The 115,343-nt window shown below is 39.6% G+C and carries 102 protein-coding genes and 1 CRISPR repeat array (1 of these 103 running past the window's edge); of the genes, 82 read left to right on the top strand and 20 right to left on the bottom strand.

Features of this window, described 5'->3' with window-relative positions; genetic code table 11:
- The 21 genes from cas1c to I6758_RS03990 form a co-directional block, all read left to right on the top strand.
- On the top strand, positions 1-993 hold the 3' portion of the coding sequence (gene cas1c / locus I6758_RS04090; protein WP_196603933.1) for a type I-C CRISPR-associated endonuclease Cas1c. 39 nt of this gene lie to the left of the window's left edge; only the last 993 of its 1,032 coding nucleotides appear in the window; the start codon falls outside the window, past its left edge; it ends in the stop codon at positions 991-993.
- 9 nt (positions 994-1,002) lie between these two features.
- A complete protein-coding gene (cas2, locus tag I6758_RS04085; RefSeq protein ID WP_196603932.1) occupies positions 1,003-1,293 on the top strand; it encodes a CRISPR-associated endonuclease Cas2 in 291 nt (96 codons plus the stop codon).
- 225 nt (positions 1,294-1,518) lie between these two features.
- A CRISPR array of direct repeats spans positions 1,519-8,498; the repeat unit is 32 nt; unit sequence GTCGCACCCTTTATGGGTGCGTGGATTGAAAC.
- 236 nt (positions 8,499-8,734) lie between these two features.
- A complete protein-coding gene (locus tag I6758_RS04080; RefSeq protein WP_196603931.1) occupies positions 8,735-10,396 on the top strand; it encodes a DUF4127 family protein in 1,662 nt (553 codons plus the stop codon).
- Between the two features lie 27 nt (positions 10,397-10,423).
- The gene (locus I6758_RS04075; RefSeq protein WP_196603930.1) at positions 10,424-10,789 is read left to right on the top strand and encodes a YkvA family protein; all 366 of its coding nucleotides are present in this window, start codon (positions 10,424-10,426) and stop codon (positions 10,787-10,789) included.
- A 16-nt stretch (positions 10,790-10,805) separates the two neighbouring features.
- Positions 10,806-13,073, top strand: coding sequence for a DNA topoisomerase 3 (locus I6758_RS04070; RefSeq protein WP_196603929.1), 2,268 nt, complete (start codon positions 10,806-10,808; stop codon positions 13,071-13,073).
- A gap of 101 nt (positions 13,074-13,174) precedes the next feature.
- Positions 13,175-14,521: a hemolysin family protein gene (locus I6758_RS04065; protein WP_196603928.1), complete on the top strand. Its 1,347-nt coding sequence runs from the start codon at positions 13,175-13,177 to the stop codon at positions 14,519-14,521.
- A 162-nt stretch (positions 14,522-14,683) separates the two neighbouring features.
- Positions 14,684-15,646 (top strand): 6-phosphofructokinase, encoded by a 963-nt coding sequence (pfkA, locus tag I6758_RS04060; RefSeq protein WP_196603927.1) that lies wholly within the window; start codon positions 14,684-14,686, stop codon positions 15,644-15,646.
- 194 nt (positions 15,647-15,840) lie between these two features.
- Positions 15,841-16,248 carry an acyl-CoA thioesterase gene (locus tag I6758_RS04055; RefSeq protein ID WP_196603926.1) on the top strand — a complete coding sequence of 136 codons (408 nt, stop codon included), beginning with the start codon at positions 15,841-15,843 and terminating at the stop codon, positions 16,246-16,248.
- Between the two features lie 31 nt (positions 16,249-16,279).
- Positions 16,280-17,089 (top strand): glutamate racemase, encoded by an 810-nt coding sequence (gene murI, locus I6758_RS04050; RefSeq protein WP_196603925.1) that lies wholly within the window; start codon positions 16,280-16,282, stop codon positions 17,087-17,089.
- Between the two features lie 16 nt (positions 17,090-17,105).
- A complete protein-coding gene (locus I6758_RS04045) occupies positions 17,106-17,642 on the top strand; it encodes a hypothetical protein (protein WP_231038497.1) in 537 nt (178 codons plus the stop codon).
- Between the two features lie 23 nt (positions 17,643-17,665).
- Positions 17,666-18,319: a coenzyme F420-0:L-glutamate ligase gene (locus I6758_RS04040; protein WP_196603923.1), complete on the top strand. Its 654-nt coding sequence runs from the start codon at positions 17,666-17,668 to the stop codon at positions 18,317-18,319.
- A gap of 125 nt (positions 18,320-18,444) precedes the next feature.
- Positions 18,445-19,575, top strand: coding sequence for a metallophosphoesterase (locus I6758_RS04035; protein WP_196603922.1), 1,131 nt, complete (start codon positions 18,445-18,447; stop codon positions 19,573-19,575).
- A gap of 53 nt (positions 19,576-19,628) precedes the next feature.
- On the top strand, positions 19,629-20,375 hold the full coding sequence (gene rph / locus I6758_RS04030; RefSeq protein ID WP_196603921.1) for a ribonuclease PH: 747 nt from the start codon (positions 19,629-19,631) through the stop codon (positions 20,373-20,375).
- Positions 20,351-20,974, top strand: coding sequence for an RdgB/HAM1 family non-canonical purine NTP pyrophosphatase (gene rdgB / locus I6758_RS04025; RefSeq protein ID WP_231038496.1), 624 nt, complete (start codon positions 20,351-20,353; stop codon positions 20,972-20,974). Before rph ends, rdgB begins: the two co-directional genes overlap by 25 nt.
- On the top strand, positions 20,971-21,453 hold the full coding sequence (locus tag I6758_RS04020) for a metallophosphoesterase family protein (protein ID WP_196603919.1): 483 nt from the start codon (positions 20,971-20,973) through the stop codon (positions 21,451-21,453). Before rdgB ends, I6758_RS04020 begins: the two co-directional genes overlap by 4 nt.
- Before the next feature lie 171 nt (positions 21,454-21,624).
- On the top strand, positions 21,625-22,467 hold the full coding sequence (locus I6758_RS04015) for a fumarate hydratase (protein WP_196603918.1): 843 nt from the start codon (positions 21,625-21,627) through the stop codon (positions 22,465-22,467).
- A 23-nt stretch (positions 22,468-22,490) separates the two neighbouring features.
- Entirely contained in the window at positions 22,491-23,048 is a 558-nt protein-coding gene (locus I6758_RS04010; RefSeq protein WP_196603917.1) for a Fe-S-containing hydro-lyase, read from the top strand.
- 115 nt (positions 23,049-23,163) lie between these two features.
- Positions 23,164-23,784 carry a succinate dehydrogenase gene (locus tag I6758_RS04005; protein ID WP_196603916.1) on the top strand — a complete coding sequence of 207 codons (621 nt, stop codon included), beginning with the start codon at positions 23,164-23,166 and terminating at the stop codon, positions 23,782-23,784.
- A 34-nt stretch (positions 23,785-23,818) separates the two neighbouring features.
- Positions 23,819-25,576 (top strand): succinate dehydrogenase flavoprotein subunit, encoded by a 1,758-nt coding sequence (gene sdhA, locus I6758_RS04000; RefSeq protein ID WP_196603915.1) that lies wholly within the window; start codon positions 23,819-23,821, stop codon positions 25,574-25,576.
- A gap of 5 nt (positions 25,577-25,581) precedes the next feature.
- A complete protein-coding gene (gene sdhB / locus I6758_RS03995; protein ID WP_196603914.1) occupies positions 25,582-26,334 on the top strand; it encodes a succinate dehydrogenase iron-sulfur subunit in 753 nt (250 codons plus the stop codon).
- A 339-nt stretch (positions 26,335-26,673) separates the two neighbouring features.
- Entirely contained in the window at positions 26,674-27,834 is a 1,161-nt protein-coding gene (locus I6758_RS03990) for an MFS transporter (protein WP_196603913.1), read from the top strand.
- A 48-nt stretch (positions 27,835-27,882) separates the two neighbouring features.
- On the opposite strand, the gene ruvX is transcribed toward I6758_RS03990, so the two are convergent.
- The 3 genes from ruvX to alaS are packed head-to-tail and all read right to left on the bottom strand — an operon-like array spanning position 27,883 to position 31,236.
- Positions 27,883-28,305, bottom strand: a complete 423-nt coding sequence (gene ruvX, locus I6758_RS03985; protein ID WP_196603912.1) for a Holliday junction resolvase RuvX — start codon at positions 28,303-28,305, stop codon at positions 27,883-27,885.
- 14 nt (positions 28,306-28,319) lie between these two features.
- Positions 28,320-28,577, bottom strand: a complete 258-nt coding sequence (locus tag I6758_RS03980; protein WP_196603911.1) for an IreB family regulatory phosphoprotein — start codon at positions 28,575-28,577, stop codon at positions 28,320-28,322.
- Positions 28,578-28,611: 34 nt separating this feature from the next.
- Positions 28,612-31,236 carry an alanine--tRNA ligase gene (gene alaS / locus I6758_RS03975; RefSeq protein ID WP_196603910.1) on the bottom strand — a complete coding sequence of 875 codons (2,625 nt, stop codon included), beginning with the start codon at positions 31,234-31,236 and terminating at the stop codon, positions 28,612-28,614.
- A 259-nt stretch (positions 31,237-31,495) separates the two neighbouring features.
- On the opposite strand from alaS, the gene pckA reads away from it, so the two are divergent.
- From pckA to I6758_RS03905, 14 genes are all read left to right on the top strand, one after another.
- Positions 31,496-33,070, top strand: coding sequence for a phosphoenolpyruvate carboxykinase (ATP) (pckA, locus tag I6758_RS03970; RefSeq protein WP_196603909.1), 1,575 nt, complete (start codon positions 31,496-31,498; stop codon positions 33,068-33,070).
- Positions 33,071-33,393: 323 nt separating this feature from the next.
- Positions 33,394-34,221 (top strand): SDR family oxidoreductase, encoded by an 828-nt coding sequence (locus I6758_RS03965; protein ID WP_196603908.1) that lies wholly within the window; start codon positions 33,394-33,396, stop codon positions 34,219-34,221.
- A 197-nt stretch (positions 34,222-34,418) separates the two neighbouring features.
- A complete protein-coding gene (locus tag I6758_RS03960) occupies positions 34,419-35,591 on the top strand; it encodes an iron-containing alcohol dehydrogenase (protein WP_196603907.1) in 1,173 nt (390 codons plus the stop codon).
- Positions 35,592-35,720: 129 nt separating this feature from the next.
- On the top strand, positions 35,721-36,374 hold the full coding sequence (locus I6758_RS03955; protein WP_196603906.1) for a flavodoxin: 654 nt from the start codon (positions 35,721-35,723) through the stop codon (positions 36,372-36,374).
- A 283-nt stretch (positions 36,375-36,657) separates the two neighbouring features.
- Positions 36,658-36,822, top strand: a complete 165-nt coding sequence (locus I6758_RS03950; RefSeq protein ID WP_196603905.1) for a hypothetical protein — start codon at positions 36,658-36,660, stop codon at positions 36,820-36,822.
- Positions 36,823-37,111: 289 nt separating this feature from the next.
- Positions 37,112-39,703, top strand: a complete 2,592-nt coding sequence (locus tag I6758_RS03945) for a 3'-5' exonuclease (RefSeq protein WP_196603904.1) — start codon at positions 37,112-37,114, stop codon at positions 39,701-39,703.
- A 178-nt stretch (positions 39,704-39,881) separates the two neighbouring features.
- Positions 39,882-40,946 (top strand): endolytic transglycosylase MltG, encoded by a 1,065-nt coding sequence (mltG, locus tag I6758_RS03940; protein ID WP_196603903.1) that lies wholly within the window; start codon positions 39,882-39,884, stop codon positions 40,944-40,946.
- A gap of 23 nt (positions 40,947-40,969) precedes the next feature.
- Complete coding sequence (locus I6758_RS03935) at positions 40,970-41,560, top strand: O-methyltransferase (protein ID WP_196603902.1); 591 nt, start codon at positions 40,970-40,972, stop codon at positions 41,558-41,560.
- Positions 41,535-42,800, top strand: a complete 1,266-nt coding sequence (locus I6758_RS03930; protein ID WP_231038495.1) for a peptidase U32 family protein — start codon at positions 41,535-41,537, stop codon at positions 42,798-42,800. Before I6758_RS03935 ends, I6758_RS03930 begins: the two co-directional genes overlap by 26 nt.
- 50 nt (positions 42,801-42,850) lie before the next feature.
- Positions 42,851-43,123, top strand: coding sequence for an acylphosphatase (locus tag I6758_RS03925; RefSeq protein WP_196603900.1), 273 nt, complete (start codon positions 42,851-42,853; stop codon positions 43,121-43,123).
- Positions 43,124-43,158: 35 nt separating this feature from the next.
- Complete coding sequence (gene aroQ, locus I6758_RS03920; RefSeq protein ID WP_196603899.1) at positions 43,159-43,611, top strand: type II 3-dehydroquinate dehydratase; 453 nt, start codon at positions 43,159-43,161, stop codon at positions 43,609-43,611.
- Positions 43,601-44,668 (top strand): M24 family metallopeptidase, encoded by a 1,068-nt coding sequence (locus tag I6758_RS03915; RefSeq protein WP_196603898.1) that lies wholly within the window; start codon positions 43,601-43,603, stop codon positions 44,666-44,668. Before aroQ ends, I6758_RS03915 begins: the two co-directional genes overlap by 11 nt.
- A 173-nt stretch (positions 44,669-44,841) precedes the next feature.
- Complete coding sequence (efp, locus tag I6758_RS03910; RefSeq protein WP_196603897.1) at positions 44,842-45,399, top strand: elongation factor P; 558 nt, start codon at positions 44,842-44,844, stop codon at positions 45,397-45,399.
- A gap of 300 nt (positions 45,400-45,699) precedes the next feature.
- Positions 45,700-46,770 carry a branched-chain amino acid aminotransferase gene (locus I6758_RS03905; protein ID WP_196603896.1) on the top strand — a complete coding sequence of 357 codons (1,071 nt, stop codon included), beginning with the start codon at positions 45,700-45,702 and terminating at the stop codon, positions 46,768-46,770.
- Between the two features lie 101 nt (positions 46,771-46,871).
- Here I6758_RS03905 and rpmA read toward each other — a convergent pair whose 3' ends face one another.
- The 3 genes from rpmA to rplU are packed head-to-tail and all read right to left on the bottom strand — an operon-like array spanning position 46,872 to position 47,790.
- Entirely contained in the window at positions 46,872-47,153 is a 282-nt protein-coding gene (gene rpmA / locus I6758_RS03900) for a 50S ribosomal protein L27 (protein ID WP_196603895.1), read from the bottom strand.
- Between the two features lie 5 nt (positions 47,154-47,158).
- Positions 47,159-47,479 (bottom strand): ribosomal-processing cysteine protease Prp, encoded by a 321-nt coding sequence (locus tag I6758_RS03895; RefSeq protein ID WP_196603894.1) that lies wholly within the window; start codon positions 47,477-47,479, stop codon positions 47,159-47,161.
- Positions 47,479-47,790: a 50S ribosomal protein L21 gene (rplU, locus tag I6758_RS03890; protein ID WP_196603893.1), complete on the bottom strand. Its 312-nt coding sequence runs from the start codon at positions 47,788-47,790 to the stop codon at positions 47,479-47,481. Before rplU ends, I6758_RS03895 begins: the two co-directional genes overlap by 1 nt.
- Before the next feature lie 406 nt (positions 47,791-48,196).
- Between rplU and I6758_RS03885 the strand changes: the two genes are divergently transcribed.
- The 11 genes from I6758_RS03885 (at position 48,197) to I6758_RS03835 (ending at position 60,202) form a co-directional block, all read left to right on the top strand.
- Positions 48,197-49,366, top strand: a complete 1,170-nt coding sequence (locus I6758_RS03885; protein ID WP_196603892.1) for an iron-containing alcohol dehydrogenase — start codon at positions 48,197-48,199, stop codon at positions 49,364-49,366.
- 18 nt (positions 49,367-49,384) lie between these two features.
- The gene (locus tag I6758_RS03880) at positions 49,385-50,023 is read left to right on the top strand and encodes a flavodoxin (protein ID WP_196603891.1); all 639 of its coding nucleotides are present in this window, start codon (positions 49,385-49,387) and stop codon (positions 50,021-50,023) included.
- A 39-nt stretch (positions 50,024-50,062) separates the two neighbouring features.
- The gene (locus I6758_RS03875; protein ID WP_196603890.1) at positions 50,063-50,947 is read left to right on the top strand and encodes a carboxymuconolactone decarboxylase family protein; all 885 of its coding nucleotides are present in this window, start codon (positions 50,063-50,065) and stop codon (positions 50,945-50,947) included.
- A gap of 76 nt (positions 50,948-51,023) precedes the next feature.
- A complete protein-coding gene (locus I6758_RS03870; RefSeq protein WP_196603889.1) occupies positions 51,024-51,932 on the top strand; it encodes an AraC family transcriptional regulator in 909 nt (302 codons plus the stop codon).
- A gap of 522 nt (positions 51,933-52,454) precedes the next feature.
- Complete coding sequence (locus I6758_RS03865) at positions 52,455-53,285, top strand: oxidoreductase (RefSeq protein ID WP_196603888.1); 831 nt, start codon at positions 52,455-52,457, stop codon at positions 53,283-53,285.
- 311 nt (positions 53,286-53,596) lie between these two features.
- Positions 53,597-54,751: an alpha/beta hydrolase gene (locus I6758_RS03860; RefSeq protein WP_231038494.1), complete on the top strand. Its 1,155-nt coding sequence runs from the start codon at positions 53,597-53,599 to the stop codon at positions 54,749-54,751.
- 105 nt (positions 54,752-54,856) lie between these two features.
- Positions 54,857-55,294, top strand: coding sequence for a (R)-mandelonitrile lyase (locus I6758_RS03855; protein ID WP_456291235.1), 438 nt, complete (start codon positions 54,857-54,859; stop codon positions 55,292-55,294).
- 15 nt (positions 55,295-55,309) lie between these two features.
- On the top strand, positions 55,310-56,290 hold the full coding sequence (locus I6758_RS03850; protein ID WP_196603886.1) for an aldo/keto reductase: 981 nt from the start codon (positions 55,310-55,312) through the stop codon (positions 56,288-56,290).
- 61 nt (positions 56,291-56,351) lie between these two features.
- Positions 56,352-57,425 (top strand): alpha/beta hydrolase, encoded by a 1,074-nt coding sequence (locus I6758_RS03845; protein ID WP_196603885.1) that lies wholly within the window; start codon positions 56,352-56,354, stop codon positions 57,423-57,425.
- A gap of 64 nt (positions 57,426-57,489) precedes the next feature.
- Complete coding sequence (locus tag I6758_RS03840; protein ID WP_196603884.1) at positions 57,490-58,122, top strand: flavodoxin family protein; 633 nt, start codon at positions 57,490-57,492, stop codon at positions 58,120-58,122.
- Positions 58,123-58,717: 595 nt separating this feature from the next.
- The gene (locus tag I6758_RS03835; RefSeq protein ID WP_196603883.1) at positions 58,718-60,202 is read left to right on the top strand and encodes an MFS transporter; all 1,485 of its coding nucleotides are present in this window, start codon (positions 58,718-58,720) and stop codon (positions 60,200-60,202) included.
- A 73-nt stretch (positions 60,203-60,275) separates the two neighbouring features.
- Here I6758_RS03835 and I6758_RS03830 read toward each other — a convergent pair whose 3' ends face one another.
- Entirely contained in the window at positions 60,276-60,608 is a 333-nt protein-coding gene (locus tag I6758_RS03830) for a winged helix-turn-helix transcriptional regulator (protein ID WP_196603882.1), read from the bottom strand.
- Positions 60,609-60,729: 121 nt separating this feature from the next.
- Between I6758_RS03830 and I6758_RS03825 the strand changes: the two genes are divergently transcribed.
- The 14 genes from I6758_RS03825 to I6758_RS03760 all read left to right on the top strand — a co-directional run bounded on the left by I6758_RS03825 (position 60,730) and on the right by I6758_RS03760 (position 73,631).
- Positions 60,730-61,374 carry a flavodoxin family protein gene (locus tag I6758_RS03825; RefSeq protein ID WP_196603881.1) on the top strand — a complete coding sequence of 215 codons (645 nt, stop codon included), beginning with the start codon at positions 60,730-60,732 and terminating at the stop codon, positions 61,372-61,374.
- 93 nt (positions 61,375-61,467) lie between these two features.
- A complete protein-coding gene (locus I6758_RS03820) occupies positions 61,468-62,259 on the top strand; it encodes an EFR1 family ferrodoxin (RefSeq protein WP_196603880.1) in 792 nt (263 codons plus the stop codon).
- A gap of 456 nt (positions 62,260-62,715) precedes the next feature.
- Positions 62,716-63,540 carry a nitrogenase iron protein gene (gene nifH, locus I6758_RS03815; RefSeq protein WP_196603879.1) on the top strand — a complete coding sequence of 275 codons (825 nt, stop codon included), beginning with the start codon at positions 62,716-62,718 and terminating at the stop codon, positions 63,538-63,540.
- A 33-nt stretch (positions 63,541-63,573) separates the two neighbouring features.
- Positions 63,574-65,139, top strand: coding sequence for a nitrogenase iron-iron protein, alpha chain (gene anfD, locus I6758_RS03810; RefSeq protein WP_196603878.1), 1,566 nt, complete (start codon positions 63,574-63,576; stop codon positions 65,137-65,139).
- A gap of 32 nt (positions 65,140-65,171) precedes the next feature.
- Positions 65,172-65,513: a Fe-only nitrogenase subunit delta gene (gene anfG / locus I6758_RS03805; protein ID WP_231038504.1), complete on the top strand. Its 342-nt coding sequence runs from the start codon at positions 65,172-65,174 to the stop codon at positions 65,511-65,513.
- A gap of 131 nt (positions 65,514-65,644) precedes the next feature.
- Positions 65,645-67,033 (top strand): Fe-only nitrogenase subunit beta, encoded by a 1,389-nt coding sequence (gene anfK, locus I6758_RS03800; protein WP_196603876.1) that lies wholly within the window; start codon positions 65,645-65,647, stop codon positions 67,031-67,033.
- A gap of 49 nt (positions 67,034-67,082) precedes the next feature.
- Positions 67,083-67,784: a type 1 glutamine amidotransferase gene (locus tag I6758_RS03795; protein ID WP_196603875.1), complete on the top strand. Its 702-nt coding sequence runs from the start codon at positions 67,083-67,085 to the stop codon at positions 67,782-67,784.
- Between the two features lie 62 nt (positions 67,785-67,846).
- Entirely contained in the window at positions 67,847-68,173 is a 327-nt protein-coding gene (locus I6758_RS03790; RefSeq protein ID WP_196603874.1) for a P-II family nitrogen regulator, read from the top strand.
- Positions 68,174-68,186: 13 nt separating this feature from the next.
- A complete protein-coding gene (locus I6758_RS03785) occupies positions 68,187-68,591 on the top strand; it encodes a P-II family nitrogen regulator (RefSeq protein WP_196603873.1) in 405 nt (134 codons plus the stop codon).
- A 37-nt stretch (positions 68,592-68,628) separates the two neighbouring features.
- The gene (locus tag I6758_RS03780; protein ID WP_196603872.1) at positions 68,629-69,246 is read left to right on the top strand and encodes a Fe-only nitrogenase accessory AnfO family protein; all 618 of its coding nucleotides are present in this window, start codon (positions 68,629-68,631) and stop codon (positions 69,244-69,246) included.
- Between the two features lie 407 nt (positions 69,247-69,653).
- Positions 69,654-70,121: an ACT domain-containing protein gene (locus I6758_RS03775; RefSeq protein ID WP_196603871.1), complete on the top strand. Its 468-nt coding sequence runs from the start codon at positions 69,654-69,656 to the stop codon at positions 70,119-70,121.
- A 24-nt stretch (positions 70,122-70,145) separates the two neighbouring features.
- The gene (locus I6758_RS03770; RefSeq protein WP_196603870.1) at positions 70,146-71,447 is read left to right on the top strand and encodes a homoserine dehydrogenase; all 1,302 of its coding nucleotides are present in this window, start codon (positions 70,146-70,148) and stop codon (positions 71,445-71,447) included.
- A gap of 1 nt (position 71,448) precedes the next feature.
- Positions 71,449-72,366, top strand: coding sequence for a homoserine kinase (gene thrB / locus I6758_RS03765; RefSeq protein WP_196603966.1), 918 nt, complete (start codon positions 71,449-71,451; stop codon positions 72,364-72,366).
- A 29-nt stretch (positions 72,367-72,395) separates the two neighbouring features.
- Positions 72,396-73,631, top strand: a complete 1,236-nt coding sequence (locus tag I6758_RS03760) for an HD domain-containing protein (protein ID WP_231038492.1) — start codon at positions 72,396-72,398, stop codon at positions 73,629-73,631.
- Positions 73,632-73,726: 95 nt separating this feature from the next.
- On the opposite strand, the gene I6758_RS03755 is transcribed toward I6758_RS03760, so the two are convergent.
- From I6758_RS03755 to I6758_RS03745, 3 genes are all read right to left on the bottom strand, one after another.
- Positions 73,727-74,833 carry an iron-containing alcohol dehydrogenase family protein gene (locus tag I6758_RS03755; protein WP_196603869.1) on the bottom strand — a complete coding sequence of 369 codons (1,107 nt, stop codon included), beginning with the start codon at positions 74,831-74,833 and terminating at the stop codon, positions 73,727-73,729.
- 119 nt (positions 74,834-74,952) lie between these two features.
- Positions 74,953-75,855, bottom strand: a complete 903-nt coding sequence (locus I6758_RS03750; protein WP_196603868.1) for a YitT family protein — start codon at positions 75,853-75,855, stop codon at positions 74,953-74,955.
- Between the two features lie 201 nt (positions 75,856-76,056).
- Positions 76,057-77,337: a dicarboxylate/amino acid:cation symporter gene (locus tag I6758_RS03745; protein ID WP_196603867.1), complete on the bottom strand. Its 1,281-nt coding sequence runs from the start codon at positions 77,335-77,337 to the stop codon at positions 76,057-76,059.
- Positions 77,338-78,014: 677 nt separating this feature from the next.
- Between I6758_RS03745 and I6758_RS03740 the strand changes: the two genes are divergently transcribed.
- Positions 78,015-79,388, top strand: coding sequence for an ammonium transporter (locus tag I6758_RS03740; RefSeq protein ID WP_196603866.1), 1,374 nt, complete (start codon positions 78,015-78,017; stop codon positions 79,386-79,388).
- A gap of 83 nt (positions 79,389-79,471) precedes the next feature.
- A complete protein-coding gene (locus tag I6758_RS03735) occupies positions 79,472-79,834 on the top strand; it encodes a P-II family nitrogen regulator (protein ID WP_196603865.1) in 363 nt (120 codons plus the stop codon).
- Between the two features lie 56 nt (positions 79,835-79,890).
- Here I6758_RS03735 and ftsY read toward each other — a convergent pair whose 3' ends face one another.
- The 8 genes from ftsY to I6758_RS03695 form a co-directional block, all read right to left on the bottom strand.
- On the bottom strand, positions 79,891-80,805 hold the full coding sequence (gene ftsY / locus I6758_RS03730; protein WP_196603864.1) for a signal recognition particle-docking protein FtsY: 915 nt from the start codon (positions 80,803-80,805) through the stop codon (positions 79,891-79,893).
- Entirely contained in the window at positions 80,806-84,357 is a 3,552-nt protein-coding gene (gene smc, locus I6758_RS03725; RefSeq protein ID WP_196603863.1) for a chromosome segregation protein SMC, read from the bottom strand.
- Between the two features lie 26 nt (positions 84,358-84,383).
- A complete protein-coding gene (locus tag I6758_RS03720; RefSeq protein WP_196603862.1) occupies positions 84,384-85,385 on the bottom strand; it encodes an HlyD family secretion protein in 1,002 nt (333 codons plus the stop codon).
- Positions 85,386-85,420: 35 nt separating this feature from the next.
- Complete coding sequence (locus I6758_RS03715) at positions 85,421-87,043, bottom strand: nucleoside kinase (RefSeq protein WP_330998018.1); 1,623 nt, start codon at positions 87,041-87,043, stop codon at positions 85,421-85,423.
- An 88-nt stretch (positions 87,044-87,131) separates the two neighbouring features.
- The gene (locus I6758_RS03710; protein WP_196603861.1) at positions 87,132-88,127 is read right to left on the bottom strand and encodes an inorganic phosphate transporter; all 996 of its coding nucleotides are present in this window, start codon (positions 88,125-88,127) and stop codon (positions 87,132-87,134) included.
- Positions 88,120-88,743 carry a DUF47 domain-containing protein gene (locus I6758_RS03705; protein ID WP_196603860.1) on the bottom strand — a complete coding sequence of 208 codons (624 nt, stop codon included), beginning with the start codon at positions 88,741-88,743 and terminating at the stop codon, positions 88,120-88,122. The genes I6758_RS03710 and I6758_RS03705 overlap by 8 nt, the downstream gene beginning before the upstream one ends.
- Before the next feature lie 387 nt (positions 88,744-89,130).
- Positions 89,131-90,621, bottom strand: coding sequence for a threonine synthase (thrC, locus tag I6758_RS03700; protein ID WP_196603859.1), 1,491 nt, complete (start codon positions 90,619-90,621; stop codon positions 89,131-89,133).
- A 15-nt stretch (positions 90,622-90,636) separates the two neighbouring features.
- Positions 90,637-91,866 (bottom strand): aspartate kinase, encoded by a 1,230-nt coding sequence (locus tag I6758_RS03695; RefSeq protein ID WP_196603858.1) that lies wholly within the window; start codon positions 91,864-91,866, stop codon positions 90,637-90,639.
- 354 nt (positions 91,867-92,220) lie between these two features.
- Here I6758_RS03695 and purE point away from each other — a divergent pair, with 354 nt between their 5' ends.
- The 7 genes from purE (at position 92,221) to purD (ending at position 98,616) form a co-directional block, all read left to right on the top strand.
- On the top strand, positions 92,221-92,709 hold the full coding sequence (gene purE, locus I6758_RS03690; RefSeq protein ID WP_196603857.1) for a 5-(carboxyamino)imidazole ribonucleotide mutase: 489 nt from the start codon (positions 92,221-92,223) through the stop codon (positions 92,707-92,709).
- Positions 92,710-92,731: 22 nt separating this feature from the next.
- On the top strand, positions 92,732-93,442 hold the full coding sequence (gene purC / locus I6758_RS03685; RefSeq protein WP_231038491.1) for a phosphoribosylaminoimidazolesuccinocarboxamide synthase: 711 nt from the start codon (positions 92,732-92,734) through the stop codon (positions 93,440-93,442).
- Positions 93,443-93,464: 22 nt separating this feature from the next.
- Entirely contained in the window at positions 93,465-94,898 is a 1,434-nt protein-coding gene (gene purF / locus I6758_RS03680; protein WP_196603856.1) for an amidophosphoribosyltransferase, read from the top strand.
- 72 nt (positions 94,899-94,970) lie between these two features.
- Complete coding sequence (gene purM, locus I6758_RS03675) at positions 94,971-96,035, top strand: phosphoribosylformylglycinamidine cyclo-ligase (protein WP_196603855.1); 1,065 nt, start codon at positions 94,971-94,973, stop codon at positions 96,033-96,035.
- Positions 96,028-96,639: a phosphoribosylglycinamide formyltransferase gene (gene purN, locus I6758_RS03670; RefSeq protein ID WP_196603854.1), complete on the top strand. Its 612-nt coding sequence runs from the start codon at positions 96,028-96,030 to the stop codon at positions 96,637-96,639. Before purM ends, purN begins: the two co-directional genes overlap by 8 nt.
- A 17-nt stretch (positions 96,640-96,656) precedes the next feature.
- On the top strand, positions 96,657-97,247 hold the full coding sequence (locus tag I6758_RS03665) for an IMP cyclohydrolase (RefSeq protein WP_196603853.1): 591 nt from the start codon (positions 96,657-96,659) through the stop codon (positions 97,245-97,247).
- An 88-nt stretch (positions 97,248-97,335) separates the two neighbouring features.
- Positions 97,336-98,616 (top strand): phosphoribosylamine--glycine ligase, encoded by a 1,281-nt coding sequence (gene purD, locus I6758_RS03660; protein ID WP_196603852.1) that lies wholly within the window; start codon positions 97,336-97,338, stop codon positions 98,614-98,616.
- A gap of 598 nt (positions 98,617-99,214) precedes the next feature.
- Here the strand turns inward: purD and I6758_RS03655 are convergent.
- Positions 99,215-99,736, bottom strand: a complete 522-nt coding sequence (locus I6758_RS03655) for a hypothetical protein (RefSeq protein WP_196603851.1) — start codon at positions 99,734-99,736, stop codon at positions 99,215-99,217.
- Positions 99,737-99,960: 224 nt separating this feature from the next.
- Here I6758_RS03655 and I6758_RS03650 point away from each other — a divergent pair, with 224 nt between their 5' ends.
- Both I6758_RS03650 and I6758_RS03645 read left to right on the top strand, forming a co-directional pair.
- Positions 99,961-100,407, top strand: a complete 447-nt coding sequence (locus I6758_RS03650) for a DoxX family protein (protein ID WP_196603850.1) — start codon at positions 99,961-99,963, stop codon at positions 100,405-100,407.
- A 150-nt stretch (positions 100,408-100,557) separates the two neighbouring features.
- On the top strand, positions 100,558-102,087 hold the full coding sequence (locus I6758_RS03645; protein ID WP_196603849.1) for a transposase: 1,530 nt from the start codon (positions 100,558-100,560) through the stop codon (positions 102,085-102,087).
- Between the two features lie 147 nt (positions 102,088-102,234).
- Here I6758_RS03645 and I6758_RS03640 read toward each other — a convergent pair whose 3' ends face one another.
- Positions 102,235-103,107 (bottom strand): LysR family transcriptional regulator, encoded by an 873-nt coding sequence (locus tag I6758_RS03640; RefSeq protein ID WP_196603848.1) that lies wholly within the window; start codon positions 103,105-103,107, stop codon positions 102,235-102,237.
- Positions 103,108-103,621: 514 nt separating this feature from the next.
- Here I6758_RS03640 and infC point away from each other — a divergent pair.
- From infC to I6758_RS03585, 11 genes are all read left to right on the top strand, one after another.
- Positions 103,622-104,149, top strand: a complete 528-nt coding sequence (gene infC / locus I6758_RS03635) for a translation initiation factor IF-3 (protein WP_196603962.1) — start codon at positions 103,622-103,624, stop codon at positions 104,147-104,149.
- A 2-nt stretch (positions 104,150-104,151) separates the two neighbouring features.
- Positions 104,152-104,349, top strand: coding sequence for a 50S ribosomal protein L35 (rpmI, locus tag I6758_RS03630; protein WP_196603847.1), 198 nt, complete (start codon positions 104,152-104,154; stop codon positions 104,347-104,349).
- Positions 104,350-104,374: 25 nt separating this feature from the next.
- Positions 104,375-104,728, top strand: a complete 354-nt coding sequence (rplT, locus tag I6758_RS03625; protein ID WP_196603846.1) for a 50S ribosomal protein L20 — start codon at positions 104,375-104,377, stop codon at positions 104,726-104,728.
- 80 nt (positions 104,729-104,808) lie between these two features.
- Positions 104,809-106,047, top strand: coding sequence for an LL-diaminopimelate aminotransferase (locus I6758_RS03620; protein ID WP_196603845.1), 1,239 nt, complete (start codon positions 104,809-104,811; stop codon positions 106,045-106,047).
- A 275-nt stretch (positions 106,048-106,322) separates the two neighbouring features.
- Positions 106,323-106,775, top strand: coding sequence for a Fur family transcriptional regulator (locus I6758_RS03615; protein ID WP_196603844.1), 453 nt, complete (start codon positions 106,323-106,325; stop codon positions 106,773-106,775).
- Complete coding sequence (hemZ, locus tag I6758_RS03610) at positions 106,757-108,253, top strand: coproporphyrinogen dehydrogenase HemZ (protein ID WP_196603843.1); 1,497 nt, start codon at positions 106,757-106,759, stop codon at positions 108,251-108,253. Before I6758_RS03615 ends, hemZ begins: the two co-directional genes overlap by 19 nt.
- A 12-nt stretch (positions 108,254-108,265) precedes the next feature.
- The gene (gene hisS / locus I6758_RS03605) at positions 108,266-109,531 is read left to right on the top strand and encodes a histidine--tRNA ligase (RefSeq protein ID WP_196603842.1); all 1,266 of its coding nucleotides are present in this window, start codon (positions 108,266-108,268) and stop codon (positions 109,529-109,531) included.
- 2 nt (positions 109,532-109,533) lie between these two features.
- A complete protein-coding gene (aspS, locus tag I6758_RS03600; protein ID WP_196603841.1) occupies positions 109,534-111,336 on the top strand; it encodes an aspartate--tRNA ligase in 1,803 nt (600 codons plus the stop codon).
- A gap of 87 nt (positions 111,337-111,423) precedes the next feature.
- Positions 111,424-113,481, top strand: a complete 2,058-nt coding sequence (gene recG, locus I6758_RS03595; protein ID WP_196603840.1) for an ATP-dependent DNA helicase RecG — start codon at positions 111,424-111,426, stop codon at positions 113,479-113,481.
- 474 nt (positions 113,482-113,955) lie between these two features.
- Positions 113,956-114,960: a tyrosine-type recombinase/integrase gene (locus I6758_RS03590; RefSeq protein ID WP_231038490.1), complete on the top strand. Its 1,005-nt coding sequence runs from the start codon at positions 113,956-113,958 to the stop codon at positions 114,958-114,960.
- Positions 114,961-115,157: 197 nt separating this feature from the next.
- Positions 115,158-115,343: LysR family transcriptional regulator (locus tag I6758_RS03585; RefSeq protein ID WP_330998017.1), on the top strand; the 186-nt coding region annotated here is incomplete at its 3' end.

Below are 115,343 nucleotides of genomic sequence, written 5' to 3'. Positions count from 1 at the left end.
ACAGCATATTTATCACTTGATGGAGAGAATATTGTAGTATTAAAAGATGATAAAATACTGGGGCGATTTCCCTTGCATAATTTTGAACAAATCACTACTTTCGGTTATACTGGGGCTAGTCCGGCATTAATGAAAAAATGTGCAGAAAAAAATATTGCTTTGAATTTTATGACACCAGAAGGCCGTTTTATGGCAAGAGTAATCGGCAAAACAAATGGAAATGTGCTGCTGCGCAAGGAACAGTACAGATGGGCAGATAGTGAGGATAACAGCCTGAATCTGGCAAAATGCTTTATCGCAGGAAAGTTGTATAATAGTAAATGGGTTTTGGAACGGACTAAGCGAGACCATCCCATGCGGGTAGCTGTCGATAAATTACAAAAGGCCATCGATCATATACAAGAACAAATGCAGCATATATTAGCGGCAAAAGATATGGACGAATTACGGGGAATAGAGGGCAAAGCAGCAGTTCTTTATTTTTCTGTTTTTGATGACATGATTCTCAATCAAAAAGAAAATTTTTTCTTTAAGGAAAGAAATAAAAGGCCACCGTTAGATAATATGAACTGTTTACTATCCTTCATTTATGCGCTTTTGGCAAATGATATTGCAAGTGCTTTAGAAGGTGTCGGACTTGATTCATACGTTGGTTTTCTTCATCGTGACAGACCGGGACGTCAGTCTTTAGCCTTTGATATGATGGAAGAGTTTCGTCCAATTTTAGCAGATAGAGTAGCAGTAACCATGGTAAATAGGAAAAAAATTACTGAAAATGGCTTTATACAAAAAGAAAATGGTGCTGTTCTGATGACAGACGATGCACGGAAGCTAGTACTTGAAGCATGGCATGCACATAAAGAAGAACAGATAACGCATCCTTTTTTAGAGGAAAAAATAAAATGGGGACTGGTTCCACATGTACAGGCAATTTTGCTTGCTAGGTGTATTCGTAATGACCTGGATACTTATCCACCATTTCTATGGAAGTAGGTAATAGTTATGTTTGTCTTAATCACATACGATATTTCTACTGTAGATGAGAAAGGTAAAAGACGCTTGCGCAAAGTAGCTAAGATATGTGTAAATTTTGGACAAAGAGTACAAAATTCTGTGTTTGAATGTAAAATTGACCCCGCGCAGTGCAAAAAAATCGAAATTGATCTCGAAAAAATTATAGACCCCAAGCAGGATAGTTTACGATTTTACTATTTGGGCAGTTCAAAAGGAGCAAAAGTGAAACATATAGGAGTTAGAGTCTCTTATGATATTGAAGGCCCTATTATTATTTAGTGCGAAAGGTAAGTAAACAGAAAAAACGCATGCTTTTTAAGCATAAAAATGAATTTTAGATTCTACAAAATTCATTTTCAAAACTATATTACGAATTTAAAGGATTATATCCGATAAATTCGGGCAAAAAAGCTGATTATTTAAATTTTTCTTGTAGTATCTCGTATATACTAATTATAGATTAGTTTGTTATAATTAAAAAAGATAATAATCGATTTTTTTGCTGTCGCACCCTTTATGGGTGCGTGGATTGAAACATTTCCGGCTTGCTGGCTGCCTGTCGGTGCCGTCGTCGCACCCTTTATGGGTGCGTGGATTGAAACGTATTTCAACAGCCAACGAATACACGCGCTGTTTGTCGCACCCTTTATGGGTGCGTGGATTGAAACATTTCATCCGATTTTTTCCCGCCGTTTGGCTCATGTCGCACCCTTTATGGGTGCGTGGATTGAAACATCAACTGCCGTGTATCGTAAAGCCAGCGACCACGTCGCACCCTTTATGGGTGCGTGGATTGAAACGCACTTTCAGCTGTTCCTGCGTTTACCGCAGCTAGTCGCACCCTTTATGGGTGCGTGGATTGAAACTATAAGTCCTTGGCGCGCGATATATCGCGATATAGTCGCACCCTTTATGGGTGCGTGGATTGAAACTCTATATGTTCTCTAACATATTGCCTTGTGATAGTCGCACCCTTTATGGGTGCGTGGATTGAAACGCTATTTTAATTTAGCATCAACATACCGTTTAGTGTCGCACCCTTTATGGGTGCGTGGATTGAAACTTTTCTGGAATTTCTTTTAAAGCTTTCTGTAATCGTCGCACCCTTTATGGGTGCGTGGATTGAAACTAGCAAGTTCGGATTTTAATTCTTCAAGATCGTCGTCGCACCCTTTATGGGTGCGTGGATTGAAACGCTACCGCCTTTCCGGTCTGCGTATATTGAATTTGTCGCACCCTTTATGGGTGCGTGGATTGAAACTGCCATCGGAGCGGATTATTTTTTTGGTGCTTCCGTCGCACCCTTTATGGGTGCGTGGATTGAAACATTCATTTAACCCGCCTAAAAGTAAAAATGTCTGGTCGCACCCTTTATGGGTGCGTGGATTGAAACGTTACAAAAAATGGCAATACAAAAATAATCAACGTCGCACCCTTTATGGGTGCGTGGATTGAAACTGTGTCAGGCCGTTGCAACTAAAATGGAAAAATCGTCGCACCCTTTATGGGTGCGTGGATTGAAACATTTTATCCCCGACCGGAAAGCAAAAAAGTGTGACGTCGCACCCTTTATGGGTGCGTGGATTGAAACGCAGATAGAGACGGCAGAATACCAGACTGGGCAAAGTCGCACCCTTTATGGGTGCGTGGATTGAAACGTTCAGGAATGTTGTCTGAAACTTGATTTTCGGTGTCGCACCCTTTATGGGTGCGTGGATTGAAACTGTAAACATCCTGCGTTCAGCCATCAACTCACCTCGTCGCACCCTTTATGGGTGCGTGGATTGAAACAAATTATGGCAAACGTAAATGGTGGAATTATAAAGTCGCACCCTTTATGGGTGCGTGGATTGAAACAGCAAAAAGAAACATGCCGCTGCAGAGGATGGAACGTCGCACCCTTTATGGGTGCGTGGATTGAAACGTATGAGCCTGAAACAGTAAGTTATCAGCATATAGTCGCACCCTTTATGGGTGCGTGGATTGAAACACCTATTGCGTGCCGATTAAAGGTAGTACGTTCCGTCGCACCCTTTATGGGTGCGTGGATTGAAACGTACGTATAGGTGCATATTCAGAAGAACGAACAGTCGCACCCTTTATGGGTGCGTGGATTGAAACATGGGTAGTAAATCTTCTGGGACTGATAATACTCGTCGCACCCTTTATGGGTGCGTGGATTGAAACATCACCGCCGTCAATATATCCTAAAAGTGCATCGTCGCACCCTTTATGGGTGCGTGGATTGAAACACTTGAATGTATTCCTGATTTACGCCGTCTGTGAGTCGCACCCTTTATGGGTGCGTGGATTGAAACGCAGTATCAACGACGGAATTTATAAGCCACTTGCCGTCGCACCCTTTATGGGTGCGTGGATTGAAACATATAGTCGCCCGAACCATAAGCCCGAAACGCTACGTCGCACCCTTTATGGGTGCGTGGATTGAAACACAAATTCTATTGCCTGCTGCATGGTGCAGAGCAAGTCGCACCCTTTATGGGTGCGTGGATTGAAACACCTTGTGAACAAGATTCTGCATCTGGGAATAAGTCGCACCCTTTATGGGTGCGTGGATTGAAACATCAAGTACCGGGGGCAGCACACAGCCGCGTACGTCGCACCCTTTATGGGTGCGTGGATTGAAACTTGTATGAAGCCGGAAAGCATAAAATTGTCACGGAGTCGCACCCTTTATGGGTGCGTGGATTGAAACATAAGTTACGATTATTCACGGTTAAAGGAGTAAGTCGCACCCTTTATGGGTGCGTGGATTGAAACTTTGATAAATGCTGGATGCGGATTCGTGCTTGAAGTCGCACCCTTTATGGGTGCGTGGATTGAAACGTTTGGTGGTATTGGAATATCAACTTATCAAGCTAGTCGCACCCTTTATGGGTGCGTGGATTGAAACTAGTACTCAGGAAAGTCTCTGGAAAATTGCTAAACGTCGCACCCTTTATGGGTGCGTGGATTGAAACACATGGCTTACGGATGGGATTATGTTTTCATGTAGTCGCACCCTTTATGGGTGCGTGGATTGAAACCCCAATTCTTTTCGGAGCTGCCGACTATCGCGGAGTCGCACCCTTTATGGGTGCGTGGATTGAAACGCCGGACCGTGTTCGGTGGCTGTAAAATGGACGCGTCGCACCCTTTATGGGTGCGTGGATTGAAACGCTCTTTACGATCATATTCCGGATCGTTTTGCACGTCGCACCCTTTATGGGTGCGTGGATTGAAACATATTAAGTGTCGTTGTAATATTTATTGCTGTTGCGTCGCACCCTTTATGGGTGCGTGGATTGAAACGCATCGCCTGCTTTGGGCGCGTTCGCGTCTCCCCGTCGCACCCTTTATGGGTGCGTGGATTGAAACTTACCGTCCAGATAGGTTTTTATCCATGTGCCCACGTCGCACCCTTTATGGGTGCGTGGATTGAAACAAAGTTACCCCGGCCGGAAAAATAACCGTCTCAAGTCGCACCCTTTATGGGTGCGTGGATTGAAACAACTTCGCACCGTGATCCGGGTACCAGTCCCCCATGTCGCACCCTTTATGGGTGCGTGGATTGAAACTATTAGCCAGTGGCACTACTTCAAGATAAGCGACGTCGCACCCTTTATGGGTGCGTGGATTGAAACGTAAACTCAAGGCGGAAGCGGATTTAAAGGAGGCGTCGCACCCTTTATGGGTGCGTGGATTGAAACGCAGAGTAGTATCAAGTGCATAGACAAACGGCTTTGTCGCACCCTTTATGGGTGCGTGGATTGAAACACTGATTAAATGCAGCGACAAATCCGGTTAACATGTCGCACCCTTTATGGGTGCGTGGATTGAAACATTAGTAACGGAGCTGTTGAGCACACCTCTATTGCGTCGCACCCTTTATGGGTGCGTGGATTGAAACGTCACTGGTTTCCCAACAAATGCTAGATTGTCTTGTCGCACCCTTTATGGGTGCGTGGATTGAAACACTGATTAAATGCAGCGACAAATCCGGTTAACATGTCGCACCCTTTATGGGTGCGTGGATTGAAACATTAGTAACGGAGCTGTTGAGCACACCTCTATTGCGTCGCACCCTTTATGGGTGCGTGGATTGAAACGTCACTGGTTTCCCAACAAATGCTAGATTGTCTTGTCGCACCCTTTATGGGTGCGTGGATTGAAACGCGACTCGTCACAGATGACGAGACGCCCACAGGAGGTCGCACCCTTTATGGGTGCGTGGATTGAAACGCGTTATGTAGCACCGCCCAAATATAGTTTTCAGTCGCACCCTTTATGGGTGCGTGGATTGAAACAATTAGCAAGATTACTTTTTTTGGAAAAGCTCTAGTCGCACCCTTTATGGGTGCGTGGATTGAAACATACAGCAACAGCTGACAGCAGCGGAGTAATTACGTCGCACCCTTTATGGGTGCGTGGATTGAAACATTAAGTGGTGTCCCGTTACCGTCAACATCGTCACGTCGCACCCTTTATGGGTGCGTGGATTGAAACGTTGTATGGCATAAAGGATCCAAATATAAAGGATGTCGCACCCTTTATGGGTGCGTGGATTGAAACTATGACGTACGAAGCAGAACAACGAAATGAGGAGTCGCACCCTTTATGGGTGCGTGGATTGAAACTAATGTATCGCTCATCTGCTCACCCCCATCATTAGTCGCACCCTTTATGGGTGCGTGGATTGAAACGCTTCACCGGCTCCTGGAATAAACATCAATGGCACGTCGCACCCTTTATGGGTGCGTGGATTGAAACAATATAACAGGTGACATCGTACTTGATGGCACTAGTCGCACCCTTTATGGGTGCGTGGATTGAAACGTATTCTGCTAGGGGTAAAAACCTTACAAAAGTGTGTCGCACCCTTTATGGGTGCGTGGATTGAAACCCGACATCGCCCGGCGATAATCGCCGATCAACGTCGCACCCTTTATGGGTGCGTGGATTGAAACGAAACAATAACGGGGATATGCGAAAACACCCTTAGTCGCACCCTTTATGGGTGCGTGGATTGAAACATCTGTTGAATTTACGCGCCCTGACTGGCATGAAACGTCGCACCCTTTATGGGTGCGTGGATTGAAACGACAAACATAATAGGGAATTACTTTCGCACAAAAGTCGCACCCTTTATGGGTGCGTGGATTGAAACTAAATATTGATTAAATCGTTTACCAGATTCTTGCGTCGCACCCTTTATGGGTGCGTGGATTGAAACTAATTCTGCTGATATTGAATGCTGTCGCTAAAATCGTCGCACCCTTTATGGGTGCGTGGATTGAAACTTGCGGTGATGAAAGTCCATTATTTGTTTTCCGTCGCACCCTTTATGGGTGCGTGGATTGAAACTTCATCATACGAGTTGATAAAACTATTTATACCGTGTCGCACCCTTTATGGGTGCGTGGATTGAAACGACATAATTTCACTAATGGCAGAATGGTCAATCTCGTCGCACCCTTTATGGGTGCGTGGATTGAAACTTAATACTGTTGATTGTGCCAGTCAGTAGGTATACGTCGCACCCTTTATGGGTGCGTGGATTGAAACAAGATATATTTTTAAGTCTCGTTGTGTTGGGAATGTCGCACCCTTTATGGGTGCGTGGATTGAAACGTCTTGGATATACTTTATTATATAGCCTTATAACGTCGCACCCTTTATGGGTGCGTGGATTGAAACATTGAAGGAAATACTACTAAAAATAAATTCTCTAGTCGCACCCTTTATGGGTGCGTGGATTGAAACACCTAATAATCTGGTGGAAGAAAATGCTATTAAGTCGCACCCTTTATGGGTGCGTGGATTGAAACCTGAGTTTAGTATTAGATGCAATATAGCACCTGCGTCGCACCCTTTATGGGTGCGTGGATTGAAACGACGATATTGAAGAAATTAATGATCATTATGAAAAGTCGCACCCTTTATGGGTGCGTGGATTGAAACAATAATGTAGTATTGCATTCTATAGCATATATTTGTCGCACCCTTTATGGGTGCGTGGATTGAAACACACTGTAGATATTAATAAGACGGTGCATAGATCGTCGCACCCTTTATGGGTGCGTGGATTGAAACGGATATATTCTTGGTTGACGCCATCCGTCACCCAAGTCGCACCCTTTATGGGTGCGTGGATTGAAACGCAGATAAGAAAGCACTATATGATAGTCTAATAAGTCGCACCCTTTATGGGTGCGTGGATTGAAACATCAAACAACGCATTCTCGGACTGCTCTCTAAAAAGTCGCACCCTTTATGGGTGCGTGGATTGAAACTTACCTGCTGTCGTGGTTATTGTGCCTTGCCATTGTCGCACCCTTTATGGGTGCGTGGATTGAAACTAAAAATACCGATTATTATTCAGGATAATCAAGACGTCGCACCCTTTATGGGTGCGTGGATTGAAACAAAATAGCTGGTATTTAGATCATACTTACCACCGCGTCGCACCCTTTATGGGTGCGTGGATTGAAACATGCTTGGCTGCAATAATAATGATAAGTCGGCAGGTCGCACCCTTTATGGGTGCGTGGATTGAAACATAAATATTACCATTATAGTCAACTGCATACCAGCGTCGCACCCTTTATGGGTGCGTGGATTGAAACATGATCAAGCCATTTTTCTTTTGAAAATGTTCCGTCGCACCCTTTATGGGTGCGTGGATTGAAACGGTGTAACGCGAAAAGAAGCGACTGCAGCGGTAGTCGCACCCTTTATGGGTGCGTGGATTGAAACATTGATCCGGCTTATGCTGCACGCATGGAGCTGGTCGCACCCTTTATGGGTGCGTGGATTGAAACTTCAGCATATCCGGCAGCGGTCAAGACATCTTTGGTCGCACCCTTTATGGGTGCGTGGATTGAAACTTCAGCATATCCGGCAGCGGTCAAGACATCTTTGGTCGCACCCTTTATGGGTGCGTGGATTGAAACTCATTAGCTGTGCTTTATTGAGCTCATCTTCAAGTCGCACCCTTTATGGGTGCGTGGATTGAAACTCAATATTTCTGTATATGACTGTGCGTCTGCAATAGTCGCACCCTTTATGGGTGCGTGGATTGAAACGTTACAACAACCACTGTTGGGTATGGCGATATTGCGTCGCACCCTTTATGGGTGCGTGGATTGAAACGTCACAACAACCACTGTTGGGTATGGCGATATTGCGTCGCACCCTTTATGGGTGCGTGGATTGAAACATAATAGTCACTAATGATATCTAATTTGATATCAGTCGCACCCTTTATGGGTGCGTGGATTGAAACTCTCATTTCCGCTACTGGTCATGTCCGCTAATCTCGTCGCACCCTTTATGGGTGCGTGGATTGAAACTGCATCAATAACATCGGATCGGCTCCCATACGCGTCGCACCCTTCATGGGTGCGTGGATTGAAACGTAAAAGTAACGGTACGATATCGGGATGGGATTACGTCGCACCCTTCATGGGTGCGTGGATTGAAACGCAAGGAATGATATGCCTGCTGGCAGCGTAATGGTCACACCCTTATGGGCGCGTGGATTGAAACACTTATAGAGGGATGCATGAAAGCCATTATTGAAGTTTTTTTACATGAAGTGTCGCACTTTACTTAACAATTCTCCGTATATATTCTGTCAAATTTTAAGCAACTGATTTATTTTTGGTATATTTTATGGTATTCTTAATAACTAAGAGAATATAGTATTGAGGTGGATTTTTTGGGTTATTATTTATCTGTACTGAAATATCCCAGTTGGAAAAAGATACTTGCGATGGTAATGCTATCGTTGTTTGTATTAAATTTGCAAAGTGTGCCGGCAGCGGCAAAGAAGGTAAAAGCTAAGGTAATCTTATATGTTCCTCATGATAATCGTCCGATATCGGACAAACAAACTGTGGCAGTAGCTGAAAAGGCAGGGGTAGTTATCAAGGTTCCTCCTGAGCAATTATTGGGAACTCGCACTTCACCGGGAGATCCAGATGGTTTATATCAATGGGTAATGAATAATGCACAGGATGCGGATGCTGCTGTTATTTCTTCTGATGCGCTTTTATATGGGAGCTTGGTAGCTTCTCGTAAGCATAGTTTTGATAGGACCGATATCTTGAAAAGGACGGATTACTTTATTTCTATTCATAAAAAGTATCCTAAACTTCCGGTATATGTTTTTTCTTCTATTATGCGCACACCTAAAAATGCTGCTGCATCAGGGACAGAAGAGCCTTCATATTATCAAACGTATGGCGATTATATTTTCCAGTATACGGCATTGCTGGATAAAAATATTTCTCAGGGACTTACAAGTAACGAAGAAGATCAGATGGTTCAGCTACGTCAGCATATACCGCTAAATGTGATTGATGATTGGATGGGCAGGCGTCGCAAAAATTTTGATGCCAATAAAGTCTTAGTTGAATTGACACGCAATAATATAATCAACTATTTAGTTGTGGGGTGCGATGATAACGCACCGTTTTCTCAAACGCATAATGAGCGTGTTGTACTCAGCCAGTCTGCACAAGGAATGTCAAGCAGCAATTTTCGCATTGTTGCAGGTGTGGATGAGATGGGGCTTCTTCTTATAACAAGAGCTATAAATAAGATCTATAGCTATGAGCCTGTTGTGGCAATTGGTTATGCCAGCGGATATGGTGGCGCTACTATTCCTTCTTATTCGGATGAGCCAATAGATAATTCTGTTCGTTCGGAGATAGATTTGGCAGGAGGGCGCCCTACAACATCAGCAAAGGGAGCGTCAATGATATTGCTGGTAAATACAAATGTCAGTGGTATGACATATGAAGCAGGTGAAAATCTCAATTCAATTTATCCGCGGGCTAATACGAATTCCTTTGTCAATATGATCGAGCATTATCTGGGAGATAAAACGCCTGTTGCTATTGGGGATATTGCATTTGCCAATGGTGCGGACAATGCGCTTATGCACAATTTACTGCAAAGGAATCTTTTATTTAAGCTGACTTCATATGCTGGCTGGAACACAGCGACTAACAGCACCGGCTGGTCAGTCGGGCAGGGATTGTTATCATTGCATATGACTGACGAAAATAAAAATATGCTTTTATTGACCAGATATGTTGATGACTGGTTTTATCAGGCTAATGTCCGGCAGACTGTTGCAAGAAAGCTGAATATATTTCCGGGCAGGGGCTCAAAGCTTTCTCTCGGTGATAAACTTGAACCTGCGCAGATCGATGCAGAGCAAATGACACAAAACTTATTTGACAAATACATGCCTTTTTTAAATATTAAAGCAGTAAAGGTGAATTTCCCATGGAATAGATTATTTGAATCCGACATTCAAATATCGCAGAACCCTAATGAATTTGTGGAAAAATTTTTTAGAAACTATAAATAAGTTTCATTTACATTTAAGGAAAGCAAGATGCGATTATCTTTTGTTTTTAAAAAATGCGGATATAATTTATTGGTGCTGTTATTGGCAGTACTTAATAAAACTACGCCAAAATATCAAAAAGGACTTATTGTTTTTGCTGTAATATATTTGTTCAGTCCCATAGATTTGATACCGGACAGTGTACCAATTGCAGGCTTTTTTGATGATGCAGTATTGGGCTCAGCAATATTAACAGCTGTTATAAAGTTACTGCCGGAAAATGTGAAACAAATATGCGGATGCAGGGCCAATTCAATAATAAAAAAGGCACCTATTGTGCTGGCTGTTATGGCAGTTATTTCAGTTATCATATTTTTGCTTATAGCTGAAACAGTGTGGAAATATTTCAGATGAACAGGAGCGTTAATATTTGCGTTTATATATAGCGGAAAAACCCAGTATGGGCAATGAAATCGCTAAGTGCCTCAAGGGACCGATGAAAAAGCACGATGGTTATCTGGAAACGACAGATGGGATCGTAACATGGGCTTTTGGACATATTTTGCGTCAGGCCGAGCCTGACGAGTATGATGTAAAATATAAAATATGGAAGTCACAGGATCTGCCGATAATTCCTGAAAAATGGCAGGTGCTTATCACTGCTTCAAGTAAAAAACAGTTTAACATAATACGGTCACTTATCGAAAAAGCTGATGAAATAGTTCATGCAGGAGATCCGGACCGCGAAGGGCAGCTGCTTATTGATGAGATATTGGATTATGTCGGCAACAAAAAACCAGTTAAACGTATATTACTGAATGCCCTGGATGAAAAAAGCATAAAGAAGGCCAATGATTCACTTTGTGACAATAAACAATTTTTGCCGTTGAAAAAATCAGCTTTGGCCAGAGCCAGAGCTGATTGGCTGATTGGGATGAATCTTTCGCGGGCTTATACATTGGCTGCTAGAAGAGCAGGGCACAGAAGATTAGTTCTGCCGGTAGGCCGCGTGAAAACACCAACACTTGCTTTGACAGTCCGCAGAGAAAGAGAATTGTCAGCTTTTAAACCAGTGGATTATTATACGATAAAAGCACAGTTTGAACATCAAAATGGGGAATTTTTCTGCATTTGGAAGGCTAAAGATACGCAGAATGGTCTTGACAATGAAGGTCGTTTGGTTGATGAACAAATTGCGAGAGAATTGTTAAAAATTTTTGATAAAGCTGATAAACCGGGACAGATAAGTTCATATAACACAGCAGAGAAAAAAGAGGTGCAGTGCCTGCCGTTTTCTCTCTCGGCGCTGCAGGTCCTGGCGGGAAGACATTTTGGTTATGAACCTCAGCAAGTTCTTGATACAGCACAGAAACTTTATGAAAAAAAAATGACTACATATCCGCGTTCGGATTGTGAGTATTTGCCTATCAGCCAGTTTGCCGATGCCAAGATCATATTGAATAATCTAAAGATATGCGGAGAAAAGCAGCTGGGAAAATGGGCAGATGGGGCAGATTCAAAGATAAAAAGCAAAGCGTGGAATGATAAAAAGATTTCCGCTCATCATGCTATAATACCCACGCAGACTAAGGTGAATTTCTCTACATTGAGTGAAGTGGAAAAAAATATTTATTTTTTAATAGCTCAATGCTATATAGCTCAGTTTTACCCTGTGCATATTTATGATCAAATAAAACTGATTCTTATGTTTGCAAATGAAAAATTTCAGGCAACGGGACGTACGGAAAAGCAGTATGGATGGAAAATGCTCTATATTACTGAAAACAAACTTGCAGAAGAAGAAAAAGATGATGAAAAAAATACTATTCCTTTAATGTGCAAGGGAGATGCGGCGACATATCTAAACGCGTCACTCGAAAAAAAAGCTACCAAACCTCCGTTACGGTTTACACCGTCAACATTGCTTGCGGGGATGAAGGAGATACACAAATATGTAAAGGATGCAGCAGTAAAAAAGAAACTGCGGGCTATATATGGCATAGGTACAGAAGCAACACGGGCCTCTATAATAGATGATTTGATAAAGCGGGGCTTTTTGTCAGCACAAGGGAAAAAGAAGTATCTGCAGCCTACTCAAAGTGCCTATATGCTTGTGGATGCACTTCCTGACGAATTGCTCTATCCTGACTTTACCGCAGTTTGGGAAGAATATTTGAATGACCTTTCTAATGGAAAAGGAACACTGGAAGATTTTTTGACCAAGCAGGAAAGTTTTACAACATTGCTTTGCAATAAAGCGTATGATGCTGCTATGCCTGTCGAGGGAGAGCATATATGCCCGCGATGTAAAAAAGGAGTGCTGGTAAAACGCAATGGGAAAAATGGCTGCTTTTGGGGATGCTCAAATTATCCCCGTTGCCGCATGACATGCAATGATAAAAACGGTGTTCCCGATTTTAAAGTGACCAATGAGAAAAAACAGGAATACGATAGAACGGAAATCAGTAAGAATATATCTGCAGGTATGATTTCGGCAAGGGATCTGATTATGCGCGAGAAAAAAAGTCACAGTGAACAGGTATACAGCCAAAAGAACAGTTACTTGTGCACATATTGCAAGGAAGGACAACTAAAGCGAATAAAAGGAAAAAACGGTTATTTTTGGGGATGCTCAAATTATCCGCATTGTACTGCCAATTTTGCCGATGATAATGGCAAACCAAATTTGACCGATTAATCTTAGCAGGCAGGATTTTTGGCATTTTGTTTTGAATTAATAATAAAGGATATATATTAGCATATAGGCTTGGAGGTGAACCCCGTGCACGCGGGTACTTATTGGATATTTTTTCTGTTTTCCTAAAATTTTTGCTGGTCTGTTTTTTAGTATTTATGAATGGTTTTTTTGTCGCTGCCGAATTTGCTATAGTGAAAATCAGAACTACAAAATTGGATATATTGATCCAGCGGGGAAATAAACGGGCACGATATGCGAAAATGCTTACGGATCATATGGATGCATCGCTTTCGGTCACTCAGCTGGGGATAACCTTAGCATCTCTTGGTTTGGGCTGGATCGGTGAACCTGCTGTTTCCGCTTTTCTGGAACCTTTGATGAGAATGCTGGACATAAATCCGCCGCTTGGACATTCTATTTCACTTGTGGTCGGGTTTCTTATTATTACGGCGCTTCACATTGTTTTGGGAGAACTGGCACCTAAATCTATGGCTATACAAAGGGTGGAACCCGTGGTGTTGGGAATAGCTCTGCCAATGTTGATTTTTCATAAAGTCATGTATCCGGCTGTATGGTTTTTAAATCATGTGGCTAATTGGGTCATACGGCATTTGGGATTTGAACCGGCTGCCGAGGAAGATGTTGCCCATACGGAAGATGAGATTCGTATTTTGATGGAAGAAAGTCACAGGCATGGCTACATTGACAAAACCGAATTGACATTTGTGGATAATGTATTTGATTTTGCAGACAGGAATGTACGGGAAATTATGATACCGCGCACGGATATGGTATGTCTTTATCTTGAAGATTCATCAGATGTAAATATAAAAACAGCACTGGAACAGCATTTGACTCGTTATCCTATTTGTCGGGATGATAAGGATAATATAGTTGGTTTTCTGCATATAAAGGATTTATTGCGATCTCTTTATATAGGCAAGAAGCCAGAGCTTTTGTCATTTATAAGGCCTGTTCCGTTTGTTCCTGAAACTATGCCCATCAGCAATCTGCTGCATACAATGCAGCAGCATAGAGTGCAATTAGCCATTGTTGTAGACGAATATGGCGGAACGGCAGGAATGGTTACAATAGAGGATATAATAGAAGAAATTGTCGGCGAAATACAGGATGAATTTGATGAAGAAAGACCATTTATTGAAAAAAAAGGAACACGTCTTTATTCAATAGACGGACGAATGCTCCTGAATGAACTGGACGATATACTGCAAGTGAAAATTGATGCGGAAAATATTGATACTGTTGGCGGATGGTTAGCTACCAGGGTAGATACACCGCCTCGTGTAGGACAGAAAACAACTTTTGGGATTAATGCTTTTTTTGTTGAAGAAGTGGAAAATATTCGTATTACGCGCATTCTTGTAAAGATCGGTGCTGAATTGAGCGAGGAACCTGATGAGATAAAAATTCAACAGGAAAGGATATGAGACAACGAAAAGATTGCTTTTTGTAAAAGGGCTTTACTTTTTGTCTGTAATTATCTAGGATATATAGAGTCCTTTTTAATGAAGTAATTTTCATTAGAAGGGTATCAGTATGTTTTATTATTGTGTTGCGGCTTTATCAATTATTAATGGGAGAGTGGGAAAATGTTAAAATCCATTGCGGTATTGACCAGCGGCGGAGACAGCCCGGGGATGAATGCAGCTACCAGAGCGGTTGTGCGTACTGCTGCTTTTGAGGGAGTTAAGGTCTGGGGCATTTATAATGGATATCAGGGGATGATCGACGATGAAATCCATGAGCTGACATCTCGCAGCGTAAGTGATGTGATACAACGCGGCGGTACTTTCCTTGGTACGGCACGAAGTGATGAATTCAGAACAGAGGCTGGCCGTAAAAAAGCACTGGAAAATTTGAAGAGTCATGGTATTGAAGGTCTGGTCATAATTGGCGGTGATGGAAGTCTCACGGGCGGATCACTTTTAAGCAAACTGGGGGGAATGCCTATTGTTGGTCTGCCGGGAACAATCGACAATGATGTATGGGGCACTGATTATACCATCGGAGCTGATACAGCAGTCAATACTATCCTTGATGCTATAAATAAGCTTCGCGATACAGCGTCATCACACCGCAGGATAATCGTCATAGAAGTAATGGGACGCAAATCAGGCTGGCTCGCTATGATGTCGGGAATAGCCGGCGGCGCGGAATACATATTGGTACCGGAGGCAAAATTTGATCTTGATCAGATTTGTCGAGAATTGAAAGAATCATATACTGACGGGCGCCGCTATAGTATAATTGTTGTTGCTGAAGGAGCCGGGAATGGAATTGAAATTGGCAAACAGATCGGCGCGAAAACAGGAATTGATACACGTGTATCAGTTCTGGGCCATATTCAAAGGGGCGGCTCACCTAGTGTGGAAGATAGATTAAAAGCCAGCATCCTTGGAGAACGTGCAGCTCTTGCCGTTATTTCCGGTGTTTCCAATGTAGTGTTTGGTTTTAATTCCGGTAAGGTTGTCAGTATAGATTTGTTCGATTCAGTAAATAATACTAAAACACTTGATCCGGAACTTGTTCGTCTGGCACGCGTTTTAGCCTGAGTTTGTGAAAAAGCCGGTATGACTTTGTCATATCGGCTTTTCAATATTAAATAATGAAATTTCTTTATTTTTTACATACTATGTGATATATTGAAACATGCCGCTTTGTTGTAGTTTATATATTTTGGTGCCTAATGTCCTTGGGCAATAATATCTCATGTATATACCTCTGACGATGTGGGGGAGGAATAAGAATGGTAACGGCAATAACTCATCGGGTCAATTTTTTTGATACGGATGCTATGGCAGTTGTGCATCATGCCAACTATATAAAATGGTTTGAAATAGGTCGGGTCGATTTTTTGCGCAAGGCAGGCATAACATTGACAGAAATGATGAATGATGGATATGTGTTTCCCATAACTAATGTAAGTGCACAGTACATATCATCAGGACAGTATGATGATGTACTGCTTATCAGGACGACACCTGTTGCGCTCACTAAAGCGAAAATGGAATTTAGCTATGAAATATTTCGCGACGATACGGATGCTCTTTTGGTGAAAGGGTATACGCAGAATGTTTTTACACATAAAGACAGCGGGAAAATTACCCGTTTGCCGGATAAATACTATATTAAATTACAGCAGGCATTGAAGTAATATTTACACTACATGTTAGGGAGAGGATTAAATGCGAGCTTGCGCACCAATTGGCGTTTTTGATTCCGGTTCGGGAGGTTTGACTGTTGCAAGGCAGCTGCACAAGATTTTGCCCGGGGAAAACATCATCTATGTTGGTGATATGAAACGTATGCCTTACGGACCTCGTAAACCGGAAGAAATAATAAAATTTATGGATCAGTTTTTACATTTTTTCGCATCTAAAAATGTAAAGATGGCTGTTTTTGCCTGCAATACAATGACTTCATGGGGATATGAAAAGGCCGTCGGCAGAACAATTTTTCCGTTAGTACCTATGAGTACGGCAGTATCAGAAGCGGCAGCTGTATCTCCGCATAAAAAAATTGGTGTCATAGCTACCGAGGCCACCGTAAAAAAAGGATTCCATGCAGATATGGCGGCAAAGATCGATAAAAACATAGAAGTATATGCTGTTGCCTGTCCAGATTTTGTGACATTGATCGAAAGCGGGCATATTGAAGATGCGGTTCTTGAAAATGCGGCAAGATCATATATGCTGAAATTTAAAGAGAAAAGCATTGAATCCCTTATTCTTGGCTGTACGCATTATCCTATAATAAGTGATATTTTAAAGAAATATCTTGATACTGATGTCAGTCTGATCAATCCTGCTCTAAGCACTGTTAAAAAGACTGAGCAAATATTGCGGGATGGACAGATGTTAAATTCGGCAAAAACTGGGGGGAAAATGGAATTTTTCTTTTCTTCAGCTCCTGAGCATGCTGCACATATGGTGAAAATTGTTATGGGGTTGGAAAATCCATTCATCAATAATATAGATTTAAGTGAATTCAACTGATTATGGAGGCAAATTGATGCAAGTTTTAGGCATAATATTAATAGCGCTAATAATTGTAATAATCCTGGTTTATTTGAAATGGCGGCAAATTGGTGATGCTGATATACAATTTTGTATTGAGAAGCATACACCTTTTATTGTTGAAGAGAATGAAAAAAGCCGCGTTGTTTTTTCTGCGGAGTTTGAAATAGTGAATGCTGGGAAACAATGTGCCACGATAATGGATTGCTTTGTGCGTTCGCAATTACCGTATGAGCAATTTGATGGCATTGAAGTCAGAGGGAAAGTCCAATTGGCAGGTGTACCGCGTGAGGACGATTACTTTGAGGCTGTACTTATTCAAAAATTTGAAAAAATAAACCTGACAGTAAAAATTGAACTTATTGACAGGAATCGCGGAGATATACGAAATACACTGCGCCATATGGTTGATGTACCCGTAGACATCATTTATCAGCATACAGCACGTCATGAGGCGGCTTTATCCAAAAAACGTCTTGTGTTGTCTGCAAAAGAAATAGCATCTTTATTGGATTTAGAACTTATCGACTGATATAACAGTGGAGGATTGATACAATGAGTGAAGTGCAAATAATTTCGGTTCCGACAAGGATATTGACGGAACAAGATGATATTATAAACGTTATAGAAAAGTACACTAAGGGAAAAATAACGGATAATGATGTTATTTCTGTAGCGGAAAGTGTTGTTGCTATAACACAAGGTCGATTTATAAGACCTGAGGACTTGAAAATATCTAAAACAGCTCTTTTCTGCTGCCGTTTTATACCTGATTACGGCAGTCTGGCCAGTCCCCATGGTATGCAGTCTCTTATGGATGTGGAAGGAAAGTGGCGGGTCGCATTTGCTTTATTTTTTGGCTTCATTGCAAAACTTTTCGGACAGGGCGGCTGGTTTTATAAATGGGGCGGAGAACAGGCAGCGCTGATTGATGATGTTACAGGAACGATGCCGCCTTTTGATAAATGTATAGTTTACGGGCCTGAAAAACCAAATGAAGTTGTAGAAAAGTTAAAAAAAAGGCTGGGCTGTTTTGGCGCAGTCATTGCTGATGTGAATGATCTGAAGCGATCGCGCATTGTAGGAGTGACAGACGGGGTGGACGGCAGCAAGGTTGCCAGCCTGCTGCTTGATAATCCATTTGGCAATGCTTCGCAAAAAACACCTATAGTTATAATAAAAAACTTTAAACAATATCAGGCTGATTGAAAAAAGCGCCGTGGCAGAAGAAAATTTTGTCCGGTGCTTTTCTTTCGACATTAGTGACTTTTGTGTTATAATAAATTGTTATTTGTACTATTATTGCGGTAAGTTTTGAAATTAGGGTGATAAAGATGTTTATGATTTTTTTGACCTGTGTGTTTGCGGTGCTTATTATTTTTTCAGTTTTATCTGCCAGACTGATCAGACAGCTTTATCCTCGTATTGGTCGAAATAATATATATTTTAGAGTTTTACTTTTTAATATTTTTTTATTGGCTGCATTATTTTGCAGTAAATTCATACCGGGAGAATCAACTGTAATATCTGTTTTTCAGCAGTTTTTTATAATTGTTTTTGTGACTGAGATATTTTTTTCTGCTTTTGCATTGATTGTGAATTGTATTATTAAAATATATGATATAATCACGGATGCTTCTGTTGACCTTTCCAGACGTAATTTTTTAATGAAATCGGCATTGGTTCCTATAGAGGGAATGGTGTTATATGGAAGTCTCATAGAAAAAAATGATGTGGTGTTGAATAAATATGATATTAAGGTACATAATGCAGGAGCGTGGAAAGACATAAAAATAGCACAGCTGACAGATGTTCATATCGGGAGTTATTTTTCCATTGACAAACTGAGAGTTACGATGGATCGCTTAGCTGCCCTAAACCCGGATATTTTGGCAGTTACAGGCGATATTTTTGACGATGATAAGATAAATGCAGAAGCCATTGCTCTTATCGGGCAATATTGCGGCAAATTCAGATATGGTATTTATTATTGCTGGGGCAATCATGAATATATGAGAAATATGACCGCTATCAAGAAAAATTTAGCGAAGACGGATATACATGTTTTGACAAATGAAAGTATCATTATCAATAGAGGTGATGATAAGCTTTCTGTTATTGGTGTTGACTATCCGCAGGATCGTGAGCGTTTTGCCATGCTTGGAGAAACCTATATGAAAAACGCGTTGAACGGTGTACCGTCCGATTCGGTAAAAATTCTTCTGGCACATCATTCTGATTTTATTGATAATGCGTTTGCCAATCATATAGATCTGGCTCTTACGGGACATACACACGGTGGACAGCTTGGAATATTCGGGCATCCTCTTTTTCCGGGATTTAAATATGTCCGGGGAATGTTTATTCAAGATAGCTGTTACGGCTATGTAAGTACAGGTGCGGGCAGCTGGTTTCCTTTTAGGATAGGCTGCCCGCCGGAAATAACAATATTTACTCTTGTTTAAACACACAGCATGATGGATCAGTGCTAATGTTTTTAAATAATAGGGGGTTCTTTATGAAAAGAATTGATGGACGAAGCGAAAATGAACTTCGCTATGTAAAAATCACGCGGCATTATTTAAAAAATCCAGCAGGTTCTGTTTTAATAGAAACAGGCGATACAAAGGTGATTTGTTCGGCCACAATAGCTCAGCAAGTACCGAAATTTCTTAAAGGGACAGGAACCGGCTGGCTTTCCGCCGAATATTCGCTGCTTCCTGGATCGACACAGACTCGGGCGGCCAGAGAAGCTGCCCGCGGCAGAATGAGCGGCAGAACACAGGAAATACAGCGTCTTATCGGCAGATGCCTGCGCAGCATAATGGATTTGAAGGCCTTGGGTGAAAAAAATATAATTATTGATTGTGATGTCATTCAGGCTGACGGAGGAACACGTACCGCAGCGATTACAGGATCCTTTATTGCACTTGTTGACGCGATGGAAAGTATTTACGACACACACAGCATATTTCCTGTAAAAGATTTTTTGGCTGCAACCAGTGTAGGAATAATAAATGAAAATGATGCAGTTTTAGATCTCTGCTATGAGGAAGATAGTCGTGCAGTGGTCGATATGAATGTAGTTATGACAGGCAGAGGCGATTTTGTTGAAATACAGGGAACAGGAGAAGAACATCCCTTTTCCAGGCGGCAGCTTGACGCACTGCTGCAGAAGGCTGAAATCGGTATCAATGAACTGATCTCATATCAAAAAAATATTTTAGGGAATCATCTTGGATGGAGGATAGGCAGAGAGCCGTAAAAATGAAGACAATTATTATTGCAACAAAAAATAAAGGGAAAATAAGAGAAATGGTAGAAGAATTCGCAGAGCTGCCGGTGATTATAAGAGCACTTGACGAATTTGGCGAATTACCCGACGCAGTAGAAAGCGGGCATACTTTTGCGGAAAATGCACGTATAAAGGCGGCCTTTTATTCCAGATTGACAGGTCAGGCATGTCTTGCCGATGATTCTGGTCTGGAAATAGATATTCTTGACAAACGACCGGGTATATATTCGGCCAGATTCGCAGGTGATAATGCGAGTGACGGTGATAATAATAAAAAAATGATCAGTGAGATGAAAAAAGCGGGGGTTGATTCATCAAATGCCCGTTATAAATGCGTTCTGGCATTTTTTGATATAAACGGAAGAATATTACAGGCAGAGGGTGAATGTGAAGGAAAAATAAAATTGTCACCAAAGGGCAGTAATGGTTTTGGCTATGATCCGTATTTTTATATCCGCGGAGGCAAAAAAAGCATGGCGGAAATATCTGCCTTGGAAAAAAATGAAATAAGCCATAGGGGTAAAGCAGTAAAAAGAATGAAAATATTACTCGCTGAATATTTGGCATGATAGCGGGGGTCATCAGTGACAGCCATGGTAATACGATGGCTGTAAAAAAAGCAATTGAAAAAGCTCCTTTTGTAGACATATGGCTGCATGCGGGAGACTATGTGCAAGACGCCGCATATTTGGAGAAAATGGTCACTGTTCCCGTTATAAAAGTGGCTGGCAACGGTGACTGGAATAATACAGCTATTCCTGAAGATAAATTTTTTGTGCTGGAGAACAAAAAAATTTGGCTCACACATGGACACAAATATCAGGTTAAATGGGGAATTGATTATCTGAGTGAATTGGCAGGGAGAAACCGTGCAGATATAGTTATCTTTGGACACAGCCACGTTTATTGTGAAAAATATGAAAAAAACAGATTATTTTTAAATCCCGGAAGTATTTCTTTGCCTCGTGACGGAAAAGAAGGCAGCTTTGCAATTTTAGAACTTTATGGGGATAAAAATTTATTCCAAGTAAACAGGTATACAATATGATAATATTTAATATTTATCACTGATGAGCCGCAGCATAAATATTGTAAAATGAAAAATGAATCAGTTTCACCTTTTTAAATCTGTAAATACTTGCTGTTAAAGGCTTGAAAGCATTTTAAAAATGTGATAACATTTATTTCATTGGGGACATTATATTCTAGGAGGGTTTATATGCGTACTATACAGGTAGAACAAATTACACAAGAAGTTGCACAGATGTGTAAAGAAGCTGCTTACTATTTGCCTGAAGATGTTTATGAAGCATTAAAGAAAGGCAGAGAAACTGAAGAATCTCCAGTAGGCCGGGATGTTCTTGATCAGATCATCAAGAATTCTGAAATTGCCAGATCTGAAGATCGGCCTATTTGTCAGGATACAGGAATGACCATTGTTTTTGTTGAAATAGGTCAGGATCTTCACATTGAAGGCGGCAGTCTCAATGACGCTATCAATGCTGGAGTGGCCAAGGGATATACGGAAGGTTTTTTGAGAAAATCGGTAGTTGCTGAACCACTGTTTGATAGAAAGAATACCCAAAACAATACTCCGGCTATTATTTATACCGAAGTGGTGCCGGGCGATAAACTGAAAATTGAAATAGAACCTAAGGGTTTTGGCAGTGAAAATAAATCAGGTATAAAGATGCTTGTTCCGGCAGACGGTGTTGAAGGCGTTAAGAAGGCTGTCATGGAAATTATACTGCATGCAAGCTGTAATCCTTGTCCGCCCATGGTCATAGGCGTTGGAATCGGCGGCACAATGGATAAGGCCGCTTATTATTCAAAACGGGCTTTACTGCGCCCCTTAACTGTCCGCAATGCTCATCCTCAGTATGCTGCACTTGAAGAAGAGCTTTTGGAAATGGTTAATAAAACTGGTATTGGTCCTCAGCTTGGCGGTACGACATCTGCATTAGCTGTCAATATTGAATGGGGTCCTACCCATATAGCAGGGCTGCCGGTTGCCGTGACTATCTGTTGTCACGCTACACGTCACAGTAAACGTGTATTATAATAATTAGGGGAGGAAAGTTAATAATGGCTGAAAAAATTCGTATTACTACACCTTTAACGGAAGAAAAGTCCCGCAAGCTTAAAGCTGGCGACAGTGTTTTGATAAGCGGGGTTATTTATAGTGCGCGTGATGCAGCTCACAAGGTCATGACAGAAGCTTTGGCAAGAGGAGAAAAACTTCCTATAGATTGGCATGATCAAATTGTTTATTATCTTGGTCCTACACCGGCAAAACCCGGAGATCCCATTGGCTCCTGCGGACCGACAACAGCGGGGCGTATGGATGCGTATACACCGACGATGCTTGAACAAGGCATTAAAGGAATGATTGGCAAGGGCTCCCGCACACCTGAAGTTATAGAATCAATGAAAAAGAATGGCACTACATATTTTGCTGCTGTCGGCGGAGCTGCTGCATTTATCGCGAAATCTGTGAAAAAGTATGAAGTGATCGCGTATCCGGAACTTGGTCCGGAAGCTCTGGCTGCACTGACTGTTGAGGATTTCCCTGCTATTGTTGTTATTGACTCAGAGGGAAATAATTTCTACGAAATAGGTCAAAAACCTTATCGTAAACTTTAATTTTAGAGATTCGGAAAGCTCCGATAACAAGCCGTGTATATTCTTTAACTTAGTTTGTTACGAAGTTTCCTTATTTTAATTTTCCCGAGTTGGGATTAACAATAGGAGGGTTATAATGTTCCATGTAACATTTTACATTCGTCGCCTGCATTCCATTTGCGGGATCGTTCCAATGGGATTATTCTTGTTAGAACATGTTTTAACCAATGCAGAGGCTCTTGGAGGCCCGGCAGCTTTTAACGAGGCTATTGGCAAAATTGCTTTGATACCGCATGACATTATGCTTGTAATCGAAATTTTTGGTCTTGCTATTCCATTTCTTTTCCATATGATCTATGGATTATATATTGCTCTGCAGGCAAAAAACAATCCGTCACAATATGGCTACACTCGGAACTGGCAGTTTGCACTTCAAAGATGGACGGCTATTTTTCTTTTTGTTTTCTTAATTATCCACGTTGTTGATCTGCGCATTTTCACAAAAGGCGGAGGCACCCCGATTTCATATGCTCTACTTGATCAAATGTTTAATAATATGGGATGGTTTATTCTTTATCTTGCTGGCATGATTGCTGCTATATTCCATTTTTGCAATGGTGTTACCACTTTATGCATGACATGGGGCATAGCTAAAGGGCCGCGCATTCAGACATTCATTGGCAGAGTAATGATGCTTGTATGTGTTTTGTTATCTCTTGTTACCATTGCATTCATGGCAGCATATAAAATGCATTGATTAGTTTTTTATTAAAAATAAGGAGAGAAGCTACGTGAGTAAAAAGAATATAATTGTTGTCGGCGGCGGATTATCAGGTCTTATGGCAGCTATTAAAATTTGCGAAGCAGGCGGCGAATTGAAATTATTTTCGTATTGTCCTGTAAAACGTTCGCATTCCTTGTGTGCACAGGGCGGTATCAATGCCTGCATGAACACTAAGGGTCAAAACGATACAACTTGGGAACATTTTGATGATACCGTATACGGCGGTGATTTTTTAGCTGATCAGACCGCTGTAAAAGGTATGTGTGAAACTGCTCCTAAACTTATAAAGATGTTTGATCGCATGGGTGTTCCATTTACGCGTACGGCTGAAGGTGTTCTTGATCTTCGTAATTTTGGCGGACAGAAGAACAAACGTACCGTATTTGCTGGCTCAACAACAGGCCAACAGCTTCTTTATGCACTTGATGAACAAGTTCGTAAATGGGAAGTTAAAGGTAAAGTTAAGAAATATGAATTCTGGGAATTTATTAAAATTATAAAGAATGACAAAAATGTATGCCGCGGTATTGTTGCACAGAATATGAATTCAATGGAAATTGAAGCTTTTTCTGCCGATGCGGTTATACTGGCTACAGGTGGTCCTGGTGTCATATTTGGCCGCTGCACAGCATCTACTATCTGCAACGGTTCTGCAGTATCGGCTGTTTACCAGCAGGGTGCTGAAATAGGCAACAGTGAGTTTATTCAGATACATCCTACAGCAATCCCCGGGTCTGATAAAAATCGTCTTATGTCAGAAGCATGCCGTGGTGAAGGCGGTCGTGTATGGACATATAAAGACGGCAAACCGTGGTATTTTCTTGAAACAATGTATCCTGCATATGGCAATCTTGTGCCGCGTGATATTGCAGCCCGTGCCATTTATGATGTCTGTGTGAATCAGGGGCTGGGTATTAACGGTGAAAACAGAGTATATTTGGATTTGTCTCATATACCGGCGGAATATCTTGAGCGTAAATTAGGCGGTATTCTGGAAATGTATTCGGAATTTGTTGGAGATGATCCTCGCAAAGTTCCTATGCAGATCTATCCGTCAGTTCATTATTCGATGGGTGGCATATGGGTAGATACAAAGCATAATACAAACATTCCTGCACTTCTTGCTTCAGGCGAATGTGATTATCAGTATCATGGAGCAAATCGTCTTGGTGCCAATTCGCTGCTTTCAGCTGCTTACTCCGGCACTATTTCGGGTCCCGAAGCTATCCGTTGGTCTGAAAGTGATGAAATAGGCGATGAACTCACTGATGTACAGCTTGCCGCAGCTAAACAGGCATGTGTTGATGATTTTGAAAGTATTATTAGTATGAATGGTATAGAAAATGCCCATGAGTTGCATCATGAATTGGGCGATTTGATGAATAAATATTGTACGATTGTTCGTGTTAATAAAGAACTTGATTATTGCATGGATGAATTGAAAAAGATACTTGCCCGCTGGAATGATATAGGTGTGAGTGATAAGGGGCATTGGGCTAATCAGGAAGCTATGTTTGTTCGTCAGCTGCGTAATATGATCCTTTATGCTATGGTTATCTGCAAAGCTGCACGTATGCGTGATGAAAGCCGTGGTGCTCATTATAAGCCTGAGTTCCCGGATCGTAATGATGAAAAATTCCTCAAAACTACCATCGCTTCCTACAATACGGAAACGCATGAGCCAGAAATCTCCTACAGAGATTTTGACCACTCTTTAATAAAACCGCGTCCGCGTCGTTATGATGTTGCAAAGGGAGGTAAATAATAATAATGTCAGAACAAAAAACAGTACATTTTATTATAGAACGTCAGGATAGTCCTGACAGTAAACCTTATACCGAAGAATTTTTAGTGCCGTATCGTCCGGCTCTTAATGTTGTGGCTGCCTTGATGGAAATTCAGAAAAAACCCGTCACAAAGGATGGTAAAAAGACTACGCCCGTAGTATGGGAATGTAATTGTCTTGAAAAGGTCTGCGGTGCCTGCATGATGGTAATAAATGGTAAAGCAAGACAAGCCTGTGCAACTCTTGTTGATCAGATTCCGCAGCCTATACGTCTTGCACCTGCACGTACTTTTCCGGTAATACGTGATTTGCAGATTGATCGTTCAGTTATGTTTGAAAGTCTTAAGCGCATTCAAGGCTGGGTAGAAATAGACGGAAGCTGGGAAGTCAATACGGCCCCTATTCAGAATCCATATACAGCTGCTACAGCTTATGAAATATCGCATTGCATGACTTGTGGCTGTTGTTTGGAAGCATGTCCAAATGTTGGCCCGCAGTCTGATTTTATCGGACCTGCTCCTACTGTTCAGGCATATCTGTTCAATTTAAATCCTCTTGGAAAGTTCGATAAAGAAAAGCGCCTTAATGCCTTAATGGAAAAAGGCGGTATCACGAGCTGCGGAAACAGTCAAAATTGTGTTGAAGTATGTCCTAAGGATATAAAACTTACAACATATCTTGCACAGCTCAATCGTGATGTTAATAAACAGGCTTTAAAGAATATTTTCAACAAATGATTTTGATTTAAATTTATTGCGCTGGCAATCGGTCCGGTGTAGTATAGAAAGTCTGCAGCTCTTTTATTTTAAGAGGTGCAGACTTTTTGTTTTGCAAAAAACAGAAGGCAGCTGATCATAATAGATTTATAAGAACTGTGACATATATTCATACATAAAAATTTTTTTACTTAAAATGATATAAGGAAAATCAGAGTGAATACTACCTGATTGTAGAGTGTCTTCCTAAAAAGTGCGTACTTACTTCACTGTGGAATTTAGTATATAATGAACCTCGGAATATTCCAAAAAAATATACTGAGGGTGAAAAATTCATTGTATAAAAAAGACGATCAAATTATGATTATTATATTTTCCATAGGTTTTTTAATGGGAATAGGCGTGGATTTATATGTACCTTCTCTGCCTGTGATCGAAAAATATTTCGGAACCCAGCAAAATCTGGTTCAGCTGGGAATCAGCCTGTATATGCTGGGTTATGGTGTTGCACAGATTGTTTTTGGAATATGTTCGGATTCTGTAGGGAGAAAAAAAATTCTGCAAATCAGCAGCATAATATACACTGTTTCAAGTTTCATATGTATTTATGCGCCACATATTTTAGTTCTGGATTTTTTCAGATTTCTCCAGGGCGTGAGTGTTGCAGGCCTTGCTGCAGTGGCACGGGCCATGATCGTTGACAGTTTTTCAGGAAAAAAACTGATGAATGCTACAGGCTGGTTTGGCATCAGCTGGTCAATGGGGCCTATCATTGGCCCCTTCATAGGAAGTTATTTGCAACATTTACTTGGATGGAAAGCTGACTTTTTCTTTTTTACCTGTTATGGGTTGGGGATATATCTTTTTACTACTTATAAAATACCTGAAACCAATCTTAATTACACGAAAATGAATTTTGTATCTATAGAGAAAAATATCAAAAATGTACTTTTTAATCCTCTTTTTTTGTCTATGACTATAGTCGGTGGAATAGGGTACAGTATAATCGTCATTTTTAATATTGTAGGGCCTTTTCTTATACAAAATATCATGGGATATGGTGTGATTATTTACGGATATATCGCGTTGCTGCTCGGAGCAGCTTATTTCATGGGCTGCATGTTTAATCGTTTTGCCGGTAAATATTTTACAGTTCAAAAGATAATGTATTGGTCAACATGGACCGCAATAGGAATTTCTATTATAATGCTTTTAATGGCGTTTATAGTGAAAAATTCCTTATTTATGCTATTGCCCTGTATCAGTGCAATTTTTTGCTGCTGCGGCTTTATTGTACCGTGTTCGCTGGTGAGAACAATGTCCATTTTTAAAAGCATCGCCGGCACAGCCAGTTCGGTGTTTGGTTCTTTATCCGGTATTATTGTTGCAGTGATAACAATATTTGCAGGAGAACTAGAAATGGCATCCAGCTTTTATCTGGCTTTGATTTATATTGTGCTTTTTAGTATCGCTATGATTCTTATTGTCCTGTGCGAAAAAAAATATTTTACAGAAAAATAGTAATTATAAAGAAAAGGCTAAACCAATTTTTCGGTTCAGCCTTTTCTTTTATAACTTTTGCGGATTACTGTCCAAATAACCCTGTAATATAAATACAGCAGCCATTTTATCAATTATTTTGCGGCGCTTTGCGCGGCTCACGTCCGCAGCAATCAGATAACGTTCAGCTGCAACAGTGGAAAGTCGTTCATCCCAAAAAATAATGTCCTTGTCGACAATAGATTCTTTTAAATGATCAGCAAACTCTCTTACGATATCACATCGTTCGCCTTCAGTGCCATTCATGTTGCGCGGCAGACCTATAACTATTTTATCAACATCATATTCAACTATAAGCTCCTGTAAACGCTGTAAGTCACTTTGCCATGATTCACGCCTTATTGTTTCAATTCCCTGCGCAGTCAGCATTAAAGCATCACTGACTGCTATACCTATTGTCTTGTCTCCAACATCAAGGCCTATGATACGCATAGCATCCTCCCGCGTCACGTTTCTTTTTTATTCAAATAAAATTTCACCAGTTCAGCCAGAAGTTCATCACGCTCCATGCCACGAATTTTGCTTCTGGCATCTTTATAGCTGGTTATGTATGCAGGATCACCCGACAACAGATAACCGACCAGCTGATTTATGGGATTATATCCTTTTTCCTGCATAGCAGAGCAGACATCTCTTATTACTGTTTCGGCTTTGTTTTTGTCAATACCAAACTTAAACATCATCGTTTCTTCCATATTGGACATAAAAATCACGTTCCTTTCCGGGAAAAAGCCGTAGTCACTGATTACCAATCTGTGCATCTAAGACAGACAGAGCTTTTTCAAAAGCCATAGGCAGTTTGTTGGCATATTTGCCTCCTGCCTGTGCCATATTTGGACGGCCGCCACCATTGCCGCCAAGCACCTGAGCGCTTTCTTTGATGATCCTTCCGGCATGAATACCCCTCTCAACAGCTTCCTTGGATGCTTTTACGACAAGATTGACCTTATCATCAGCTATTACTGAAGCGAGAATTACCACTCCATTTTCAACTTTGTCGCAAGTAGTGTCCGCAAGATTGCGCAGTTCATCCATATTGTCCGTGTTAGCTTTTCCTGTAAGAACATTTACACTGCCATGCGGTTTTACAGCCATCAAAAGTTTTTGCGAATCCAATTTGGCCTGCATTTCTTTTACAACATGGAGCTGATGCTTGATTTCTTTATTTTCGCTTATCAATGTATCCAGTTTTTCTACTAAATTTGTCCGCTCTGCCTTCAATGACGCAGCCGCTTCATCAAGAATGTTTAATTGCCCATTTACATAGGAATAGGCAGCTGAACCAGTCAGAGCCTCAATACGTCTTATTCCTGCTGCTATACCGCTTTCGGCAATAATTTTGAAAAGTCCTATCTGACCAATATTTTCAACATGATTACCGCCGCAAAGTTCCATACTGAAATCTGGAACAGTGACTACACGCACAATATCACCATATTTTTCACCGAATAAAGCCATAGCGCCTTTTTCTTTTGCTTCCTTTTGTGCCATATGAGTTATTTCGACAGGTAATGCTTTTAGGATCTCATCATTGACAATTTTTTCAACTTCTGTAAGCTGTTTTGTCGAAACAGGTTCAAAGTTGGAAAAATCGAATCGCAAATGTTCGGCAGTCACTGATGAACCAGCCTGATTTACCTGTTCGCCGACAACTTTCTTCAATGCCGCCTGCAATAAATGCGTCGCTGTATGGTTGCGAGCTGAGGCTAATTTCCTAGTTATGTCAATGTTTAAAGTTAATGTGTCGCCAGTACGAATCAATCCCTCTGTGACATAAGCTATATGATAAACTGTTCCATTAGGTAATTTTTTCGTATTGACTACATGAGCCTTACCCATTTCACCGACAAGTTCGCCGCAGTCACCAATCTGCCCGCCGCCTTCAGCATAGAAGGGAGTTGTGTCAAAAATTATTCCCGCCTCGTCGCCATCCTGCAGAGTATCGGTTACCTGGGCATTTTTCCAGATGCAGACTATCTTGGCAGTCCGAGCAGCAGGATCACAGGTAAGTTTTTCTACATCCAGGTCACGCAGATCTGGTATGTCTATACGCTTATTTTCTTGACGAGCTTGTCTGGCACGTTCTCTTTGTGCTTCCATAGCCCTATCAAAGCCATCTTTGTCAAGTGAAAGGTTATTTTCATGAAGTATTTCATCGGTCAATTCACAGGGAAAACCATATGTATCATAAAGCTTAAATCCTGTTTCGCCATCAAGGACCGTAGTTCCTGCAACAGAAAGTTTTTGGATTTCCTCATCTAACAGAGAAATACCCTGTGTGAGTGTTTGGTGGAATCTTTTTTCTTCAATACTGATGACTTTTTTTATATAATCCCTGCGTTCGGTGAGACCCTCATAAACACCTTTATAAATTTCGGCTACCACATCGACAGCATCTGCCAGGAAAGATTTTTCTATACCAAGCATACGCCCGTGGCGTACAGCCCTGCGCAATATGCGACGCAAAACATATCCTCTGCCCTCGTTGGAAGGAAGAATGCCGTCCATTACCATTACAGTAATACTGCGCGCATGGTCAGCTATAACTTTTAAAGAGACATCGGTTTTGTTATCTTGATTATATTTTACACCGGAAATATTGGCCGCATACTCAATAATTGGATACAATAAATCTGTCTCAAAATTGGTTGGTTTTTCCTGTACGACCGATGCAAGACGTTCTAAGCCCGCTCCTGTATCTATATTCTTTTTTACCAATGGTAGATATTCACCACTGTCAGTGCGGTCATACTGTGTAAATACGAGATTCCATATTTCAAGATATCGATCACAATCACAGCCCGGAGCACAATCAGGGCTGCCGCAGCCGCGTTCTTCACCAAGATCTATATAAATTTCTGAGTCAGGACCGCAGGGACCGGTGCCTATTTCCCAAAAATTATCTTCCATGCGAACTATTTGTTCGGGATTTACAGATGTTTTTTCTGTCCAAATTTTATAAGCTTCTTCATCTTTCGGATAAATGCTTACCCATAATTTATCAGCAGGCAGCTCAAGTTCTTCAGTAAGAAAATTCCAAGCCCACGGTATAACCTCTTCCTTAAAATAATCACCGAAGGAAAAGTTACCCAGCATTTCAAAGTATGTTTGGTGGCGGGCAGTACGTCCTACGTTTTCGATATCACCAGTGCGGACGCAGCGCTGACTTGTAGTTATGCGCGTATGAGGCGGTTTCATCTTACCTGTAAAAAATGGTTTAAAAGGAGCCATGCCTGCTCCTATCATCAGCAAGGAAGGATCATTCTCAGGTATCAAAGAGAAGCTCGGTAAACGAAGATGATCTCTTTGTGCAAAATATTGCAAGAATTTTTCCCGCAGCTCATTGCCGCTCATGTATTTCAAATTGTTCTACCTCCAAAATTGTATAATCACACAAATATATTTCATTATATAAAAATACTATTGCAAAGTCAATTATGGGGAAAATAACAGTGATATTATAAAAAAAGTAAAGCATCTTACTATAACTGTAATGAATGAAACAATAATTTATATAAATTATTTGAAAAATTAGAAGGAAATAAAAATAATAAATAGAAGTATAAAATATTAAGAAATTCGAATGAGCCTATATCATATTAATGAAAGAAGTTGACCACCCATGGAAAACAAAAAATTTTCGGCAGCTGATATTTTGTCCAATGCACGTATGATATCACGGGATCTCAGTGTTTCAGAACTTTTTGAAGAGGCTATAATAAACAGAGAAGCTGTATTGTCGAGAAGAGGCGCAATTTGCATATATACGGGACAGTATACAGGCAGATCGCCAAAAGATAGATTCATTGTGGATACTACATCTGTTCATAATATTGTAAGCTGGTCGAATAATGCACCTTGCACAGAAGAGACTTTTAAGCGTTTGTACGCCAAAATGAAAAATTTTGCCAGAGATCATAAACTGTATGTCAGTGATAACTATGTAGGGGCCGATCCGGAGCATAGGCTGCAGATAAAATGTATAACAGAATATGCAGCACAACATCTTTTTCTTAAAGAATTGTTTATAAAACCGGAAAAACCGCCTGCTGCACCGGAGGATTTCACACTTGTCTGTTTCCCAAGTGTGAAAGCTAACCCGCTTGAAGATTCCGTTCATTCAGAAGCTTTTATAATAATAAATTTTGACTATAAAATAGTGATAATCGGCGGAACGAAATACTGTGGAGAAATGAAAAAATCAATTTTCTCGGTAATGAATTATATTCTGCCGCAAAAGGGAATATTGTCCATGCATTGTTCTGCCAATGTGGGCAAAGATGGTAAAACCGCTATTTTCTTTGGGTTGAGCGGAACGGGGAAAACTACTTTATCGGCCGATCCCAATAGAAGGCTTATAGGTGATGACGAACATGGGTGGAGCGAACATGGCATTTTTAATATTGAAGGCGGCTGTTATGCAAAATGCATCCATCTTACAGAAGAAACTGAGCCTGAAATATATCGCGCCATAAAGTATGGTGCAGTTCTTGAAAATGTAGTGCTTGATCCCAAAACACGAAAAGAAGATTATGATGATGCGAGATATACAGAAAACACACGTGTAGCATATCCGCTGGAATATATTCCTAATGCCATTCACCCAAGTATGGCAGGACATCCTACAGCCATTATCTTTCTCACTGCCGATGCCTTTGGCGTATTGCCGCCGATTTCCAGACTCAACCCCAAACAGGCTATGTATCATTTCCTTTCGGGGTACACCAGTAAAGTAGCCGGTACGGAGCGCGGCATTATAGGCCCGCAGGCCACTTTTTCCATAGGCTTTGGCGAACCGTTTCTGCCGCTTTCTCCTCTAAAATATGCCCGGCTTCTTGAACAAAAAATACAGGAACATAATACCAAGGTATATTTAGTGAACACAGGATGGACGGGCGGGCCCTACGGCATCGGTTCCAGAATGAAGTTGAAATATACGCGTGCCATGATTACAGCGGCACTGGAAGGACAGCTCGATAATATAGGCTGGACAAATGATTCAATTTTTAAAGTCGAGGTCCCGGATTATTGTCCTGATGTGCCTTCAGATATTTTAAAACCGGCAAATACTTGGACTGACAAGGGTGCATACAAACGTCAGGCTGCAAAACTGGTAGGGTTGTTTACCAAAAATGTAAAAAGATTTAGAGGAGAAATGGCTGATGATATATTGAGCACAGGTCCGAGCATGCAATGAACATTTGCTGATAGAAAATAAATTGGAAAGTCACTTATGATAGATAAAAATAGGCAAAACGCTTCCAGAAATAATGGAGGCGTTTTGCCTATTTCCGTTAATATGAGGCCCAGTCATTTAATAGTTTTTTACTTAACGGACAAGTGATAATAGATTATTCATTTTCAGTAATATTGTCAACAAATTTTATACAACAAAATAAATAAGTTTTTCTTATGGAAAGTATGGAAAATCGGAATTGATTCAGAGTATCAGGGCACATAAAATAAAAATAGGAAAAAGGTTGATATACAGAATGAATAAAAATTTGGAGGAAATATAAAATGCGTACTTGGTTTATCACTGGTGTATCCAGCGGGTTTGGCAATGAGATGACAAGACAGATATTGGCACAGGGAGACCGGGTTATCGGCACCGTTCGCAGCCGGAAGAAAATGAAGGACCTGATTGTAAGATATCCGGATACCTTTGATTGTCAGCTGCTTGATGTGACCGATGTTCCGGCAGTACATCGTACGGTTTCTGAAGCCTTTGAAAAATACGGAGAAATTGATGTGGTTATCAGCAATGCAGGTTATGGACTTTTTGGCTGTGCCGAAGAGCTTTCAGATGCTCAAGTTGATCATATTCTGGCGACAAATCTTGTCGGATCGATTCAGATAATCCGTTCGGCACTCCCCTATATGCGGCTGCAGCAGAGAGGACGGATTATTCAGATATCATCATACGGCGGGCAAGTTGCTTATCCGGCGAATTCTATGTATCACGCGACAAAATTCGGGATAGAAGGTTTTTGTGAATCGGTAGCTCAGGAAATGGCCCAGTTTGGCATAGGCATGACTATTGTTGAACCGGGTGGGGCACGTACAGAGTTCCGCTACGGCAGTGCAAAAATAGCAAATCTCATGCCGGAATATAAGTCTTCTCATGCATTTTTAGATATGCTGGATGCTTCCAAGAATCTGGCACCCGGTGATCCTGTAAAAATGGCTGCGCGTATTATTGAAAGTACAGGACAAAACCCTGCGCCGCTTCGTATTGTATTTGGTTCACAGGCATTGAAAGCTACTATTGAATGTTTGGAAAAGCGAATTGATGAATATAAAGCACAGGAAGAGTTGGCAGCATCAACTGATATCATAAGCAAATAATTTTTCGAATTTTTTCCTTTATTTTTTAAAAACACTTGCGATGGAGTTAGCTTCAAGTGATACGATAAAATTAATCCAGAATAAAACTGAATAATTATATAAAAACAGGAGGCGTACTTTATAGGAATTTCAAACCGCTGTCTACATGAGAAAATGCTGCAATGAAGTCATCGTATAAGAAGAAAGGATAATTTAAAATGAAAAATTTTGTTTTTCAAAACACGACTAAAATTTATTTTGGGCAGAATCAGTTAAATCATTTAGGGGAGGAGATAAAATTACATGGTTCACGTATACTGCTGGTATACGGAGGAGGGTCAATTAAGCGTATCGGTCTTTATGATAGTGTCATGAAAGAGCTCAAGAAAAATAAATTGACAGTATTTGAGTTGGCCGGCGTTGAACCGAATCCAAGGCATACGACTGTAAATAAAGGGGCAGCGATTTGTAAAAAAGAACAAATTGATATTATTCTTGCCGTGGGCGGAGGTTCAACTATTGACTGCTCTAAGGCAATTGCTGCGGCGAGATATTATGACGGTGACAGCTGGGATATTGTCAGCGGAAAAGTACCAGTAACTCAAGCTCTTCCGCTATTTACAGTATTAACGATCGCAGCGACCGGTTCGGAAATGGACTGCGGCGGTGTTATCAGCAATATGGAAACAAATGAAAAGCTGGGATTGGTGCATCCGCTGCTTCAGCCGAAGGTTTCTTTTCTTGATCCGGCCAATACTTTTTCAGTCAGTGCTTATCAAACTGCCTGCGGAAGTGCAGATATACTTTTGCACATATTTGATTGTTTCTATTTTGCCGATCCGGAAGGCAAAATGGATATGATTGATCGTATTATGGAAGAAATCATTAAGACTGTGATAAAATATGCACCTATTGCTATCAGTAAACCAGATGATTATGAAGCACGTGCTAATTTAATGTGGGCGGCTTCATGGGCACTTAATGGCTTTCTTGGTACAGGAACGGTTATGGCTCCAACATGTCATATGATCGAACATGAAGTTTCGGCATTTTATGATATAACGCATGGACACGGTCTGGCAATTCTTGCACCGCGCTGGATGGAATATATTTTGGATGAGACAACAGCACCGCAATTCAAAAATTTTGGTGTAAATGTTTTTGGTGTTGACGCTGCACTCTCTGATATGGCTGGGGCAAAGGCAGCTATAGCGAAATTTAAAGACTTTCTATTTGATACATTGGGTCTTAAAAGCAAATTATCTGATCTTGGCATTGATGATAAGAATTTTTCTATTATGGCAAAGAAAGCTTGTTCCAATGGAATACTGTCAGGATATAAAAAGCTGACACCAGCAGATGTTGAAGCTATTTTTAAAATGTGTCTATAAGGAAAAGCAGGAGAGTATTAAAAAAATTATACCAGTCAAACTTGAATGATTAAATGCACAGTATCGGTTTATTTACAATATATTTTTGATGCGAATAAAATAAGGCAAATTGAAACGGAGGAGCAGATAATGCGTTTGAAACAAAAAAAAATTTATTTAATGATAATGCTTGGACTGTTTTTATTGGTCTCAGGCTGCGGCAGTCAAACGGACGAAAAAGCCGCAGCTGTACAGCAGGAGCCGGTAAATGGTACTGTGCCTGAAAAAGAAACGGCATCAGCAGAAAATAGTGAAACAAGCAATTTGAGAGGGAAAAAGATTTTGATAGCTTATTTTTCTCATACAAAGCATACTCAGCAATTTGCCCAAATTATTCAGCAAAATACGGGAGGAGATTTGTTTGAGATCGAACCCAAAAATCCGTATCCCACAGATTATGATACTGTTGTAGCGCAAGCAAAACAGGAAGTAAATTCAGGCTATACACCCGAATTAAAACAGGATATCGATACGAATTATTATGATGTAATTTTTATAGGCACGCCGGTTTGGTGGTATACTTTCGCTCCGCCGATACGTACATTTCTCACGCAGCATGATTTATCGGGCAAGGTGATTATTCCGTTTACCACTCATAAAGGAAGTGGCTTGTCCGGTATTGATAATAAAATTAAAGAGCTGCAGCCAGATGCAGATATCCTGGCAGGACTTGCTGTTTGGGATGATACAGCACCAAAAGAAAGCGATAATATCAAAAAATGGCTTCAAGGGTTGAACTTTTAAAAAATTGTTTGAAATACCAGCATTCTGACGATTTTATTTCTGCAAAACTGTCTTTAGAGAGATTTTTATTTGACTATTTGATAATTTTCGGAGGATGCTCTGCGGGGACATATTATCTGCTGTTATTTTTGCAAAAAAGAGGCTGATTTTATGAAGAGGTTGCTTAATATACTAATAATACTTTTGGCAGGAAGTTTTTTCTGCCTTTTTTTCTATTTTTATTATGCTGTGAGCGGAGATTTCGTATCAGAAAAAGAATATGCGCGTATGTCAAAAGATTTAGTTGAACAGAGTATTACTTCAGACCAGAGGCAATGTTTTGAACAGAAGCTTGAATGATAATCCCCGGAGAGCACGCGTCATTGTTATAACGGTATTGATAGCAAAATATTATGCTGCTGATGTAAAGAACGATGATATGAATATGGAAAAGCAGTGGATTGCGTGAACTAAAAATATTGAAAGCATTGATAATGTTGACGATTAACTCGTTTTTGCTTACAATAAGTGTACGAGCTCATAGTGCGGTAAACGTATTATAGCTGGGCGGGGGAGGAACGTAAATAAGGATGGTATCACGAGCTCCGGTTCACCCCTGTATAAGATTGAAGAGTTTTATATGAGGGCAGCTGGAGCTTTTTTAATGAGAATAGTGCTTTGCACAATGTTTCCGGCAGAAGATTACAATATATATTTGTTTAGCAGTAAAATGCATAGAGTGATAATATGGGAGCAACATGGATAAAATATTAAATGATAAACAGATGGAAGTGGTGAATGAGCTTGAGCATAATGTACTTCTCAGTGCTTCTGCCGGTACAGGAAAAACAAATACGCTCATATACAGAATAGCTGCCATAATAGATAAAGAAAAGGCGCTGCCGGAAGAAATATTGTGTCTTACTTTTACTAATAAGGCCTGCGGAGAGATAAAGGAACGTATCTCGATACTACTTGCCCAAAAAGGTGCCGGAGTAAAAATATGTACTTTTCATAGTTTTTGCTATGATGTAATTAAAGCTGAAGCGAAAAAAAATTCGGATTTATTTACTGATTTTATCATTTTTGATGAAGATGACTGCCAGGAAGTTGTGCGAAAAGTAAATTTCTATGGGATAGCTTCAAATAAGGCATTGCAATATTTTATTGATTTGGTCAAACAATATCGGGCGGTTTATGATTATTGTACAGATGATATGAAGAGTGATTATGCCAATGTAATAAAACGTTTATTCGTTGAACAAATTGATAAAATAAGCAACATATGTGTAACGGCCCAATATTATCAGGATGAAAGAATGCTGGAGGCAGTGAAACAAAATGGTGCGGATATAGTGACTGATTATAACAGGCAGTTAGCTGATATGCATGGGCTTGACTTTACAGACCTCATTGTTCGGACATACGAATTATTTAAAGATGATGCAGTAGTAAAAATATGGCGGCACAGATATAAATATATCAATATAGACGAGATGCAGGACACCAGCAGCTTGGAATATGATATTTTATCCCGTCTGTTTGTACATAACAATATCCTGCTGTGCGGTGATTATTTTCAAACTATTTATGAATGGCGCGGGTCTGATCCCGAATCAATTCTGCACAAATATAAAATTGATTATAAACCGGTTACAATCGCTTTTGATGAAAACTACCGTTCAACCAGAATTTTATTGAATGCATCATATGACTGCCTGGAAAATTTATTCGGCAAAAGCGTGCGTAAAGTATATAAATCGGCAGTAAAATCAGCAAATGGGCTGCAGGGTGAAAAAATAACCGTCAAAGAAGCTGAAAATGCCGAGAATGAAGCGGCATGGATATTCGATGAAATACAGCAGCTGGGTAAGTCCGACAGGTGTCGAATATGTATTTTAACACGCAGCAATAAATATAATGAACGATTGAGCCGCTACTTAAACAATTTAAACGAAAATGTGCAGCGAGAAAAAAGAATTGATTTTATAATGGTCGATGAATTTAAGTTTTTCAGGCGTCAGGAAATAAAAGATGTTATGGCGTTCCTTAAATTACTGATGAATAGATATGACAGCAGCAGTTTGCAAAGAATTTTGAAAAAATTCGCAGTTGGGATCGGTGAAAAGACGATAGATACGGTACAGTCAGCTGCATATAGAAAAGTTGGCATCAGTCTGGTGGATTTTATTGATGAAAGAACATACAAAGATGACAATGATCCCTTCTGTCTTCTTTTACAGGCAGTGCAAGAGGAAAAAATTATCGTTTTTGATGTTGAAAGCACAGGAACTGATACCAGCAGGGATGAAATAATCCAAATCGCTGCGGTCAGGCTGGATCATGAGGGGAAGATCAAAGAGCGATTTGTCCATATATTAAAACCAATAAAAACGGTCGGAACATCATATTATGTGCATGGCTTTTCTGATGAATATTTGGAAAAAAATGGCGAACCTCCCGAAAAAATACTTGCCGCTTTCCGGGAATTTTCTATCGGAGCAGTGATAGTAGGGCATAATGTAAGCTATGATATAAGTATTTTTGGCAGTCAGCTGAATAGAATGAATTTACCGAAACCAGAATTTTTGACCAGCTATGATACTCTGGATATATATAGAAGATTCTATCCTAATTTACCAAACCATAAGCTCTCTTTTTTAAGCGATTATTTTTCTATAGAAGAAAAACCGACTCACAATGCATTTGATGATGTGATGGCAACGGCTTCACTGCTTATGCATGCTATAAAAAATGATATCATCCCAACTGCTTCGCTGCGAAGAGAGTATTTGAGAGAACATGTTGATCAATTTCGCTGGATGGCTGTAAAGCTGAATGAGCTAATTGAAAATAGTTTTATTTTGAGACCATATGAACTTATCGCCAAAATAATGAACGTGACTAAAATAAAGGAATTTTATCAAAATCAACCGGAGAAAATTGATCATATACGTGAATTTTACCTTATAGCTAAATATAATGATAATGCTGGCACGGCTCCGCGTGATTGTCTGGCAGAATTATTGAAAATAACGGCATTGTCCAATAGTGAAATGGACCGCATGATTTCTGCTATTGATCGAATACCTATAATTACCGTGCATCAGGCCAAGGGTTCCGAGTTTGATTATGTTTTTCTTGCCGGAATGCAGGACGGGATTTTTCCGGCATATTTAGCAATAAAAGAAGGCAGTCTTGAGGAAGAGAAAAGACTTTTTTATGTCGCACTCACACGTGCTAAAAAACATCTTTATATAAGCAGAAGCAAAATCAGCGAGCATGGTCGAAAAAATACTGTAAGCCGGTTCTTGGATGCTATTCCGGCAAAATACAAAAAAGATGTATAAAAAAGCTTTGTGCTGCGATCAAAATAAAAATTTGCATAAAATCTTTTTATATAGGATAATGTATTCAGCAAAGATTCAGATAGTAAGTGATGTCTTGCTGCAGAATGCGGTGATCATTTTGATGAAAAGCGGTCTTTGCTGATTTAAATAGAATGATAATCTGTGCGGAGGGATAATTTTGTCCGATATTCTGCAAAATATTGAAAAATATGGCAAAAGAATTTTTTTGTATGTAAAAAATGATAAAATATTTAGTATTCCTTTAAAATACGTAATAGGTGTGTTTTTTCTATTTATGTTAACTGTACTTATCGGTTTTCATTCGATCACTCCGGCAGATGACCAGGAGCAGATTGTCATTAATGTCAAACCGGGAATGCGTACCTCTCAAATAGCGGAATTGCTTAAGGATAAGAATATAATATATCATGATGTATATTTTAAGATACTGGCACAGCTTAAAGGACTCGACAAAGGCATGAAGGTCGGGGAATATGTTCTGCACCGCGGCATGAGCAGCAGTGCAGTGATGGATGAATTAATCAAGGGACCGCAGACTGTAATAATAAGGGTGACTGTTCCGGAAGGTTATACTGTGGAGCAAATAGCAGATCTCTTGGAAAGAAAAAAAATTACTTCGAAACAGGATTTTCTGACTTTGGCAAAAAAATATATTCCCTATGAATATATGCAAAACAGTGACCCGAATGTGAAGTATAAACTTGAAGGTTATCTTTTTCCCGATACATATGAATTTATTGAGGATACTCCGGCAAAAAAGGTAATAGATGCTATGACAGGTGAGTTTGATAAAAAAATTGATGCAAGTCTTCGTGAAAGAGCAAAGCAGATGAATCTTTCCATGCATGAACTGGTGGTCATGGCGTCACTTGTTGAAGCGGAAGCTAAATTTAATGAGGACCGTCCGCTTATAGCCCAGGTTTTTTTCAATAGGTTGAAAATAAATATGCCTCTGCAGTCTGATACGACTATTCAATATGCGATGATTGAACGCAAAGAGAATGTATCTATAAAGGATACTAAAATAGATTCACCTTATAATACATATATACATTACGGATTGCCGCCGGGAGCTGTGGATAATCCGGGTATTGCCTCTGTAAGAGCCGTTTTGTATCCGCAGATGAATGATTATCTGTATTTTGTGGCAGATAGTGAGGGCCATAATCATTATAGCCGCACATATCAGGAACATCTTATTAACGTCAACAATATTGAGTGATATTTTTAGATTGGATTTTCAAAATGGAAAATTTATTGAATGAAATGCGCGAATATGCCTTAACATATAAGGTACCTATCATACGAGATCAGGCTGCCAGGATTTTGTGTAAAACAGCAGCTGAGGAAAAGCCGCGTCGTATTTTAGAAATAGGAACAGCTATCGGCTATTCGGCACTTCTTTTGGCATATAGTATTTCCGCTGATGCAGAGATTATTACATTGGAAATAGATGATAAACGAATAAAGACAGCAGAGAGTTTTTTTTCCAGATCGCCTTATCACAATAATATAACTTTGCTAAAAGGAGATGCGGCCGAGACTCTCACTACATTATCGGGGAAGTTTGATTTCATTTTTATTGATGCGGCTAAAGGCCAATATGTTCGATATTTGCATGCTGTTCTGCCGTTGCTGTCTGCGGGTGGAACGATAGTTTCTGATAATGTGCTTTTCCGTGGTTATGTGGAAAGCGTGGGAAAACCGCCTCGCCGTTACAAAACAATAGTTAAAAGGCTTAGAGAATATATTTGTGAAATAAAAGCTAACAGATATTTCAAAACTACGATATATTATGAAGGGGATGGGCTTGCTGTTTCAAAAAAACAAATTTGAATTAAACGGAAGAGCAGAATTGCTTGCTCCGGCAGGAAATCTGGAGAAATTGAAAATAGCCATTTTATATGGTGCTGATGCGGTTTATTTGGGCGGAAAGAAGTTCGGACTGCGTTCCTACGGCGGCAATTTTTCTGTGCAGGAAATGAGCGAAGGCATAAAATTTGCTCATGACAAGGGTAAAAAAGTGTATGTGACAGTCAATATCTTTGCCCATAATGAAGATTTAGCCGGTATTCCGGATTATTTGCGCGAACTGGCAGAACTTGCTGTGGATGGTGTTCTTATTTCCGATCCCGGAGTGTTTGCTATGGCCAGACAAACGATACCGGAAATTCCGCTGCATGTAAGTACACAGGCTAATACAACAAATTGGGCTTCTGTGAATGCGTGGTCAGCTATGGGAGCCGGCAGAGTAGTTCTCGCCAGAGAGCTTTCTCTAAGAGAAATACAGACTATAAGACAAAAATCATCTGCTGAGCTTGAAATATTCGTACATGGCGCTATGTGCATTTCCTATTCGGGCCGTTGCGTTATGAGCAACTATATGACCGGCCGTGATTCAAATAAGGGGGCATGTGCTCAGGCATGCCGTTGGAATTATTCTCTTGTTGAGGAAAAGAGACCGGGAGAATATTATCCTGTTGAAGAAGACAGCAGAGGCAGTTATATTTTCAATTCAAAGGATATGTGTCTGCTGCCCTATTTGGATAAAGTAATTAACAGCGGAGTAAACAGTCTAAAAATAGAAGGGCGAATGAAAAGTGTTTATTACGTTGCGGGTGTCGTTAAAGCGTATAGAGAGGCCATAGATACTTATTATAAAGATCCTATCCTTTTTAAGCAGATGCAGAAAAAATGGCGCAATGACTTGGCTAAGATATCCCACAGACAATATACGGCAGGCTTTCTTCTGGCTAAGCCGGATCATGACGGACATGTATATGATACATCTTCTTATACACAGACAGCCGATTTTATCGGAATGGTTTTATCTTATGATGAGGAAACAAGCTTCGCAACGATAGAACAGCGAAACAATATGAAGCTTGGTCAGTATATTGAGGTATTTCAACCACATGGGCCGTCATATTATCAGAATATCCACATAATGAAAAATGATGAGGGAGAAAATATCGATACGGCTCCACATCCGCAGCAGATAATCAAAATGAAGATGGAGCATCCGGTAGAATCCGGTGCGATATTGCGGCGTGATATCACAAGACCTTTTGTCTGATAAAAAAAGCTTGTCAGGCATAAAGATCGTACAGCAGAAAGAGGAAATGTATGGAAAGATACTTTGCCAAAGCATCCGGACGGGTGCAGGGGGTGGGATTCCGTTATTTTGTTCAATCCATTGGTAAGCAGTATGGGCTGTCGGGCTGGGTAATGAATATGGCTGATGGCACTGTCACAATGGAGGTACAGGGAGATAATGTACATTTGAATGCCTTTTTTTCTGAAATAAAAAAGGGTAATATATTTATAAAAGTTACTGCTATAGATATAAAATCCATAAATATGGTAGACGGCGACAGCGGTTTTGATATAAAATATTAACAATATATAAAATACGTAAATGGATAGTGGTTATTATGAAAAAAGTTCTTGTTCTGCATGGTCCAAATCTTAATCTTTTGGGTACACGGGAACCCGAAATATATGGCTCGGCAACTCTTGCAGACATAAATAATTTACTCAAGGAAGATGCCGATAAGGCCGGTATCGGCATTAATTTTAAACAAAGCAATTATGAAGGCGAGTTGATAGAGGCAATTCAGCAGTCGTCGGATTACGACTATATTATTTTAAATGCCGGTGCATTTACACATTATAGTATTGCTATTCGTGATGCTATTGCTTCTGTGCGGACTCCTGTGATAGAAGTGCATTTGTCTAATATTCATAAAAGAGAAGCATTCCGCAGCAATTCGGTCATCGCACCCGTGGCAGTGGGGCAGATCTGCGGGTTGGGTGTGGGCAGCTACATTGCTGCACTGCAATATATTATCACGGAACTGACTGGGGCTAAAAAAAATGGAAAATAACAGACTTTTTCGTTTAAGAAAACTTCTGGCGGAAAAAAATGCCGATGCCGTAGTTGTAAATAAAAATGAAAATGTTCATTATTTCAGCGGCTTCTATGGGGATGATTCGGCACTTGTAATAACACGTGAAAAAGAATATCTCATTACCGATTCGCGTTATCTGGAACAGGCGGCACAGCAGAGCAAGTTTCCTGCTGTGGAACAAAGAAAAGGCCTCCTCACAAAAATAAGTGAGATGATTCGTGCTGATGGTATAAAAACATTAGCATTTGAGACAAATGCACTTATGTATGCATCTTATGACGCTCTGCGTCAGATGCTGCCGGGAGTGAATTTCTCTGTTCCGATTAATCTGGACGGCTTGCGTATACAAAAGGAGCCGGAGGAAATAGAATTAATAAAAAAGGCTGTCGCGATAAGTGACAAAGCTTTTGAGCACATAATTGAGTATATCAAACCGGGACTTTCTGAAATAGATATAGCGGCTGAACTTGAACATACTATGCGCAGGCTTGGCAGTGAAAGACCTGCTTTCACTACAATTGTTGCTTCCGGTAAAAGAGGCAGTCTTCCGCACGGAACAGCTACTGAAAAGTTGATTCTTGACGGAGAATTTGTTACAATGGACTTTGGCGCTGTCTATAAAGGCTATCATTCGGATATTACGCGTACTGTATGTGTGGGCAGAGCATCAGACAAGCAGAAGAAAATATACGATATTGTTGCGCAGGCACAACTCCTGGGGATAAAGAGCATCAAGTCCGAAACCGATGGGAAAACCATAGATGCACCTTCGCGGGATTTTATAAAAGCTGCAGGCTATGGCAGTAATTACGGTCACGGGCTTGGGCATGGGGTCGGTCTGGAAATTCATGAGCTTCCTCGTCTTTCTCCGCTGGCTCAGGATGTAATTATAAAAAAAGATATGCTTGTAACTGTTGAACCGGGAATATATATTCCTGATTTTGGCGGTGTACGAATAGAAGATACTACATTGGTTGGTGAACGTGGAGCTGTCATCCTGACAAAAAGCACCAAAGAACTTATGGAAATTTAGGGCGTTTTAGAACTGATATGAAAGAAGTTATCCAAAGCTTCAGAGATACATTAAGAAACTTGATGGTATGGCAGTAAAATATATTGGTGCATGGCTGCTGTAAATTTTTAATGGACGGTGTATCACATTTGGATAAAATAGATATAAAATATTAATTTGGAGGTTTATTTTTAATGATTTCAAGCAGTGATTTTCGTACAGGTCTTACACTGGAAATAGACAATGGTGTATGGCAGATTGTTGATTTTCAACACGTTAAACCGGGAAAAGGTGCGGCTTTTGTGCGTACAAAAATAAAGAATGTACAGACTGGGGCCGTGGTCGAACGTACATTTAATCCCAATGAAAAATTACCGGCAGCTCATCTTGAAACCAATCAGATGCAATTTTTATATGAAAGTGACGGAATGTATACTTTCATGGACAATGAAACATTTGAACAAACCGAACTCAGCAAGGAACAGCTTGGTGATGCTCTTAACTTTCTGAAAGAAAATATGGATATAAGTCTGCAGACTTTTAAAGGTAAAATAATCGGTATTTCTTTACCAAATTCTGTAGTGCTGGAAGTTGTTGAATGTGAACCCAGTGTAAAAGGTGATACCGCTACTGGCGCTACAAAAATGGCAAAAGTAGAAACAGGATATGAAGTGCGGGTACCGCTTTTTGTCAATGAAAATGATAAGCTGCGTATTGATACTCGCACCGGCAATTATATCGAACGTGCCTGACCGTGCATTATAAGAGACACTAAGACATTTAGTCATAGTGTCTTTTTGCTGTGCAGCTCTGCTATATACATCCTGAATGGATATCTGTATTGTTCATAAATACGGATTATTTGACGAATTGGCTGTTGGTGCATTTTCTTCGGGTAAAATGATATAAATATTCTGTTCAAATTAATGATTTTAAAGTTGTTTTATCAGTTTTGTTGATTGGCACAAATGTAACCTTGTAATTTTTTATCTTGCGTTTAAAAAACGAGGGGTGTATAATGTATTCATTCTATAATGATGGGAGATAATTATATGAGTACTGTTAAATTTATAAAAGCAGCTGCTTTAAAAGAAAAACCTGATGTATCAAAAATCGGTTTTGGTACGCATTTTACGGATCACATGTTTGAAATGACCTATACTGAAGGTATGGGATGGCATGATCCCCAGATTATACCATATGATAATATTTCTGTAAGTCCGGCTAATGCTACTATACATTACGGACAGGCTATTTTTGAAGGAATGAAAGCCTTCAGACAAGGAAATAAGGTAGTTGTTTTTCGTCCTCTGGATCACCTCAATCGATTGAATAATTCTGCACGTATACTTGATATTCCTCAGGTTGATGTAGATCTTGTACATAATGCTCTCAAACAGCTGATTACTATAGAAAAGGCCTGGGTACCGGATCAGCGCGGTCAAAGTCTTTATATACGTCCGTTTATTTATGCTGACGATGGTTTTTTAGGCGTAAGCGTCGGTAAATCGTATAAGCTGTATATCATATTGTCACCGGTAGCTGCTTATTATGCACACGGATTTGCGCCTGTGAAAATTATGGTTGAAGACACTTATGTGCGGGCGACCAAGGGCGGTCTTGGTGAAGCAAAAACTCCTGCCAATTATGCAGCAAGTCTGCATGCCGGTCTTGTTGCTCATCAGAAGGGTTATGATCAGACGCTCTGGCTTGATGGGGTAGAACGCAAGTATATAGAAGAAGTCGGTTCGATGAATATTCTTTTTAAGATAAAGGGCGAAATAGTAACTCCTGAACTAGACGGCAGTATTTTAAGCGGCATCACACGCCGTACAGTTCTTCAGGTAGCAAAAGAATGGGGATATCCTACATCCGAACGCCGTATCTCTATAGATGAAATTAAAGCTGCTTATAAGGCCGGAACATTGGAAGAAGTCTTCGGTTCAGGTACAGCAGCGGTTATTTCTCCTGTGGGTGTTTTAAGTTATAAGGGCGAGGATATGATCATTAATGAAGGAAAAATTGGGCCTTTTGCTCAAAAGATGTTTGATTACGTGACCGGATTGCAATGTGGTGCGGAAAAAGATATTCATAATTTTACTGAACTTATAACAGAGATTTAAAAGGATATAATATATTTATAAAAAACAGTTGCCGTTTGCGCGGCAACTGTTTTTTTGCTGAATAAATAAAAAAGGCAGGAAAACTTCCCTGCCTTTTTTATTTATTCAGCTGCATACACACTAATTTGTCTTTTATAACGACCATTGCGTTCAAAAGCAACTTTACCGTTGATTTTAGCAAATAAGGTATCGTCTCTGCCAATCCCCACATTTTGACCGGGATGAAAATGAGTGCCCCTCTGACGGACTAAAATACTTCCTGCCGTAACCAAGGTACCTGCCTGTTCTTTTACACCAAGGCGCTGTGCTGCACTGTCACGTCCGTTACGGGTACTGCTGACCCCTTTTTTATGAGCGAAAAGCTGTAAATCAAAATTAAACATCTAATTCACCCCCTGCTGTTTAAAATAGTGACGTTTTTAGGATTACCATTTTTTATTTCCCTGAATCCCAGTAAAGCAACTGAAAATACAGCTTCAGTGAGCTCTGTCGGTGGATCCTGCAAAATAAGATTTAAATGTCCCGATTTAACGTTAAAATCAATTTTTGCCTGTACATGTTCCAATAAACTTAAAATAACTGATTGAGCAAGAGCGGAAACAGCCGCACAGACAATGTCCCTGCCATGGGAAGCAAATTCGGCATGTCCAGTTATCAGCAGCCCCGTAGTTTTATGATCAGCATTGCGCAAAACAGTTATCTTAATCATTATGCTTCGATTTTTTCGATAGTCAGTTTAGTATACGGCTGACGATGTCCTTGACGACGGCGATAATTTGATTTTGCCTTATATTTGAAAATCAAAATTTTCTTTGCCTTATCTTGTTTTTCTACTTTTGCAGTAATTTTGGCTCCAGAAACTATAGGAGTACCAATTTTTACATCTGCATCATTGACCACTGTCAGAACTTCGTCAAAAGTTACAGTGTCTCCTTCCGCAGCCTCAAGTTTTTCTACTATAACAGTATCACCTTCAGCCACACGGTACTGTTTCCCGCCTGTTTTAAAGATAGCGTACATATTTAATTTACACCTGCCTCATTATATACTCGCCAGTTGTGGTTAGCAAACGCTATTTGACCTCACTGAGCGGTTGTTAAGTATGCCTGAAAGACAAACTCATACCAGAAAAGTCTATCATAAAAAGCATGTAGATGTCAATATTAAATATTTACAGTGATGTGTAAATTTATGGGGCTGTCAAACTGATTTATCACTGATAAATATATTCAATAAAAAATAAAGTGGATGTCTTTTACCCATTAGCATGAATACTTTTCGGTTTTGTAATAATATTAGGCAATATTGATATAATTGGGCAATGATTTGAGATAAATGATATATCGTTTACTTCTTTATTTGCGAGATAATATGAGTAAAGTTTTGAAATTTAATGAAAAACAAGATAAGGGAGTTGTTTGAAACTATGAGTTTCACGATGTATGTACCTACAAAAATCTTATTTGGTGCCGGAATGCTCAACGAACTTCATAAACAGAAGTTACCTGGCAAGAAAGCGCTCATTGTTATTTCCAATGGAAAATCAACAAGAAGCAACGGTTATTTAACGCGGACCGAAGAGCAGCTTCGTCTGGCTGGTGTGAAATCAGATGTGTTTGATAAGATACAGCCGAATCCGTTAAAGGCGACAGTCATGGAAGGTGCGGCTTTTGCAAAGAAAAATAACTGTGATTTCGTAGTAGCCCTTGGCGGTGGCAGTTGTATTGATTCAGCCAAGGCAATTGCTATCATGGCAGTGAATGACGGTGATCTTTGGGATTATGTTGCCAGCGGCACCGGCAAGAAAAAACCAATTATCAATGAACCTTTGCCAATTATTGCAATCAGTACAACGGCGGGAACCGGCTCAGAAGCTGATGCAGGCTGCGTAGTTACCAACCCGGACACAAATGAAAAAGTCGGTATTAAGACGCCTGCGCTTTTTCCAAAGATTTGCATTGAGGATCCAGAACTCATGAAAAGTGTCCCGGCAGCATTTACAGCTTATCAAGGATTCGATGCATTAAGCCACAGCCTCGAAGGTTATGTTTCAAAATTTGCAAATCTGATGAGTGATATGTATGCGATTACTGCAATTGAAAATGTCGGACGTTATTTATCACGTGCTGTCAAAGACGGCAGCGATATGAAAGCCAGAGAACATGTGGCATTTGGAAATATTCTGTCTGGTACGGTTATGTGCGTCGGCACAACTTCGAGCCAGCACTCCTTAGAGCATGCTTTATCAGCTTATCACGAAAACTTACCGCACGGAGCAGGTCTTATCATGTTAAGCCGCGCTTATTTTACAAATATCATCGAACACCATGTATGCGACGATCGTTTCATCCGCATGGCTAAAGCTATGGGGATGGAAAATGCCAAAGCACCTATGGATTTCATCACAATGCTTGAAAGACTATTGCAAGAGTGCGGTGCAGCAGATCTGAAAATGAGCGATTATGGCATTACGCCAAATGAATTTCCGAAGATGGCGGAAAATGCTATGGGGCCGATGGGCGGACTCTTCGCCTGTGATCGTGTACAACTGGCAAAAGAAGACTGTATCGCAATCTACAAAAAATCTTATAAATAACGGAAAAAGGAGATCAAAATGAAGAAGCTGTTTATTATGGCCGTGTCCAGCCTTATGATTTTTTTGCTGGCTGGTTGCGGCAGCAGTGATGCTGCAAATTCGCCCTCTTCGCAACAGAAGATGGCATCAACCGTGACAGATAAGAATGATTCAGCGAATGCAAAAACTTCGGAAGATAAATCAATGAATACTAATGGTAAAAAAATTCTTGTAACCTATTTTTCTCAGACAGGAAATACGCGAAGAGCAGCTGAACAAATCCATAATCTTGTTGGCGGAGACATTGTGGAAATTAAGACGGTAACGCCTTATCCGACAGGTTATAATGAATGCGTTGAGGTTGCAAAACAGGAAAAGGAAACGAATGCCAGACCGGTATTATCAACAAAAATCGATAATATGGACAGTTATGATGTGATTTTTGTCGGGTATCCCATTTGGTGGCATACGGCCCCGATGGCCATTTATACCTTTCTGCAATCCTATAATTTTTCCGGTAAGACGGTTATTCCATTTTGCACGAGTGCCAGCAGTGAATTTTCGGAAAGTATGCCGGCGATACAGAGTCTTTGTCCCAATTCCACAATACTTGAAGGTGTTAGAGCTAATGAGCCTAAAGAAGTTGAGGCATGGTTGGCTAAAATAGGCATGCGTTAATTGTAAAATTACTCAATAATATTGCAGGAGTTGATTTTTATGAAAGACTATAAAATTTTAAAGAGATTTTTACGCATAGCGGCCATCAGCCTGAGTACCTTGACTTTCATTGGAACAGCCGCTGCTGCTGCGGAACCGACTGATAATAACATGGAAGAGCCACCGATAGCAATAGACAGGGTCCAGGCTGGTGATGAAAAATATCAACGACTTTTTGGTAATACTAAAGTTCCTGAGGAAATGACCGATCCAGATTTTGCGAATACTATGAAACGTTTTATTTATGGTGAAGTCGAACAACAAGGCAACCTCACAGATAAACAACGTGAGCTTATTACACTCGTAGTACTGGAAACCACTCAGAATACAACCCTTTTCAAGATGCATGTTGGCGGTGCGCTCCGTATCGGTATAACGCCTGTCGAAATTAAAGAGGCCGTCTATCAGTCAGCGCCGTATGTCGGTTTTCCCAAGGCGCTTGATGCTCTTCATATCGTAAATGCTGTTTTAAAAGCGCAGAGAATTAAGCTGCCTCTTGAAAGCCAGACAACGGTAACAGAAGAAGATCGTTTTGAGAAAGGTCTTGCAGTTCAAAAGAAAATTTATGGCGATTATATTGATAAAATGCGTGCTGCTGCTCCGGAAGATCAAAAGCATATTCAGGATTATCTTTCTGCCTTCTGTTTTGGCGACACCTACACGCGTAATGGACTTGACCTCCGTATGCGTGAGCTTTTGACTTTTGCCATTATTGCCTCCTTAGGCGGCTGTGAAAGCCAGCTCAAAGGACATATTCAGGGCAATATAAATGTTGGCAACGACAAGAAAACGCTTATCTCCGCCGCTACTCAATGTATGCCATACATCGGTTTCCCGCGCACGCTTAATGCGCTGCGCTGTATAAATGAAGTATTACCCGAGTGAGAATAAATAGGTTTTACATGATGGGGAATAATATTATAATAAAGCTGGAAGAAATGCAGACACAGGAGGGAGATTTATGCCTGAACAAATAAATAAATATCAGTCTGAGCTTGCCAGACTCATTGAACGCTACGTTGTCCAAGACGGTGCCTATGAGACTGCCGTTCCATCGCTGTTCTTTTTTCGGCAGTCGTCGGTAAATGAACCAAGGCATATATTTCATCAACCTTCCTTATGCATTATCTTTCAAGGAGGAAAAGAAATTTGTCTTGCCGCAGAACGATTTAGATATGGTCCGGCTGACTATCTTATTTCATCTGTCGGTTTGCCGGTTACTGGACAAGTCATCGAAGCATCGCCAAATGTTCCGTATTTATCGCTCAAGCTAGAATTTACACCTAATCAAATCGTCGAAATTATAAATGCTTCCGAAGCAAAAACTCGTCTTAAGGAAGATAACAAACATGCTATGTATGTTTGCCGTATTGAAGCGCCTTTGTTGGATGCGGTAGCCAGATTAGCCCGTTTAGTAGACACTCCTGAGGATATTCCGGTACTTGCACCACTCTTTACAAAAGAGATTTTTTATCGAGTTCTGCAGGGAGCGCATGGAAATATATTAAAGCAATTTGCCATAGAGGGAAGCTATGCCTATCAAGTAAGAAAAATTGTCAAGCAAATTACGCAGAATTATGATCAGACGCTTCGAATTGAAGAACTGGCTAAAATAGCAAATATGAGTGTACCTACACTTCACAGACATTTTAAAGAGATCACGGCAATGAGTCCTATTCAGTTTCAAAAACAACTGAGGCTGCAGGAAGCACGGCAACTCTTATTGTCGGAGACAATAGATGCCGCTGATGCAGCGTTTCGGGTAGGATATGAAAGTCCGTCGCAATTCAGTCGTGAATATTCCCGTATGTTTGGCCTCCCACCAAAGGAAGAGATAAAACGTCTACGAGAAAAATATGCTCAATTATAATCTCCAAAAAACTAATTATGCTTGAAAAAAGGCATAGTAATTGTAAAAATCTCATGAATTCATTTTATATGCAGTAAAGTTCCTGCTAATTTAATGTAGTTGTTTAATCAATAGCTAATCCTACATTTATTTGAGTGGGGACTTTTTTGACTAAAGTTAGAAATATTGGTTGCATCAGCTAAACCAGCAGTTTGTTTAGAAAATATGAGAGGATTAGGTTATTTTTTGATAATAATGGTATAACGATCCATTTTTATTTACTTTATAATTAAAAATGTAGTGGTTTATAAGTAACTGCGAAACAAGCTATAAAGAAAAAATGTGGTGATGCTAAGGACGGAATTGATCCAGTTTTAAATGCGTATTTGAACAGCGTTTGATAAAAAATATCATTTTGTCGAACAGAAAATAAACTGTCTTCAGCATTCGGAGCGGGAACCTAAATTGTAAATTTTCACTCAGCAAGTTGAATATCGGCAAGAGAACGCACATCTTATTAACAATATTAGGAGGTTTTTTATTATGTCTACTTGGTTGATTACCGGTTGTTCGAGCGGCCTTGGCCGAAATCTTGCTCAGGCTGTGTTGAAACACGGAGATAATGTAGTCGTAACAGCAAGGGATCTTTTTGCAATTCAAGAGATTGTCAGTACTTTCCCCGATACGGCACTGGCTCTTCAGTTGGACGTGACAAATCACAAGCAGATTGCGCAAGTGATAAGGCAAGGTGAATCTCGGTTTGGTGGAATTGATGTTCTTGTCAATAATGCAGGACATGGTTATCGCGCCGCAGTGGAAGAAGGAGAAGCTGATGAAGTGGAGGAACTTTTTGCTACAAATTTTTTTGGCCCTGTAGCACTGATGAAAGCGGTACTGCCCGGCATGAGAATGAGACATAAAGGTACTATCGTGAATATCTCCTCTATAGCCGCCCGCACTACTGAACCCGGGTCTGGTTACTATGCAGCAACAAAGTGTGCCCTTGAAGGATTATCAAGAGGTCTTCAGAAAGAGTGTGCCTCCCTTGGTATATCGGTAATAATAGTTGAACCAGGCGCATTCAGAACTGATTTCGCCGGGCGTTCTCTGCGACAGTCGCGGACAGCCATGAACGATTATGCCGCCACTGCCGGACTTCGTCGAATTGGCAATGACGTTACCAACGGGCATCAGATTGGCGATCCTGAGAAAGGCGCAGAATTAATTATTAAGGCTGTTGGTTCATTAGAGCCACCTGAGTTATTAATATTGGGAAGTGATGCCGTCAAGGTGGTCAGCGATGCTCTCAGCACAGATCTCGCGCAGGTAGAAGCGTGGAAAAAGAATAGTATTATTACAGATTACTCCGATTAAACGAAACTTTTATGATGGGATAATTTATGAACTATTTTATAAAATTGTGCTTTGTTTAGAATAGAATGGTGTTAATTTTTGCAATATTATAGATATGGATTGGCAAACGGCAGTTATTTAATAATGAAGAAGAAATGTCAATATGAGCAGTCAGGGGGAAAATGCGACTTGGTTATTCGGGAAATCAATCTTGATAATATTAGGCAATAATACGAGATAATCGTTATATCCTTGAGTGATGATTTTACTGCATAATAATAACATGATAAACAGCCTTATATTTATGTCTAAATATTTGAGGAGGAGTTTTTATGAACCTGAAATTGAAACTAAGTCTGGCAGTGCTGGCATTAGGGTTGCTGAGTATTGGGGATGGCGGACAGATCAGTGCACAGTCAGCGGAGAGAGGCAGTCATCCTGTTGTGGCAATGCAAGAAAGAACTTTTCAGGAAGTAGATCCAAGCACATTTAAAAGTCCAAATGAAAATCCGTTTGGTCTGGTTTATCGGGGAGCAATTACTCAGAATATCTCAGGACAGGTGAATATTCATCCAATCACTTATGATTTGAACGGCATAAAGATTTCGGCTAATGTGTATACACCAGCAGGCTATGATAAGGCAGGCAGTAAAAAATATCCGGCACTTGTTGTCGCACATCCTAATGGAGGAGTTAAGGAACAAGTTGCGGGCTTATATGCACAGCGTATGGCCGAAAATGGTTACATCACAATTGCTGCAGATGCCTCTTTTCAGGGGGCAAGCGGTGGGTTTCCGCGTAATGTTGATAAACCTTTCTATCGGGTTGAAGACATTCATGGTATGGCAGATATGATCTCTTCTTACCCGGGAGTTGATGCGGAGCGTATAGGCGCATTAGGAATATGCGGTGGCGGCGGTTACACGTTGAAGGCGGTGCAAACGGACAAACGTTTTAAAGCGGTTGCAACGCTCAGTATGTTTAATTCGGGCATCGTCCGCCGCAATGGATTCATGGATTCGCAGAAAGATACCACTCAAGAACGTTTACAGCAGGCCTCAGCGGCCAGAGCTCAGGAAGTTGCCGGCGGTGAAGTACAATATACGCCGGACATGCTGGACCAGAATCTGAGTGAGGAACAGCTTGCCAAAATGCCTGATTTGTATCGTGAAGGCTATGAATATTACGGTAAAACACACGCATATCCGAATTCCACGTTTCGCTATACAGTAAGCAGCAATCTTGATTTATTCACGTTTGATGCAGCTAATAATATGGATCTGATCAACCAGCCCTTGCTGATGATGGCAGGCAGCAGAGCAGATACTCTTTATATGACGAAACAGTGTTTTGCCGCGGCAACTGGCACAAAGGACAAGGAATTATTCCTGATAGAGGGAGCAACTCATATTCAGACATATTGGGTGCCCAAATATGTTGAGCAAGCTGTTGATAAACTAACTGTATTCTACGGAAAACATTTATGATCATATCTGCTAATTGGAAAAATGTCGATTGCATCGTGAAATCTTCTTGATTTAAGGAAAAATTTCAATTACAAAAATAAAAGTATATAGACGCAGCATAGAAATATAACAACAATATGGAAATGCTGCGTTTTATTATGCAGCATATGCCTCTATCCGGCATCCTATTTTTCAGGAAGAGCCATTGTGACGCGTGTTTTTGATAAAAATGAGATGGCCAAATTTTCAGGAGGAGCAGTCACTTTTGAGCCAGGTGCAAGGACATATTGGCATATACACCCAGCAGGACAATTGTTGATTGTTCAATCGGGAACGGCGCTGGCACAGGAATGGGGAAGGAAAACGATTGTCCTCCATGCGGGGGATATGCTCTGGTGTCCTCCGAATGTTAAGCATTGGCATGGTGCGGATATGAATGGTGAGATGGTGCAAATTGCACTGACCGGAGATAAAGAGGGGAAAGCTGTTACTTGGCTTGAAGAAGTCAGTGATGCAACATATAGACAGGCAGTTCTTGATGAAGAAAATAATCAAGCTTTGTGAGGGGAGCAAGGGAATATGAAAAAAAGAAGGCTTGGAGATTTAGAGGTATCAGCTATAGGATTAGGCTGCATGGGATTTTCCCATGCTTATGGTACTGCGGTTGAGAAAAAGGAAGCTGTACAGAAAATAAGAGCAGCTTATGATCTGGGCTATAATTTTTTTGATACGGCAGAATGCTATATCGGACAAAATCTAGATGGCAGTATTTCTTATAATGAAGAAATCGTCGGCAGGGCATTGGCTGATATACGCAGTCAAGTTGTTATTGCAACAAAATTCGGTGTAAGGCACCAGGGGGACACATTGCTGGCAGACAGCAGTCCGGCAACGATTCGCAAATCGGTAGACAGCAGCTTAAAGCGTCTGGGCGTGGAGTATATCGATCTTTATTATCAGCATCGTATTGATCCAAAGACGGAACCCGAAGAAGTTGCCGCCGTTATGGCAGAGCTGATTAAGGACGGGAAAATCCGTTATTGGGGAATTTCTGAGGCAAATGAAGAATATTTACGGCGTGCATATGCAGTATGCCCGGTCACGGCTATAGAAAATCGTTATTCGATGATGGCTCGATGGCATGAAGCACTGTTCTTGACGCTGGAGGAATTGAATATTGGTTTTGTTGCATTTTCGCCGATGGCAAATGGTTTTTTGACGGGGAAGTATACGAAGAATTCTAAGTTTGCTAAAGGAGATTTTCGCAGTGAAATGCCGCAGTATACAGAAGAAGGTATGGCAGCCGGAGCTGAATTGATGAAAATCGTATCGAATCTGGCAGCTGAAAAAGGCGCGACAGACGCACAGATATCGTTAGCATGGATGATGAATAAAAAACCTTGGATTGTGCCTATTCCGGGCAGCCGTAAAATCGAGCGTATGAAAGAAAATGCTGAATCGGCAGATATTATGCTGACCATTTCCGAAATTCAGCATATTGATCAGGCATTGTCAAAAATGGAGCTGCCAGTGTTTGGTGGACATCATATTGAAAAATAAATTATCATTATCGGAAATAGCCATATACAGAAAAAAATAGCATGAGAGAGGATGAACAAGAATGGTACGAGCAAACAAAATTATCCTGGCTGCATCAATTTGCATGAGTCTGTTGACCACTTCGGCAATGGCGATGAGTAAGCCGGTAACAATTGAGGATCAGGGCAGCTTTATGGCGGGCGGTACGGTAGTGACATCCCCGGGAACTTATGATGGTACAAAGCCGATGAGCCATGATGGTGAAACTTTGCATGGGGACCATGCATATGTATTTTATCAGAAGCCGGTGAAAGCACACAAAAACAGTATGGTATTTCTGCATGGCTATGGACAATCATCAAAGACCTGGGAAAGTACACCGGACGGCCGGGATGGCTTCCAGAATATATTCTTGGAAAAGGGATATAAAACCTATCTGGTCGATGAACCACGTCGCGGCAAAGCAGGACGATCTACTGTTCCCACAACGATTTCTGCACAGCCGGATGATCAGCTTTGGTTCAATACCTTTCGTATCGGCCAGTGGCCCAATTATTATGAGAATGCAGCCGTACCCAAGGATAAAGAATCGCTGGATCAGTTCTTCCGTGAAATGACGCCGGATACAGGCAGCTTCAATGAACAGGTAGTTGCCGATGCAATGGCAGCTGTATTTGAAAAGTCTGGGGATGGTGTGCTGGTCACGCATTCTGCTGGCGGTGGACCGGGTTGGGCGACTGCCATGAGAACCGCTAAGGTTCGTGGTATCATCGCGTTAGAGCCAGGAACATTCCCATTTCCGCAAGGAGAAGTACCAGCAACGGAAGCGACCAGCAGCCCATTCCCGGCTTCGGGTGAAGCTGTGCCAATGGACGAATTTATGAAACTCACGAAAATACCGATTGTTGTATATTTTGGTGATAATATTCCAACTGAGCCAACAGAGAACTGGGGACAGGATAACTGGCGTGTACGCCTGAAGCTTGCGAAAAAGTGGGAAGCTGTGATGAAAAAATATGGCGGTGATGTGACCGTCGTTTCTTTACCGGATATCGGAATCAAAGGAAATACGCATTTTATGATGGCAGATCTTAATAATGAACAGGTTGCAGATGCTATGGAAAAATGGATGAAGAAGAAAGGTTTGGCTGAATAATCTTTGGCTAAATTTTGCAAAAACAAGAAATCTAAATGAAACAATGAAAACTTGGAGGAAAAAAATGAAAGTTTTACTGGTGAATGGAAGTCCGCATGAAAAAGGATGTACGTATACTGCACTTTCTGAGGTCGCAAAAACCTTACAGGAAGAGAATGTTGGGACAGACTTCTTCTGGATTCGCAATAAAGCACTTAATGGCTGCCTGGGATGCCATAAATGTGTGCAACTGCATAAATGCGTATTTGATGACCGGGTGAATGAATTGCTGGAGATTGCCGGAAAATATGATGGATTTATCTTTGGCTCCCCTGTGCATTGGGCTGCAGCAGGTGGAGCTGTTACGTCTTTCCTGGATCGTGTTTTTTACGCAGATTTCTGTGGTGGACGGAATTCCTTTTACCTGAAACCGGCAGCTGCAGTCATTTCTGCCCGCAGGGCCGGGACGACAGCGACCTATGATCAGCTGAATAAATACTTTGGTTTGATGCAGATGCCTATCGTGTCTTCTCGCTATTGGAATATGGTGCATGGTGCGAAACCAGAAGATGTCCAGCAGGATATTGAAGGTTTGCAGGTTATGCGTATCCTGGGACGAAATATGGCGTTTTTCCTGAAATGCAAGGAAGTTGGATTGAAAAATGGGGTTGCATTGCCTGAACAGGAAGAAACTACCTTCACGAATTTTATTCGTTGACTGGCTCAGCAGTTGGAAGGAGAGCTGACCAATGTATGATGAGGTAGCAGAATATAGTCGGGGACTTACCAAACTGATTGATAGGCACGCTGAGATTATAAATTGATGCAATGTCATATTATGCAGAAATCTTTAATTTCCAGAACTGGTAACTATAGTTCCTGTATTGCAGCGAGGATTATTATGGGAAAAGGCATGCCGGACGATAACTCATCTTATTTGAGTAGTTAGGTATAAGGAGAGAGGCTGAAGAACTAATCAACAGCCTCTTTTTTTATTTTGGGAATATATTTATCGCAATCTTGTACCCAAATTGAATAAAAAGATTGACATGGAGTTCACTCCATGTAGTAAAGTTATTTTGTCAGAAATGAATATAAAAAACTATTTGATTAATAAGGAGCCGGTAAAATGAATTTTACTAAAACTATGTCTTATTCTTTGCAGCTCAGGGCGGTTGTGAATAACAGCTTACTTCGCATATCAAGGCGAATAATCGTATTTATAATGATTTAGCAGTTTCCGTAATGCTTTTATTCAATGACTCGATAAGAAATTTGCATACCATAAAGCCGCGGAGTTATAGGAGATTTTTATGAATAAACAAAGACTTTTTATTGTAACAATGGGGCTTTTATTGTCGAATGCTATGGCAGGTTTGGATGGAACAATAATTAATACGGCTTTGCCATCAATCATAAGTGATTTACACGGAATTCAATATATTGGCTGGATTGTTGCAGTTTTTTTGTTAGGAATGGCAGTCGTTACACCTCTATGGAGTAAATTCGGCGAACGTATAGGGAATAAAAGAGCCTATCAGATAGCTACGATATTATTTATTTTTGGGTCAATATTTCAAGCATTATCCAGTAATATTATTTTTTTCTTAATTGCAAGGGCTATTATGGGAATTGGTGCAGGAGGAATGAATACATTACCATTTATTATTTATGCAGATTTGTATACAAATCTAAGAAAAAGAAGTGAAGTCATAGGATATGCTACTGCAAGCTTTAGCGCAGCTTCTATCATCGGTCCGTTAATTGGTGGTTGGATTGTAGATGTTTTCAGTTGGCATTGGGTATTTTATATTAATGTTCCTATTGCAATGTTTTCAATTTTGAGTGTTCAATTTTTTTTCAAAGAGCCCATACGAAATGCTGCAGGTAAGAAAATAGACTATTTAGGTGCTTGTCTGCTTATATCTTCTTTGGTTTTAATTTTAACAGGCATCCAAATGATAGGGACAGCTTCACTGGTGCTTATTGTCAGCTTTATGATGGTTGGTTTGATTTTATTGGCATTATTATTACAAGTTGAAAAAAAAGCGGCCGATCCCATAATTCCTAACAGGCTTTTTAAAAATATTCCTTTGGTAGTGGACTTTTTTTTATTTGCTCTTTTGTGGGGGGCATTTATTGCGTTCAATATTTATATACCAATGTGGGCTCAAAGTCTCTTGGGCCTTAGTGCCTTGATAGGAGGTATGACCCAGATTCCTGGTTCTATTACAAATTTTATGGGTTCTGTGATTGGCGCCAGAATACAAGCACAGGTGGGAAAATATCGCATGGTTACTTTGGGAACTTTAGCGTTTTTATTTTCTTTTTTGTGTGTGGCAGCGGCACCTATTAATACATCTTTTGGATTTTTATTGCTAATGGGGGCCTTTGAGGGTCTCGGATTAGGTTTATGTTTTAATATTTTGCAAATTAGCGTACAGGAAGATGCCGAGAAAAGAGATATTCCAATTGCAACCTCATTTGCATATTTATTGCGTATTTTAAGTCAAGCATTCATGTCCTCTATCTATGGAGTAGTTTTAAATAATGCTTTAATGAAGGGGGTTGAAGAGTCTCGTGGGGAAATTTCTATTGATATGCTGAATAAGCTGGGAAATTCACAAAGTATGACAGATTTACCGGGAACTTTACTATATGAAATGAGAATAATCATGTATAGTGGTTTGCACAATATTATGTTGATTGCATTGTTTTTATTGATCATAGCCTTAATTTTTAATATTGGAATACAGAAAAAAATGAAAAAAAACGGGTTTAAACATTTCGGTCAGTAAAATTTAAACATTTGAATATCATGATTTCATTAAGGGGACGGGTGGTGCTGAAACAATTGTCTCCATTACTTGATTATATTTCAATGTTTTTATGCTCATTTCCCCATTTTGCTACTTTTTCCAATATCGGGATCAACGATATTCCTTCTTCGGTCAGGGAATATTCTACTTTAGGCGGTACTTCATTATATTGCTCTCTATGTATTAAACTATTTGTTTCCAGATATTTCAATTGAGCGCTTAATGTTTTATGTGTGATAGGGTTCAAGTTTTTTTTCAATTGATTATATCTTATTATTTTTAATTTGTATATTTCCCATAAAATAATCCAGTTCCACTTTCCGCCTATCAGGGATATTGTATATCGCATGCCGCAATCCCCGTATTTATTTTCAAATATATTCATAAATAAACCTCCAATACTTACTTTTGAGTGAGTATATACCTAAAAAGTGCATACTTACTTTTTTATAAGAATAATATATAATTTATAACATAGATTTTTATAATATTCAATGGAGGTAGAAATGAATATATTAGCTATCAATGCAAGTCCGAGAAAAAATGGAAATACTGCGGCTCTTTTAGACAAATCTTTAGAAGGCGCTGCTTCATGTGGTGCAAAAACGCAGCTTATCAATCTTTATGAACTTAAATACAAGGGCTGCTTGAGTTGTTTTGCCTGCAAACTAAAGGATGGAAAAAGCTATGGAAAATGTGTGGTGAAGGATGACTTGGCAAATGTGCTTGAAGCGGCTGCCGCAGCGGATGCAATTGTGCTTGGCTCTCCAATCTATTTACATTCACCCACAAGTTCTGCGAGAGCATTCTTGGAAAGATGGGTTTTTCCTTATCTGGTATATGATAAAGATCATTCAAGCCTTTTTCCGAGAAAAATTCCAGTAGCGCTGATCTATACAATGAATGTGACTTCTGAACAATTTAAAGTGGAGTATGAACCTGAACTAAAATCAATTCCTATCTATATAGAAAAAATATTTGGTTCATGTGAAACGCTGGTGGTCAATGACACATATCAATTTGATAATTATTCAAAATATGTTGCAACTTTATTTGATGAGAAGAAGAAAAGAATGGTCAGGGACACACAATTTCCCAAAGATTGCCAACAGGCGTTCGACATGGGGGTAAAGCTTGCCAGAAGAACTTGAATTTTATTCCAGATCTGCTGTGGAAAAGTAATATGCAGGATATTTATATAATAAAATAATAACAAGGGATTTTTATGGGAGGAGAAAGCGGCAATGGCAGTAAACACTACTATTTATTATTTCAGCGGCACAGGAAATTCTTTAAAAATTGCCGAAGATCTGAGTACAAACATGCGTGATTCTAAAATAGTACGCGTTGCCTATAATACGCTGCATATAACTGCTGATGAAGACTCGGCGAAAATAGGTTTTGTGTTCCCTGTATATTTCAGAGGCTTACCGCGCATGCTGGAAGGTTTTATAAAAAAACTGAAAGTTAACAGCAATGCTTATTTTTTTGCAGTAGCCAATTTTGGAAGCAGTGCGGCCTTGAGTTTCCAGCAGATTGACGGGATTCTTAAAGAGAAGGGAGCAGGGCTGAACGCAAATTTTAGTGTCTTTATGCCGGGTAATATGTGGTTTATGTATTATCCTCACCCAGAAAAAGATTTTTCTGAAAGAATTGAAGAGGAGCCTGGCAAATGTAAAATTATCGCCGGTAAGATCAATTGTAAATCAGAAAATCCACTGCCTATATTGGAAAAGTTAGAAGAAGACAAAAAAATGTACAACGCATTTATACCAAGTACTGTCAGTAATAATTTTTGGGTGAATGAAAAATGTACAGGATGCGCTGTTTGTTCAAAGGTATGTCCGGCAAAAAATGTGTATTTCATAGATGGCAGGCCGGTATGGAAAAAAAATTGTGAACAGTGTTTAGCCTGCCTGCATTGGTGTCCGGTGGGAGCAATAGAATATAAACAGGATTCTATTGGGAGAAAAAGGTATCATAATCCATTAATCCATTCCAGAAAAATGTTTGTTGATTCTTTGAAGAAAAAATAAGTTAAATGAGGGTTGTTTTATATAAATATTTTACAAGCAGGTCTGCTGTCTAGCAGCTATACTAATAGTCTACGTAATTATTTTGAAAATTCTGTCTTATATACAAACACAGATAAAAATTTAATATATTTATATTGACTTCATAAAAAAAATATGTTAAAGTGAATCATGCTTATAAATTAAAGAGCAAAGGTGCTTTCGATATTGCCGTTCGGTAATATGAAAGTGCCTTTTTTTTTACAAGGGAGGGAAATAAAATAGGGCAAATATTTTTGCCTATAGAAAAAGCTCTATGAATACTGCAATATTCATAGAGCATGGGTAATCGCCTATTCAACTGGTAAGAAGATTATTTGATATGCCCGTTTTTAAGTATAACAAATGAATTTAAACTTTTCAAGCCGAATAGGTGGATTTTTATAAGTGACATTATAAATTTGAGAGGGGCAGTTTGGAATGAGAAAGATTGCAATTTATGGAAAAGGCGGCATTGGCAAATCAACCACGCAGCAAAATACAGCAGGAGCTATGGCCCATTTTTTCGATAAGAAGGTATTTATACATGGCTGCGACCCTAAGGCAGATTCTACACGCATGATACTGGGCGGGATGAATCAGAAAACATTGATGGATATGCTGCGTGATGATGGTGAAGAAAAAATCACAGTTGACCGCGTTGTAAAGGAAGGATACGGTGGCATCCGCTGTGTTGAATCCGGCGGTCCTGAACCGGGAGTTGGCTGTGCAGGACGCGGAGTTATAACTGCTATCGATCTGATGGAAAAAAATGGAGCTTATACTGATGATCTTGATTTCGTGTTTTTTGATGTATTAGGAGATGTTGTTTGCGGCGGTTTTGCCATGCCTATACGTGAAGGTAAAGCACAAGAGGTATATATTGTCGCTTCAGGCGAAATGATGGCCATTTATGCGGCCAATAATATTTGCAAAGGGTTGCTTAAATATGCTAAACAAAGCGGAGTCCGCTTGGGCGGTATAATTTGCAACAGCCGCAATGTAGATAGAGAAAAAGAATTTTTAGAAGAATTTACTTCGGCCATAGGGACTAAAATGATACACTTTGTGCCCCGTGATAATGTTGTTCAGAAAGCAGAATTCAATAAAAAGACCGTTGTAGAATATGATGCTGAGTGCAATCAGGCCAATGAATATAGAACCTTAGCTCAAAAAATCATAGACAATAAGGATTTTGTTATACCGCATCCCTTAAAAATGGATGACCTGGAAGCTATGGTAGTAAAATACGGAATATCTGATTGACACGGTTTATCACTGATACAGGGAGGAATAGAAATGCCATATCATGAGTTTGAATGCAGCAAATGCATACCGGAAAGAATAAAGCACGCCGTAGATAAAGGAAAAGATGAAAATTTATCTGATGCGCTGCCATTGGGATATCTTAATACTATTCCTGGTACATTGTCCGAACGCGGATGTGCTTATTGTGGTGCTAAACATGTTATAGGTACGCCGATGAAAGATGTTATTCACCTCAGCCACGGGCCTATAGGCTGCACCTATGATACGTGGCAGACCAAAAGGTATATAAGTGATAATGATAATTTTCAGATAAAATATACTTTTGCCTCCGATATGAAAGAAAAGCATATAGTTTTTGGTGCGGAAAAGGTATTAAAAAATAATATTCTTGAAGCATTCAAAGCCTTTCCAAAAATAAAGCGGATGACTATTTATCAGACCTGCGCTTCTGCATTGATCGGAGATGATATCAAGGCAATCTCTCAGGAAGTAATGGATGAAATGCCGGATGTAGATATCTTTGTATGTAATTCTCCTGGATTTGCCGGACCAAGTCAGTCAGGAGGCCATCATAAAATCAATATTGCATGGGTGAATGACAAAGTAGGTCAGGTAGAGCCTACAATTACAAGCGATTTTGTAATTAATTATGTAGGAGAATACAATATTCAGGGTGATCAGCAGATTATGCAGGATTACTTTAAAAGAATGGGTATACAGATTCTCTCAACATTTACGGGAAACGGCTCCTATGATGATTTGAGGGCTATGCATAGAGCAAAGCTCAATGTACTGGAATGTGCCCGGTCCGCAGAGTATATCTGCGATGAACTGCGTAAACGCTATGGTATTCCGCGTATGGATATTGACGGTTTTGGCTTTAAGTCATTGTCAGGCTCTTTGCGTAAAATTGGCTTATTCTTTGGTATTGAGGACAGAGCTGAGGCCATTATAGAAGAAGAAACAAAACGCTGGAAACCCGAACTTGATTGGTATGCGGCAAGACTTAAGGGTAAAAAGATATGCTTGTGGCCGGGTGGGTCAAAACTCTGGCATTGGGCTCATGTCATTCATGAAGAAATGGGATTGGAAGTAGTATCCGTATATACCAAATTCGGACATCAGGGCGACATGGAAAAAGGTGTTTCCCGGTGCGAAGTCGGTGCTTTGGCAATTGATGATCCAAACGAACTTGAATGTATTGAAGCAATGTATAAGTTAAAGCCGGATGTTATAGTCACAGGGAAACGTCCGGGGGAAGTAGCAAAAAAAATACGGGTTCCCTATGTCAATGTCCATGCTTATAACAACGGACCGTATAAAGGTTTTGAAGGTTGGGTGCGACTTGCCAGAGATCTTTATAACGCAATATATTCACCTATTCATCAATTGGCATTTGTTGATATAAGCAAGGATGAAATAGAAACAGATAAAGGCTTTATGACACGGCAAATGTTTTCCGATACGCAGTTGGATGAATCTATTGTGAATTCCAAAGAAATGCATGAATATACGGGAGAATTCGACAGCCTGAAACGACTGCGCGACAGAGAATATCCACAATATCCGATGAAGGGAAAACAGGCGGCAGTCTAAATTATACAAAGGAGTTGCAGATTACCGTGGAAATGACTATAGAAGCCGGAAAAGATACGCTGATGAATTATATTATGAAAAATTGCCTCTGGCAGTTTAATTCCCGCGGGTGGGATAGAAAATCACAAAACGAAAATATTATCGGCAAAGCTACGCAGATACTCTGCAAAGAAGAAACCAGCAGAGAAACTTTAGCGGATCGCTGTTACTGGGCTGAAGCACAGGAATTGGTAAACGAATGGCAATGCTTTCCCTGGCTGCAGAAAATGAATGACAATGATATAAAAGCCATGATGGGCAAGCTGAAAGAGACACTTGATTACCAGCTGATTACAAATTCGCTTAATGAAGAGCTGAAAAATCCTAATTATTAAAAATCATTTTGCCTGATGGATTGTCCACTCCTGTCCGCAATGATTGGAAATGGCAGACAGGAACGGACATATCCCGTATTGGCTGTGTTAAATTTGCATACGTATGTTCAAAGAAAAAGGGGGGCGCAGCAATGCCTTGTGAATTAAAGGAAAAAGAGCGCACAGGTGTAATAAATCCTATATTCACCTGTCAGCCGGCAGGCGCGCAATATGCCAGTATTGGTATAAAGGATTGTATCGGGATCGTGCATGGTGGACAAGGGTGTGTAATGTTCGTGCGGTTGTGGTTCTCCCAGCATTATAAGGAAAGCTTTGAGCTGGCATCTTCCTCTCTGCATGAAGATGCAGCTGTTTTCGGAGGCGTTCATCGTGTAGAAGAGGCAGTCGACGTTCTCTTGATGCGTTATCCGGATGTTAAGATAGTGCCCATAATAACCACCTGCTCAACAGAAGTAATCGGTGACGATGTTGATGGTGTAGTCACGAAACTTAATGAAGGACTGTTGAAAGAAAAGTATGCCGGCCGTGAAGTGCATCTTATTCCTATTCATACGCCAAGCTTTAAAGGCAGTCATGTGACAGGCTATGATGTAGCAGTGGAAGAAATCATAAAACATTTCGCCAAGAAAGATAAAGCAGCAAAAAAGCTGAATCTGCTGACTGGCTGGCAGAATCCGGGCGATGTACGCACCTTGAAGCATTTGCTGACGGAAATGGATGTAGAAGCTAACGTGATTTTTGATATTGAGGAATTTGACGCACCCCTCATGCCTGACGGCAATCATGTGGCACATGGCAGCACAACTATGGAAGACTTGGAAAATACGGGCAGCGCAATAGGCACGATAGCACTTAATCGTTATGAAGTGGGTAAAGCGGCACAATATCTTGAAAATGAGTTTGATATTCCTACGGTAATAGGACCGTCTCCTATCGGTATACGCAACACTGATACTTTTTTGGAAAATGTCAAAAAACTTACAGGCAAATCCATCCCGGCATCGCTTGTAAAGGAACGCGGCATTGCAATTGATGCGATTACTGATGTGGCACATATGTTTTTGGCGGATAAGCGTGTGGCTATCTATGGTCATCCGGATCTTGTTATAGGTCTTGCAGAATTCTGCCTGGATTTAGAAATGAAACCTGTTCTGCTGCTTTTGGGGGATGACAATACCAAATATGGTGAAGATTCCCGTATTAAAGCGCTGCAGGAAAATGTCGATTACGATATGGAAATTGTTACCAATGCCGATTTATGGGATTTGGGAGATCGCTTGCAGAATAAAGGGTTGAAGCTTGATCTTATTTTAGGTCATTCCAAGGGAAGATTCATCGCAATGGATAATAAAGTTCCGTTGGTGAGAGTCGGTTTCCCCGTATTTGACAGGGCCGGATATCACAGAGAAGCTACAGTAGGATATGAAGGCGCCATGCTTCTGGCTGAAAAAATGGCTAATGTATGGTTTACGGATATGGAATATACCCAAAATAAGGAATGGCTTCTCAATATGTGGTAATACCTGTCCAGTAAGTAAATGTATGCATTTTGCCGAGAGGAAAACATTAATGAGACTGCATTATATTCAGCATGTTCCTTTTGAACATCCGGGAATTATTTTGGATTGGGCGCAGGAACATGGTTACCCGCTGAGCAACACGCAAATATATCAGGAGGATGCTTTTCCTGCTCAGAAAGATTTTGATTGGCTGATTGTCATGGGCGGTCCGATGAATATTTACGAAGAAGATAAATATCCTTGGCTGAAAAAAGAAAAGGAATTTATTCTGCAAAGTATAAACAGCGGTAAAATAGTCATTGGAATATGTCTGGGGGCTCAGTTGGCAGCTGATGTTTTGGGCGGTAAAGTAACAAAAAACGAGCAGAAAGAAATTGGCTGGCTGCCCGTGACATTCAATGAAAATATAAAAAAAGAATCGGTATTCTCTGATTTTCCCGAAGAGATGACTGTATTTCAGTGGCATGGTGATACATTCAGCCAATTGCCGCCCAATGCCTATAGCATTGCTCAGAGTAAAGGCTGCAAACAGCAGGCTTTTGTCTATGGCGGGACAGTTTATGCCTTTCAATTTCATCTGGAGATCGGCGAAAATACCATAAAAGATTTGTTGCATCATTGCTCTGACGAAATGACTGTCGGTGATTACGTTCAAACGTCCGAATATATTTTGAATAACATTCCTATGCTTGAACCGATTCAAAAATATATGAAAAAATTTTTGGATAATTTGTCCGAAAGCAGAGTTTAAGAGTATAAAGTGACAGTAAATAATCGCTGCATGATCAAGCCATTTTGAAAGGAAGTGTCATTATGTTAATGATTAAGGCATTTGTCAGGCCGGAAAAGAAAGAGCTATTATTGGAAGAACTTTCGAAAGCAGGTTTCCATTCCGTAACTGTTGTCGATGTTGTTGGGCGCGGTAAACAGCAGGGGATAAAATTTGGTGAACGCATTTATGATGAAATACCAAAATGTATGCTGATGCTGGGTGTAGAAGATACCGCCAGAGAAGCTGTTGTCGGTATTATAATCAAGTATGCGAAAAGTGACAATGGCGGAGCTTTCGGTGACGGAAAGATTTTTATCAGCCGTTTAGAACAGGTTTATACTGTTTCCAGCGGAAAACCAGGCTTATGACGGAGGCACTGTGATGAAAGAAATAATAGCTGCCATTCGCATAGAAAAAATAGGTCCTACTAAAAAGGCTTTATTGGAGATAGGTATACCAGGTTTCACTGCTTTCAAGGCAGTAGGCAGAGGCAAGCGGGTGACAGATGAGACGCTGCTCGCGAAAAGGAAAATGTCTATAGCCAAGGTTGATCCTGCCGATAATAAATCAGAATTGCTGATGACAGAATTTATCAATGGAGCCAGGACATTTCCCTGCAGAGTGGTGATTGTTTTGGTGTCTGATGCTGATGCTGATAAAGTAGTACAGGCAATAATAAAAGTAAACCGCACAAACTACGGCATAGGTGACGGGAAAATTTTTGTCATGCCTCTTGAAGAATCAATACGCATCCGTACAGAAGAAACCGGTGTTGCTGCTTTGTAGATATTTGACCGATTTTCATAAGGAATGGTGAATTATTGTGAGAATAGCAGCTTTGGTGGATAATGACGGCAGAACCATTGCTATGAATGAATCGGGTAACCTTATCTTGTATGAACAGGATAAACACGCAGCATGGCATGAAATAAAAAAATGTGAATATTCTCTGATAAATATCACTGATGCAGCACAGATAAGAAAAATTTTACGAAAACATATCAGCACTATCACGGATTGTCATATCCTGCTCGCAAAAGACGGAAAGGCCATATACCGTATGATATTCGAAGATGCAGGTTACCATCTTTGGCGTCTCGAAGGTATCGCAGAAAAAGTGCTTTGGCAGGTCGCAGAATTGGAGCATGCCGGCGGCATGAAAAAAACTGCCCAAAAACTGCGGACGGCGGCAGACTATCATCCTGTATCAAAGGGAAAAGGTCATTATTTTATAGATATTTGTGAAGTAATGTCAAATCATAATATTCATTCCAGCGATGTGCTTATTCCTTTTTTGGAAAAGAGAAATTTTGAAGTGCTTGAAATTAACTGCACTCATATACCGCGCTGGTTTGAGAACGTACTTGAACCGCTGGAGCTGAAGCTGCGATCGCAGTATACGGACTCGGGCCTAATGAAAGTTTTTGTATCCAAGAAATGATTTTACTAACATATTTTGGTTCAAATGCATATTTGAAGTGAGGTCTCCCCCACACTTCCGCTGCATTGACATAAGCAATAGCTGAACGAAAAGGCTCTGCCACCGGCAGAGTCTTTTCGTTCAGCTATTGCTGTGAAATGATTCAAGTTCATTAATATAGATGCAGAACATTTTTACAAAAGAAAATAGTTATACTATGCATGCAAAAAAATTTTTTTATTCCATCATGAGTGTATATTTTTATACAATTTAAAAATTTCACTAGCTTATAATAATTTTTTTATATAAAAAACAGTAAGATTATATTGTCTAGGGGGTAGAAAAAACATTGAAAACACGTTATAATAGCACGGGGAGATTCCTCCCTGAGAATAATATTATCCATTCTATAAACACGGAGGATTTAAATGCGAAAAAGAAAACAGATTATCAATAATAAAAATACAGGGTTTTTCCTTGTAAAGGAAGATATTCTGCCTACTGCAATAAAGAAAACCATCAAAGTCAATGAAATGCTTAAGCGTGGTGATGCAGCTACAATAAATGAAGCAATAGCTTCTACAGGCTTATCACGCAGTGCTTACTATAAATACAAAGATTCTGTATTTCCTTTTTATGAAGCCAGCCTTAATAAGATAGTATCAATTTCCTTTATGCTGGATCATAAAAAAGGTGTACTGTCAAAAGTGCTGAATATAATATCGTCCGATTCGGCAAATATACTGACGATCAATCAAGGGCTGCCTTTGCAGGGAATGGCCAACGTTACTTTATCTATTGAAACAGAAAATATGAACATTGATCTTGAAGCCCTGCTCGATAAGCTCCGTGTGGTCGAAGGAGTAAGACGACTGGAAATAGTGGGACAGGCATAAGCCGTTTGAAAGGATATTTACTAAATGAGTGGTATTATAAAAGTCGGTCTTTTAGGCTGCGGTACAGTAGGTACGGGTGTTATTAAAGTTTTGGCAGAAAATGCTGAAGAAATAACACCAAAGGTCGGTGCACAAATTATCATTTCACGTGTGTTGGTACGGGATGCTCAAAAAAAGCGTGATTTACCTCAGTCTATTTCTGTTACAGATAATATAGAGGATATTTTAAATGATCCTGAGATAAAGATTGTTATTGAACTGCTCGGCGGAATACATCCGGCACGTGAATATATGCTGCGGGCTATGCAGTCGGGCAAAAATGTAGTGACAGCCAATAAAGACGTGGTTGCTCAATTTGGTAAAGATATGTTTGCCGCCGCAGAAGCCAGCGATGTTGACTTTATGTTTGAAGCCAGTGTCGGCGGAGGAATACCTATCATCACACCTTTGAAGCAGTGCCTTACGGCAAATAAACTGACAGAGGTAATAGGTATTGTCAACGGGACTACCAACTATATGCTCACTAAAATGAGTGAAGAAGGCGCGAGCTACGATGAAGTTTTAAAAGCGGCACAGGAAAAAGGTTATGCGGAGGCGGATCCGACTGCCGATGTGGGCGGCCTTGATGCAGCCCGCAAAACAGCTATTTTAGCTTCCATAGCGTTTAACAGCAGAGTCGGCTTAGACAAAGTCCATGTTGAGGGAATAACTAAAATAACTCCTGAGGATATTGCTTATGCTAAGGAATTAGGTTACACAATAAAATTGTTATCAATTTCACGAGATGATGAAAAGGGCATAGATGTCAGAGTTCATCCGGCTCTTTTGCCTCAGTCCCATCCTCTTGCTGCTGTCCGCAATGAATTCAATGCTATTTTTGTAAAGGGCAATGCAGTCGGGGAAACGATGTTTTATGGACGCGGAGCAGGACAATTGCCTACCGCTTCGGCTGTGATCGCAGATGTTGTGGATGTGGCAAGAGATATAGTGAAGGACCGTTTTGGCAGAATACGCTGCACCTGTTATGAACATAAAATTTTCTGCCCTATTGAGCAGACTTTATCGTCGTATTATGTACGTCTTCTGGTTGATGACCAGCCGGGAGTTCTCGGTGCGATTGCCATGGCATTCGGGCAGACAGGTGTCAGTCTGAGTGCAGTGATTCAAAAAAGGAAAGTTAAGAGTAAAGCGGAAATAGTAGCTGTAACTCATAAAGTGGAGGAAGCGAAAATCCGCCAAGCTGAGCAGGTACTTAATAAATTGTCCGCAGTTGATAAAATATGCAACGTGATCCGTGTAGAAGAACCTACAGGTCAGGAGGCATAATATATTGAATAAAAGTGAAACCGTAAAAGTGCAGGTCCCCGCGACAACGGCCAACTGTGGTCCGGGATTTGACGCCTTGGGAATAGCCTGCAATATTTATAATGAATTAGAACTTACTCTTTTCAGAGAAAATAAGCTGGAAATAGAAATATCCGGTGAAGGCACGGGATATCTACCGGAAAATGATAAAAATCTCATATGGAAAGTAGTAAAAAGTGTAGTCGAAAAAACAGACGCTGCTTACGAAGGCGCACAAATTAAGATGCATAATAATATTCCGCTTTCTCGTGGCTTGGGGAGCAGCGCCGCTGCAATAGTTGCCGGTATTACTGCAGCGAATTGTGCACTCGGTGAACCTTTTGACCGGCAATCTGTACTGGAAATGGCTACTGCACTGGAGGGCCATCCGGACAATGTGGCACCGGCAATTTTTGGTGGAATGACGGTCAGCTTGTGTGAACAAAATGTGGTGAAGACGCTTTCCTTTCTGCCCAAAATTGATTTGAAAATGATAGTAGCCGTACCGGAATTTTTTCTTTCTACCAAAAAGGCCAGAAAAGCTCTTCCCGAATTTGTTTCAATGAGTGATGCAGTATTCAATGTAGCGCATGTATCCAGTCTTATAGCAGCTATGTGTACGGGAAATGTTGATGTCCTCTCACATTCTTTTAATGATAAATTGCATCAACCGTACAGAGCAGACCTGATTCCCGGCATGTATGAAGTTTTTGATGCTGCAAAAGCGGCAGGAGCGCTTGGCACTGCCATAAGCGGCGCCGGACCTTCGCTGATAGCTTTTGCCGTGCATGAAGAAGAACAGATAGGCAGGGCGATGGTAGCTGCCTTCAGTAAATATCAGGTAGATTCACATTACCTTATTCTGGATATAGATAATAAGGGAGCACGCCGTATAAACTGATAAGGATATATTTCTGGAGGCAATATGTTTTGACGGAAGAACAAATGGTCGAGTATATAACTGCACACGGCGGTGAAATATATATAGTAGGCGGATGGATAAGAGATAAGCTGGCAGGAAGAATGCCAAAGGATAAAGATTATGTTTTATGCAAGATGCGGGAAATTGATTTTTGCATGCTTTTTCCTGATGCAAAAAAAGTCGGTAGAGCTTTTCCGGTGTATTTACTCGAAGTTGACGGAAAAAAATGTGAGATTGCTTTCGCCAGAAGAGAATTAAAACACGGGCATGGATACAAGGGGTTTACAGTCAGCTATAATGAAGATATTGCCATAGAGGATGATTTGTTTCGGCGTGACAGCCGTATGAACAGCATTGCCTTTAAGCTGCCGGAAAAAATAATAATAGATCCTTTCAGCGGCGGTGAAGATATCAAGAATAAAATTATCTGTGCAACATCAATACATTTTCAGGAGGATCCTGTCAGGGCACTGCGTGCTGCCCGACAGGCTGCTGAATTTGATTTTACTATAGAAGAAGCTACTGTAAAACAAATGAAAGAATGCGGTGCCGAATTGCGGGGAGAACCTGCAGAACGCATTATGAATGAACTATCCCGTGCGCTGTCCGCGCAAACTCCTTCTGTTTTTTTTCGCTATTTGAAGAAGGCTGCATTGCTGGATATTGTATTTCCTGAAATAGCTGCTCTGGCGGGACAGACTCAGCCTTGCTTTTATCATCCGGAAGGAGACAGCTTTGAGCATACAATGCTTATTCTTGATACAGTCGCGGCAAGTACAGATGATGCTGCCGTACGTTTTGCAGCTCTTTGTCATGACTTGGGGAAAGGGCTTACACCTCAAAATATGCTGCCCCACCATTATGGACATGAAAAAAACGGAATTATTGCCCTTGATCGATGGCATAAACGAATGACGCTGCCTTCACATTGGTATTATGGAGCTTCGTTTACAATAAGGGAACATATGCGGGCAGCTCGATTGGTTAAGTTTGGAAAAATAGTAGATCTGCTCATTGCAATAGAAAAAAATCCGCTCGGTGCAGATGGCTTTTGCACTATTATCAGTGCAGACAATAAAATGCTGCCTGCTTATCTGAAGAATATTCATTTGATACTTGAATTGTTTCACTCCATAGATATGGAAAAACGGCCGGCGCTCTTAAAAGGAAAACAGATAGGCGAATGGCTGCGTGAACAGAGAGTAGATGTTTTGGCAAGTTATATAAAAAATATGAACATTTAATTTGAAAAGCATGGATTTTACATAAAAAAGCTGCCCTCCGCCAGTTTAGATTTAAATCTAAACTGGCGGAGGGCAGCTTTTTTATGCAATATTCTTTATAGACTTTTACCGTATTCATTGACAGCTAAAATAGCTTCTTTGTATTTCTTTTGATCTGCCTTGTAGGGAACGCAGGTCCATTCATTTATTTCGGGAGCCTTTTCTATAATTACATCAATTTCGTGTTCTTCACTGATCCCGATTTCTTCCAAAGTTACCGGCAGACCAAGTTTTTTATTGAAAGCAGCGATCTTATCACGCATTTCTATTTGTCCGTCGTATGTAAGCAATACAAGCACACCATAGGAAACGACTGCGCCATGGCGGTAATCATGTCCCTGCGGGAGAGCCATGTAAGCATTATAAAAACAATGCGCCAATGAGGAATTATAATAATATTCAATTTTGTTGTTTACAGCCGAACATGTCATATTGGATGCGATACCTGTGCTCACTATAATATCTAAAATGACCTGTGTAAACTCAAAACCGGGATGTTTTTTCCTTATAGATCTGAGTGCTTCCTCACCAAATTCCAGTAAAGGATCTGTACAGGCAGCTGCAGCTTTTAATCCGATAAGCGGGGTATGGAATAAAGCTTTGCCTCGTGTAGCCAATTCAACTTCACATTCCTTGGAAAGAGCATCGCCTATGCCTGCCCATAAGAGTTCCTCAGGAGAATCAGCAATGATTTTTGTATTTATAAATACATGCAAGGGACACTTTTTAGTAAAATAATATCTTGACAATGATCCATCATCGTTATATAAAACTGATATTGCCGACGTCGGAGCACAATTTGATGCCACGGTAGGAAAAGAAAAATAAGCCTTATCAAGCGTATCCGCTGCGGCTTTTGCAGTATCTACAGCCCTGCCCCCGCCGACACCAAAAATAATATCTGCATTTTTTACAGCCTCATGATTCAGCATTGCTTTTAAGTTGCTTTCGGTAGAATTGCCTCCATACCAAACAGTGTCCAGATATTCGAGATCAGTTTTGTCTATTGCTTTCTTTATTGAGGCTTCAGCTTTCTGCAAAGCTGTTTTGCCGCCGATAATAGTGACCTTTTTGCCAAAATAACGCGTGACTGCGCCTATTTCATCATAACACTGCGGGCCAACACTGTATTGAGGAAGATATACTGAATAGTTTTCTCTCATATATGGATAAATCTCTGCAGAGATTTATCATTCATCTCCTTATAAATAATATATAAATATGCCTAAAAAATAATTATACCAGTTAAATGTAATACTGTAAATAATGAGTTCTCTGATTTTCAGTATTGGCTGTCATTATCCTCATAATCGTTTTGTCTGTCTATAATTTCCTGAGGAATAATATTTTTGAGCGTGAAGCCTCGTCCCGCTACTTCTGATGCATCTGAAACAATCATAAATGCAACAGGATCAAGTGCGTGAACTATAGATTTTATTTTACCGACCTGTGTTAGACTTACGACGACAAACATTATATTTTTTGGCTGTCTGGTAAAAGCGCCTTCGCCGCGGAAAAAAGTCACACCCCTGTTTAAATACTGCATTATTAAAGGAGCAATTTGCTCAGCACGGGGGGATATTATCATAATGGATTTTTTTCTGTTGAAGCCCGCAACAACTTTGTTCGTCATTTCTGCGGAGACATAAGTGCATATCAAAGTAAAAAGTCCGGTGTTTATATCGAACATAACCATACCTATAAAAATTACCACCAGATTAAGTGTAAATATGGCTGTACCGACATCAAAGGAATAAAATTTTTTTATCACTGCGCCCACTACATCAAGCCCGCCTGTATTGGAATCGGCCCGAAAAATAATACCAAATCCTATACCGGAAAGGACTCCGCCGAAAATTGAACCAAGCATTCGGTTATCTATGAAATTATAGCTGCCTAAAAAACTGGTCGCATCAATAGAAAATGAAAACAAGGTCATGCCTATGATCGTATCAATGGCATAAAGCCTGCCAAAAACCCTATAGGCCAGATAAACAATAGGAAGATTATATATTATCAGCTGAACACCTATGGGAAGACTGAACATATAATATAAAATAATGGCAATCCCGCTTATGCCGGAAGACAAAAGCTGTGATGGTATAAGAAAAATATTTACGGCAGCGCCGCTTAAAAGGCAGCCAATAAAAATTTGCAAATATCTTTTAAAATGAAGCGTAAACATTCTTTTCCTCCGTTTGATTTGTATTTTCTATCTAAAATATTACCATATTCATTAAGCTTTTTATATCTGTTTTAGAAAATAAATTGAATTAGTAGGACAGGATCAGTAAATTTTAAACAAAATTAAAGCAGGCAGGAAAATAAAAAAATTCCTGTCTGCCTTAAATGTTTATGCTGTATGAAAATAGATTCATTCAAATAATCATGAATGAAGTTTCGGCGAAGCTTTGAACTGAAAATTTTCCACATATGATTTTTCAAATGTTTCTTTTGTCAGGTCATTTTCCCAAAATGCAACAAGTACAGTAGCTACACAGTTTCCGCAAACATTACAGGTTGTCCGTATCATATCAAGAATACGGTCAATCCCCAAAATAATAGCTACCCCCTCGGCAGGAAGATTAAAAGCTGTCGCTGTTGCAGCCACAACAATAAAACCGGCACCGGGAACTCCTGCAATTCCTTTTGTGGAAAGCATTAATGTAAGCATGATTAAAAGCTGCTGTCCCAAAGAAAGCGGTATGCCATATATTTGAGCAATAAACAAAATAGTAGCGGAGCTGTATAAAGTAGAACCATCTAAATTAAAGGAATAACCTGTCGGCATAACAAACGTTACAATATTTTTGGGGACGCCCAGCTGTTCAAGACGCTGCATGGCGATCGGCAAGGCAGCTTCACTGCTCGCAGTGGAAAAAGAAAGCAGCAGTGCTTCCTTCAGGGCTTTCAATACGTGGAAAAAATTGAGACGAGTGATGAGACTGGCAGCAGTCACTAAAACAATTATGAAAAGAACTGTGGCAAGCAGTACTGATAGGATAAGCTTGCCCAGCGGAATCAGCATCGCTATCCCGAAACTGGAAACTGTGTATGCGATCATCGCAAAAACACCTATAGGAGCCAGGTTCATAACGTAACCGGTCACTTTGAACATAGCTTCTGCCACGCTGCGGCACAGTGAAACAATTTTTTCACCATCTTTGCCGATATGTGCCACCCCTACACCAAAAAAACATGCGAAAAAAATTATCTGCAGCATGTCACTGCGGGCGAAAGCATCAACTATATTAGTCGGAATTATGTGCAGCACATAGTCAATCATACTGATGGATTTGTGTGCCGCCTCTGCTGCTTTGGCACCCGCGTCAGCACTTACTGCAATATTTACACCTACACCGGGTTGTGTAAAGTTGATGACTATCAGACCTATTGCCAAAGCAACAGTAGTTGCAAGTTCAAACCAAATGATTGCCTTGCCTCCGAGACGTCCTAATTTTTTAAAATCACCTGTACCGGCTATACCCATTATTAATGTGCTGAAAATAAGCGGCACAATAATCATTTTTATCATACGTATGAAACCGTCACCAACGGGTCTGAGCTGTTTTCCTATTTCGGGGAAGAAATAGCCAAAGGCCGCACCTAAAATAAGACCGATCAGAATTTGTGTACTCAAGCCAGGTAATCTTTTTTCTGAATGCATAATAAACTCCCTTCAAGATATAATCAGTAATTCTAAAAAAAATATTTTGTAATTTTGTAATTTAAAATTAACAAAATAAATAAAAAACTGATTTTACATTTATATAATTGCATTTATATATATAAATACTTATAATTCACAAGTTATTATTTTATTATTTTTTCATGAATTATGCAATAAATTTAATTTTGTATTATGTATACATTACAATATAATTTTCTATTTTATGTCATTTATAAAAACTATTAAATATTTCACCGACCACTAAAGTATTTTAAATCTTGCAAAGAAAGAGACTTTACAAAGTCCTGAAGTCATTGAATATACTTAATATTTCTCATCTATTTTATTATTGTGTTATAGGACTTTATTTTTATGAATATTTTTGCTGATATCCAAATTATTTAATAGATAAATGAATAATTAACTTAAAAAAGTTAATAAAGTACTTGACAAAAAAATATGAAGAATATATAATCAATAACATCATACATGAAGGCAGCGCAGCCTATATAACAGAAAATATCTGTTATGGGGGCTGTGCTTTTTTTGTTGTATAGGATGTTTTTGCAAAAGGACATTTATGGTGCAGCATATGACAAAGGTATCATAATTCTGGAAAATATTAATGTTGTACCATGCTCTTATTGCAATAGAAAAAGGAAGGAAAGATTTATATGAAAAAACTCTGGTCTGTGTTTTTATCAACATTTATGTTGCTGTTAATGACAACACCGATAGCTTTTGCAGCCACTGAAGAGGCTCCTAAGCTTGACAGCGGAGACACGGCATGGGTGCTTGTCAGTGCCGCATTGGTTTTCATTATGACACCTGGTCTCGGCTTCTTTTATGGCGGTATGGTAAGAAGTAAAAATGTGTTGACTACAATTATGCACAGCTTCTTTATTGTAGGACTTATATCCGTAGAATGGATTATACTGGGCTACACGATGGCATTCGGCGATGATGCGACTGGAGTAATTCCTGGTATAATAGGATCTCTTGATAAAATAGGTCTGGCAGGAACGGCCGGTCAAATCTGGACGGGCACATCTATTCCTGAATTGGCTTTTATCATCTTCCAATGTATGTTTGCGGTTATCACGCCTGCTCTTATTACAGGAGCATTCGCTGAAAGAGTAAAATTTAAAGCTTATGCTTTATTTATGCTCTTATGGGCTATTTTTATATACAATCCGATGGCTCATATGGTTTGGGGCGGCGGTAAACTTTTTGAACTGGGTGCGCTGGATTTTGCCGGCGGCCTTGTAATTCATATTTTGTCAGGGGTATCAGGATTAACACTTTGTATTTTGATAGGTAAAAGACGCGGTTATGGGAAACTGCCAATCTTGCCGCATCATTTACCCATGACTGTTTTGGGCGCTGCACTTCTTTGGTTCGGGTGGTTCGGCTTTAATGCAGGCAGTGCACTGGGTGCAAATGAATTGGCTGCCAGCGCATTTGTAGCTACACAAGCTGCGGCAGCTATGGCTACCATATCATGGGTAGTCTGTGAATGGATTCAGAATGGAAAACCGACAATTCTGGGTGCTGCATCCGGATGTATAGCCGGTCTGGTGGCCATTACACCGGCGGCAGGTTTTGTCGCACCGATGCCTGCTGTAATCATAGGTCTTATTGCAGGTATTGTATGTTACTTTGCTGTGGCAGTATTAAAAGCAAAACTTGGTTACGATGATTCGTTGGATGCTTTTGGTGTACATGGCATAGGCGGTACCTGGGGAGCGATTGCAACAGGTTTATGGGCTACTACGGCAGTTAATCCGGCCGGTGCCAATGGTCTGTTTTATGGTGACGGTAATCTTTTGACGGCACAGATTATATCTATAATTGTGGCTTATCTTTTGGGCAGTATCGGTACATTTATACTATATAAAATTGTCAATGCGATTACTCCGTTCAGAGCAGATGAAGCGGAAGAAGTATCGGGTATTGATATCGTGGAACATGGTGAACGTGCTTATTCACAGTCCATCATGACCGGTGAATCTCTCGGCATTCAAAGTGACCTTACTAAGATAGATTAAATTATAATTTTTTCTGCAAAGCTTCTGATTTTGTTTTATAATAGTAAACAAATATAAAATTATAATTTTAGGAGGGAAAACAAATGTCTAAAATGACAAAGATAGAGATTATCACTCGTGCCAACAAACTGGAAGAATTAAAGAGTGCCTTGAACAGCATTGGTGTAGAAGGAATGACAGTAAGCCAGGTTTATGGCTGCGGATTGCAAAAAGGGCATAAGGAAGTTTACAGAGGAAGAGAATATTCTATAAATTTGGTGCCCAAAATAAAGCTGGAAACGGTAGTCTGTGATGTGCCTGTAGAGCAGATACTGTCTGTATCGCAAAAGGTGTTGTGTACTGATCAGGTTGGTGACGGTAAAATTTTTGTTTATACTATTGATAATGCTATGCGTATCCGTACCGGTACTCAGGGAACGAAAGCCATTACCGATGATGAAGCTTGATGACATATTAAAGAAGGCTCGCCGGAAAATTTCCGGCGAGCCTTCTTTAATATGTGTCACTTTTCAAATAGTGCCGCAGCAAACTCTTCTGCATTGAAGGGTTGGAGATCATCCTCACCTTCACCTACGCCAATCCATTTTACAGGCATAGACAGTGCTTCCTTTATCCCCACAACAACTCCGCCCTTTGCAGTACCATCAAGTTTGGTTAAGATGACGCCTGATATAGGGGCAGCTTTTGTGAAAAGCTCTGCCTGATGTATGGCATTTTGCCCTGTTGTGGCATCAAGAACAAGAAGTGTTTCGTGCGGCGCTGCCGGTATTTCACGCTTGATGACTCGATACATTTTATTAAGTTCATCCATAAGATTTGTTTTGGTATGAAGCCGACCGGCCGTATCAATAATAAGAATATCTGTTTGCCGTGATATGGCTGCCTTTACAGCATCAAAAACAACGGCGGCAGGGTCTGCTCCCTCTCCATGTGCTATCACATCTACATTGGCACGTTTGCCCCATATTTGCAGCTGATCGATCGCCGCAGCACGAAAAGTGTCAGCTGCCGCCAAAATTACAGATTTATTTTCATTTTTGTAATACTTGGCAAGCTTTCCTATGGTAGTAGTTTTTCCCACTCCGTTTACGCCAATAACAAGAATAACCGTGGGTCCTGTCAGCGCAGCTGCAGGGCTATTTTCTCCTGAAGAAAGAATGGTGCTTATATGCTTTATCAAAAAAGGATGCAGATCCTGAGGAGAATTTATTTCTTTCTTTTTTATACCAGAACGGACATCATCCATAAGCTTCATTGTCGTATGAACACCGACATCGGCGGAAATAAGTATTTCCTCCAATTCATCAAGGCACTCATCATTTATATCAGCATATCCGATAACCAATTGTTCAATTTTTTCAGTAAAAGATTTCCGTGTTTTTGTCAGGCTGCTTTTCAATTTATTAAAAAATCCCATTTATTCATTTTCTCCTTCTTCCATTTTTACGGAAATTATTTTAGAGATACCCGCATCTTCTATAGTAACGCCATACATGACATCAGCGGCTTCCATAGTGCCTCGGCGGTGTGTAACGATAATAAACTGTGTCTTTGCCGCGTAATCTCTCAGGAAAGCCCCAAACCGCCTTATATTTGCTTCATCAAGAGGTGCGTCTATTTCATCGAGTACCGAAAAAGGGGCTGGACTGTATTGCAGAAAGGAAAATAATAGCGCTATGACAGTAAGTGTCCTTTCACCGCCAGAAAGCAGAGCAAGATTCTGTGTTTTTTTGCCAGGTGACTGCACTACTATCTCTACACCGGATGAAAGAACATCGTCAGGCGCAGTCAGCAACAATCTGGCCTTGCCTCCGCCAAACAGTTTTTCGAAAATATCATCAAAGTATTCCCCTATCAGTGTAAAAGCTTCCTTAAACTGTTTAGTCATGGTCAGATCCATTTGATCAATTATTCTTTGCAGGTTTATTTTTGCTGCCAAAAGATCTTCAAGCTGCGTTTTCATAAATTTGCAGCGTTCGTATAAGGCATCATATTCCTTCACAGCATTAGGATTTACAGCACCCATATCCACCAATTCATTTTGCAGCCTTTTTATTTCTTTCAGCAACACATCTTCCGGTATATCTGCTTTATGTGTTAACGCAGCCTGAGGCGACAATTGATATTCTTCCTGTAATTTTTTTTCGCATTGGCTCAATTCGAAAGAGATTTTGGTTAGTTTTAAATCAGCCTGGTGGATAATTTCCTGTACGGAAGCCATCTCTCCTGCATTTTTTTTGCGTTTATCTGCCAATTCTTTATTTTTTACACGGGTATCCATAAGCATTTTATATATTTTATCGTATTCCTGCCGGCCTGAAAAATGAAGCTGCTGTAAGTTTTTGCTTGACAATTGCAGTTCCTGTAATTCTCGGACACTTTCGTCAATTGTTGTCTGATGATCTGTCTGTTCAGCAAGATTATTTTTCAATGATATATCACAGCGTTTAGATTCCTGTTCGATCAAATCAATTTTTTCTCTGCTGCCTTTTAAAGTTTGCTCCAGAGAAGCAAATGATGAAGTTTGTTCGAGCAGCAGCATTTGCAATTTTTTTTGTTTTGTCTTGTATTCCGCAATTTCCTGCTCCAGTTTTTCGAAGTAAGCTGTATCGTTGGTATTATTTTTTTCTCCAATGTTGTGAGCGGACTCTGTCTCACAGAGCAGTTTCAGTGAATTTATCTCATTTTCTAATCTGTCAGCCGCTGCAGCGGTTTCTTTCAGAGTCAGCTTCAGTTTGTCAATATCCGTGCGCAAATGTGCTGCTGTTGCGTCCTTTTCCGCACAAGTTAACTTATACTGCTGGGTTTGTTTGTGATTTTTTTCTATTTTGTTTTCAATTAAAGATAATTGTGCCATCAGTTGTGTCAAATTTGTTTTGGCTAAAAGAAGCTCACTTACAGTAACTTCATTTTTAGCAATAAGCTGCTTTATTTCTTCACTTCGATTCAGAAAACTTAGCTCTTTTCTAAAACTGCCGCCGGACATGGCACCGCCGGCATGAATTATTTCACCTTCAATAGTGACTATGCGGGAAGAATAATTTTTCCTTTTTGCTAAAGCCAATGCATGATCAATATTATCAACAATGATCGTGCGGCCCAAAAGATTTTCTATGATGCCGCCATATTTCTTATCTGTTTTGACCAGTTTGTCGGCATAATCTATAAAACCGGGACAGTCAAACAGATTTTCACGTATATTTTTGTGCGGTTTTATGACAGAAACGGGCAGAAATGTAACACGTCCTAATTTTAGCCTTTTTAAAAATTCTATGGCCTTTTTGGCAGTATCTGTATCATCCGTGACTATATTTTGAATATTGCTGCCTAAAGCAATTTGTATTGCGGTAATATATGGCTGATCAACGCTGATCAGTTCAGCCACAGGTCCGCATATCCCTTCATGCCACAAATGATCAACAGCTGTCAGTATTTTTTTTGCGCCGTTGCCGAAGCCTTCATATGCTTTTTGCATGTTGCCAAGAATTTTTATGCGCTCTTCGATCCTGTTGATATTTTGTGATAAATCTTTGCTGTGTTCCTCTGCGGAACGCAATTTCCCTTGAGCCGTTTCTTTCTCTTTTTGCAAAGATACTGTTTTTGCTTCGATGTCCTTGCTGCATGATTTAAGCACGGATAATTCTTTATAAACATATTCGAGCTTTTCAGAAATCAGCTTTTGATCATCGTTTAATTTTAAGGTATTGTGCTTTTTTTCCTTAAGCACTTTTTCTTTTTCTGTCAGATCGTGGCGCAGGAGTGTCAGCCGATGCTCCTGTTCTTCGAAACGGCGCCTGTTTTCTTCGAGCTGGAGCCTGTATTTCCGCAGAGAATTTTCTTTGGAATATATTTTTTCTTCTATACTTTTTACAGATGCATTTGTAGAAAAAAGAGCTTTTTGAGTAAGCACTTTGTTTTTGGCTGTTATTTCAAGAGCGTTTTTTAAGACTGCCAGCTTTTCTTCAGCTTCTCTTTTTTGTGTATGCATATTTTCCATAGAAGCTTTCAATCCGGACAGAGAATGACTGTTCTGTTTTATTCGTTCCTCAAGAACAGTGCATTTACTGCGGTTGCGGTTAATTTCCTCTGTGAGTTTGCGATTGTGAAATTCGGCATCATTCATGTTTTTTTCTAGTGATGCAATATTTTCCTCAAGAGAAGAACTTTCTGCTTCCAACACATCCATAGCTGCCTGCATATTCGATTGCTTTTGCTGTAATAATTCAAATTGTTCTGTACAGTTTTTCTCATCACTGGAAAATTTTTCATAACTGCATAGAATATATGACAGCTGATAAGTATCGTTTTTACTTTTTAATTCATTGTAGCGCACGGTCCTTTCGGCTTCAAGAGACAGCGGTTCGAGCTGTTTTTCTATTTCTGTTATGATGTCATTTATGCGTAAGACGTTTTGCTGTGTGTTTTCCAGTTTTTTTACAGATTCTTTTTTTCGATCGCGATATTTTGTGATGCCGGCGCATTCTTCAAATAAAAGCCGCCGATCTTCCGGTTTGGCGTTAAGTACTTCATCTACTTTATTCTGACTGATGACGCTTATAGAATCTTTTCCAAGACCTGTATCAGCGAACAAGTTATATATATCTTTCAGTCGGCAGCGGGATTTATTGATATAAAATTCGCTTTCACCGGTGCGGAAAAGCCGGCGGGAAATGGTTATTTCCTGGAAGTCAAGGGCCAGCCTACCGTCTTCGTTATCAAATGTCAAAGATACCTGAGCAACGCCAGAAGGTTTTCTTGATGAACTTCCGGCAAATATTATATCTTCTGCCTTGCTGCCGCGGAGACTGCGTATATTCTGCTCCCCAAGCACCCACCTTACAGCATCTGTTATGTTGCTTTTACCGCTTCCGTTCGGACCAACCACAGCCGTAATGCCTTTGTCAAATTCAATTTCTATTCTGTCGGCAAATGATTTGAAGCCATACGCTTCCAGTCTTTTTAGTAGCAAATAAATTCACCTGCTGTCATTCTTCACTATTTTTTTATTGGTATTTTCACTGTGGCAAGCATGTTCGGACTTATGCCCCCCATTTTATCTGAAGGGATAAATATTTTTACTGTATATTCCTTTTCATCGGCGGCTGGCGGAATTATCTGGGCAACAGTGCCGCCAATGCTTTCTCCGTTGATTTTACATTCAGCATATGAACCTTCCTGTAATTTCACGGCCTGCTGTTCTGTGGTTTTTATCTCCAGCCATAGATAATTTGATGTAGCGATATTTAAAATATTTTGTCCTGCACTAACAGCGGCACCTTCTTGTGCATCTGTATAATACGCGGTTCCGCTGGCTGACGCATGTAATTCTGTCAGCCCGGTATTCTTTTGTGCTTCGTCAAGCGCCATTTTCGCTTGATTTAATCTTGTCTGGGACATCTGCAGATCTTCCTGTGTAACACCGCTGGGCGTGGTAATTACACTGCTGGACGCGGGCACTGAAGGTCGTGGTGCCATAGCTGCTCTGGCTGATTCAACAGCCGCGGCTGCATTGTCATATTCGGCTCTGCTCACAGCGCCGAGATCGTAAAGATTCTTCATTTTGCTTTCATTAGCCAGTGCTGCCTGGTATGAACCATCATCGACATTAGAAGTACCTGATACAGCCGGTTGTGTTATTGTCCGCGTTGAGCCCTGCTTACTCAGGCTGACCATATTATCATACTGCTGCTGTGCCTGATCAACGGCTTGCTGCAGATTATCAATGTCCTTTTGTGTTACATTTGGACGTATCTGTGCCATAGCTTGTCCTGTGGTAATATCTTCCCCGTCTTTTACCAGTAATTTTTCCAGTGTGCCGTCAGTGAGCGTTTTCGTTTGTAAAAATGTTCCTACGACACGTGCGTCGTAAAATTCAATATACGCATTATGCTGACCATACAGCCATATGCATATATTCAGCAGGACAGCAATAAAAATCACTGCCGGCAACGCAAATTTTATAGTGAGACCTACTTTCCGACTAATATCAATTTCCAAAATCAGACCTCCTGAATAAGCTGTTGTATTGCTGTTTAAAAAAAGCATGATCTGCCGATAAATTCCCGTAAAATGGAATTATTAGGAATATCATCTTCAGTGCGGATATCACGGAAAAAACTTAAAAAATTCAGCAGTTCTCTGGACATACTGTATTCGGGAACCTCATCGCTTATTTTTTCCAGCAGCGGATATGCATATTTTTTTAATACGGCAAGTTCATAAATAAGTGCGGAATTAAACATAATATCTGCATTTTCCTGATATGGGAAAATATTTTTTTCTTCTCCGGCACGCACCTCCGGCCACTGTTTGATTGTCTTTAATGCGGATGATCCACGAAATTGGTAATCACGGACAATACGGCGTATAAGCCGGGCCACCGTAGTCGGGATATTGTTATGACTGTCTATCCCCAGCTGCGTCAAAGCACTTATGTAGATTTTATATATTTTATCCTCAGGAAGAGATTTAGTCAAATTTGGATTTAGGCCATGTATGCCCTCAATTATAATAGGCTGATCAGTTAAGAGAGAAAATCTGCGTCCAGGCCATTCTTTTTTCCCCGTGATGAAATTATATTTAGGTACTTCAATTTCTTTTCCTGCCAAGAGCGCCAGAATTTGTTCATTGAGAAGGTCACTGTCTATTGCTCCGAATGATTCAAAGTCATATTCACCTTTTTCGGTGAAGGGTGTATGCTCGCGATCATGGAAGTAATCGTCCATTGAAAGAGAAACAGGACGCATCCCATTGACCAAAAGCTGTATGCGCAGGCGTTGCGCAAAGGTCGTTTTCCCCGAAGAAGAAGGACCTGCAATGAAAATAACACGTCTTTTTTTAGTGCTTTTGGCTATTATGTCAGCTATATAGGCTATTTTTTTTTCTTGAAGTGCTTCAGATATGCGTATCAATTCACCGGCATGCTGGTTTTTTATATAACTGTTAAGTTCATTGACATAATCGCAATGCAGTATACCAGCCCAATTACCAGCTTCTGCTAAAAGAGCAGAAAGTTTTTCCTGATTTTGTTTTGGCGGCAGCTCGCACGGACTGGAAAGCTCTGGTGTGCGGACCACTATACCAGACAAATAACAATCTATAGCGAAGAGCTTTAATTCACTTGTTTCAGGCAGCATCGGTCCATACAAATAATCATAATAGTCGTCGCAGCAATAAATACTCACGAAATCTTGTTTTAACGATTTTATTAAGGCAGCTTTCGCATCCTGCTTATTATTTTTAAAGAAACGAATGGCTTCCTTTTTTCTTAATGATTTCTTGACTATAGGTAAGTTTTGATCAATCATTTCCTGCATTTTTGCGGATAATTTTTCTATGTTTTGAGCTGTGACGAGAGAAACGGGCAGTATTCTGCAATATATACCGTTATTCATAGAATGCTCCACTGTCACTTCAGCGTTTGGCTCTATCTTTTTCAGTGCTGCCATCAAAAGAAAAAGCACGCTGCGCCTATAGATTGCTATTCCTTCTGTACAATTCATATCTACCAGCTCCAGAGTTCTGTAATCCTTAATATCTGACTGAAGATCTTTTAATGTATTATTTATCTTTACGGCCGTTATGGGAAGTATATAATTGTTATTTATACTGTCTATTATCCGGCGTATTCGGCTGTTGATATGTTTTGCAGACACTGCTTTCAGCTCCTTTTCATAATAAATAAAAGCCTAAATCAGCGCAAATACTTACCTTTTTAGACTTTTATCACAATAATATGTTTTTTTAAAAAAATAATTTCAATAATTTGTAAATAATTGCAGCGACAGCAGCTGTAGAGGGGATAGTCAAAACCCATGCTATGAACATTTGCTTGGCAACTCCCCAGCGCACGGCCTTGACCCTTTTTGCGGTCCCAACACCCATTATGGAGCCTGAAACAACGTGCGTGGTGCTCACCGGTAAAGCCATCAATGTAGCAGAAAAAATTATAATTGACGAATTCAAATCCGCAGCAAAGCCGCTGATAGGTTCAAGTTTAAATATCTTGCCGCCCACTGTCTTTATTATCTTCCAGCCACCCACAGCCGTGCCGCAGGCCATAGCTACAGCTGCCATAATTTTTACAAAAGTTGGTACATCAAACACCTGTATGTATCCCGCACTTAAAAGAGCGAGTGTAATAATACCCATTGATTTTTGCGCGTCATTGGACCCATGAGAAAATGCCATCATAGCCGCAGAAAAAATCTGCATTTTCTTGAATTTATTATTTATTGAGGAAGGTTTACACCTGCCGAATATTATAAACAAAAGTGTCATGACCGCACAACCGGTAATGGCAGCTATAACCGGTGACAAAATCAAGGAAAGTACTATTTTTTCTATACCAAAATAATTAAGACCGCTGCTGCCGGCCGATACTAATACTGCGCCTATTATACCGCCGACAAGTGCATGTGATGAACTGCTTGGCAAAGCAAACCACCAGGTCAGAATATTCCAGAAAATAGCGCCGCCAAGAGCGGCAATCAAAATGAGTTCATTAACGTGTTCAGCCGATTTCACTATGTCGCCGCCTATCGTGTGGGCGACACCGGTACTATACATGGCACCGCAGAAGTTAAGAAAAGCTGCCATTATTATTGCTGCACGAGGACTTATTGCTCTTGTAGAAACAGACGTGGCAATAGCATTTGCCGTATCATGAAAACCATTTATAAAATCAAACATTAGTGCCAGAAGAATAATAAGTATAATCAATATCTGGAATTCATGCATATTTCATTACCACGCCTCTTATCATATCACCTATCGATTCGCAGTGGTCAAGAGTATTTTCCAGATATTCGAGAATATCCTTCCATTTTATTATCTCTATGGGATCTTTAACGGTAGCGAATAACTGGGCGACTTCCTCCCGGTAAAGCTTATCTCCCGCACTTTCTATCTTGGATATTCTTGCGGTATATTCCAGAATTTTTTTCTCATTATGCTGCAGTCTGTGCAGCAATTTGAAAACTTCTGCAATATCTATTGTCGCTTCGATCAGAAGCTGCGACATCTGCAATGCAGTAGGACGTATGGCATCAATTCGGTACATGATAGCACGCTGCAGGGTTCCTTGTAAAAAATCTACGCCATCATCAAGACCATTGGCAATAGCGTAAATATCTTCTCTGTCTATCGGAGTAATAAAAGTGTGATTGAGCTTATCAATGATTTTATCATTGATATCATCCGCGGCATGTTCTAAGTCAGTTATTGTTTTCATCTTTTCTTCGGCACTGCTGTAATCAGTCATTACTTCATTGATAATCAGAGCACCCTCATGAAAATACTCAGCACTTCGCACGAACAGATCATAAAATTCCGTGTTCTTTTTTACAAGAAACATAAACTTCCTCCCAAGTTGCACCAATAAATATTGTTTTTACACTGAAAATACGTATTATTAACAATTATTTTACAGTGCATTAATAATTATTTTACAATATATGCTTGTAATGATGCAATATTATATTTTACTCACGACACTATTATATAGTTTAACCACATAAATTAATTTTGTCTATATCCCATATGTATTTTCCATTTATCGGCGGACTGAGTTTTTTATTCTATATTTTTAAAGAAATTTATTTGTTTTTCTTGTTATCTTTAGGATAAGATGTATTAATCTATTTATATGTCACATACGAAAAACAGGCGCTAATATGAAAATCAAGCGTCTGTTTTTCGTATTGAATCTGCTATAGAATATTAATCAAAAGAAAATACTGTACTATTTTAAACAATTTCTTATTTCTACAGCCATGTTTTCCTTTGCGCAAATTTTTTTATGAAGTATGGAAGCTGTTTTTAATGAAGATAATCCCGCAGGAATAGCGGATTTATTATACTTTTTAAGAATATCAAGCTGAGTAAATTCATCTGCATCACCTATATCAATACCAAGCGCAGCCAAAACACTGTCATTGAATTTATAAGGACTTGCTGTAGATAAAACGACCATAGGTATTTTTTTGTAATCGGCAGTTTCCCTATAATTTTGAGCAGCCTGCCAAGCAACTGCTGTATGCGGATCGGCGGTATAACCATATGTGTCATGAAGAATCCTGATAGTGGCTAAGGTCTCTTTTTCATCTACCCAGTCAGCAATAAATATTTCCTGAAGCTGTGATAAGTAACTGCTGTCTATTGTATAATGACCGTTTGCACTGAGCTTATTCATCCATTCATCTATTTTACGGTCATCTTCGGTAACATGATATAAAAGACGCTCTAAATTACTGGAAATCAATATATCCATAGACGGAGAAATAGTTTTGAAAAATTTACGATTTTTATTATAAGTGCCCGTCGCAAAAAAATCTGTCAAAACATTATTGGTATTAGATGCGCAAATAAGCTTATTAATAGGCAGTCCCATTTTCCTTGCATAATAACCAGCCAAAATGTCACCGAAGTTTCCGGTAGGCACAGTAAAATCAACCTTATCACCAGGTCTTATAACCTTTTTATTGACAAGATCACAATATGCACTGAAATAATAAACAATTTGAGGCAAAAGCCGTCCCCAATTTATTGAGTTGGCTGAAGATAATTCATAGCCTTTTTCTGCCAGTTCTTTATTAAATACTTTATCATTGAAAATCTTTTTTAATCCTGATTGGGCATCGTCAAAATTACCTTCTATAGCAATTACATCAACATTGGCACCTTTTTGAGTTATCATCTGGCGGCGTTGTATATCGCTTACACCCTGCTGAGGATAAAAAACAATGATTTTTATTTTTTCAACATCACGAAAACCTTCCAAAGCAGCTTTCCCTGTATCACCAGAGGTCGCTACCAGAATTGCAACGTCATTTTTTTGTTTTGTTTTTTGCAGCGCTGTAGACATTAGCTGAGGCAGCAGCTGCAGTGCCATATCTTTAAAGGCACTTGTCGGACCGTGCCAAAGCTCAAGAATATATTGTTCATCTGACAATTTGATAAGCGGTGCGATCGATTCATCATCAAATTTTTGATCCGTGTAAGCTTTTTTGATACATTCTTTTATTTCTTCATCAGTGTAATCCGTCAAATACAATGACAGAATTTTAAAAGCACGTTCCTGGTAAGAACAGGTAAGCATTTCGGACAAAAAAGCATTATCTGTTTGAGGAATTTTTTCGGGGACAAACAAACCGCCGTCTTCGGCTATTCCCTTAATAATAGTTTGAGCAGCACTGATTCGATTATTTTTATCACGGGTACTGTTATATTTCATATTTTCAATCCTTCCTCAACCTTCAGGAAAAAACTCATTATGAATTATATTCACGGCTTCATGCAGGGAGGAACTTTTTATGAGACAGGATATGCTTATTTCGGAGGTGCTTATAACATCTATGTTAACTCCTGCCTTGGAAAGTGCACCAAACATTCTGGCTGCTATGCCGGGATTGCCGAGCATACCGACACCAACCACAGAAACTTTTGCAACATCTTTTTCAATCAGAACACCGATCGCATTGAGTTCACCTGCTGCCTTATCTACCACCGGTTTAGCGGTGCTGAGATCATCTGAAGCTACAGTGAAAACCATGTCCGTGACATTTTTTTCAATATTACGGATACTTTGCACTATCATATCAACATCGATGTTTTTTTCAGCCAGGGCCGAGAAGATGGAGTAAGCGATGCCCGGATTATTAGGAACACCCAATACAGCTATTTTTGCAACCTTTTTATCATGGCTTACACCTCTTATTACGAACCCTTTTTCTTCCATTGTATATTCCTCCCTAATTATTGTTCCGGGCTTATTATTAAAAGTAGATCTGACATGTATAGGTATATTCATCAGCTGGCCTACTTCAACTGAGCGTGGCTGCATGACACCGGATCCCAGACGAGCCATTTCCAGCATCTCGTGATAAGTTATTTCCTTCATTTTCCTGGCATTTTTTACCATTCTTGGATCTGCCGAGTAGATTCCGTCAACATCAGTGTATATTTCACAGGAATCTGCGTGCAATGCCCCTGCCAAAGCTACAGCAGATGTATCAGAACCGCCGCGTCCCAAAGTTACTGGATCACCAAGTTGATCACAGCCCTGAAAACCGGCAACAATTACGATATTATTATTATTCAATTCATCCAGAACACGCTGTGGTCTGATGTCCATGATTTTTCCTTTTGTATGTACATCATTGGTCTTTATGCCCGCAAGGGATCCCGTGAGTGATACAGCTTTTTGACCAATTGATTTAAACGCCATTGTTAAAAGCGATATGGATACCTGTTCGCCCGTGGTAAGCAGCATATCCATTTCCCGTGTATATTTATACGGGTCACTGTCTATCTGATTAGCCAACTTTATTAATTCATCAGTCGTGTCACCCATAGCCGATACGACAACAACAACTTTATCATCTTTTCCTTTTTCGTTAACGATACGCTTGGCGACGTTCATTATTTTTTCTGTACTGCCTACAGAACTGCCGCCAAATTTTTTTACAATCAATGACATCATTATCCCCCTAATTACTTATTCAGCAAAAGCCTGCCTCATGGGCACTGCTGCCGCTAAGTGTAACAGCTGTTACATTATACAACACAACCTCATATTGTGTATAGATATTATAGCAAAAAATATTACCATTTGCCCATAAAATTTACGATACCCGCATTTTTACTCTCCGGAAAAGAAAATAATTGTATTAAAGTTCAATCTTTTTTAATATCAATCGTTGCCGCAGCTGATTATGCATAAAGCGATGAAAATAATATTAAAAATGTAAGTAAACTGTCATATTATATTGCAGTTTGCTGTCTGTTTTGCTATTATTGAAAGGTACGAATATTATTTTTAGGAGGAGATCTCATGAAAGTTGCTGTTGTAATGGGCAGCGATTCCGATTTACCGGTCTTGAAGCCGGCAATTAAATTATTGCATGATTTCGATATTGAGACGGAAGTTATAGTGGCCTCGGCGCACCGTACTCCGTCAAAAGTGCGTGAAATCGTTTCGGCGGCTCAGGACCGCGGTATCGGCGCTTTTATTTCTGCAGCTGGTGCGGCGGCTCATTTAGGAGGCGTTATAGCTTCTTATACAACACTTCCTGTAATAGGTGTTCCCATAAATGCTACTGCATTGAATGGGATGGATGCTCTTTTAAGTACGGTACAGATGCCTTCGGGTATTCCTGTTGCTACAATGGCGATAAACGGCGCTAAAAACGCTGCAATTTTCGCGGTGGAAATCTTCGCATTGAGCGATGCTGGTTTAAGCAAGAAACTTGCAGACTATCGGTTGAAGATGGTTGAAGAGGTAGAAGCAAAAGCAGCTAAAGTTGCCAGTGAATTGAAATAAGATTGTTACAGGGGGAGTTATTATGAGTAAAGAAAAATTATATGAAGGCAAAGCTAAAATCATTTATACGACAGATAATCCTGATGAACTTTTAGTTTATTATAAGGATGATGCCACTGCCGGCAATGGTGCAAAAAAAGGTACTATAATGGAAAAGGGAGTTTTAAACAATAAAATTTCCGCGTTTTTTTTCGATATGCTTGCTAAGCAGGGGATTGAACATCATTATATAAACATGCCTAGTGAAAGAGAAATGCTGGTAAAAAAACTTGATATAATTCCGCTGGAAGTTGTTCTCCGCAATGTTGCGGCAGGAAGCCTTGCTAAACGTTTAGGTCTTGAAGAAGGAACAAAATTGACTTTCCCTGTCCTTGAATATTATTATAAATGTGACGAATTGAACGACCCGATGATTAATAAATTCCATATTAAAGCGATGGATTGGGCTGCAGAAGATGAACTTGCTCAAATCGAAAAAACTGGTCTGAAGATCAATGCTATAATGACGGATTATCTGAAGACTAAAAATATAGATCTCATTGATTTTAAACTTGAATTTGGACGTTACCATGGCAAAGTAATCCTAGGAGATGAAATTTCTCCTGATAACTGCCGTTTCTGGGACAGCACAACTCACGAAAAACTTGATAAAGATCGTTTCCGCAGAGATATGGGGAATGTTGAAGATGCCTACAAAGAAATTCTGCATCGTCTGACTGGTGAGCAGGCTTAACATAGGAGAGAAAATAAATAAGATGGCTGATATTTCCGTATCAAGCAAGTGGCATGAAGAATGCGGTGTTTTTGGCGCGTACTCGCACACTGAAGATGTTTCGATGATGACATACCTTGGTCTTTATGCTCTGCAGCACCGCGGTCAGGAAAGCGCCGGTATAGCAGTAACTGACGGTGCATGGATGGACGTTTCCCGTGGTATGGGCCTGGTGAACGAAGTTTTTCGGCATCAGATTCCCCATATGGATAATCAGTATATTTCTATTGGCCATGTTCGTTATTCAACTACCGGATCCAGCCTGTTGGCTAATACACAGCCCCTCATGGTAAATTATGCAGGCGGTAAAATCAGTCTGGCACATAACGGCAATCTTACCAACGCTGCAGAAATACGCCGGGAAATGGAAGAACAAGGGAATATTTTCCAGACCTCCATAGATTCTGAGGTTTTTGTTAATCTTATAGCCAGATCAAAAGCCGCTTCAATTGAAGATAAAATCATGGAAAGCATGAATAAGATTGAAGGCGCGTACTGCCTCACTATCATGACTGAGGACAAACTGATAGGGGCGCGTGATCCGCATGGTTTTCGTCCGTTATGTATTGGCAAATCAGATGATGCATGGGTCTTATCCTCTGAATCCTGTGCACTTGCTGTTGCCGGTGTACATTATGTGAGAGATGTAGAACCAGGTGAGATGGTTGTAATTGATAAACACGGATTGAAATCCTATAAATTTGCTGCCATCGAAAAAAAGGCAGCATGTGTCTTTGAATATATATATTTTGCCCGTCCGGATAGTGTTATAGACGGACAAAGTGTCCATGAGGCCCGCTTTATGATGGGGCGTATACTGGCCAGAGAATCAGGTTTTAAGGGTGATGTAGTTATATCTGTTCCCGATTCCGGGACCACAGCCGCTACAGGATTTGCCTATGAATCGGGTATTCCTTTTATAGAAGGTCTCATAAAGAACAGATATATAGGCCGTACTTTTATTCAGCCTACGCAGAAAAAACGCGATACTGCGGTCAAACTTAAACTCAGTCCTATTGTTTCGGCTGTCAAGGATAAGGACGTAATAATGGTAGATGATTCTATCGTCAGAGGAACTACCAGCGGAAAAATTGTCCGTATGCTGCGCAGTGCCGGTGCAAAATCTGTTCGCATGTGTGTCAGCTCCCCGCCAATAGGGTTTCCCTGTTATTATGGAATAGACACTTCCATCCGTAAAGAACTGATTGCTTCAACTAAAACAGTCGACCAAATTTGTGAGTATATAAAGGCTGATGCTTTGCACTTTTTATCAATTGAGGGTTTGAAGGAAAGTATAAAATCAGCCGACAGCGAAGATATGTGTTATGCGTGTTTCAATAATTACTATCCTGTTGAAACGCCTAAGGCTGACACGGTTGGTGCCGATAAATATGTATTTGAGCATTTGAAAAAATGAATATGATTTTCGTCTCAGATGTTTTTGCGGCAGCTGAGACGGACTTTTTTATTTATTATAATGGGGGATAAAATGTCTGAGAAAAAAAACGTCGGTTTGACATATCGTAATGCCGGAGTTGATATAGATGCAGGAAATTATTCGGTATCACTTATAAAAGACAGCGTAAAAGCCACCTACCGTCCTGAAGTCCTTGGTGATTTGGGCGGATTCGGCGGTTTATTTGCTTTGAATACAGCTAAGTATAAGGAGCCTGTTTTAGTTTCGGGCACGGATGGTGTAGGCACAAAATTGAAGTTGGCCTTTATGCTTGATAAGCATGATACTATTGGACAGGACGCTGTAGCGATGTGTGTCAATGATGTCTTAGTACAGGGCGCTGAACCGCTTTTTTTCCTTGACTATCTGGCAGTGGGCAAGCTTGAACCAGAAAAAGTCGCTGCTGTCGTTAAGGGAATCGCTAAAGCCTGCACTGAATCAGGATGTTCTCTGATCGGTGGCGAAACAGCTGAAATGGCGGGGTTTTATTCTGATGGTGAATACGATATAGCTGGTTTTACCGTAGGAGCTGTGGAAAAATCAAAAATAATCACCGGTGAAAAACTATCTTCCGGTGATGTTCTTATAGGTTTGCCTTCGACCGGTATACATTCTAACGGGTATTCTCTTGTACGCAAGATATGCTTTGAGCATATGGGTTATAAAGGCACGGAATATATAGATGAACTGGGGACGACTTTAGCAGAAGAGTTGCTTAAACCGACAAGGCTTTATCCTAAAGTGTGCCTGCCGCTTATTGACAAGTTTGATTTGCATGCCATGGTACATATCACCGGCGGAGGTTTTTATGATAATATTCCGCGTATATTACCGGAAAAATGCGCTGCTTTGATCGATGCATCTGCTTGGCAAATGCCTGTTATATTTTCTCTGCTGCAAAAATGGGGGAATGTTGATTGGCGGGAAATGTACCGTACTTTTAATATGGGCATTGGCATGATTATTGCTGTTGCTGCTGAAGACGCACCGGCAGTGCAAAAGCAGCTTGCCGCGCAGAATGAACTTTCCTATATCATAGGAACCGTCACTCCGGGGAATAAAAACGTAGTCATAAAAGGCGGGGTATTTAATGAATAAGCCGATTTTGGCTGTTTTAGCATCAGGCCGCGGCACCAATCTCCAATCAATAATTGATGCTATAAACAGAGGTCAGTTTTCTGCAGAAATCGGTATTGTTCTAACTGATAAACCGCATGCCGGTGCTCTTGAACGTGCAGCTAAGGCCGGCATACCAAGTTTATGTATTGATCGCAGTAAATATAATACAAAAGAAGCTTTTGAAAAAGAACTCCTTTCTGTATTAAAGGATTATAAGGTAGAACATATTTTACTGGCTGGATTTATGCGTATATTGAGTCCATTGTTTATACGGGAATATAAAAATCGAATATTAAATATTCATCCAGCTCTCTTGCCGGCCTTTACCGGCGCTCATGCGCATAGAGACGTCCTTGCCTATGGTGTTAAAATTTCAGGATGCACTGTACATTTTGTCGATGAAGGAACTGACAGCGGACCAATTATTATACAGGCTGCTGTTCCCGTATTAGATAATGACACGGAAGAATCGCTGGCGGAACGTGTTCTTCAACAGGAACATATAATCTATCCAAGGGCTGTCGGATTATACTTGAACGGATCTTTGGAAATAAAGGGACGCAAGGTACTACTAAAAGAATAAATCAGGCGGTGGATTTTTTGAAAATAAAGAGAGCACTTCTCAGCGTATCGGATAAAACAGGTATTGTAGATTTAGCCAAAGCTTTGCATTCTTCCGGAATAGAAATAGTTTCCACCGGCGGCACGATGAAGGCTTTGCAAAAAGCGGGAATACCGGTCTTATATGTCAGTGATGTTACTGGATTCCCTGAAATTATGGATGGGCGTGTAAAAACATTGAATCCGTATATTCATGGGGGTATACTGGCTGTGCGTGATAACCCGGAACATCAAAAAGCAATGCAGGAGCATAGCATAATAGGCATAGACATGGTTGTTGTCAATCTTTATCCATTTAGAGAAACTATTGCCAGGGCTGATGTTTCTCTTGCTGAAGCTATCGAAAATATAGATATAGGCGGTCCGGCTATGATCAGGGCAGCTGCCAAAAACTTTAAGTATGTAACGGTTGTTGTTAATCCTGATCATTATTCTGAAATAGCTGCTATGGTCAAGAAGGGTGAAGTAGCTGCCACCTTCAGAATGAAACTGGCACAGGAAGCCTTTAAACATACGGCTGAATATGATGATTGCATACAGAGTTATTTGGACAGCAAAATAGAAAAATAAGTATAAGACTAATTATCGGAAAAATCAATTACAAAAGCGCACTTGAAATTTGAGTGCGCTTTTTGACAATACGCAGGAGGTAGTATATTTGAATATATTAGTAATTGGTTCTGGCGGACGGGAGCATACTCTTGTATGGAAAATATCGCAGAGCAGCAAAGCAGCAAAGATATATGCTCTGCCCGGTAATCCGGGAATGAAAAATATTGCTGAATGTGTCGACGGTATCAGCATTGAAGACAATAGTAAAATTATTGATTTTGCAAAAGCAAAAAATATAGGGCTGATCGTTATAGGTCCTGAAATTCCCTTAATGAACGGTTTGGCAGATGATCTGCAAAAAGCTGATATTCCTGTTTTTGGTCCGGTTAAAGCAGCAGCCCTGCTGGAAGGGTCGAAAGCTTTTTCTAAGGAAATAATGAGAAAATACAATATCCCTACAGCCAAATATGAAACCTTTAAAAGCGCGGCAGCAGCTAAAGAGTATATAAAAGAGGAAGGCGCGCCGATAGTAGTCAAGGCAGATGGTCTCGCTGCGGGTAAAGGCGTTATCGTTGCAGAAACAGTTGAACAGGCATTGGAGGCCGTGGATGAAATCATGTGTGACAAAGCTTTTGGCAATGCAGGAGACTGTGTGGTCATAGAAGAATTTCTTGAAGGAGAAGAAGCCTCAATACTGGCCTTTACTGACGGAAAAATAATAAAACCCATGCTTGCTGCTCAAGATCACAAACGAATTTTTGACGGAGATAAAGGTCCGAACACCGGAGGAATGGGGACTTATGCACCTGCACCGGTCATCGATGAAAAGATAATGAATCAAGTGCAAAAAGAAGTTCTTGAACCAATTATAGCGGCAATGCAAAAAGAAAATAAAAAATATCAGGGATGCTTGTATGCGGGATTGATAATAACGGATAAAGGGCCTAAAGTAATAGAATTTAATGCTCGTTTCGGTGATCCGGAAACACAAGTGATTCTGCCGTTACTGAAAAGCGATCTTGTTGAGATAATGATCTCGTGCACCAACGGCACTTTGCATAAGCAGGATATCCTCTGGGATAAAAAAACGGCAGTCTGTGTTGTTCTTGCTGCAGGCGGGTATCCTCGTCAGTATAAAAAAGGTGAACCCATAAAAGGACTTGAAGATGCTGACAAGGCAGGTGCACTAGTTTTTCATGCCGGAACCAGGGCGGTTGACGGGCAGATAGTTACCGACGGAGGCAGAGTTTTGGGCATTGTATCTACAGGCAAAGATATAAAAGAAGCAATAGCTAATACTTACAGGGATGCAGCTTTAATAACCTTTGCCGATATGCAATTTCGCAAAGATATAGCTCAAAAAGCTTTCAGGCACTTAAAACAATAGCCTGCACATGAAATATATCATGGCGATAATATATTGATTTTTAATTTAATAGAATGAACATAAAGGCAAATTAATTAATAGTATTTATATCATCCAATATTGTTATAAATACTATTAATTAATAATAAAAAATATTTATAATAAATTAAAAAAAATTTATTATAAAGAGGATTTTCAGAAGGAAAGAGAACAAGCTTGTCGAAATAAATATCATATAAATTTGATAGAAGAAAGAAGTGATATTATATGACTAAGCTTGAATTTAAAAAAGAAAAGCCATTTTGTCTGAATCTCCAAAAAAAAGTGAACGTTGTACGTTATTATAAGCAGGTTAATGCTGCTCAAACAATTCGCTATAAACAGGAATGCGAATATCGATTTGATTGCAAGGAGTGTACCAATTGCGTACATGCTTTTCATCCAATAGGATCAGAATATCTGCAAGGATAAGTTTTTATTAATTAACTATATTTTCAGAAAAATTAATATAAATTAATCAATATGTATATAAAATTATGTCAAGTTTTATGAACTAATACTCTAAAAAAAAGAGAAGCTTTCGCAAAACAGGCGAAAGCTTCTCTTTTTTTGAACAGGATTAAGTATTACTCTGACTGCTCCTTATCTGAGATACAGCATTTTTTAAAGTTTCACCCGAAGGGTCAGATTTGAGCATGACTGAAAGTTTTTTGGCTGATGAAACGCCGTTTAGAAGTGTTTGATAAACTGTGTTTGTATTTTTTGCGGAATTACCATTAAGAGAAAAAAGAAGTGTGGACATTTGTGAAGTTATCGACTGTACGGAGCTTGAAGAATTTATATCCTGCATTTTTTGAAAATTTGCTGCGGACAGTTTGGAAGCGGCGCTTAATGTACTTAAGGAAGAATAGACATTACTGAGCAATGGGTCGGAAGAAGATGCAGACGCGGAACCGTTTATTATATTGACCAATCCCTGAGATAAACTATATGCGGGAGCAGCTGCCGACGAATCAGTAAAAACATTATTCGATGATGACGAACTGCCGGCAGCAGAAGAAGATTCTGCCGAAGTTGCTGAAGATAATGTATCAGCATTATTCAACAACTTTTCCACAGTAGATATTGCCAAATTTGACATCGCAGACACCTCCATAAAACGATCATTAAATAATAATTAATATAGTTTGATAATCTTTTTTTAATTCTATCATTAATCGCTTTTTTCTTCAAGGATATTAAAATAAAAAAAATGCTGGTAATTTTTTTAATATATTATAAAATAGATAGGAAAGCTAAATATGCTTTCTTATGAAGAATTTCCATGACCAGTGGGATTTTATTCAAAAAAGGGAGGGTGCTTAATTGATCAATTTTTTAAATGATATTTATTATTTTGCTTCAGACAAAAAAAATTTTGGCCTGTTGATTTTTCGTATTGTTTTAGGATTGATGTTTATGTGGCATGGTTTTCCAAAATTGAGCGGCGGGCCCGAAAAGTGGGCTGAGCTCGGACAGGTTATGTCAGTATATGGGATAACATTTGTTCCTGCATTATGGGGATTCCTTTCCGCTTTTGCTGAATGCATCGGTGGTCTGCTGGTATTCTTGGGACTATTTTATCGACTGGCGGCAATTTTACTTTTTGGCAATTTACTGGTAGCTTTTAGCAGCCAGATGCTGCAGGACAAAGGTCTTTTTAAATCATCCCAATCCTTGGAAGATGGTTTCAACTTTTTCGCTGCATTTTTTATCGGACCAGGCAGGTATAGTATCGATTATTATCTGAATATAGACAGGCAGATAAAATAAAAAATGAAAAGGGGCTGTGAAATAACACTCCTATAAAAACAAAAGAGGATCGCTTGCTCGAACGAGCCGGTGATCCTCTTTTTGTGTTAAAATTTTACATACCACATGAAAAATTCAAACATACATTATTCTAAAACAAAACAGGCAGTTTTGCCACTATTTATTTCGGATTTTCTGGATATTTGTGATCCTGTGCTGGTTTTCGACAGATTCATGGAGGGAATCGACTTGGAGAAGTACCTGAAAAATGTTCCGGAGCACGTTACCGGACGCATCAGGTACAACCCGACCAGCATGTTGAAAACAATCTTATTTGGATTTATGACAAATGGATATATCTCGCTCCGCGAACTCGAAGATTGCTGTAAAGTCAATCTTCGCTTTATCTATCTCATGGAACACGAGACTCCATCTTATCGCACGTTCGGCTATTTTATCGAAAATATCCTCAACCCATCCGTCGAGGAATTGTTCAGCGAGATCAACAAGAAAATCTTTGCTAAAGATCATGTGGATTTGAGCCATCTGTATATTGACGGTTCGAAATTTGAGGCAAATGCTAATAAATATAGCTGGGTATGGAAGAAAGCGACTGAAAAGTCTAGATATAGACTTTTTGAAAAAGTCACGGGATTACTTGATGAAATCAACGACGATCTTTCCGGCTTTGGTATCAAAATTGATACGAATTCCGAATACGTTCCTGAATACCTGAATGAAGTAACAGATCGGTATGCCAAAATCTATGAAATAGATGAAACAAAATTTGTCCATGGAAAAGGCCATCGAAAAACACCCCGGCAGAGCTATTACGAACGGCTTCAGGAATATACAGCCAAACTCAAAGAATATGTTGAAAAGATAACCATTTGTGGTCCAGACCGGAACAGTTATTCCAAAACAGATCACTGTGCGACATTCATGCGGATCAAGACAGATTATATGGGCAACGACCAGCTCCTGCCAGCCTACAATGTTCAATTTGGTATTGCAGATGAATACATAGCTGTAGCTGATGTAAATCAATACCGTGCAGACATGGATTGTTTTGTTCCCTTACTGGAGAAATTTCATAATACCTACGGATTTTATCCAAAGTATCCCGTTGCTGACGCAGGATATGGTTCATACAACAATTATATTTACTGTGAGCAGCACGGTATGGAAAAGTATATGAAATTCACTATGTACAAGAAAGAAACTACTGACGCAAAGTATCGAGATAATCCGTTTCGGGCAGTGAATTTCAAGATTGACGAAGAAGGCACACTGCGTTGTCCGGCCGGACAGGCATTTTATCTTCAATATAGACGAAATGTAAAAGGGAATCAATACGGACGTCAGGAAGAGGTCTACCAGTGCGAAAATTGTACAGATTGTCCTTATGCCTCCGAGTGTAAAAAGACGGATAAAAACAGGACGATTCATCTTAACCAGGAACTAACTTCTATACACCAAGAAGTTGTGAATAACCTAGAAAGCATTCAAGGAGCGCTTCTTCGTATGAATCGCTCGATTCAATCTGAAGGTACTTTTGGCATCATGAAAAATAACCGCTGGTATAAAAGAATCGTTCGAAAAGGTATGAAACAAGTACGTTTAGAGATTTTCCTGGTTTCCATCGGGCACAATCTTTATAAATACCACAATAAAAGACTACGTTTGAAGAAAGCCGCATAAACTGTAGAAAAGCAGTTTTTATGGGGAAAGGGGTTGTATGCCCTTTTTTCAGTAATTGCCCGCTTGTTGCCTCAAATTGTATAGAAAAAGAGACTGTGGACAAAATGATTTCTCATTTTGTCACAGCCCCTTTTCCTAAATAAGTCTTTATTTTAAAGTATCCTGGCAAAATTCGATAAATGATTGTGCCGCTTTTGATATATATCGATCTTTTTTCCAGGCGAGACCTACATCGACAAAAATGGGATCTTCAAAAGGCAGAACTTTTATGTTTGGTGTATCTTTTACAACAAAATCCAGTAGAAAAGCAATACCGACATTACTCGCTACAAGTCCTTTGATAGTCTCAATCTGATTTGATTCTAATACAATATTAGCTTTTATGTTTTCCTTACTCATTTTTTGCATTAAAAGATTTCGCAAATATGAGCCATCCTTGAGCATTATAATATTTTCATTCTCAATATCACTAATGGCAATTGATTTTTTCTTGGCCAACGGATGATCCAGAGGCAGACAGGCAACAGATTGATTTTTTGACATTGGTAAAAGTTCAAGACTCGAAGAAGCTCCTGAGAGAATGACAATCCCAAAATCCAGTTCATCCCGTTCGATTTGTTCTCTGATAGTCATAGAACCTTCTTCATAAAGATAGATATCCAGATGCGAATATTTTTGTTGAAAACTGGAAAATATTTTGGGAAACAAAAAAGCGCCTATCATAGATGGGATGCCTATTTTTATAGTGCCTTTTTGTAGTTTTTTATAGTCATTTACTTCTAAAACCGCATCCTGGATATTGCGCAGGGCTAGGTCTATTCTGTTCAAAAAAACTACCCCTTCAGGGGTGAGAGAAAGTTGTTTTTGACTTCTGTCGAAGAGTTGAATACCAAGCTCTGCTTCAAGCTTTTTTATGGCTACTGTTATATTAGGCTGTGATACACGTAATCTTTTGGCCGCTCTTGTAATATTTTTTAAGCGGCTGGTCATTTGAAAATATTCCAGTTGTTTTAGTTCCATTATACTCCTCCTGCAAAACACAGTAATAATTAAAAAAATTTATATACGGTGCCTGTCTATGTTTAAGGACACAGTGCATTTTTATTATATAAATTTATTAAATATAGTAAATATATTTATGTCATTTATTATAGCATAAATATATTATGCTATCCAGAGATATTTTGTGAAGATAATATGTAATAAAAATACATGGAAACAGCTTAACCAAGCAGATAAATCCCAAAAAATAATTTACCAATAAATAAATATTTGTTATTGATGATACAGTTAATATACTCATATAAAAACATTTTTATCATGAAAAATATTTATGGGAAATACTTATAGAATTTTTTTAATAAATATTTGACAATAAATATTTGATATGTTAATATATGTATATTATTCAAGTAGAGGCCACCGCTTCTCACCTGATGATGAAAAGTCATCCAGGTTTATATTTCGCATGAAAAAGGGTGGCGGCGTGCCGCCCTTTTTTTGTTTTATATTTTTAGTAAAGAGGTGATTAGATATTAGTAAAGATAGTTTAAGAATTAACGGGGAAATACGCGTACGTGAAGTGCGAGTCACTGATGTAGATGGCAATCAGTTGGGTATAATGCCTATAAGAGATGCTTTGGCCCGTGCTGAAGAAGTTCATCTTGATTTGGTTGAGGTTGCGCCTAAGGGAAAACCTCCGGTCTGTCGCATAATGGATTTTGGCAAATATCGCTATGAACAGCAGAAACGCGAAAAGGAAGCTCGTAAAAAACAAAAAGTTATAACGATAAAAGAAGTAAAGCTTCGCCCCAATATTGAGCAACATGATTTTGATGTAAAAACAAAGAATGCTTTACGTTTTATAAATGATGGTAATAAAGTAAAAGTCACGATCATGTTCCGTGGCAGGGAATTGTCACATCCAGAACTTGGTCGCAGCTTGCTGCTTAAAGTTGCTGACACACTTTCAGAGTATGTTATAGTGGAACGTACTCCAAAACTTGAGGGCAAAAATATGATAATGATTCTGGTACCAAAACAGATTAAGGGAGGAAATTAATAATGCCGAAAATGAAAACACGCCGCGCAGCAGCTAAACGCTTCACTGCCACCGGTACAGGTGAATATAAACGCAACAAATCTTTTAAAAGTCATATATTAGAAAAGAAATCACCTAAACGCAAACGCAATCTCAGAAAAGCTGCCATTATCACTGCAGCTGATCACAAACGCGTTAGTAGAATGCTTCCATATGCTTAATAAAAAAATTCGGGAGGAAAAATAAATGCCAAGAGTAAAAACAGGCGTTACAGCGCATGCACGTCATAAAAAAATATTGAAATTAGCTAAGGGTTATAAAGGTTCTAAAAGCAAGCAATTTAAAAAAGCAAATGAAACTGTAATGAAAGCATTGTACTATGCTAGAAGGGACCGTCGCGCCAAAAAAGGTGATTTTCGCAAATTATGGATTGCCCGTATTAATGCTGCTTCCCGCATCAACGGAATTTCTTACAGTCGCTTAATTTATGGACTTACCAAGGCAAATGTGGAAGTAAATCGTAAAATGCTGGCTGATTTGGCTATAAATGATGCTGCAGCATTCACCAAGTTGGTTGCTGTAGCTAAGGAAAATCAGTAAAATAATATTGAAAAAAGCTGTACATAATATTTGAATTATGGCAGCTTTTTTTATAAGCCTCGTATAAGGAGAGTAAAATAATGACATTAGTTAATGAGAACTATTTAAAACTGCAGGGCAGTTATTTATTTGCTGAAATAGCGCGTCGTGTCAGTGCTTTTAAAAAAGAGAACCCTTCAGCTGATGTTATCAGCCTTGGTATTGGCGATGTAACGCAGCCTTTAGCCCCTGTGGTCATTGAGGCACTGCACAAAGCAGTAGAAGAAATGGCTGATGCAAAAACTTTTCGGGGATATGGTCCTGAACAGGGGTATGCCTTTTTGCGCGAAGCTATTGTCAACACAATTTACGCACCACGCAAAGCACAGATAGAGTCAGATGAAATTTTTGTCAGTGACGGCGCTAAAAGTGACTGCGGAAATATACAGGAAATCTTTGGCAATGATAATATCATAGCTATAACAGATCCTGTTTATCCTGTGTATCTTGATACAAATGTCATGGCGGGAAGAACCGGTCTTTATAATGAAGCTGCCGGCATTTTCGATAATGTTGTGTATATGCCATGTACCGCAGAAAATAATTTTATTCCTGATTTTCCGAAAAAACATGTTGATATTATATATATATGTTGTCCAAATAATCCCACAGGCACTACATTATCCAGGAAACAATTGTCTGCATGGGTGAAATATGCAAAAGAAAATGACTCTGTCATTTTATATGATGCTGCATATTCTTATTATATTACGCAAGAAGATGTTCCCCGGACTATTTATGAAATTGATGGGGCAAGAGACGTAGCTGTCGAATTCAGATCGTTCTCCAAAACAGCAGGCTTTACAGGAATGCGCTGTGGATATACCGTTATTCCTAAAACAGTGTTTGGACATACTAAAAGCGGAATGAAGCAGGCTTTAAATCCTATGTGGAATCGCCGCCATACTACAAAATTCAATGGTACAGCTTATATTGTCCAGCGTGCTGCTGAAGCTGTTCTCAGTAATGAGGGACAAAAACAAATAATGCAGACCATTGACTATTATATGAATAATGCCAAAACGATATGCAGGGGCCTGGATGCCGTTGGCATAAAATATTTTGGTGGAATAAACGCACCATATATATGGCTTAAGGCACCAAACAGCATGAAATCATGGGAATTTTTTGATAAACTTTTAAACGAAGCTAACATAGTGGGCACTCCGGGTGCCGGCTTTGGTCCTTCCGGTGAAGGTTATTTCCGTCTTACTGCTTTTGGTGATAGGGAAAGTACAATAAAAGCGGTAGAACGCATTAAAACAAAATTGAAACTGTAAGGTGTTAAGTTCGAGGACGGCAATAGAGGACGATTAAGTCTTGTGGGTAATAATTTCTATATTTCAGAAGAGATAATGTACCAACCGAAATGAGAACTTATTGACCGTTCAGAGATTGTTAAAACTTGCATTAGTTTATAGCAGTCTCTTTTTTTATACAGCACGTGGTTTTTGTGAAACTTTAAAAATACTTTGTATTATACAATGTTTTTTGGTAAAATAATTAGTTGATAGTAATATTTATGGTAGCTTACTCAGAGAAAGGGGCTTATATTATGGGTAAAAAAATTACCATTGATGATTTGACAAAAAAACTGCAGAGCCCTCATCACAAAATCACACCACAACGAAAGATTGTTTTGCAGGTTTTTATAGAAAATCCCGGAGAACATCTGAGTGCAGAAGATGTACACTATATTCTGCGCGATAAAGGCTATGATATAGGTCTGGCAACAGTTTATCGCAGCCTGGAACTTTTATCAGAACTTGCAATATTGCAAAAAAATGACTTTGGCGATGGATGCCGTCGTTATGAACTTAATACAGCTAATCCTGATGCTCACCGTCATCATCATTTGATATGTCTGAAGTGCGGTAAAGTAGCAGAATTTGCCGACGATCTTCTTGAAGATCTTGAAGTGGATATAATGGAAAAAAGCAAATTTAAAATTCTTGATCATCAAGTAACTTTTTATGGATATTGCAGTAAATGCCAAAAGCAGCTTTGATTATAAATAAGCTCGTAATAAACAGCGAAAAAGAAATTGTTCATAAAATAGTAAAAGAGATTCTGCTGCTGTTTAAAATAGAAGTTCACCAGGACGTTCCTGCTGATTACGATATTATTGAGATATCAAATTATGTGAAAAAAGATATCGTATTTGAAGTTTTTACTAAAATCAGATTTGTAAAGAATAGTAAAAGCCAATTATTTACAAGAACAGATTTTGCAAGACAGGATGAAAATCCTCGCGCTTCAGCAAATCGTTTAATAAAGCTTAATCTTTATCATTTATTAACGGACAATTTAGGTCCTATTGTCGCTCCATGGGGAATATTGCACGGGGTGCGGCCCGCTAAAATTGTTCATAGGTATATAAGCAGTGGAATGGATAAATCGGCTATCGCAGCAAGATTGACGGCTGATTATGCAGTATCAGGAAAAAAAGCAGTATTGCTTACTGATATTGCCTATGGACAGCTGCCTGTACTCGCTGCATCAGATCATAATACAATAAGCATTTACATTGGTATCCCATTTTGTCTCACTCGCTGCCTGTACTGTTCTTTTCCATCCAATCTTCTGCCGGAAGCTGACATACTCAATGCTTTTATGGCTGCTTTGCATAAGGAGATATTATCTTTAAGAGAGATTATAGATGCTTATCACCTAAAAGTGCAAAATATTTATATCGGCGGCGGTACACCTACAAGTCTGCCGGAAAAATATTTTGCTTTACTTCTTGATTATGTTCAGGGTTTATATTCAAATGATATTTTGGAATATACGGTTGAAGCAGGACGGCCTGATTCGATAACACTCGAAAAAATTAAACTGATGACAGCATATAAAGTCAGCAGGATGAGCGTAAATCCTCAGACGATGCAGGAAAAAACGTTAAAAATAATAGGTCGCAGACACACTCCGCAGGAGATCGAGAAAGTATATAATGATATCCGTCTCATTAGTCCTGCAAAGATAAATATGGATCTGATTTTAGGCTTGCCCGGAGAAACAGCTGCTGACGTGCGTGATACATTAGAAAAAATTATTAAATTATCCCCTGATGATATAACGGTGCATGCACTGGCTGTAAAAAAAGGATCATCGCTTAAGAGTTGTCTGGATTCTGTACAACTGCCCGATGACAAAGTAACACGTGAAATGGCTTATACCGCAGAAAATTTGCTGCTGCAGGCAGACTATTCACCATATTACCTGTATCGCCAGGGTTATATGAGCGGTCAGCTTGAAAACACGGGCTATTGCAGACAGGGTTCCGCAAGTATTTATAACATTCAGATAATGGGTGAAAAACAAACTATCTTAGGTATTGGGGGCAACGCATCTACTAAAATAGTAGCGCCGTCCTTTGCATATTTGAAAACCTTATTTAATCCTAAGGATTTAGGGACCTATTTGAAAAGTGTCGATGATTATATTGAGCGGCGCCTTTCTTTAATGCGGGAAGTTTATGAGAAGTAAGGAGAGAGACTTATGCTGACAACTGTTCCGCGTGGAACTAAAGATATTTTGCCAGAAAATGTACATGAGTGGCAGTATCTGGAAAATAAAATACGAGAGCTTTGCTTGTTATATGGTTTTAATGAAATAAGAACACCTATGTTTGAACATACAGAATTATTTATGCGCGGCATAGGAGAAACCACGGATGTAGTGGAAAAGGAAATGTATACCTTCCTTGACAGAGGCGGACGCAGTATCACACTGCGTCCTGAAAATACAGCTTCTGCAGTAAGGTCCTATTTGCAAAATAAATTGTATGCAGATGGTGGCATCACAAAATTATTTTATATCGGTTCTATGTTCCGGTATGATAAACCACAAGCTGGCAGATACCGTGAATTTCATCAATTTGGCATAGAAGCCATCGGAGAACAAAGTTCGCTGATAGATGCTGAAGTAATAAGCCTTGGCGCAGCTCTTTTAAAAGATCTGGGATTGAATGATGTTCTTTTAAAAATAAATTCAGTAGGTTGTCCGAAATGCCGCCCTGTTTACAGAGAAAAATTGCAGTCTTTCTTTAAGGATAAACTTACTGAACTGTGCAATGACTGTCAGTCACGCTATGAACGCAATCCTCTGCGTATACTTGATTGTAAGAATCCTCATTGCAAAGAACTCGCAGAGGGGGCACCTAAAATTACAGATTGCCTTTGTGAGGAATGCGCCGATCATTTTGATAAACTTCAGGATTCATTGACAAATTTAGGAATTGATTATATTCTTGATTCGCATTTAGTGCGTGGTTTGGATTATTATACCAAAACTGCATTTGAATTTAAATATCTGCCATTGGGTGCTCAAAGCGCTATTCTTGGCGGTGGTCGTTATGATGGACTTATTGAAGAATGCGGCGGTAATCCGACACCGGCAGTAGGATTTGCCACAGGCCTGGAACGTGTTTTACTTGCACTTGAGACGCAAAAATTACTTCCGCCTAAAAATGCATATTGCGACGTATTTATTATTGCTATGGGAAAAAAGGCTGAACAACCTGCATTTAAATTACTTCAGCAGCTGCGCGATAAAAAGCTGTCTGCACTTATGGATTATGCCGGGCGCAGTATGAAAGCACAAATGAAACAGGCTAATAAAAATGGAGCGAAATATGCCGTTATAATTGGTGATGATGAACTTGCCAACGAAAGTGCGACTGTACGCAATATGACAGACAGTGCGCAAACAACAGTACCTTTTGCATCATTGATAGATAAGATTACTTTTGAGGTGAATAAATAATAATGGAAACATTAGACGGAATGCCCCGCACACATCATTGCGGACAACTTAGCAAAAATGATGTGGACAGGGAAGTTGTAGTATGCGGCTGGGTATCACGCCGCCGTGATCATGGGGGACTTATTTTTGTTGATCTGAGAGACAGATCAGGATTAGTTCAGACTGTTTTTGCCGAAGACAAGATCGGAAATGAAGCTTTTCCAAAAGCTGAGTCCCTGCGTTCTGAATTTGTTATTGCTGTACGCGGCCGCGTATCGCTGCGTTCTGAAGAAACTGTCAATCCTCATATGCCAACCGGTGAAATTGAAATTTATTGTGAGGAACTTCGTATATTAAATACAGCTCAAACGCCTCCCTTTTATATTCAGGATAATATTGATGTGGATGAAACCTTGCGTTTGAAATATAGATACTTGGATCTGCGTCGCCCTGAAATGCAGAAAAACATTATTTTGCGTCATCGAGTAACAAAGATTATGCGGGATTACTTTGACAGAAATGATTTTTTGGAAATAGAAACTCCTATGCTTACAAAGAGCACACCGGAAGGTGCACGTGATTTTCTTGTCCCGAGCCGCCTCAATCCCGGTAAGTTTTATGCACTTCCTCAATCTCCGCAAATTTTCAAGCAGATCCTCATGCTGGCTGGTTATGAAAAATATTTTCAGATTGTCCGCTGTTTTCGTGATGAAGATCTGCGTGCAGATCGTCAGCCTGAATTCACTCAGCTGGATATAGAAATGTCTTTTGTCGATCAGGAATATATATTAAATACTATGGAAAATATGGTAGTTGAGCTTTTTGCTAAGGCTGTTGACGCGAAAGTTCCCGGACCATTTTTACGAATGACATGGCAGGACGCGATGGATCGATTTGGCTCGGACAAACCCGACCTGCGTTTTGGTATGGAGCTTATGGATATATCCGATTATGTCCGCGGTTCTGAATTTAAGGTATTTGAATCTGTTCTGCAAAATAAAGGACAGGTTAAAGTTATCAACGTTAAAGCTTATGCGGGCATTCCTCGCAGAGAACTTGACGGACTTGTGGAATATGTAAAAAATTATGGTGCAAAGGGTCTGGCATGGATTCAGTATACTGATTCTGAAATAAAGTCACCCTTTAAAAAATTCTATTCAGAAGAAACTTTTCTCAAGATCAAAGAAGCTGCAGGAGCTGAAACCGGCGATTTATTATTAGTAGTTGCCGATAAACCTTTGGTCGTAGCTCAGGCTCTTGGTGAGCTTCGTCTTGAAATGGCCCGCCGCAGAAACCTTATAGATCCTGATAAATTATCTTTCCTCTGGGTTGTCGATTTTCCTATGTTTGAATATGGTGAAGAAGATAAACGCTGGAAGGCAATGCACCATCCATTTACTGCACCGTGTGAAGAAGATGTTCAATATCTTTTATCAGATCCTGGCCGAGTAAAAGCTAAAGCTTATGATATGGTTTTAAATGGCACAGAAATAGGCGGAGGCAGTCTGCGCATATATAACAGCGATCTTCAGGAAAAGGTATTCGAAGCTATCGGCCTGACACCAGAGCAAGCTCATGCAAAATTTGGCTTTATGCTTGATGCATTCAAATATGGTACTCCCCCTCACGGCGGATTGGCATTTGGTCTTGATCGCCTGGTTATGATAATGGCTAAACGCGATTCTATTCGTGACGTTATTGCTTTTCCTAAAACACAAAGTGCTTCATGCTTGATGACACAGGCTCCGTCCGATGTAGATAATAAACAGCTGCGTGATCTTTCCATTAAAACTACTGTCGCAGCAAAAAAACATAAAGAAGATTGAGCGTTTCACCTTGCTGTGAAATAAGAGCATAATACGCAATTGTATTGTGCTCTTATTATTTTAACGCTTTTCTTTGCAGGTGATAAAATGAATTTTGAAGAAAATATACAATACGTTAAAGGAATAGGACCAAAAAAAGCACAAGCATTAAATAAATTGGGAATAGAAAACAAATACAACCTGTTGACATATTATCCAAAACGTTATAATGATCAAAGTGACATAACGCCAATAAGCGAAATTGAATATGATGAAACAGTTAATGTAAAAGGATATATAATAAGTATTCAAGAAAAAATATCATATAAAGGAATGAAAATAATCACCGTATTATTGAGTGATGACACAGGTACATTACAAATAATATGGTTCAATCAACCCTTTTTAGCAAGATCTTTGAAAAAGGGTATGAATTTGTTTGTCAAGGGAAAAATCAGTTATGCTTATGGAGGCAGTGGACAATTCTGCATCAAACAAATTATTTCCTATTTTTTATTGGACGATGAGCAAAATGAGCAATGCGAATTTCTTCCTATATATATTCTTCCCGGTACTATAAAACCAAAATTTTATCGCAGTATACTGACAGATACACTCAGTGATCTTCATAATATTCCTTGTGCTTTGGCTGAATCGATAAGAAATGAATATAAACTTTTGACAAAAGCAGATGCTTTGCGAAAAATACATTTTCCAAAAAGCGAGGAGGATATTGAAGCTTCTCGCAAAATGCTTATCTTTGAAGAACTTTTTATGATTCAGTGCGGGCTTATTCATCTGCGTAAGATTCATACTCAGAATAAGCATGGCATTCATTGTTTGCTTAACAGCACTCTTGTAAAAAAACTATATAGTGCTCTTCCCTTTAAGCTCACAGCAGATCAGGAAAAAGTATGGTCAGAAATATGCAATGATATGCAATCATCTACTCCTATGCAGCGGCTTTTACAGGGTGACGTAGGTTCGGGAAAAACAGTAATTGCCGTACTGGCATTGGTCAAAGCTGTTGAAAACGGCTGGCAGAGCGCTTTAATGGTTCCTACAGAAATTTTAGCCAGGCAGCATTTTCGCAATTTCTGTCTATTGCTTGATCCATTGGGAATAAAAACAGGCCTTTTGCTTGGCAGTCTTTCTGCAAAAGAGCACAGAGATGCTTTACAGCAAATAAAAACAGGAAAATGGCAGATAATAATAGGCACTCATGCACTTATACAGGATAAGGTGGAATTTGCAAATCTGGGTTTAGTTATTACAGATGAGCAGCATCGTTTCGGAGTTGCTCAAAGAGCATATTTGGAAGCTAAAGCTGTGCATATACCGGATGTATTGGTAATGACTGCCACTCCGATACCGCGGACGATGACCCTGACTGTATATGGTGATTTAAATGTGTCCATGATACGTCATCTTCCTCCCGGCCGAAAAAATATAAGAACCTTTCTACGTACTAAAAGCGCACGCGAAAAAATTTATCAATTTGTATTAAAGGAAATCAAAGAAGGCAGGCAGGCATATGTAGTATGTCCTTTAATAGAGATTTCTGAAAATATAAAAACAGTCTCAGCTGAGGAAATGTTCGAAAAATTAAATACCGGTATTTTTAAAAATATAAATTGCGCACTTTTACATGGCAAGCTTTCTGCAATTGAAAAAGAACAAATAATGCAGGATTTTTTCGCAAATAAAATACATTTACTCGTAAGCACCACTGTCATTGAGGTAGGTGTCAACGTTCCCAACGCTTCCATAATGGTAGTGGAAGGGGCTGATCGTTTTGGCTTGGCCCAGCTTCACCAGCTTAGAGGCCGTATTGGCCGCGGACAATATAAATCCTACTGCATATTGCTGTCTGACAGTAAAAGCAGCAAAACTGTCGAACGCCTTTCCTTAATGGAAAAGATAAATGATGGTTTTGTTTTGGCAGAGGAGGATCTGCGGCTTCGTGGGCCCGGACAATTTTTTGGCGCCATGCAGCATGGTCTTCCCGATCTAAAAATAGCGAATGTGCTCAGTGATGTTAATATTTTACTTGATGCGAGAAAAGCAGCTGAAAAGTGGTGTGCAAATAAAAATCCCATGACAGAAATAATTCGAACAATAAATATACAATATAAAAATGATTTTCTAAAAATTACTGATATTTAATAATATCTATTGTTACTCAATGCTTATACTCTTATTGGTTATAAAAGAAAATAATAATATCTACTTAGAACAATTAAATATTATAAAGTTTCTTTAATTATATTAATGTGTATATTTATGGCAACAGATATTCAAATATAACCAATATATATTAACCAATTTGACGTAAATCGTCTAAAACAGCTTTATTTGGCTTTTTACATGTAAAATATATATTTCCATATAAACATACAAAAATTATTTTTTCTTTTCTTAAATAAGCTCTAATTGAGCCGTTCAAAATATTATCTGCTGATTTTTAGAACGCTTTTAGTAAAAACTATGATATACTATATATTATAGTTTTACTTATTTCTAAATGGTGCACATCGGCTCTCCTACACTATTCCTGCTTATTTTTCCTAAGTCCTACTTCATTAAAAATAGGACTTAAGAAATAGATCCATACCCAAAATTCAAATAAAGAGGTATAAAATGAACTCTTCAAAAAAAATTGCAACAATACCAAAACGCTTCATGTCTATACCTGATTTTATACCGGAACATGAAATAAATGCTGATAATTTTATATTAAATTATAAAAAATTTTTAGAACGCTATCTTTCTCATGGAGAACCTGCAGAAGATACCTTGCGCAATTATTGTTCAGCGGTAGATGGATATATAGAATGGTGCCATTATAATAAACGTCATCCGTTGAAAATATCAGAATATGAATTTACCTATTATCGTGATATGCTTGTTCAGCTGAAAATGAAAAAAAGCAGTATAAAAAGTAAACTTAATGCTATAAAACAATTTTACAATATCGCTTTGAAAGTAAATTTGATAAAAGAAAATCCGGCTAAAGATATAGGAATTAAAGCATATGAGGCAAATGATATTTCTCCGTTGAAGTTTTTGGATCTTCCTCAGCTGGAGCACTTGCTTTCTGTCATTCCTGATGATGGGGAAAATATTGAAAATATGAGAGACAAAGCCATGATATTGCTTATGGCTTTGGAGGGGCTGCGTACTGTAGAGGTATACAGAATGTCAGTAGCTGACATAGATTGGAAAATAAAAACTATCTATATACATGGTAAGGGGCATAATGACTTTATTTATCCCCGCGGAGACGTTTTGGAATATTTGTATAAATACATAAATCTTCGTTACTTTGATACAAATAAGACTGATGAAATGGGAAAAGCTGTTTTTACTGCCATCGGTAATCGCAATAAAGGAGGCCGGATGGATCGACGCAGCATTAGGCGCAGTATAGACTCTTGGCTGGAAATGGCAGGCTATAAAAAGAGAGGCATAAGCTGCCATATGCTGCGGCACACCTGTGGTACACTGCTATATAGTAAAACGAAGGACTTGCAGATTGTTAAACAAGTATTGCGGCACAGCGATATTAATATAACGAGCAAATACGCACATGTTTTCAGTCAAATAGATAATAGGTATACTTCAATAATAAAACTAAAAAAATAATAGTTGTTTTATAATAGTTATAGTATTTATTATTAAATAGCTACTTAATAATAAATACTATAACTATATATAAAGAATAAAGTATCGTTATTATAAAATAATAGAAAGTATGCGGTCTAAAAAGTGTGCATTAAAAACAATTCTGAAAATTCTTTTACAATCAGTATAGCTATGCAAGATGTAAAATGGAGGAGACAATGCTGGACTTGAAAAAATTACGTTATTTTATCACTATTGCTGATGAGGGAAATGTAACAAATGCCGCTAAAAAACTTAATATTACACAGCCACCTTTAAGTCATCAAATAAAAGTTATGGAAAAAGAAATAGGTGTAGAATTAATGCATAAAGTCGGCAGAAATATCGAGCTGACGGAAGCAGGA

This window comes from Pectinatus haikarae (genome assembly GCF_015732185.1).
In the GTDB taxonomy this organism is placed as follows: Bacteria; Bacillota; Negativicutes; order Selenomonadales; family Selenomonadaceae; genus Pectinatus; species Pectinatus haikarae.
This window is presented reverse-complemented; position numbering and strand designations above follow the sequence as displayed.

Coding starts and splice junctions, on each gene's coding strand:
- hisS (WP_196603842.1), top strand. CDS start 108,266: ATGCTGACAACTGTTCCGCGTGGAACTAAAGATATTTTGCCAGAAAAT.
- I6758_RS03945 (WP_196603904.1), top strand. CDS start 37,112: ATGGATAAAATATTAAATGATAAACAGATGGAAGTGGTGAATGAGCTT.
- purE (WP_196603857.1), top strand. CDS start 92,221: ATGAAAGTTGCTGTTGTAATGGGCAGCGATTCCGATTTACCGGTCTTG.
- I6758_RS03885 (WP_196603892.1), top strand. CDS start 48,197: ATGAGTTTCACGATGTATGTACCTACAAAAATCTTATTTGGTGCCGGA.
- hemZ (WP_196603843.1), top strand. CDS start 106,757: ATGCCAAAAGCAGCTTTGATTATAAATAAGCTCGTAATAAACAGCGAA.
- rph (WP_196603921.1), top strand. CDS start 19,629: ATGAAAAGAATTGATGGACGAAGCGAAAATGAACTTCGCTATGTAAAA.
- I6758_RS03860 (WP_231038494.1), top strand. CDS start 53,597: ATGAACCTGAAATTGAAACTAAGTCTGGCAGTGCTGGCATTAGGGTTG.
- I6758_RS03875 (WP_196603890.1), top strand. CDS start 50,063: ATGAAAGACTATAAAATTTTAAAGAGATTTTTACGCATAGCGGCCATC.
- I6758_RS03750 (WP_196603868.1), bottom strand. CDS start 75,855: ATGTTTACGCTTCATTTTAAAAGATATTTGCAAATTTTTATTGGCTGC.
- I6758_RS03990 (WP_196603913.1), top strand. CDS start 26,674: ATGATTATTATATTTTCCATAGGTTTTTTAATGGGAATAGGCGTGGAT.
- I6758_RS03935 (WP_196603902.1), top strand. CDS start 40,970: ATGGAAAATTTATTGAATGAAATGCGCGAATATGCCTTAACATATAAG.
- I6758_RS03830 (WP_196603882.1), bottom strand. CDS start 60,608: ATGAATATATTTGAAAATAAATACGGGGATTGCGGCATGCGATATACA.
- I6758_RS03925 (WP_196603900.1), top strand. CDS start 42,851: ATGGAAAGATACTTTGCCAAAGCATCCGGACGGGTGCAGGGGGTGGGA.
- I6758_RS04040 (WP_196603923.1), top strand. CDS start 17,666: ATGAGTGAAGTGCAAATAATTTCGGTTCCGACAAGGATATTGACGGAA.
- I6758_RS03960 (WP_196603907.1), top strand. CDS start 34,419: ATGAAAAATTTTGTTTTTCAAAACACGACTAAAATTTATTTTGGGCAG.
- I6758_RS03865 (WP_196603888.1), top strand. CDS start 52,455: ATGTCTACTTGGTTGATTACCGGTTGTTCGAGCGGCCTTGGCCGAAAT.
- I6758_RS03905 (WP_196603896.1), top strand. CDS start 45,700: ATGAGTACTGTTAAATTTATAAAAGCAGCTGCTTTAAAAGAAAAACCT.
- anfG (WP_231038504.1), top strand. CDS start 65,172: ATGACTATAGAAGCCGGAAAAGATACGCTGATGAATTATATTATGAAA.
- anfD (WP_196603878.1), top strand. CDS start 63,574: ATGCCATATCATGAGTTTGAATGCAGCAAATGCATACCGGAAAGAATA.
- purN (WP_196603854.1), top strand. CDS start 96,028: ATGAATAAGCCGATTTTGGCTGTTTTAGCATCAGGCCGCGGCACCAAT.
- I6758_RS03965 (WP_196603908.1), top strand. CDS start 33,394: ATGCGTACTTGGTTTATCACTGGTGTATCCAGCGGGTTTGGCAATGAG.
- I6758_RS03880 (WP_196603891.1), top strand. CDS start 49,385: ATGAAGAAGCTGTTTATTATGGCCGTGTCCAGCCTTATGATTTTTTTG.
- I6758_RS03735 (WP_196603865.1), top strand. CDS start 79,472: ATGTCTAAAATGACAAAGATAGAGATTATCACTCGTGCCAACAAACTG.
- I6758_RS04055 (WP_196603926.1), top strand. CDS start 15,841: ATGGTAACGGCAATAACTCATCGGGTCAATTTTTTTGATACGGATGCT.
- I6758_RS04035 (WP_196603922.1), top strand. CDS start 18,445: ATGTTTATGATTTTTTTGACCTGTGTGTTTGCGGTGCTTATTATTTTT.
- I6758_RS03705 (WP_196603860.1), bottom strand. CDS start 88,743: ATGTTTCTTGTAAAAAAGAACACGGAATTTTATGATCTGTTCGTGCGA.
- I6758_RS03915 (WP_196603898.1), top strand. CDS start 43,601: ATGGAAAATAACAGACTTTTTCGTTTAAGAAAACTTCTGGCGGAAAAA.
- I6758_RS03840 (WP_196603884.1), top strand. CDS start 57,490: ATGAAAGTTTTACTGGTGAATGGAAGTCCGCATGAAAAAGGATGTACG.
- I6758_RS03980 (WP_196603911.1), bottom strand. CDS start 28,577: ATGTCCAATATGGAAGAAACGATGATGTTTAAGTTTGGTATTGACAAA.
- murI (WP_196603925.1), top strand. CDS start 16,280: ATGCGAGCTTGCGCACCAATTGGCGTTTTTGATTCCGGTTCGGGAGGT.
- I6758_RS04010 (WP_196603917.1), top strand. CDS start 22,491: ATGGCTGAAAAAATTCGTATTACTACACCTTTAACGGAAGAAAAGTCC.
- I6758_RS03790 (WP_196603874.1), top strand. CDS start 67,847: ATGTTAATGATTAAGGCATTTGTCAGGCCGGAAAAGAAAGAGCTATTA.
- I6758_RS03590 (WP_231038490.1), top strand. CDS start 113,956: ATGAACTCTTCAAAAAAAATTGCAACAATACCAAAACGCTTCATGTCT.
- I6758_RS03695 (WP_196603858.1), bottom strand. CDS start 91,866: ATGTCATTGATTGTAAAAAAATTTGGCGGCAGTTCTGTAGGCAGTACA.
- I6758_RS03740 (WP_196603866.1), top strand. CDS start 78,015: ATGAAAAAACTCTGGTCTGTGTTTTTATCAACATTTATGTTGCTGTTA.
- I6758_RS04015 (WP_196603918.1), top strand. CDS start 21,625: ATGCGTACTATACAGGTAGAACAAATTACACAAGAAGTTGCACAGATG.
- I6758_RS03655 (WP_196603851.1), bottom strand. CDS start 99,736: ATGTCAAATTTGGCAATATCTACTGTGGAAAAGTTGTTGAATAATGCT.
- pckA (WP_196603909.1), top strand. CDS start 31,496: ATGGAAAACAAAAAATTTTCGGCAGCTGATATTTTGTCCAATGCACGT.
- I6758_RS04045 (WP_231038497.1), top strand. CDS start 17,106: ATGCAAGTTTTAGGCATAATATTAATAGCGCTAATAATTGTAATAATC.
- ftsY (WP_196603864.1), bottom strand. CDS start 80,805: ATGGGATTTTTTAATAAATTGAAAAGCAGCCTGACAAAAACACGGAAA.
- I6758_RS03835 (WP_196603883.1), top strand. CDS start 58,718: ATGAATAAACAAAGACTTTTTATTGTAACAATGGGGCTTTTATTGTCG.
- I6758_RS03795 (WP_196603875.1), top strand. CDS start 67,083: ATGAGACTGCATTATATTCAGCATGTTCCTTTTGAACATCCGGGAATT.
- I6758_RS03710 (WP_196603861.1), bottom strand. CDS start 88,127: ATGCATGAATTCCAGATATTGATTATACTTATTATTCTTCTGGCACTA.
- thrC (WP_196603859.1), bottom strand. CDS start 90,621: ATGAAATATAACAGTACCCGTGATAAAAATAATCGAATCAGTGCTGCT.
- I6758_RS03640 (WP_196603848.1), bottom strand. CDS start 103,107: ATGGAACTAAAACAACTGGAATATTTTCAAATGACCAGCCGCTTAAAA.
- purF (WP_196603856.1), top strand. CDS start 93,465: ATGGCTGATATTTCCGTATCAAGCAAGTGGCATGAAGAATGCGGTGTT.
- I6758_RS03620 (WP_196603845.1), top strand. CDS start 104,809: ATGACATTAGTTAATGAGAACTATTTAAAACTGCAGGGCAGTTATTTA.
- anfK (WP_196603876.1), top strand. CDS start 65,645: ATGCCTTGTGAATTAAAGGAAAAAGAGCGCACAGGTGTAATAAATCCT.
- efp (WP_196603897.1), top strand. CDS start 44,842: ATGATTTCAAGCAGTGATTTTCGTACAGGTCTTACACTGGAAATAGAC.
- I6758_RS03615 (WP_196603844.1), top strand. CDS start 106,323: ATGGGTAAAAAAATTACCATTGATGATTTGACAAAAAAACTGCAGAGC.
- I6758_RS03745 (WP_196603867.1), bottom strand. CDS start 77,337: ATGCATTCAGAAAAAAGATTACCTGGCTTGAGTACACAAATTCTGATC.
- I6758_RS04020 (WP_196603919.1), top strand. CDS start 20,971: ATGATAGCGGGGGTCATCAGTGACAGCCATGGTAATACGATGGCTGTA.
- rpmI (WP_196603847.1), top strand. CDS start 104,152: ATGCCGAAAATGAAAACACGCCGCGCAGCAGCTAAACGCTTCACTGCC.
- purM (WP_196603855.1), top strand. CDS start 94,971: ATGTCTGAGAAAAAAAACGTCGGTTTGACATATCGTAATGCCGGAGTT.
- recG (WP_196603840.1), top strand. CDS start 111,424: ATGAATTTTGAAGAAAATATACAATACGTTAAAGGAATAGGACCAAAA.
- I6758_RS03845 (WP_196603885.1), top strand. CDS start 56,352: ATGGTACGAGCAAACAAAATTATCCTGGCTGCATCAATTTGCATGAGT.
- I6758_RS04005 (WP_196603916.1), top strand. CDS start 23,164: ATGTTCCATGTAACATTTTACATTCGTCGCCTGCATTCCATTTGCGGG.
- I6758_RS04075 (WP_196603930.1), top strand. CDS start 10,424: ATGCGATTATCTTTTGTTTTTAAAAAATGCGGATATAATTTATTGGTG.
- I6758_RS03775 (WP_196603871.1), top strand. CDS start 69,654: ATGCGAAAAAGAAAACAGATTATCAATAATAAAAATACAGGGTTTTTC.
- I6758_RS03850 (WP_196603886.1), top strand. CDS start 55,310: ATGAAAAAAAGAAGGCTTGGAGATTTAGAGGTATCAGCTATAGGATTA.
- I6758_RS03785 (WP_196603873.1), top strand. CDS start 68,187: ATGAAAGAAATAATAGCTGCCATTCGCATAGAAAAAATAGGTCCTACT.
- cas2 (WP_196603932.1), top strand. CDS start 1,003: ATGTTTGTCTTAATCACATACGATATTTCTACTGTAGATGAGAAAGGT.
- aspS (WP_196603841.1), top strand. CDS start 109,534: ATGGAAACATTAGACGGAATGCCCCGCACACATCATTGCGGACAACTT.
- I6758_RS03870 (WP_196603889.1), top strand. CDS start 51,024: ATGCCTGAACAAATAAATAAATATCAGTCTGAGCTTGCCAGACTCATT.
- I6758_RS03755 (WP_196603869.1), bottom strand. CDS start 74,833: ATGAGAGAAAACTATTCAGTATATCTTCCTCAATACAGTGTTGGCCCG.
- purC (WP_231038491.1), top strand. CDS start 92,732: ATGAGTAAAGAAAAATTATATGAAGGCAAAGCTAAAATCATTTATACG.
- nifH (WP_196603879.1), top strand. CDS start 62,716: ATGAGAAAGATTGCAATTTATGGAAAAGGCGGCATTGGCAAATCAACC.
- ruvX (WP_196603912.1), bottom strand. CDS start 28,305: ATGCGTATCATAGGCCTTGATGTTGGAGACAAGACAATAGGTATAGCA.
- I6758_RS03955 (WP_196603906.1), top strand. CDS start 35,721: ATGCGTTTGAAACAAAAAAAAATTTATTTAATGATAATGCTTGGACTG.
- I6758_RS03820 (WP_196603880.1), top strand. CDS start 61,468: ATGGCAGTAAACACTACTATTTATTATTTCAGCGGCACAGGAAATTCT.
- aroQ (WP_196603899.1), top strand. CDS start 43,159: ATGAAAAAAGTTCTTGTTCTGCATGGTCCAAATCTTAATCTTTTGGGT.
- I6758_RS03895 (WP_196603894.1), bottom strand. CDS start 47,479: ATGATTAAGATAACTGTTTTGCGCAATGCTGATCATAAAACTACGGGG.
- I6758_RS03825 (WP_196603881.1), top strand. CDS start 60,730: ATGAATATATTAGCTATCAATGCAAGTCCGAGAAAAAATGGAAATACT.
- rplU (WP_196603893.1), bottom strand. CDS start 47,790: ATGTACGCTATCTTTAAAACAGGCGGGAAACAGTACCGTGTGGCTGAA.
- I6758_RS03770 (WP_196603870.1), top strand. CDS start 70,146: ATGAGTGGTATTATAAAAGTCGGTCTTTTAGGCTGCGGTACAGTAGGT.
- pfkA (WP_196603927.1), top strand. CDS start 14,684: ATGTTAAAATCCATTGCGGTATTGACCAGCGGCGGAGACAGCCCGGGG.
- rplT (WP_196603846.1), top strand. CDS start 104,375: ATGCCAAGAGTAAAAACAGGCGTTACAGCGCATGCACGTCATAAAAAA.
- sdhB (WP_196603914.1), top strand. CDS start 25,582: ATGTCAGAACAAAAAACAGTACATTTTATTATAGAACGTCAGGATAGT.
- rpmA (WP_196603895.1), bottom strand. CDS start 47,153: ATGTTTAATTTTGATTTACAGCTTTTCGCTCATAAAAAAGGGGTCAGC.
- rdgB (WP_231038496.1), top strand. CDS start 20,351: ATGGAGGATAGGCAGAGAGCCGTAAAAATGAAGACAATTATTATTGCA.